This is a genomic window from Archangium sp. (assembly GCF_045802675.1).
GTDB lineage: Bacteria > Myxococcota > Myxococcia > Myxococcales > Myxococcaceae > Archangium.
The window spans coordinates 1-112,074 of record NZ_JBJMQO010000017.1; the positions used below are offsets into that span (position 1 = coordinate 1).

Consider the following 112,074-nt stretch of genomic DNA (forward strand, 5'->3'; position numbering starts at 1 on the left):
GAGCGGATGCAGACGCCAGAGGCCCAGGAACTGTACCGGGGGAGGGCCAGCCTGGTGGAGAACGTGAACGCCCAGGTCAAACAGCACTACGGCCTGGAGAAGCTGCTGGTGCGCGGGCTGGACAAGGTGACGAGCGTGGCACTGCTCACGGCCCTGGCGCATAACTTGCTCGCCCACGGCCAGGCTCTCGTGAACCTGCTGAGCTGATAACTCCCACGGACCCGCCGCGACCTCCTCCGGGCCCACGCCCCAGCACGCTCCTGCGCTCCCTATCCGGTCCGCGAGTCGGCCAATGAGGGCCTCTCTGCGCCCTCATCTGGCCTCCCTCCACGATTTATCGACTGCTCTTCAGCCCTGCATGTCCATGTCCGAGGCCGCGTCCTGCTCGGCGTACGCGTCGTCTCCACCCCGGCGCTTGGGCAGGAAGTGGAACACGATGACGGCGTCGAGCAGCAGCAGGCCCGGGAGGAAGAGCCAGGAGCCCACGGTGTAGACGTTCATCATCAGGAAGAACCAGAGCGTGAGCCACACGCCCATGAGGATGAGCCCGAGCGGGTGCAGCGCCGACAGGCCGCGGTGGCGCACGGCGGAGCACGCGAGCAGCAGCAGCGTGCCCTGGGTGAGCGTGGAGAGCGGCTGCTCCGCGCCGGACGTGGCGGGCACCTGGAGCGTGCCGCGCGTCCACGAGAAGAGCAGCGAGAAGGAGCAGATGACGACGCCCACCACCACCCAGCGGTGCAGCCGGAGGCCGTGCGCGCCCGCCTCGAGCTCAGCGGCGTCCTCGGGCGATTGCGCGAAGTACCTGCGGCCCTGGTCATAGCCGAGCACCAGCGCAGCCAGCATCCACAGCAGCGAGATGGGCCAGCCGAACATCAGCAGGGCATGCGTGCACGTGAGCAGGGCGAACACGTACCCGATGACGGGGTGCTGCGTGTCCGCGGGGAGGCTCTCGAGCGCCGCGGGCATGGGGCGCATGGGCGTGTAGCCGGCGTCCTCGGCCTCGGGCCCACTGCGCAGGCGCCACTCATTGATGGCCACCCACAGGCCCATGAGGAACATCACTCCGCCGCCGAAGCGCCCGATGCCGTGGATGACCGGCACCGCCGAGAGCAACAGGGACAACAGCACCAGCCCCACCCCGAGCAGCGTCAGCGAGCCACCCGGGAGCAGCGCGAGCAGGCTCGGGTGCTCCAGCACGCTCTGGAAGGCCTCGCCGGCCTGGCGGGCCACGGAGACGATGGGCTCGGACACCGTGGAGAGCGCCTTCTCCAACTGCTCGAGGCCCGAGGGCGGCGGGGGCTCCCAGGCATACTCCTCGTTGTACTCCTCCGCGCCAGCGTCGCCCGCGTTGTAGTCGCCCGCGTTGTAGTCCTCGGAGCCCTGGCCCTCCGCGGAGCCCGAGGCATCGTCCCCCATTTCAAGGAGCTCACCGCACTCGGTGCAGAAACCGAGCGAGGCATCTTCGACGGGGTGGCTACATTTCGAGCAGTTCATGAGAGGGGTCCGAAGCGGGGGGCCCCCAGCTTAGGCCAGGGGAGACGCAGGGCGGTACAGCCCCCCTACTCGTAAGCGGCGGCGTAGACGAGGTTGCTGGAGTAGCCCCCGCCGTTGTCGCGGTACCAGACCGTCAGGGCGGCCCCCGCACCGTTCGCTCGCACCCTTGGTCGCTTGGAGGTCCCACCATGGGCGGGCTCGAGCGCCTCGATGGAGCTCCGCTCAGTCGAGGTACTGCACCTTGCAGCCCTTGCCATCGAAGACGACCAGGGTGCGCTTGCCTGGGTGGACCTTCACCTCGCAGCGCGCGGGACCCTCGGGAGAGGAGAACTCCAGCGAGTAGCGGCCGGCCTTCGTGGAGCGCACGGCGTAGGGCAGCTCCTCGCGCCCGCCATCCGGCAGCACCACCGTCGTCTTCTTCCCCGCCAGCGCGGGCGCAGTGCCGATGCGCAGCTCGCCCTCACCCTCCAGTGACTCCTCAGTGGCGGCTGGCGCGGAAGCAGAGGCCGCCGTTCCCATGCGGAGCTGCTCACGGGAACGCTTGGGCTCGCGCTTCGAACGGGTCACCGGAGTGGCGGGTTCGGCGGCGGCGACGGGTGCGGCGTCGGCAGGCTCGGCGGTGGGCGCGGGCTCGGCGGCGACGGCTTCAGTCGCGGCGGCGGGCGCGGGCGTCTCGGGCTTCGGCTGCGCGGGCACCGGGGCGGGCTCGGCCACGGGAGGCACGGCCGCGGCCACGGGCGGCACGGGAGCGGGGGGCTCCACGGGAGCAGGCGTCTGGCGCGGCAGCAACAGGGCGCCTCCAGCGACCACGAGCGACAGGGCCACCACCACGCCCGCCACGGGCGCCCACACCTTGCGGCCTCCTGGAGCGCGGCGAGCGGGCGCCTTCGGAGACATCACGGCCGGGGCGACTCCGGAAGCACCGCCGCGGGCCCTGGGGGGGCTGGACGTGGAGACGGAGACCTCCTCGCCCTCCTGCCGCACGTAGCCCGAGAGCGAGCCGGGGCCCACGGGCAGGCAGGCCGCGAAGGCCACGGCCTCCATCTCCTCGCGCAGGGTGCGCGCGTCGGGGTAGCGCTCCTCGGGCTTCAAGCGCATGGCCCGCTCCACCAGGGCGATGAGGCCGGGAGGCAGTCCCGGGCACACGCGCGAGAGCGGCTCCCAATCGCCCCGCACCAGCGCGGTGTGGCGGGAGATGAGCGTGGGGTATCCATCCAGCGGGCCCACGCCCGCGGCGAGCTGGTACAGGGTGACGCCCAGCGAGAACAGGTCACTCCGCCCGTCGAGCACCTTGCCCTGGGCCTGCTCTGGAGAGAAGTAGCCCGCCTTGCCCTTGGTGGTGCCGGCACGGGTGAGGTTGCGGTTGGTGGCCGCCTTGGCGATGCCGAAGTCGATGAGCTTGAGCGAGCCCCCGGCCGTCAGCATCAGGTTCTGCGGGGACACGTCGCGGTGCACCAGGTTGGGCCGGGCGTGCACGGCCTCGAGCGCCGCGCAGGTGGCGATGCCCACGGCCAGCAGGGCCTCATCGGTGAAGCGCTCGCCGCGCTGGCGCAGGGCCTGCTGCACCGCCGCGAGCGACTCGCCGGGCACCAGCTCCATGGCCATGTAGAGCAGCCCGTCGGCCTCGCCCACCTCGTAGATGTGGACGATGTTGGGGTGGCTCAGCGTGCAGGCGGTGCGCGCCTCGTCGAGGAACATCTCGCGGAAGTCCTCGGACTCGGAGAACTCGGGGCGGATGACCTTGAGCGCGACGGGACGGACGATGCCGCCGGCGAGCGTCTGCTCGGCGCGGTAGACCTCGGCCATGCCGCCCTGGGCGAGAAGGCGGATGACGCGGTAGCGGCCAACGGGGGTCCCAGGCTCGATGGAGGACAAGGCCCCCCGAGCCTATCACCACAGCATGTCTTGATCCTCGGTGACGCCGGGCACCCCGGACAGGGTGTGCGTGCGGCCGTCCACGCGGATGGTGCCCTCGAAGAGGCCGAGCGGCTGGGCGAAGTGGCTCACCACCACCTTGAAGTCATGGTCCTCGCGGTGGACGTAGAGGGGCTGGAAGCGCAGGTCCACGGCCCCGTCGTCGGTGCGCATGCGCCAGGGGCTCATCAGCTCGTTGCGGTCGTACTCGAAGTGCGCGCGGCCCACGGGGTAGAGCCGGTCTCCGAGCCAGAGCGCGTTCTCGTTGGTGCCGGCGCTCTCGTTGAAGCCCTCGACGAGGTTGAGGCCCACCGGGGTGCCATCGGCCAGGCGTCCCGCGAGGAAGGCCCATCGCCACGCGGTATGCCGGGCGAGGTAGCCCTGGGTGTAGTCCGTGCCGCCCACGCCGCCGTCCAGCCGGAAGCGCTTGCCCCCCGCCTCCAGGCTGCCGAAGGCGAGCATGCCGCTGCGCTTCTGGGTGACGTTGACGAAGCCATCCCCCTCCACGGGGGCAATCACGGTGAGCGCGGGAGGGCCCCCGGCCACGAGCAGGTCTCCATTCCAGAGGAAGGACTGGAGGCTGCCGGTGCGCAGGCGGCTCACGTCCACCTGGAGGTGGTAGCGCTCATCATCCTCGCCGCGCCGCGCGGTGAGCCTTCCGCCGAGCGTGCGGAACGAGGCCACCAGCCCCGCGCCGGGCTTGTCGCTCACCTCGGCGAGCGGGCCGGGAGCGCCGAGGAAGCTCACGTCGCACAGGGGCCGCTGTTCCTTGAGATCGAGCGCCACGGCGAAGGCGTTGGCCGAGTAGCCCACGTCCACCACGGCGAAGAGCGCGAGCACCTCGGGCGTGGCGGCCAGCGTGTAGTGCCAGCGCTTGCGCTTGAGCAACCGGGCGGGAGCCGCCGCGGGAGCCCACCGGCCTTTCAGCCGGGAGAGGTCCACTTCGGGCAGCTCGCCCTGGTAGGTACCGAATCGCGGTTCACCGGACGCCGTGGCCACCGAGGCTGGCGCCGGAAGGAGACTCACTTCTCGCTCCGGGGTCATGTCCTTCCCAAGGTGGGGCATCTCCTTCCCACCTGCCACCCGACCCCGGGGTACGAGGGATCACTCATGCACAGAACGGTGGGCCGACTGTGCAGGGCTGGACCTTACCCGGGGAGTAGACCGGGGCCGGGGCGCCGCGTGGCCCACTGCGTCGAGCGCTTGACGCTCCCTCTGACGGCATGGAACCTTCCGGCCGCTCCGCGTCATTGGGGGACTCCATCCATGTTCGTGACCTACGATGAGAACCGGCTGCGCACCCGCGGCCCCACCGACCTTTCCGACGAGTTGGAGAGGGGCAACGCCGTCTACTTCCCCCAGAGTCCGGTGGCGCTGCCGGCGCCGGAGGAGCTCACCTTCCTGCGCGAGGAGATGCCGCGGCAGCTCAAGCGCAAGAACGTGAGCTACTACCCGAGCGCGGACCGGCTGGTGGGTGTGGAGGACGCGGCGCTGGCCGAGCGCACGCACCGGCTGCTGCAGGCGCACTCGGGGCGGGTGGTGGAGTTCCTCACGCGGACGATGCCGGACTTCGTGAAGGGCTGGACGGTGGGCACCTCGAGCTTCCGTCCGTTGCAGGAGCGGGGCCGCAACCTCGGCGCGCATGCGAGCAACGAGCTGGTGCACGTGGACGCCGGCGCGTACGGCGCGACGCATGGGGACCGGATTCTGCGTTTCTTCATCAACGTGCACCCCACGGAGGACCGGGTGTGGGCCACGCGCGGCACGTTCTCCGAGGTGTATCGCCGGCACGGCAAGGCGGCGGGCGTGGCACCCGAGCGCGGTGAGCGCGACCTGCGCCCGGGGCTGGCGAACCGGATGTACTCGGGGCTGCTGCGGGGCGCGGAGAAGCTGGGGGCGAGGCGGGCGGGGATGATCGACACCTCGCCGTACGACCGGCTGATGCGCCAGTTCCACAACTACATGAAGGACACGCCGGAGTTCATCCAGGGCCGGGACGGCTACGAGGAGTTCGCCTTCCCGCCCTTCTCCGCGTGGATGGTGCTGACCGACACCGTGAGCCACGCGTGCCTGTCGGGGCAGTACGCGTTCGTGGACACCTTCGTCATCCGGCTGTCGAGCTGCCGTTCGCCGGAGCTCTCCCCGTACGAGCTGCTGCGGCGTCCGCCCCAGGAGGAGCCGGCGGCGCGTACCGCGGCGGCCTAGAGCAGCGTCTCGTAGAGGTCCGCGAGCGCGCGGGCCTCGTGCTCGATGCCGAAGCGGCGGCGGGCCTCCTCCGCGGCGTTGCGGCCGACAGCGAGGGCGCGCTCGGGCTCGGCCATGAGCATGTCGAGGATGTCTCGCAGGCCCTTCACGTCACCGGGCTCGAAGAGGAAGCCGGTGCGGCCGTGCTCGATGATGTCGGGCAGGTAGGGCAGGCGCGAGGCCACCACGCAGCACCCCGTGGCCAGCGCCTCCACGTGCACGAGCGAGAAGCCCTCGGTGTACGAGGGGTGCACCAGCACGCTGAGCCCCTGGTACCAGGGCACCACGTCGCTCTGCTCGCCCACGAGCGAGAGCGCGCCCCCGGTGGACGCGCGGAGCTGATCGGCCCAGTCCCGCTCGCCGCTCTTCACGAGCCCCACCAGGAGCGGGTGCCACTCGGGGTACTTCGAGAGCAGCGGAGCAATCGCCTCGACGAAGTCACCCTGGCCCTTGGCGGGGCGGACGCGGCCGATGACGCCGATGCCGTAGCGCCCACTCAGCCCCAGCCGGCTCCACGCGGCGGAACGCTCGGGGCTGGGGGCGAAGCGGGTGAGGTCCACGCCGTGCGCGATGATGGTCGAGGGCAGCCGCATCACCTCGGCCACCTGGGGGGTGAGGGAGATGAGGCGGTGGGCGCGGCCGGCGAGCAGGCGGGTGAACGGCCGGGGCTGCATGGATGCATGGCGGGTGAAGACGACCTTCACCTGGCGTCCGAACAGCTTGAGCAGCAAACCGACGATGAGCTCGTTGTTGCGGTGCGCGTGCCAGATGACGGGCTCGCGGCGCACGCGGTTCCAGAGCGCTCGCCACCCGATGCGCGGGAGGTCTCCCTCCAGGGCGCTGCCGATGGTGAGGGTCTCCATCCATTGGGAGAGCACCGGCACCACCGTCTCCACGTGACGGGTCACCCCGGTGCGCCGATTGTGAAAATGGGGGTGGATGACCAGGGCCATGAGCGCGCGGAAGATGTCACGCACGGAGATGGTGTCCCAGCACTTTCCATTCCACGGGGAGCGAAGGCTTCCCGTCTGCCCGCCCCCACTCCGGGAGCGGCCGGGCGAGGCGGAAGATGAAGCCAGAATGAGAAGGCTCTCATCTGGCCAGTGGCCTCCGGCACGCGGCAACGGGGCGAGCATCACGTCCCGGGCCGAACCTTGACTGGCCCTGGCTCGGGTGTGACCGTGTGCCATCTTGGCTCCACGCGTCGCGCCCGGTGTCTACACACGGCTGCTCAGCTACCTCCGGCCGTATCGCGCTCCCCTCGCGATCGCCATCCTCGCCTCCGCCGTCACGGCGGCCACGACGTCCGCGTATGCCTGGCTCGTCGGCCCGCTGCTCAAGGCCGTGCTCATGGGCTCGCCGGTGGTGCTCGGGTCCGTGAAGCTCGAGGGCGGGGGCCTGCTGTGGCAGTTCCCCCTGGTCATGGTCGTCGTGGCGGGCCTCAAGGCGCTCTCCCAGTTCCTCCACAACGGCCTGATGCAGAGCACCGGGCAGCGCGTCCTGTCGGATGTCCGCCGCGACCTCTACACGCGCCTGCTCGCCCTGCCGCCCTCCTTCTTCGAGCGGCACCACTCCGGCGAGCTGCTCTCGCGCTTCACCTCGGACGTCGCCCAGGTGGAGTTCTCCGTCACCCAGGCCCTGTCCTCGTACGTGAAGGACACGCTCCAGGTGCTCGCGCTGCTGGGCTCGTGCATGCTCATCGACGGCCGGCTCTTCCTGCTCGCCTTCGTGGTGCTGCCCGCCGCCGCCTTCCCCGTCTCGCGCTTCGCCAAATCCCTCAAGAAGGTCACCGTGCGCACCCAGGGCAGCCTGGGCCAGCTCACCGAGCTCACCTCCGAGCAGCTCCACAACCTTCCCATCGTCCAGGCCTACGGCGGCGTCCCCCTCGCCCTGGAGCGCTTCGACGCGGAGCAGGAGCGCTACCTCACGGCCATGCGCCGCTCGCTCTTCATCCGCGGCGCCTTCACGCCCACGCTGGAGGTGCTGGGCGTCATCGGCGTGGCGCTCGCCATCGGCTTCGGGGCGCGCGCGGTGGCGGACGAGCCGGAGCTGTCCGGCAAGCTGCTCTCCTTCCTCGCGGCGGCGCTGCTCATGTACCAGCCGCTCAAGGCGCTCTCCGGCACGGCCTCCATGGTGGTGCAGGGCCTGGGCGCGGCGCAGCGGCTCTTCGAGATCGCCGACGAGCCCGCGCCCCCCGACGAGGGCCGTGAGGCCGCACCGCTCGCGCACGCGCTGCGCCTGGAGGGCGTGCGCGTCGCCTATGGGCAGTTCGAGGCGCTGCGCGGGGTGGAGCTCACCGTGCGGCGGGGCCAGCGGGTGGCGCTGGTGGGCTCCTCGGGGGCAGGCAAGACGACGCTCTTCTCGGTGCTGCTGGGCTTCGTCCCTCCGAGCGCGGGCCAGGTGACGTGGGACGGCGCGCCGCTCGAAGCGCTCAAGCGCTCCTCGGTCCGCGAGCGGATGGCGTGGGTGCCGCAGGAGCCGGTGCTCTTCTCCGGCAGCGTGCGGCACAACCTGCTGCTGGGCCGCCCCGAGGCAGACGAGGCCGAGCTGTGGGAGGCCCTGCGGCGGGCGCACGCGGAGGACTTCGTGCGGGCCTTTCCCGCGGGCCTGGACGAGCCGGTGGGTGAGCGCGGGGCCCGGCTGTCCGGGGGCCAGCGTCAGCGGCTCGCCATCGCCCGGGCCTTCCTGCGCCGGCCCTCGCTGCTCCTGCTGGACGAGCCCACCAGCGCGCTCGACGCCGCGTCCGAGCGCGAGGTGCAGGCGGGCCTGGCCGAGCTGATGCGGGGACGCACGACGCTGGTCATCGCCCACCGGCTCGCCACGGTGCGCGACGCGGACCGCATCTACGTGCTCGAGCAGGGCGCGGTGGTGGAGCACGGCACCCACGACGAGCTGGTCGAGCGCCGGGGCCGCTACGCCGCGCTGCTGCGCCAGGGCGAGGTCGACGCCGCCTGACGCGGACGGCCCTTTCGTTTCATTTCAGGTGAGGCATCCATGACTTCCTCCTCGACGACTCCCGCCGAATCCTCGAAGACACTCGGCCTGGGGCAGGTGCTCTTCAAGTTCCGCAGCTTCACCCCGGTGCCGGTCATCGCCCTGCTGGCGTGGCTGCTCTACCGCTCGCGAGGCACGCCGGGCCCGGGCGGCCCCACGGTGGACGCGGTGCTCGACGGAGCGGGCCTGCTGGTGGCGCTGGCCGGACAGGCGCTGCGCTTCTACGTGCTCGGGCAGGTGCCGGAGGGCACCAGCGGCCAGGGCAACGCACTCGAGGCGTCCACCCTCAACACCCGCGGCCCCTACGCCCACGTGCGCAATCCGCTCTACGTGGGCAACCTGGGCATCTGCCTGGGGCTGATGCTCATCGCGCATGACCCGTGGGTGTACCTGGGCGGGCTCGGCTTCTTCTTCGGGGAGTACTTCTTCATCATCCGCGCCGAGGAGGACTTCCTGCGCCGCAAGTTCGGCGCGGCCTACGACGACTTCGTGGCCCGGGTCCCGCGGTGGGTGCCCCGCCTGACGCCCGCGTACCCCGGGCAGTTGCGGCAGGGCTTCGATGTCCGGCGCGCCCTGAAGAAGGAGCACAATCCCTTCGCCGCATGGGCCTCCGGGGCACTGCTCCTGCTGGGGTGGGAGCTGCACGCGCGGGGCTCGCTGAGCTCCGGCGTGCTCTCCGTGCTGGTGACGTGCGAGGCGGGCGTGCTGCTCGCCTTCGCCGTCATCAAGGCCTACAAGCGGCGCTGGCTCCCCGGGTGGTGAGCCGCTCCCTCAGACGACCGGGTTCTGGGTCTGCCGGATGAGGTCGGCCATCTTGAACTCGTCGTTGGGCGAGCGGAACTCCTGGATGGGACGCCAGCGCGGCGACTGGCGGAAGAAGGAGTAGTTGTCGGCGAGCATCAACCCGATGATGACCTCGCCCACGATGCGCCCGCCCACGGGCCCGAGGCGGATCTCCGAGTCGTTGTCCTGGAACTGCTGCATCGCCTCGGCGAGCACGTAGAACCAGAGCGGCGCGTTGCCGGCGAAGTCGCCGAACTCGGTGATGGAGGGGTTGTCCTCGAAGTCCGCCTCGTTGGCCTTGCCCACGCGCAGCTGCTCATCCGCAATGGGCTCGACGCCCATCAACCGCGCGACGTCCTGGCCCGAGGGCAGGCCCATCCGCAGGCCGCGCAGCAGGTTGCGCGTGGCGAGCGAGTGCGGCAGCGCGCCCGCGACGGAGTGGGGCAGCGACCCGAGCGGGTTCACGAGGGCCGTGTCGAGCTTGTAGGCCGGCTGGATGCGCCTCTTGCCGAGCAGGGGCGCATCGCCCATGGGGAAGAACAGCCGCCAGTCGATGGCGAGGTCCTTGCGGATGCTGCCGAAGCCGACGAGGCTGTCCTCGTTGCGCGACGTGAAGATGGGCAGGCGGTCGGTGGACTCGTTGATGCGGTAGGTGGGCCGGACCATGGAGTGGCCGAACCGGTACGCGGCGGCGGCGAACTCGATGGGGATGTAGCCCTCCTTGATGGGCTTGTAGAACCGCAGATGCGGCGGGTCCGCGAGGATGTCCGTCCCCTTGGCCAGGTGGGGCAGCAGCGAGTGGACCATCTGCTCGCCGATAATGGTCGGCAGGAAGTCGTGGAGGATGACCCACTGGTAGTGCCACCGCACCAGGCGCTGCGCCTCCAGGAAGGTGGTCGCCCCGTCCCGGTCGATGAGGTAGTCCACCACGCTGTTGTGGAAGCGGATGAACGTGGTCTGCAGTTGCGCCACGATCACGTTCTCGTCGTTGCGTGGGTCTCCGATGAGCGCGCGCGACGGCTCCTGGCCGTCGGGGCTGTTGCGAGGCAGGTCACGCGCGTTGGGGTCCGAGGGATTGCCCGAGAGCGGAGCGCCCAGCAGCATGTGCAGGCCGTCATCCCGGTAGAGGTACGGCTGGTCATCGGGGCCACGCCCGTACACGGAGTCGAGGTCGAAGCGGGGTGTGCGGAAGTCCACCAGCCCATCCGGGTCGTTCTCCCGCTCCAGACTGCTGGTCGGGTCGAACGTCAGATCATGGTCCATGAACTGGCCGAGGTAGGTGAAGCCCGCGGAGATGCCGGGATTCTCCTCGTCGTCGCGCTCTTCCTCGGGAGTGGGGCTGGACTCGAAGTCGGCCACCATGTGCTTGCCCAGCTCGGCGAGCTCATCGGGGTCGAACTGGGCGGCCGGCAGGGTGCGGAACATGCGCCCGAAACGGCCCTCGAACTGAGGAGAGCGGCGGCTCAGGTCCGAGCCACGAATCACCCCGTGATGGCCGGTGAAGATGCGGCCCCGGGGCTCCGGAGGGAGCCGGGCCTCCTCGGGCCGGGTGGAGGTGGACGCTTTGGAACCCGCGGGATGCGGGGGCTGCTGACCGGACGGTGGACGCACGGGGACTCTCCTGGATGGGAAGGCGGGCAGGAAAGTCCCCAGTGTGTCCGCTCCCGGCCATTGACCGGCCGGGCATGGACTGTGTCCGGAATCGCGCTTACGAGCGGCCGAAGATGATGCGCTCGTCGCCGAGCAGCCGCGCGGTCCACCCGAGGAACACGAGCGCCAGGGCCGCGCAGCTCGCGAGGCCGAGCACGAAGGGCAGTGGGCCGATGGGCTCGCCGCGCATGAGCTCCTGGACGATCATCTGCTGCCCGAGCACCGGCACGGCGAACATCCACGTCTTGCTCTGCACGGGCGAGAGCACGAGCGCCATGCCCGGCAGCGTGGGCAGGAACGAGAGCATCTGCATGTACGTCTGGGCTTCCTTGAAGGAGCGCGCGAAGGTGGACAGGAGCATCTGCGCCGCCGAGGCCATCAGCGCCAGCGGCAGCACGCCCAGCCACAGGCCCAGCACGGTGGGCGCATCCAGCCGCACCTTCACGCCGAGGTCCTGCAGGGGCACCCGGTGCATCACCAGCATGAAGGCCGCCAGGCACACCGTGACCGCGGTGGCGGCGAACACCACCGCGGCCAGCCACTTGCCCGTCACCAGCGCCTCGCGCTCCACGGGGTTGAGCAACAGCGCCTCGAGGGAGCCGCGCTCGCGCTCGCCCGCCATGGCGTCGATGGCCACGTTCATCCCGCCGGAGAACGCCGCGATCACCAGGAAGATGGGGATGATGGTGAGCAGGTTGGCCGCCAGCCGCTCGGGCGTGGCGAGGTCCACCTCCTCCACCTTCACCGGCGCGGCCAGCTCTGGGGCCACACCGCGCGCCATCAGCCGCTGCGCGCCCAGCATCCCCGAGTACGCGGTGAGCAGCTGCTGTACCCGGAGGACGGTGGAGCGCGCCTGGTTGCGCGAGTTGTCCATCACCAGCTGCACCGACGCGGTGCGCCCCGCCTCGAAGTCCTTGCCGTAGTCGCCGGGGATGATGAGGACCGCGTCCAGCTTGCCGGCCTGGATGCGCTTCTCGTAGTCGGGGGGCGGCTCGGTGAGCATCGCGCCCGAGCGCTCCAGGAACGCGATGAGGCTCGGGGCATGGGCCCGGCCCACCACCGGCAGCTCCAGGGGCTTGTCCTTGTTGAACCAGGACGCCATCACCGTGAACATCACCCCGAAGAGGACCGGCCCCAGCAGGGTGAAGCCCAGCGCGCTCATCACCGAGCGCCTGTCGCGCAGGTGGTCGCGCAGCTCCTTGCGAAACACCGTCGAGAGGAGCCCCTTCACTGCATCAACCCCTGGTCGCTGCCGATGACCGTCACGAATGCCTCCTCGAGGCTGTCCTTGCCCGTGCGAGCGCGCAGCTCGTCCGGGGTGCCCTCCGCCACCACGCGCCCGCGCGCCACCACCACGATGCGGTCGCACAGCGCCGCCACTTCCTGCATCACGTGGCTGGAGAACACCACGCAGTGTCCCTGCTCGCGCAGCCGGCGGATGAGCGTGCGCACCGCGCGGGTGCTCATCACGTCGAGGCCGTTGGTGGGCTCGTCCAGCAGCACGTTGCGAGGCCCGTGCACCAGCGCCCGGGCCAGTGCCACCTTCATGCGCTCGCCCTGGCTGAAGCCCTCGGTGCGCCGGTCGGCGATGTCCTTCATGTCCAGCAGCTCCACCAGCTCGCCGATGCGCTTGTCGAGCGCGGCGCCGGACAGGCCGTGCAGCTCTCCGGCGTAGCGCACGTGCTCGCGGGCGGTGAGGCGCGGGTAGAGGCCGCGCGCGTCCGGCAGCACGCCGATGGAGCGGCGCACGTCCAGGGGGCGCTCGGCCACTTCGAGCCCGTCCACCTTCGCGCTGCCCTTGTCCGGGCGGATGAGCGTGTAGAGCATCCGCAGCGTGGTCGTCTTGCCCGCGCCGTTGGGCCCGAGCAATCCCGTCACCACGCCGTCCTCGGCGCGGAAGCTCACGTCCTCCACGGCCGTCACCGCGCCGAAGCGCTTGTGCAGGTTCGTCACTTGAATCATGTCAGGGCACCGGGCCGGCGAAGGAGGTGAAGAAGGGGGGACGCTTGAGGCCCGCGCCGCACTTGCCGGCATCGAGCCCCTCCACGCTGCCGCGCGCCACGAAGTCCGCCATCATCGCGCGGGCGCAGCCGACGCTGCTCGTGCCGTGGCCCACGCCGGGCAGCACCACGTGCAGGCTGTGCGTGAGCGTCTTCTTGGCGTCCTCGGCCCACGAGGGCGGCGTGACGGGGTCCAGCTCGCCGGAGAGCAACAGCACCGGCACGTCGGACTTCACCGGCTCGCGGTAGTCCTTGGGCAGCTCGCCGCGGGGCCAGAAGGCGCACGGCTTGAGCATGTTGCGCACGCCCGTCTCGCCCATCCACGTGCCCTTCGTCTCGCGGGAGAGGGCCTCGTCGGGCATGAGGGGCGCGTCCTCGGAGCACACCACCGAGTAGAACATGCCCTGGCTCAGGTTGTGGTTGAGGCCGCCGCTCAGGGTCTGGTGGATGGCGACGAGCGCGCGCCAATCGCCCTGCGTGGCCCGGTCGAGCACCAGCGGCACCAGCGAGGCGGCCTCGGGCATGTAGAGCAGCCCGCGCATCACGCCGGTGAAGCTGTCGTGGGTGATGGTGATGTCCTCGGGCACGCCGGTGAGGGGGTGCTCCACGCGCGTGTGGACGGGCGCCTTCTCGAGCTGGGCGAGCAGCGTGGTGAAGCGGCCGCGCAGCTCCGGGTAGCGCCTGGTGCACGCGGCGTCCTGCTCGCAGTGGGTGAAGAGCAGCTCCAGGGCGCGCTGGCTGTCGCGCGCGACGTAGAGGGGCAGCAGCAGCGACATGGGCGCCACGCCCTCGAGGATGACGGAGCGCACGTGCTCGGGGTGCTGGCGCAGGTACACGAGCGCGGCGCGCGTGCCGTAGGAGACGCCGTACAGGTTCAGCTTCGGGTAGCCGAGCGCCTCGCGCACCTCGTCCAGGTCGTCCATGGCGATGGGCGTGGTGTACAGGCGCACGTCCGCGTCGTAGCCCGCCAGGCACTTGCGGAACTCGGCCTCGTAGAAGGCGTCATCGAACTGCTTGCCCAGGGGCGCGTCGGGGGGCACCGGCTCGCACTCGAGCGGCCGCGAGTCACCCGTGCCCCGCTGGTCCAGGAACACGAGGTCGCGGTTGCGCTGGAGGCGATCCAACAGGGGCACCATCTGCCGGGCCAGCTTCGCGGCACCCTGCCCGGGGCCACCGGCCAGCAGCACCAGCGGGTCCGGCTCCGGCGCGGACGCGAGCGCCGGCACCACCACCAGCTTCAGCGGCACCTTGCGCCCCTTCTGCGCCGCGCGGTCCTCCCAGACCTCGTAGGTGCCGCACAGGGCCTGCCGGCCGACGCCGTCCAACCGGCACGGGGTGAGCACCACCTTGCGCACTGGCGCCTGGGCCGCACTGCGCGTGCAGGCCGGAAGCGACAGCAGGGCACAGAGGACGGTGGGGAGAAGCCAGAATGCTTTGTCCATTCTCAAAGTGCCCCAGGCTTACCACTCCTGCCCTTCCCCATGCACTCCTACCCGCATGGCGGCCTGCCCCTCGGGCCGGTTTGAATTGCTCGGCTCCCCGCCCGTCCACTGCTAAGCCCATGACCATGAAGATGAACCGCTCGCTCCTCGTCCTCGCGACCCTGAGTCTGACCCTGCTCGCGGGCTGCGCCTCGCTGAACAAGTTCCTCAAGAACGCCTTCAAGAAGCCGCAGCTCACCTTCAAGACGGCGCGCCTGTCCAAGGCCTCGCTCTCCGACGCCACCGTCGACCTCGTCTACGAGTTGAACAACCCCAACCCCCTGGGGCTGAACCTCGCCTCGGTGAGCTACGCCTTCTTCGTCGAGGGCAAGCAGGTGGTGGCGGGCACTCCGGCCAAGGGCCTGAACGTCGCCGCCAACGGCAAGTCCGAGCTCGTCTTCCCCGCCAACGTGAAGTTCGCGGACATCGCCCCCGTGGTGACGACGTTCCTCAACAAGGACAGCGCCCAGTACAAGGCCCAGGGCAGCGTGGGCTTCAACACGCCCATCGGCGTCGTCTCCTTCCCCCTGGAGCACGAGGGCACCTTCGAGGTCCCCAAGATTCCCCAGGTGCAGTTCGACTCGCCGCGCATCTCCAACGTCACCCTCCAGGGCGCCACGGTGGAGTTCCCCCTCACGGTGAAGAACCGCAACAGCTTCCCCCTGCCCGTGGCCGGCATCACCGGCGCCCTCAAGGTGGCCGGCGCCAGCGTGGGCAACCTCAACACCGGCAACCTCGGGCTGCTCGAGGCCGGCACCACGAAGCAGATTACCCTGCCCCTCACCATCAACTTCCTGAGCGCCGCCAGCGCGGCCTCCGCCCTGCGCTCGGGCGGCAGTGCGCAGGTGAAGCTGGATGGCCAGCTCGTCTCCGGCGCGCAGAACGTTCCTTTGAATGTCGGGCAGCTCCTGAATTTCCGGCGCTAGCGCGCTCGACAGCGAGCCAGCCGGGCGGGCGAGCTATTGAGGGTTGTCCCCCGGCGCTCCACCCGTTACGGTTGCGCGGAACTTTCGGGCCCCCCATGCGCCGCCTCCTCTTCAAGTCGAAAATCCATCGCGCGACCGTCACCCAGGCAGATCTGGACTACGAGGGCTCGGTCACCATCGACCGGGACCTGCTGCGCGCCGCCGACATCCTCCCCTTCGAGAAGGTGGCGGTGTGGAACGTGACGCGGGGGACGCGGCTGGAGACGTACGCCCTGGAGGGCGAGGCGGGCAGCGGCGTCATCTGCATCAACGGCGCGGCGGCGCACCTCAACAAGCCGGGGGACCTGGTCATCCTGGCCACCTTCGCCGAGGTGGAGGAGCACGAGGCCACCGGGTGGCAGCCCACCGTCGTCTTCGTGGACGCGAAGAACCGCATCGTGCCCGGAGTGACGAAGGAGATTCCGGGCCCGGCGCGCCGCACCGCCTGAACGGCGGCGGACGTTCCCCTCCCGCGCCGCTTTACGCTCCGGCGCGGGCTTGCCATGCTCGTGCGTCCATTCCCTGCGAGGGGCCCCAAGGCCCCGGAGGCGAGGACGCGATGAAGTGGACGTGGGCGTGCACGGGCCTGCTGTGGGTGCTCGCGGGCTGTGGCACCAGCCGGGAGGCCTTCCGGCCCAACCCCAACGATGAGGATCCGTTGGTGGGCTCGGTGCCCGTGGTGCGGGCGCCGTACAAGGACCGGTGCGCGCAGCACGGCACCTCGTCGGTGCGCAACACCTGCGACGAGGCGAGGTACCTGGCGACCGAGTACACGCGTCGGCTGTCGGTGGGCGACGAGGTGTGCCTGGAGGGCGGCTACGGCGACGAGCCGGGGCAGGCCTGCAAGGCGCGCGCGGCCGTCATCGACACGGCGCCCAACCAGGTGAAGCTCGAGGTGCGCACGGCGAAGCCGGACTCGCGCTGGTTCCGCGCGGAGATGCGTCACGCCTGGTACGAAGAGGGAGCGTTGGTGGACCTTTACCTCGCTGAGCGGGGTTACTGAGGGAGGAGACACGCATGGCCTTCTATGACCCCATCGCCGACAAGGTGAAGCAGCTCACCCCGGCGGAGCTGAAGAAGCTGGCGGACACGAAGCTGTCGGACCTGGTGCAGCAGGAGGTACCACGCGCGCGCAAGCGGGTGCTGGACCTCGAGCAGCGCTACCCCTCGGCGCAGCTGCGCGAGAAAGCGCAGCGGCTCATCGACGAGAAGAAGCACGTGGCGAGCATGACGGGCGGAATCTCCGGCGTGTTCGGGCTGGTGGGCCTGCCCTTCGACCTCACGGTGATGGCGTGGCTGCAGCTCGTGCTGCTGGTGGACCTGGCCACGCTCTACAAGGTGAACCTCAAGAGCGAGCGCGCGCGCAACGAGCTGTTGGACCTGTACGGCTACACGACGGGCGTGGGGCCGATGCAGCGCTCGGGGCCGCGGGTGCTGGGGAAGGTGGCGGAGGTGCTGCTGAAGAAGGGCGGCCTGCAGACGTTGGGGCGGGCGATGCCGCTGGTGGCGGCGCCGGTGACGGCGTACCTCAACAACCAGCACATCCAGAAGGTGGGGGACCACGCGGTGCGCTTCTACGAGGGCTTCGACAAGGCGCACGCGAAGACGAGAGCCGCCTCGCGCAAGGCGAGCTGAGTGCCGGCGCGCGCCGCACAGATTTGTCCCCGGACGGGGGCGTACCTGCGCCCCTACTTCGAGTCGCTGCTGGCGCAGGCGCACTCGGACGCGCACCTGGCGAAGATGCCGCTGACGGTGCTCTGGGTGGACGTGGACGAGACGCAGGAAGGCAACGACACGCACGGGCTCGAGGCCATGGACGCGGCGCTGAGCGGGCTGGTGGACGAGCTCGGGGCGGAGCTGGACGGGCGCGGGCCCATCGGCCGCGTGGAGGGGGACGCCTTCGCGGCGAGCCTCTACGCGGTGACGCCGTACATGGCCACGCGCCTGGCCGACGGTCTGCGTCGGCGGCTCGAGGCGAGGACATTCCACTCGGGCGCGGGCGACTTCCACCTCACGGTCTCGGTGGGCGTGGCGGGACTGCGGCCGGGAGAGCCCTACGGCAACCTGCTGGACGCGGCGGAGGCGGCGTGCGTCCAGGCGAAGCAGGCGGGGCGCAACCGGGTGGTGGCGCGCTAACGGGCCGCCTCACCCGGCTCACTCGATGCCGAGTGCCTTCATGCGGGCCTTGAGCGTGTTGAGCGCCACGCCGAGCTCCGCCGCGGCCCGGGTCTTGTTGCCCTGGTGCTTCTCCAGGGCGCCCCGGAGGTCCTCCTCCGTCAGGTCGCTGGGGCGCTTGCGCACGGACGCGAGTGACTCCAATCCAGATTGGGTTCCCCTCGCCAGGCCCGGGCCGGGTGCGCCCCCGAAGCCCAGCTCGCGCTGCTCCAGGTAGGAGCGCACCGCCTCCAGCGTGACGAGCGTCCGGTGACGCGCGAGCCCCTCCAACTCCTGCTGGGCCGCCTCGCGCGCCACCACCGTGCGCACCGTCGACTCCAGCTCACGAATCTGCCCCGGCCAGTTCGCCTTCCGCAGGAAGGCCACCGCCTCGCCCGTGAGCTCGGCGTCGTACTGCTGCTCCACCTTGAGCCGGTGCAGGAACTCCTCCACCAGACGGGGGATGTCCTCGCGCCGCTCCTCGAGCGTGGGCAGGATGATGAAGTCTCCCGCCGCGAGCCGCTGGGCCAGGTCCGGCCTCAAGTCCGTCTGCCGCAGCGGCATCTTGGACGCGGAGATGAGCCGGAAGCGCGGCGGCGGCTCGCGCCAGTCCGCCGGAGCCCCCAGCGGCGCCAGGCTGCCCGTGCCCTCCAGCACGTCCACGAGGAAGTCCTGCGCGATGCGGGGCAGGAACTCCACCTCGTCCAGGAAGAGCGTGCCCTCGTTCGCGCTGAACAGCTTGCCCACCCGCGCGAAGGACGCCCCCGTGTACGCGCCCTTCACGTGCCCGAGCAGCTCGCTCTGCAGCCCCGCCGGGTCCTGCGGCAGCCGCCCGCAGTTGAGGATGACGAAGTTGCCCTCCAGCCCGCCGCGGCTGTGGATCTCCCTCGCGATGAACGTCTTGCCCGTACCCGAGTCGCCCCGGAGGAACACCGGCAGCGAGTGGCGCGCGCACCGGTCGATGGAGCGCTCGAGCTGCGCGGTGACGCGCGAGGTCTCCTCCCGCGCACGAGGGCCCGCCACCAGCTCCGTGGGCACCTCCGCCAGCAGGGTCATGCGGCTCCGCCCGTTGCCGAGCAGCACCATGTCCCCGGTCTCCAGCACCCAGTCGCGCGAGGGCCCCATGCGATGGAAGTGCAGGCGCGCGTCCACCACCTCGCTCCGCTCCTCCTCGCGCCCCAGGTAGCTGCCGTTGCGCGAGTTCAGGTCGCGGTACACCCAGCGGTGGTCCTCCCGGAACGACAGCCGCCCGTGCTGCCGCGACACGGCGTCGTGCGCGAAGACCACCGTGCACTCGGGCGCCCGCCCGAAGACATAGGAGCGGTCCGGGTAGAGCGGCACCGTCAGGTCCTCGAGTCCCTCGCGCTGCACGCGCAGGGCCTTGGGCTCGCGGTAGGGCACCTCCCAGTCCCGCGCCCGGGGCTCGCGCCCCACCCGCTCGTTGCGCGTGTCGGAGCCGGGCTCGGCCGCCGAGTAGCCGCTCGCCGCCGGCATCGCCACGGAGGTCCTGCTGCGCGAGGGGCGGCCCGGAGAGGACGGCTCCTCCTGCCCCTTGTCTCCCTCCGGCCCTTCGTCTCCGCTCGTCATCCTCATCCCCGCGTGCAGTTCCGCTGTCACGATTGATAGCAGTTTTGACAGCCCCCCGGCCACGAACGGATGCTATGAGGCCCCCGCGCGCCCCCCATCCCTGGGAGCGCGAAGCCCGGCCGGGGAGGAGAAGCGCTGGCACGCGTCGTGCTTGGAAGTCGCGCCAGCTGCCGGATGAACCGGCCCTCCAACCCCACGGAGAGCACGCGTGTTCAACATCAGTGTCGGGCTCATCGGAGATCGCAGCACCAAGACGGGGACCCTGGCGTCGCGTGAGATCGCCATCGGGAGGGACCCCAGTAACGATCTCGTTCTCGATAGTGGGAGCGTGTCGCGGACCCACTGCCGGCTGGTCGCCATCGAAGGAGCAGCAATCGTGTTGGATGAGGGCTCGAAGAACGGAACGTGGCTCAACGGCAAGCCCGTGGCCCATCCCGCCGTGCTGCGGTTCGAGGACGAGCTCGTCATCGGCCCGTATTCACTGCGGGTGCAGTCGCTCGTCGGCCGGGGCACGGCCGGGGCGCAGCAGGAGCTGGGGGTCAGGCCGCACCCGCTCCCCTCGGACGAACCCACCGCCATCTCCCACGAGAACACGGTGCTGACCCGGGGCCTGTCCACGCTCGAGGAGCGGCGGCAGGCGCTGCGCTGGCTCATGCGCGAGCCGGCCTCCAACCCCCGGGTGGACGAGGTGCTGCGCGCCGCCCTGAGCGACTCGGACCTGGAGGTGCGCATGACGGCGGTGCTGGCGGCCGCGAAGCTGCGCGCCCGCGAGGTGCTGCCGGCCCTCCAGTCCTCGGACATGCCCACCCTGCTCCAGGAGGTCGACGAGCCGCGCGAGCGCCGTTTCCTCGAGCAGCTGTGGCAGGGTGTCATTCGCTACCTCCAGGAGCGCCGTAACCCAGCCGACAGCCTGCCGGGGAGGGACCCGCTCCGTCCGCTGTGGAAGCTGCTGGCCGGAGAGCTGGAGGTGTCGGACCCGGCCTCGCTGATGCTGCACGCGCTCACCACGCCGCTGGAGCCCGCGCGCAAGCCGGCCCGGCTGCCCCCGGGGGTGGTGGAGAAGGCGGGCCGCTACTTCCTGGAGCGCTCGGGGCTGCCGCTGCGGTGGGTGGCGCCCGTCGAGCACTGGCTGGGCGCGAGCCCCGCCCGCCGCGAGCGCTCCGCCGGCTTCTTCGTGGCCCAGGTCCCCGTGGATCGCCCTCTGGCGAAATGGGTGGGTAACCCGTTACCCATCCGTGTCGTGCCTGACCACGAGCAGGTGTGGCTGGGTTCCTTCAAGGAGGCCGAGCGGATGTGCGCGGAGCTCTCGAAGATTGAGAGCGCGAGCATCCGCCTGCCGACGGCCGACGAGTGGGAGATGGCGGCGCGCGGGTCGGACGGGCGTCGTTACCCCTGGGGCAATCTGCCACAGGAGGACTGGGAGGAGTGCGCCTCGCCGTGGGGGGTGGAGTACCTGGTGGGGGACGTGCCCGAGTGGACCTTCGAGCCCGAGAGCGGCACGCAGTTGCTGCGCGGCGGGGTGGAGGCGAGGACGTGGGTGCGCCACCCGGTGTACGAGGGCGAGGAGGAGTTCGCCGCGGCGCTCCGCCCCCTCATCCCTGGGGCATGAAGGGACAGCGGGGGGCGCGGCTCACGGCAGCAGCTCGCGGCCCCCGGGACACAGGCCGAGCCCGCGCGAGCGCGCCTGGGCCTCGGGGCCCGCGGTGAGCCACTCGCGCATGGCGTCCACGCGGGCCTGGAGCACGGGGTTGTCCGCCGCGTGCTCCAGCCGCGCCATGTCCTGCGCCGTGAGGGCCCAGCTCAGCGGCGCCGTCTCGCTGAACTCGAAGATGGCGGTGGTGAAGAAGCACGGCTCGCTGACGTTGAGCTCGTCCTGCACCAGGCTCAGCAACTCGTCGTTGCGGAAGGACATGCTGGACTCGCGCGCCGTGAGCACCGCCTCCACCGGCGAGGTGAGCCCCCCCAGCAGCCCGTCCTCGCCGGGTGCCTGCAGCTTCGTGCGCCGGCCGTTGCCCAGGTGATCTCGGATTTGCACGAGCACCACGCCCGAGGTGCACTCGCGCACCCACTCGCGATGGGCGTGCAGCCACAGCACCGCCAGGTCGACGCCGTAGTTGTCGTAATAGCCCGCGTCCACCACCCGCACGCGCGGCGAGGTGGGCAGCGAGCCCGCCGGGCTCACGTAGGGGAAGGACGCGCTCATCCGCGCCGCCGTGGCCACCGAGAAGGCCGACTGCTTGTGGGGGAAGAGCTGGAAGAGCTGCACCCCGGAGAGCGACAGCTGGGCGCGTGAGGCCTCGCGGGGCTCGTCCCCGTGGCGCTCCGTCACCAGCGTGTTCGCCTCCGCGGACGTGAGCACCGACAGGTCCAGGTTGCTCACCAGCAGCCGCCGCCCGTCCTCCACCAGCATCGGCGAGTACACCAGCGAGGGCAGCCAGCCCTCGGCCTCGCCCGCGCGCAGCTCCTGGAAGGAGCGCCCCAGCAGGCCGCCCGTGTACTTCACCCAGGCGTGCTCCAGCGAGCGGCCGCGGTTCTCGCCGAAGGGCAGCATCAGCGCGATGGCCGCCGCCGAGAGGCTGTCCTGCTCCATCATCGTGTGGAGCGACACCCCCTCCGGCAGGCCCTGGCGCTGGAGTCCCGCCACCCACGCGCCCGCGCCCACCATGCCGCCCGAGGCCCCGGTGACGAGGCGCACGTAGCGGTGGAAGCCTGGCACGCCCTGGGGGCCCTGCAACTTGGAGAGCACGTGCGCCGTCCAGGCCGCCGCGCGGATGCCGCCGCCACTCGTGGCCACCAGCGCCAGACGGGGTTTGGGCCCCGGCTCGCAGCGCATCGCCGTCTGTCCCGACGCGAGCTGCGTCTCGCCTCGCGTGGCCCAGGCCGCGTCCGGGGGAGGCTCGGAGCGCATCCGCGCCAACCAGGCGTCCAGGGCCGCGCTGTCCGCCAGCAGCCCCGCGTCTCGAGGGGACGTGAGGCTCGTGCTCGCGTACGCGGGAGGCTGGGGCAGGGACAGCTCGTCGTAGAAGGACACGTCCGACAGGCCCCGCCCGGCGAACACCACCAGCGCGCCCCCGACGATGACCGCCCCCATGTGGTGCAGCGGGAAGAAGAAGTGCAGGGCCCCGTAGACGGCGCCGCACAGGCCGATCGCCACGCAGATGACGACGGCGGGCGACACCCACCCGTGGTCTCCCGTGAGGGCCACGTGCAGGGCCACCAGCAGGTAGCCCAGCGCGAAGAGGGCCAGCAGCCCGGCCTGCAGCACGTGCAGCACCACGATGTGCGTCGGGCGCCTGCGGAAGAACGTCCTCTCGATGAGCCGCACCCAGCGGTGGCGGCACAGGTCCGACTCGTACCAGCGCTGCAGCCACTCGGCGCCGCGCGTGAGCAGCAGCGTCACCCCCACCGCGGCCAGCACGCCGAAGAGGAAGGCGAAGTGCCGGTCGATGAGACAGGGGATGCACAGCAGCACCAGCCACAGCGGATAGGTGCCGGTGCGGAAGAGGTACCAGCGGATGGTGGGCGGCCTCCCGCGCGGCTTGCCCCGCCGGGGTGCGAGGGCCCAGGGCTCATCCGCGTCCAGCAGGTAGCCGATGAAGCACAGCTGCCCCAGGAGCATGGCCGCCATGAAGGCCGCGACGAACGTCACCCGCGGCACGTCGTGGAAGAAGAGGCTCGGCAGCCCCATCGCCTCGAACCCGCCCCAGACGATGCACACCGGCAGCGCCTGGAGCACGAGCAGCAGCGGGCAGCGCCCCAGCCACTCCAACACGGGGCGCAGCGGCTGTGCCGTCTCGCCCCGCCACCAGGCCTGCACCCGTTCCAACGCCATGCCCCGAGCCTGCCTCAGAACGGCTCCACGCCGATACCCGGGGTCCCCGGGATGTTCAGCTCGCCCCACCTGGAGCCGGGCAGGCGGGCTCCCGGGGCTTCACGCGGCGTGCTCCGGCCGGCGCGGCAGCTCCACGCGGAACGTGGCGCCCCGCCCGGGCTGGCTCTCCACCTGGATGTGGCCCTCCATCGCCTCCACCATCTGGTTCGTGATGTAGAGCCCCAGCCCCAGGCCTCCGTAGTGCCGCCCCGAGACGGCCCGCTCGAACTTGCCGAAGATGCGCGCCAGGTGCTCGGGCTCGATGCCGATGCCCTCGTCGCGCACCTCCAGCACCGCCCACCCGGACCCCGCCTCCGTCCTCACGTGCACCGGGTGGCCCGCGCCGTACTTCAGCGCGTTGGACAGCAGGTTCGTCATCACCTGCTCCAGCCTCAACCGGTCCCACCGCCCCATCACCGGCACGTCCGCCGCCACCTCCAGCTCGCACCCCACCCGCTCCGCCTGCTGCGCGAAGCGGGCGGCGACCTCCCGCGCCACCTCGGCCAGGTCCACGTCCTCCCAGCTCATCAGCAGCTGGCCCGCCGTCAGCCGCGCCACGTCCAGCAGGTCATCCACCAGCACCGCCAGCTTGCGCAGCTGCTGCTCCGCGCCCTCCACCATGCGCATCACGCGCTCGCGCGACAGCGGCTCGATGGAGTCCGTCACCGCCTCGCGCTTCAACGCCTGCAGCCGCAGGTGCAGCGGCGTCAGCGGCGTCTTCAGCTCGTGCGAGGCCACCGACAGGAAGTCGTCCCGCACCTGCACCGCCTCGCGTGCCTGCTCGTACAACCGCGCGTTCTCGCGCGCCTGCTCCGCCAGACGCTGCCCCAGCGCCACCAGCGTGCGCTCGCCCGCCCTGACTCGCTTCAACTGAGTGACCATCCACTCCACCCGCCGCGCCGCCGACTCCTCGCCCAGCATCATCTCCGGCGTCTCGTAGAAGAGGTTCTCGAACACCTCGTCTCCGATGAGCGCCAACGGATGGGTGCGCAGCACGTCGCGGATGATTTCCGGCCGGAAGCAGCTCCGGTGGTAGTGGCAGACGGTCAGCCAGTGGGAGCCGGGCAGGGAGCGGTTGAGCAGCGACTCGTAGCGGATGAGCTGCTCGCAGCCGGGTTGCGACCCCAGCGTCCACGTCATCTCCCCGCTGGTGCGCAGCCCCGTGTAGCCCTCGGCCAGCGCGTCCTCCTCCAGCTTCCGGATGAAGGCCACCATCTGCTCCGGGATGAAATCCCCCGAGCGCAGGAAGGCCTCGCGCTGGGAGAGGAAGATGAGCGCCTTGCGCGCCCGCTCCCGCTCCACGTCCACCCCCCGCGCCGCCATCGCCGAGGCCACCGCCTCCACGTCGCGCGCCTCCACCGCGCAGATGCAGCGCTCCCCCCGCTCGAGCCCCATCCGCACGTAGGGCACCAGCGCCGTCATTTCGTCCTCGAAGCGCTCGTAGATGACACAGAGGTGAGCGCCCGCTCCCACCCGGGTGAGCTGCTGGGGCGTCTGCCCCACCGCCACCCCTGCGTCCTCCAGCAGCGCGGAGGGCGAAGAGGCTGTCAGCGGAGTGTTCTCACGCATGAAGCCCTCGGGGGAGAAGGGGCCTGACGGCCATCCATCCCTTCACGTGGGCATGCCGCCCGGGGGCGACAAGGAGCCAGGATCCATCCGGGCTCCCGCTCGGCGGAGCGGACCCCGTCAGCCGCCGTCGCGAATCCGGGGGAGCCCTGGGGCGCGGACCCTGACGCCCGAAGGCGCTGTCCCCGCGCCGAAGAAGACGCCGGGCCCACCCTGAGGCAGGCCCGGCGGGCCCGTCCGGGCTTCAGGCCCGCGGCTCCTGCTCCTTCTTGCGCTTCTCGAGCTCGCGGCGCACCTCGTCCATGTCCAGCGCGCGCACCTTGCCGATGAGCTCCTCGAGCACGGACCCGGGCAGCGCTCCGGCCTGCTCGAAGAGCAGGATGCCGTCGCGGAAGATCATCAACGTGGGGATGGAGCGGATCTGAAACATGCCGGAGAGCTCCGGCTGCGCATCCGTGTCGATCTTCCCGAAGGTGACGTCCGAGTGGGCCTCGGAGGCCTTCTCGTAGACGGGCGCGAAGGCGCGGCACGGGCCGCACCAGGTGGCCCACCAGTCGAGCATGACGATGCCCTGCTTGGACACCGTCGCCTCGAAGTTCTCCTTGCCGATTTCCATCGTGGCCATGGGGGCCTCCTAACGAACCGCCAGCAGTTCCACTTCGAAGAGGAGCGTGGAGTTGGGGGGGATGACAGGCGGGAAGCCGTGCGCGCCGTAGCCCAGCTCCGGGGGAATCGTGAGCTTGCGCACGCCGCCGACCTTCATGCCCGCCACGCCCTGGTCCCAGCCCTTGATGACGCGGCCGGCGCCGAGCGGGAAGGTGAAGCCCTCGTTGCGATCTCGGCTGCTGTCGAACTTCGAGCCGTTGGTGAGCGTGCCCACGTAGTGCACCGTCACCGTCTTGCCCGGAGTCGCCTCGGCGCCCGTTCCCACCTTCACGTCTTCGACCTTCAAGTCCATGAACTCTTCTCCCGTGAAAGGGGGCAACCTTAGCGCCCCAGGTGCGGGTGCGCTGCCCTCTCGCAAGGAAAAACGCGGCGCGGTGCCCACTCGTGGAGGCACCGCGCCGCTGGATTGTCAGACCGCCATCACACCTGGGACCTAGAAGGTACCGCCGATGTTGATGGTGCCGTTGTAGCTACCGGTGGCGGCGTCGCCGTTGTCGATGCCCGGGGCGAAGTCGTCGCTGAGCAGGAAGTTGTAGTTCACGCGCGCGTCGGCGGTGAAGTCACCGATTTGCGTGCGCAGACCCGCACCCACCGGAATCTTCGAGTTGGTGTCGTCGCGGAAGCCAATCGCCCCACCGTTGCGGACGTTGTACCAGTTCAGACCGTAGCCACCGAGCACGTAGGGCTGGATGGGAGTCGCGGTCAGTCCGAGGGTGACGTCGGCCTGGACGCTGTTGCGCACGAGGTCCGGACCGCTGCCGGCCACGTCCGTATCCAGGTTGTTCACCGCGCCGTTGTAGCCGAGCTCCAACCCGAACACATTGCTGGGCCGCAGCGCCGCCATCACGCCCGCGGTCGCGCCGGGGTTGATCGCCGGAGCCAGCCCGCCGGTGTAGCCCTCGATACCGCCGCCGAGCATCACGGACACGCCGCGCAGGTCGTTCTTGTTCTGGACCTCGACGGGCTTCACCTCGTAGCCGGAGCCGCCGAGGGCCTGGTCCTGGTTGATGTCGGCCGAGCCTACGCCCTGGCTCGGCGCCGGCACCGGCGTGAGCGCGGACTGCTCATTGCCCTGCGGCAGGCCGCTGCCGCCGGTGGACTGCTGATTCACCGGAGTGCAGTAGAGCGTCACGCCGCCCTGGCCCTGCATGGGGATGCCGGACTGCACGCCCTGGGGCTGCACGCCCTGGGGCGCCGTGCTCGGCTTGCCGGAGCCGCCGATGGCGTCCTGGTTGTTCACGTCGCCCTGGTTGTTCACGTCACCAGGGAGGCCCTGATCGCCGGAGCCGCCCACGCCCTGGTCCTGGACGCTGGTGTCGGGAACGGGCGCGACGTCCTGCTGGTCGAGGATGATGAGATCATCCGGGTTGCTCTGCTCCAGGCCGGAGCCGCCGATGTTGTCCGGCGACTGCTGCTCCTGGGTGTTGCCCTGGGGGTTGCTCTGGGTGTCCTGAGCCATCGCTACACCGCCATAGATGAGCGCCGTCACGAGGCCCGCGAGAATCTTCACTTTCATCCCTACCTCCGTCCGTCGGGTGACTGACGGGAAGTTCGTTCCCGGGAACACATCCGGCAAGACGCGGATCCACTCCGGAAGGATGCCGGGACCCCGGCCGAGGAGTACCCAGCCGAGCGAGGAGGGCGAGCGGGCGCGGGGGGGTTGACCCTCGAGCGGGGCGGACTGGCCGCTCAGGGGTGGAGACAGTCCAGGAACCCGTCACCCCAGCGCCCGGGACTACCCCTTCGTCCAGTCGCTGCTCGTGACGACGGGGAGCTGCAGCGCGCGCTCGCGGTCCAGGTCCAGGTTGCCGATGTGCAGCGACAGCGGCGCCTGCACCCACTTGTAGATGGACTGGAGGAAGAGCCGGGTGAACTTCTCCACGTAACCCTGCAGCCGCGCGCGCTCCACCTCGGGGAACATGGACTCGAGCGCCAGCAGCATCTCCGAGGGCACCAGCTTCTCTCCAGCGAAGAGGTAGAAGCAGGCATCCAGGATGGGGAAGGGCATCAGCTCCTCCTCGCCCACCTGGTTGTGCGCCAGCTCCGGCCCGGCGGGCTTGGCCAGCACCTTGCGGATGCCCTCGAGGCCCGTCTTCTCCAGGAGGTAGTCCAGCAGGTACATGACGACCGTCTTGGGCACGTTGGCGATGACGGCCAGCGCCCCCATCAGGTCTCCGCCCGTGGTGGTGTAGCCCACGGCGCGCTCGCTCATGTTGCCCGTCTGCAGGAAGAGGCCGCCGCTCGAGTTGGACCAGTTCCACATGCGCTGGGCGCGCAGGCGGGCCTGGATGTTCTGCTCGGTGATGGGCGTCACCTCGGCCCCGGCGAGCATGGTGCGCGCGATGTTCAGCTCGCGCTCGAAGGCCTCCTCGATGGGGACGACGAGGAAGGGCACCCCCAGCTCCCGGGCGATGGTCTCCGCGGCCTCGCGCGTGGCGTCGCTGGAGTAGCGGCTGGGCATGTAGAAGGCGCGCAGCAGGCTGCCCGGGTTGTCCGGCCGCACGCGCCTGGCGTAGCGGTGGGCGATGAGCAGGGTGAGCAGCGAGTCGCGCCCGCCCGAGAGCGCGATGCCGATGACCTTGAAGGCGCGCGTCTTCTCGAAGTAGTCGCCGATGCCCAGCGCGAGCGCGTCGAGGATGTCCTCGCACAGGGCCTCGCGGGGCGAGCGGCGCGTGTCGGGGCCGGGGAGGAAGAAGCTGCGGTGGGCGGGCACCGGGTAGCGCAGCTTCTCGCGCCGGCTGGTGAAGGCACCCGTGCAGTCGATGGTGGGCACCAGCTTCGCGCCCTCGCGCAGCCACGCCTCGCGGTCACTGCGCCAGGTGGTGTTCTCCGCGCGCAGGCGCAGCGTGCGGTCCAGGTCCACCACGGCCGCGGCGAAGCCCTCCTGGAAGCGCGGCTCCTCCAGCACGGGCTTGCCGTTCTGGTTGAGGAAGCCACCGCCGTCGAAGATGATGCCGTCGTTGCTGCCCAGCGCGTTGGAGTAGGCGACGGTGCACTGGTGGTCCGACGCGCGGGTGGCGAGCAGCTCGCGCCGGGTGTCCCCCTGGCCCACGCGGAAGGGCGAGGCGGAGATGTTCACCACCAGCTCGGCGCCCGAGTACGTGCGCCGGCGCATGGGGGCCTCGGGGCTCCAGATGTCCTCGCACACCTCGGGGGAGACGAGGCCGAAGTCGAAGCGGAAGAGGTAGTCACCGAAGGGAATGCCCCGGTACTCCTCGCGCATGCCGGGGTAGCCGCGGGAGAAGGTGCGCCCCTCGTAGAAGATGTTGTAGGTGGGCAGCTTCTCCTTGGGCACGAGGCCCAGAATCTTCCCCCCGGCCACGAGCGCGGCGCAGTTGTAGCGCAGGCCCTGGTGGTTGACGGCCACGCCCACGAGGAACACGGCGTGCAGCGAGGCCGTCTCCCGGGCGAAGCGCTCGAGCTGGGTCCACTGGCGCTCGACGAAGCCCTGCCACTGCACCAGGTCCTCGGGCGGGTAGCCGCCGATGAGCTGCTCCTGGAAGACGCCCACGGTGACGTCGTCGGCGGCCATCCGGCGAGCCAGCTCGAGCGCCTTGTCCACGTTGCGCTCGAAGGCGCCCACGGTGGTGTTGACGCTGGCGAGCCCAATCTTCACGAGCCGCATGGAAGGTGTTCCTCTCTCGAAGGGGAAGGGGATGGCGCGTGCTAGCCGACGGCGCGGGCTAATTCAACGGCCCGACGGGCTTCACCGGGCTGAGGCGGGCGATGAGCTCGCCCACGTCCTCCAGCACCGCCTCGAGCCGCGTGCGCACGTCCAGCTCGCACAGCAGCTCCTGGCGCCGCTCGGGCTCCGGGACGACGGCGGCGGCCACCACGTCCGCCAGCACGCCCCCGCTGGAGCGCGCCACCACGGGCAGCAGGTTCTCCGCGAAGGAGGCGGGCACGCGTCCCGCCAGCTCGAAGACGGCCTGACGCAGCTGCTCCTCCTCGGGCCCCTGGTAGACGGGGTCCGGCAGCAGCTGCACGCGCACCTCGCGGTAGGGCTTGTCGCTCGTCAGCTCCCCGAGCAGCCGGGCGCGAGTCACGCCCTGCAGGAGGATGTTGTAGCGCCCGTCTGGCAGCTCCTCGTGCCAGATGATGAGGCCGGCGCACATCATCGGCTGCATGGGCGGCCGCTCGCCGTACTGACCTTCCCAGCCGGGCTCCAGCTGGGCCAACGCCAGCACCTTGTCCCCGGCGAGCGCGTCGCGCACGAGGGCGCGGTAGCGCGGCTCGAAGATGTGGAGGGGAAGGGCCGCCTGCGGGAAGAGGACCGCGGAGGGCAGGGGAAACACCTTGAGCGCCTGGGTGGTGCGCTCGATGCGTTCGAGGGCCGTCGTCATGGAGGAGACACCGTACCCCGGTCATAGCGGCGGGGTGAATCCGGCGCATCCCCAGCCGCCAGGCAGGCGTCAGCCCTGGGACGGAAGGCTGGTAAAGCCGCGCTGTTCCGCTAGGGTGCGCGCCGAGATGACCGACCCCTCCACCTCCGTGGCCGCTCCTCCCGAAAAGCTCTCCTGGTACCGTCGGCTCTACCTGCGCGTGGAAGCCCTGTCCTCCACGAAGCACGCCCTGGCCGCCATGCTGTTGGTGTCCGTGGTGGACGGCTCCGTGTTTCCCATTCCGCCCTTCGCGCTGCTGGTGCCCATGGTGCTCGCGCAGCCGAAAAAGTGGGTCCGGTACGCGGTGCTGGGCACGGTGGCCAGCATCTTCGGTGGCTTCATCGGCTACTTCATCGGCCACTACCTGGGGGACATGCTCCAGCACAGCAGCATCGGCTTGCTGCACATCGACCTGAGCAAGCCCATCGACGCGCCGCGCCTGGGCATCGAGAACACCACGGTGGGCGACCTGCTGGGGCGCAACTTCTGGGTGCTGTCGCTGCTGTGCTCCATCCTGCCCACGCCCTTCAAGGTGGTGGCCATCGGCAGCGGCATGGTGAGCGTGCCGCTGGACCGCTTCTTCCTGGCGGCGGTGCTGGGCCGCTCGGTGCGCTTCTTCGCCATCGCCGGTGTGATGCGCTTCGCCGGGCCCAGGGCCCGCAAGTGGCTGCGCGTCTGAGCCGTTCCCGCGGGGCGCCTCAGGCCACCGGAGGCGTGGTGGCGAGCGCCTCGTCGATGGTGGCCAGCAGCTCGTCGGGCCGCACCGGCTTCTCCAGAATCCGGTTGCGCACCGAGCGCACGAAGTCGCGCGTGGCCTGGGTATAGGCCCCGCCGGAGATGAAGACGAGCCGCTCGGCCAGCTCCGGCGCGTGCGCGCGCAGGTGCGAGTAGACGTCCATCCCCGTCGTCCCCGGCATCTGCAAATCACACAGCACCAGGTCGAAGCGCTGGCCCTCGTTCACCCACGCGAGGGCCTCGGCGCCGCGCGTGGTGACGCTCACGTCGTGGGACGGCTCGATGAGCATGCGCATGGACTGGGCCAGGCGCGGCTCGTCGTCGATGATGAGGATGCGCCGGCGCGGCGGGGTCGCGGGCGAGGGGGCGGGCACCGAAGGCGCGGGAGTCCGGACGGGCCGGCTCTCGGCGGCGGGCAGCAGCACGGTGAAGACGGAGCCCCTGCCCTCTTCGCTGCGCACCCGCAGCTCGCCACCGTGGGCCTGGACTATCTGCTGGCAGATGGCGAGCCCCAGCCCGGTGCCCTCCTCGGACAGCTTGGTGGTGAAGAACGGGTCGAAGATGCGCGCCAGCACGGTGGGGGACATGCCGCAGCCCGTGTCGGACACCTCCACCAGGGCGCGGCCCGCGTCGTCGCAGCCGGTGCGCACGCGCACCTCGTGGTGCTCGGGGCTGCCCTCGGGGATGGCCTGCAGCGCGTTGACGAGCAGGTTGAGCATCACCTGCCCCAGCCGGGCCTCGCTGCCCATGACCTTGGGAGGCCGGCCGAAGTCCTCCACCAGGCGCGCGCGAGGACGGACCGCATGGGCCGCCATGCGCAGCGCGGGGACCACCACCTCGTTCACGTCCAGCATCGCCCTCTCCTCCCCTTCCTGCCGGCTGAACACCTTCAAATCCCGCACGATGACGCGGATGCGCTCGGCGCCCTCGCGCGCGGTCTCCAACCGGGCCCCGGCCTCGGCGAGCCCCTCGGGCCCCTGGGCCAGCGCCTGCGCCACCCCCTCCAGGTTCAGCACCAGGTAGGCGAGCGGGTTGTTGATTTCATGGCCCACGCCGGCCGCCAGCGTGCCCACGGCGGCGATGCGCTCGGCGGACACCAGCTTCGCCTGGAGCTGCTTCTGCGCGGTGATGTCGCGGTGGGTGGCCACGTAGTGCGTCACCTCTCCGCCCGCCGTGCGCACCGGGGACACGTGCATCTCGCTGTACACCCGTGAGCCGTCCTGGTGCGCCAGCACCACCTCGCCGCGGAAGAAGCCGCCCTCGCGCAGCGCCCGCTTCAGCTGCTGTTGCGCCCCGGGCTCGCTCCCGCTCCCACACAGCTCCCAGGCCGTGCGGCCCAGCAGCTCCTCGTGCCGCCGGCCCACCAGCTCCTGGAAGAACTCGTTGGCGTACACCACGCGCGAGCCCTGCCCCGGGAGCACCTCGCACACGAGCACGCCCTCGTGCACGCTGCGCACGGCGGTGGCCAGCAGCTCCAGCTGCGCGTGGGCCCTGCCGCGCTCGGCTCGAGTCGCCGCCAGCAGCAGCCCGGTGAAGGCCACGACGGCGAGGAAGAGCTGCAGCTCCAGCAGGTCCACCGTCCGCCCGTCGGCCCTCGAGATGAACGGGCCATGTCCCGAGATGGTGCCCCAGATGGACAGGCCCGCGATGAGCAGGGTGGAGAGCGCCGCCCCGTGCGAGCCGAAGCGCAGCGCGGCCCAGACGACCAGGGGGAAGAGGAGGAACACCTGCGCGTAGGCCAGGGGCGAGCCCTCGTGGCCGCCGCTGAACGCCCACCGCCCCACCGCGACGGTGAGCCCCACCAGCACCAGGGCCCCGCGCCAGCGCGGCTCCGGGTGGGGCCGCGAGAGCAGCATCACCGCCGAGCCCACCACCAACGCGCCCATGGCATTGCCCAGCCACCACACCCAGCCGGTGACGAGCAGCTTCTCCCAGGAGAGAGGGCCGCTCAGGGCGAGGCTCATCGTGCCCGCCAGGACGCTGGCCAGGGTGCACGAGGCCGCCGTGGTGGTGAGCGCCAGCACGTCCTGGGTGCGGGCCAGCGAGGGCGAGAACCCCAGGCGGCGCAGCAGCAGCGCTCCCAGCACCGCCTCCAGCGTGTTGCCCACGCTCATGGCCACGGCCGCCCCGGGGGGCACCTTGTCGAAGGACAGGATGGCGGCGAGCGCGGCGACGAAGATGGCCGGCCAGCGCGACACCCCGAGCAGGTAGAGCCCCGCCAGCGACACGCCCGTGGCGGGCCACACCGGGCTCGCGGCGCCGGCGACGGTCGCCTGCGTCAGGCCCAGCCAGGTGGTGGCGAAGTACACGACCGCCAGCACGAGCATCTCGGCGAGACCCCGGAGCCCATGGACGGGCGAACGGTCGAGGTGCTGTGGATGCGGCTGAATAGCGGTCTCCCCCCACTCGGACACTGAACCACCAGTGGCGTTGACGCGGCATGCTAGCCCGGACCGGCGCGCGCGGAAAACGTCGGCCCCGCTCGCCTGTCCGCCTACTCGACAGAAGGACGTCGCGGATTCCACCCCGGGTGCCGGGATGCAATGGCCCGGCGCGAGCCGCGTAGGGATGGGCAAGGAGGTCGAGACACATGTCCCGCCCTGGCATCGCCGCCGTGCTGTCGTTCTTCATCCCCGGAGTGGGTCAACTCTATAACGGGGACATCCTCCGGGGTCTCTTCTGGCTCATCATCACGCCGGGCTTCTGGCTGGGGACCGTCGGCCTGCTCGGTTGGGTGTGCCACTTCATCGCCGCGGCCACCGCCTACAACCGGGCCGAGGACAAGGAGCGGATGAGGAGCTTCCCCGTCAGGGTGGCGTAGCGGCGCGGGGCGCGCCGGAGAGGGCCTGGAGCACCTCGTCCGCCGTCCGGGCGAGCACCCGGGCCCCATGAGCCTGGAGCTCCTCCACGTCGCGGAAGCCCCAGGTGACGCCCACGCCGTACATGTCGGCGGCGCGCGCGGTGTCCATGTCCACCGCCGTGTCGCCGATGAAGGCGCAGTCCCCGGGCACCACGCCCAGCTCGGCCGCCACGCCGAGCGCGGACGTGGGGTCCGGCTTCCGAGGCACTCCCGCCCGCTCGCCGTAGACGGCGCCGAAGCGCACGTCCGGCAGCAGGGCTTGCACCAGACGCTTCGTGTCCGCGTCGGGCTTGTTGCTCAGCACCGCCAGCTTCAGGCTCTCCCCCTGCAGCCGGGCGAGCAGCTCGAGCATGCCGGGGTAGGGCCGGGTGTGGTCCAACTGGTGCCCGGCGTAGAAGGCCTTGTAGGCGGCCAGCACCGGCTCGTGCAGCGCCTCCTGCCCGGCGGGGACGGCGCGGGACACCAGCACCCGGACGCCCTCGCCCACGAAGCGGCGGTAGTCGGCCAGCGGGTGGACGGGCAGGCCGTGGGCGGCGAGCGCGTGGTTCATCGCCGCGCCAATGTCGTGCAGCGAGTCCAACAGTGTCCCGTCCAGGTCGAAGATGGCGGCGCGCAGGTGCATGGGCATGGCCCCTGAAAACACCAACGCCCCGGCCCGGACAAGTCCGAGGCGCGGGGCGTGGGCACTTCGCGAGCGGCGGGCCGCCCGGAAGAGGTGGGACGTTACTCCTTGGCGGAGGCGGTGGACTCGCCGGCCGCGGCGGCGTCGCCCTTCTGCAGGGTGGCGAAGTTGATGTTGTTGTAGCCGGCGCTGGCGCAGCTGAACATCACCCGCTTGATGATGGAGAACTCCACGTCCTTGTGGGCCTGGATGTTCACGTCACCCTTGAAGGCGTTGGTGTTGCCGTCGGCCATGGCGTGGAGGTCCTCGAACTGCTTCTTCATGTCCCGCAGCTTCTCCTCCAGCGCGGGGATGTTGAGGTACTCCTCCTTCACCAGGTCCTGCACCCGGCCCACGACGGTGCCGGAGATGGAGACCTCATCTCCCGACACCATCACCACCGGGTTCATCTCGATCTCCTTGACGTTGACGGCGTCGGGGAGCTGGATGTCCTTGGTCATCATCAGCACCTCGCCCGTCGCCGAGAAGTTGGCGATGAGGAAGAGCACGATGATGACGAACATGTCGACGAGCGGCGTAATCAGCACGTCCGCGTTGCCGCTCTTGTGACCGTGCGTGCCGTGGCCGAACACCTTGGAGTGCTGCAGCCGCTTGCAGTAGCGCTTACCGGGAGCCTTGATGGGCATGGTGGGTACCTTGTCCTAACCCATGATGGCGGACACCGAGACCTGGGGCAGGCCGGCGCCGATGCACTGGTCGATGATGCGCACCAGGTCCTCGTACTTGACCTTGTCCTCGGTCTGCAGCGTGATGGCCGACTGGTCCGGGAACTGGGCCTTGAGCTCCTTGAACCGGGCCAGCAGCGGCGCCAGGTCCAGCTTGCCGCCGGCTCCGCGCTTGGCCTCGATGGCCGGGAACTCGCTCTGGTCCGCCACCAGCCGCAGCTCGGTGGACGTGACGTAGAGCGTGAGCTGGACCGTCTTGGTCTGCTCCTCCTGCTTCTGCTCCTCCTCCGTCGCCGGGCCACCGGCCTGGGACACCTGGAGACGGCCAATCTGGGTCCAGACCGCCGTCATGATGAGGAAGCTGATGGTCACCGCCATCAGGTCGATGAACGGGGTGAGGTTGATGGCAACGTCGAGCGACTTCTTGCCTTTACCTCCGCCCAGGTCCATTCCGCCGGCCATGGCACTCTCCTTACGCCCGCGCTGGGTACGTCGTTCAATGAAGAGGGGCGCGTGTCATACCGCCTGACAACGCGCCCCGTTTCCGGGTTCCAACAGAGGAGCGACTACTCCTCGTCGTGATGACCGGCCGCCGAGGACACCGTGGCGTTCTTGAACTTGTCGCGGTTGTTGACGATGAGGTTGAGGACCGCGACGCTCGTCTCGTTGATGTCGTTCACCAGCGAGGTGGCGCGGCCGGACAGGATGGAGAAGGCGATAACGGACGGGATGGCCGTGAGCAGACCGAAGCCCGTGCAGTTCATGGCTTCGGAAATACCGTTGGCGAGAATGGTCGCCTTGTCGGCCGGGTTCACGTTGGCCACGGCCTCGAAGCAGGCGATCAGACCGGACACCGTACCGAGCAGCCCCGCGAGCATCGCCGCGTTGCCGAGCATGGCGAGGTAACCGGTGCGCGCCTCGATCTTCGGCGTCTCGCGCAGGCTGGCCTCGTCGAGGGCGGCCTGGACCTCGTCCTCGCCCTTGGGAACGTTCATCAGGCCGGCCTTGATGACCTGGGTGAGCGGCGTCTGCTTCTGGCCGGCCACGTAGTTGATGGCCTTGTCCAGGTCACCGGCGTAGATGTGCTTCTTGAGCCCGCGCAGGAAGGCGTCCTTGTTGATGGACGCCTTGCCGAACAGCACGATGCCGCGCTCGATCATGATGGCCAGGGCGAACACCAGGCACGTGGCGATGGGGTACATACCCCACTGGCCCGCCTCCCAGCGCCGGGCGATCTCCTCGAACAGCGTGCGCTCGGCACCGCCGCCGGCGTTGGCGAGGATGGTCAGATTCGTCAGAAACCCCAGGTTCATTGCGTTTGGCCTCCAAAAGGGGCGGGCCCGTCATGGCGGGCCTTGGTGCCATCCACCGGGTAGGTGAGCCTGCGACCTTCCGCAGGAGTTCCGTGCCGGGAATGGCATGAATGGACGCCGGACTTTAGGAACGGCTGTCCAGGAGTGTCAAGGCATGCCCGGTGCTCTTAGTTGCTGAAATCCCACGGGAATTTTGCGATCAGACACCGCCAGGATGGCTGGTCTGGTGGCGGACGGACAGTGCTTGTCGCGCTGCGTCGCCTGCTTGACGCTCCCGGGGGACGAGACTAAGGGCGGCCAGATCATGGCCCGAAAGCGGATCGGCGAGTTGCTCGTGGAGAGGGGGGCGATCACCGCGGCCCAGTTGGAAGCGGCGCTGCAGGCGCAACAGCGGACCCGGCAGCGGCTGGGGGCCGCGCTCGTCTCGCAGGGAGCCATCAGCGAGAAGACCCTGGCCCACGCGCTGAGCGAGGCGCTCGGGGTGCCGGTGATGGACCTGGCGGCCCGGACCCCGGATTGGAGCGCCGTGCACCTGCTGCGCTCGCGCTTCTGCGAGCAGCACGAGCTGTTCCCCGTGTCGCTGGAGACGGTGGGCGGACGCCGGCTGCTGGTGGTGGCCATGGCGGACCCGCTCGACACCGCGGCCCTCCAGGAGATGGAGTTCACCACCGGGTTGAAGGTGAGCCCGCGCGTGGCGTCCCTGTCCGCCGTGCGCGCCGCCATCCAGCGCTACTACCACCGCCCCGCCCCCACCGCCGCCGCACCGGTTTCCACGCGGGCCCCGGAGCCCGTTCCCGAGGCCCACGAGGACGACGTCGAGGAGATCATCCTCGGCGAGGAGCTGCCCCCCGGCGAGCACACCCGCCGCGTCTCGCTCGAGGAGCTCATCCAGCAGCGCGAGCAGCAGCGGCGGCTCAAGCGCGGACAGGTGAAGCCCGGTTCGGCCAGGCGCGCCGGGGACCTCAGCGCCGAGCTGGATTCGCTGTTCGGCGACGTGCTGCCCGCCACCGAGCCGGCGGCGGTGGACCCGGTGGAGGAGCTGGAGCGCAAGTTCTGGGCCCTCATGCGCATCATGGCGCGCAAGGGACTCCTCACGAAGGAGGAGTTCACCCGCGAGCTGGACGACGAGTCCGAGGGCTGAGCGGGCTCAGTCGGCGAGCGGCAGGCGCACGGTGAAGGTGGTGCCCTCGCCCAGCGTGCTCTCCACGCTCAGCCGGCCCCCGTGCTTCTCGATAATCCGCTGCACGATGGACAGCCCCAGCCCCGTCCCCTTCCCCTCCGTCTTCGTCGTGAAGAACGGCTCGAAGATGCGCGACAGGTTCGCCGGCTCGATGCCGCTGCCCGTGTCCTTCACCCATACCACCGCCTCGCGCCCGTCCCGCCGCGTCCGCAGCAGGAGCTGCCCGCCCGGCTTCATCGCGTGGCACGCGTTGGTGATGAGGTTGACGAACACCTGCTCCAGGTTCGCCGGCACCCCCGACAGCGGCGGCAACTCCCCGTAGTCCCGCTCCATCTTCACCTTCGCCTGCGCCACCACGTGCTCGCAGTAGCCCACCGCCTTGTCCAGCAACGCGTTGAGCAGCACCCGCTCCGCCTTGTCCTTGGCGGGCCTCGCGTACGACGTCAGGTCCCTCGTGAAGCGCAGAATCCGCTGGCCGCTCTCCAATATCTTCCGCAGCTTGTCCGCGTCCGAGGCCCCGCCGCTGCCCATCATCCGCGCCCGCTGCAGCAGCGACTCGGCGCTCATCACCACCGCCGTCATCGGGTTGTTGATTTCGTGCGCCACGCTCGCCGCCAGCTGCCCCATCGACGCCAGCTTCTCCGCGTGGATGACCCGCTGCTCGAGCTGCGCCACCACCGTCACGTCCTGCCCGATGGCCATCACCCCCTCCACCTCGCCCTGAGAGGTGAGCGCCGAGGACGTCGCGAACGCGGCGCGCGCCTCGCCCGAGCGCGTGCGCAACCGCAGCTCGAAGTTGGGCACCGGCTCGCCCCGCAGCGCCGCCGCCAGCACCGAGGCCAGCCGCAGGTGCTCGTCCTCGGGCACCAGCGAGAAGACGTCCCGCCCCAGCACCTCCTCCTTGCTGAAGCCCGTCAGCCGGCTGATGGCCTGGTTGAAGACGACCACCTTCTTGTCCCGGTTGGCCACCAGGATGAGGGCGTTGGCCTTCTCCAGCAGCTCCTCCAGGTACTTGCGCACGAACGTCAGCTCGTCGATGAGCTTGGCGTTCTTCACCGCCACCGCCACCTGGTTGGCCAGCTGCACCAGCACCCGCTCGTCCTGCGGCGGGTCGCTCTCCTCGCGCAGCGTGGCGGGGTACTCCAGGTTGATGACGCCGTAGAGCTGCCCGCTGGCCACCAGCGGCGCGCTCACCCCACCCGCGCTGCCCTCGAAGAGCAGCGGCACCTGCGCGGACACGACCACCTTGCCCGCCGGAATGGCCTCCTGCGACAGGTGCAGCTTGCCCACCGCGCTGCGCTTGAGCACCAGCGGCTCCCGGGAGCCCTCCTTCAGCCGTCCCTCGGCGTAGAGGCTCGTCAGCACCCCGCTGCTCGCGTCGATGATGCGGATGCAGAACGTCCGCCCGGGGAACAGCTCCTTCACCCCGCGCGCCACCGCCGCCACCAGCTCCTCCTCGCTGCCCGCCTCGGCCACGCTGCGCCCCAGGTCCAGCAGCACGCCCTCGGTGCGCGCCTGCTCCAGCAGCGCCTGCTCCACCACCACCAGCTGGCCCCGCATCAGCTCCGACTCGCGCCGCCCCACCACCGACACCGAGCCGCCCCGGCGCGCCAGCTCCATCACCACCACCCCACCCTGCGGCAGCGGCACCTCCACCACGCACGAAGCGCCGTCCTCGGGCACCCTCGCCCCCGACAGCAGCTCCATCATCTGCTCCACCGTCAGGCCATGGTCGAAGCAGAAGCGCGCGAAGGCGTTGTTGCACAGCCGCAGCCGCAGCCCCACGTCGCAAAGCGCCGAGGGCAGCTCCACCGCTTCGAAGAAGGCACGGAAGTCCTCGGCGGAGGGAAGCTCCGGCAAGTGCAGGCGACGCGACTCAGTCGTCATGGGAGCTGGCCTTGTCGAGGTCCAGTATCTGCTGGGACCCCATGTAGGCTTTCGTCTCGTAACGGGTGATGCGGCCAATCTTGCGGACGATCTCCGCCATGCGCTCGGCCTCGCGGTAGATGATGTCCACCGGCTTGTAGGAGGTGTCCTCCTCCTTGAGCCTGCGCTTGAGCAGCTCCGCGTAGCCCATCACCGAGGTGAGCGGCTGATTGAGCTCGTGGGCGGCGGTACCGGCCAGGGCGACGATGACGGCGTTCTTCTCGCTCTCCTCCAGGCGGTTCTCCACGTCCGACAGCTTGCGCTCCAGCTCCATGCGGTCGCGCAGGTCCGTGAAGATGCCCACGCTGGCCACCTCGCGGCCGCCCTCGTAGACGATGGAGGCCGTCATGTTCACCGGCACCATCTGCGCGGCCCGGTTGACGACGTCGTGGCGGCGCACCGACAGCCGGCCCCGCCCGCCATGCTCCGGGCTGCGCAGCTCCTTCATGATGCGCTGGGCCAGCCCGGTGGGATACAGCTGGTTGACGTGCATGCCGCCCAGGGCCTGCTGGGCGCTGTAGCCGAAGAGGGCCTCGGCCCCCTTGTTGAAGAGGATGATGCGGCCCTGCATGTCCGCGGCGACGATGGCGTCCACCGACGAGTCGATGAGCCGCTCCAGGAAGTCCTTGGTGTGGCGCAGCTCGTCGGCCAGCTGGCGCGCCTGCGTCACGTCCCGGAACGAGAGGATGATGGCGCGGCGGCCATCCTCCAGCGGCGCCGCGGAGAAGCTCAACGTGAGCCGCCGGCCCCCGGGCGTACGCACCATCATGTCCACGTCCGAGCGCGACTCGCCCCGCCGCGCCGCCGTCACCAGCTCCATCAGCACCGTCTCGTCCACCGGCTGCGTCACGTCCACCAGGTGGCGCCCATAGGCGGACTCGGAGGGCGTCTCCAGGATGGACTCGCCCGCGGGGTTGACGCTGAGCACGCACGCCCGGTCATCGAGGATGGCCACGCCCTCGCGCACGTTGGCGAAGAAGAGGTGGTACGTCTCGAGCGAGGCGGCCTTGGCCTCGGCGGCGATGCGCGCCGACATCTCGCGCTCGGTCTGCCCACGCACCGTCTGCAGCAGCGACGCGTTGCGCAGCGCCACCGCCGTGGCATGGGCCACCGTGTTGAGGAAATCGATTTCGTGCGGAGCGAAGGTGCGCCGGTCCCCACCCGAGGCGCGCAGCAGCAGCACCCCGCGCACCTCGCCCCCGATGTGCAGGGGCAGCGCCGCCAGCGTGTGGATGCCCCGCGCCGCCACCTCGTTCTGCACGCCCTCGAGCAGCGGGTGGTGCGAGGCGTCCTCCACGATGACCGTCTCGCCCGTGCGGGCCGCCTCGCGCACCTCCGGGTAGCGCTCCAGGTCGATGCGGATGTCCGTCAGGTCCGGCGCGTCGCTGGCGGCCACCACGCGGGCCCCCTCGCCGTTGCGCTCCAGCATCACCAGCGCGGCACGGCCGATTCCCAGCCGCTCGGCGAGCCTGCGGGTGACGTCGTGCAGCAGCGCCTCCACGTCGAAGCTCTCGGCGTAGTCCGCGGTGAGCTCCACCAGCAGCGACAGGTCCTGCTGCCGGCGCATCAGCTCCTGGCGCTCGCGGTGGCGCTCGGCGACGCGGCGCAACCTCCAGGCCAGCTCGTGGGGCGGGCCCCCCGCCATCATCACCTCGGCGGGCTTGAGCGACTCCAGGGCCGCGAAGGCCGCCTCTCCCGGCTCCACCAGCGCCACCAGGGTGAGCCGGGCTCCCGCGGGCGTGGCGAGCAGCGCTTCCACGGCGGAGGCGCCCTCCGGCGAGCTCAGGTCCACCAGGCCCATGGTGGCCTGCTCCGGCGTCTCCACCACCCGCAGGCCAACCCGGGCCGCTGCTCGAAAGAGCGGCTCGCGCGCGGCCGAGGCCGCGGGCACCAGGACGACACCGAGGGAGGACTCGTTGGGAGACACGCCTGCGACTCTATCCCGGCTTCCGCCTCAGGGGCAGTCGGACGCCCGCGCCACCGTGTCCGGTGCCCAACCCGGGCGCCTTTTCCACCGGGCGTGCGTCCCCCAGCCCCACGGGCGCCCGGAAACACGAACGCCCCGGCCACAAGGGCCGAGGCGTCCAGGGAAGCAGGGGGATTCAGCGAGGTGCGCCTACCACCCATTGCTGGCGACGGCGAAGGGGCCGCGGTGGGCGGGGACCCAGACCCACTCCTGCACCGGCTGGTAGTACCCCTCCACCCAGCGCTGGTCGTAGTAGCCGCCCTTGCACCGCGTCTCGTGGTGGCGCGGCTTGTACTTGCAGTTCTGCTCGACCCAGACCTGCTCGTAGTGGCCCGGCACCCACTTCTGGACCGTCTGGAGCTCGTAGCGGCCCTGCTGGCGGGGCCCACGTGAGGGCGGAGGCTGGGCGGGAGGAGGCGTGGGCGCCGGGTGGTAGCCGCCACCAGGCTGATCGTACCGCGGGGTGCCCACCGGCGAGGCATCGTGCTGACCGCCCCAGCGCAGGTCATCGGCCTTCGCGGCCACCGGAGCCAGGAGCATCGCGGAGAGAGCCAGGGTGAAGATTCCGTGCTGGAGCGCCATCGTCGTGTCCTCCCAATCGGTACGTGCTCCTTCCGACGCGGCCCCCGCGGATTGATTCAAACTCCGCTCCGCCGCGAGCAGCGGGACGTGCTCGCGCGCACGGCCCGCTGGCTCCGGGAGCTCGGGGCGCAAAGCCCTACTTCTTCGTCGCGTCCGGCTTCTGCGCGCTCAGGCTCTGGTACGCAATCGTCAGCCACATCTCCGGCTTGACGAAGCCATCGCCCCAGCTCTTGTACTTCTCGGGCATGCCCTCGGCCTTCACCTGGTCGAGCGTCTTGCCCGCGGCGAGCTTCCCCTTCACCAGGGCCACCGTGTCGCGCAGCATCCCCGCGAAGGTCTCGAGCTGCTCGCGCCCGGAGAGCGCCCCGTGGCCCGGGATGAGCTTCACCCCCGCCGGCAGCGTCTGCAGCACCTGCTCCACGTTGCGCAGGTAGCCCTCCAGCGTGCCTCCGCTCTCCAGGTCGATGAAGGGGAACTTGTCCCCCGTGAACAGGTCGCCCATGTGCAGCACGTTGGAGCCGGTGAAGTACACGATGCTGTCGCCATCCGTGTGACCCGCCGGCAGGTGCTTCACCTGGATCTCCTCGCCGTTGAAGAAGATGGAGATGCCCTGGTCATAGGTGATGACCGGGAGCGCCTCCTTGGGCGCGGGGGGAATCTTCATCCCCGTCGCCGCGCTGTCCATCCCGGCCATCAGCCGCGTGCGCACGTGCGAGTGCGCGATGATGGTGCTGCCATCCTTGCCGAAGGCGGCGTTGCTGCCCGTGTGGTCGAAGTGCCAGTGCGTGTTGAGCACGTACGCGGGCTTCTTGTCCTTGCCCTTGGCCAGCTTGCCGAGCGCATCGCGAATCTTCGGCACCAGCGGCGCGAACTGGTCGTCCACGATGAGGATGCCGTCGGGACCCGCGGACACGCCGATGTTACCGCCCGCGCCCTCGAGCAGCGTGACGTTGCCCGCCACCGGCAGGGCCTTCACCTGGACCTTCTTGAGCGAGGCCTCGTCGAACTGCGCGAGCGCCACGCCGGGCAGGAGCAGCGCCGCGGAGAGGAGGAGCTTCTTCATGGGGGAACTCCGTTGGGATGAGGAGGGCACGCACCATAACCGCCCCGCTCATCCGCACCTCGCTCTTTCACGCCCTCCCGCGCTCAGGGGCAGACGCCGCCCGTCTTGACGTACGCCGGGCTGACGACGGCGCCCGGGTCGAAGGGGAGGCAGCTCGTCACGCCCCGCAGGAGGATGCGGCCCGCGGCACCACCGCCACCGCCTCCACCGCCGTGCGTCCCTCCACCCAGGATACCGTTGGCCGGACCGGTGCCTCCCGCCGCCCCCTTGCCGCCATCTCCGCCGGCATCCGCGCCACCGGCACCGCCATTGGCCCGCATGGCGTCCAGCGTGTGCCCGTCCTCCCCGGCATTGCCCCCGAAGACAGGACTCGCCCCTCCCGGATCGCTCGCGCCCTCGCCGCCTCCGCCTCCATTGGCGGTGAGCCGGGCGGTGGCATCGACGACGAGCTGAGCGGCCTCGAGCACCAGCAGGCCTCCGCTCCCACCACCTCCCCCTCCCGCCGTCTTGTTGGTGGTGGCGGTGCCTCCCTTGCCCGCCGCGCCACTGACGGTCACCACGCTCTTCAGGGTCAGCCGGCCCGCCACCGACACCTGCAGCGCTCCACCGCCCGCGCCGCCCGCCCCAACGATCGTTCCTCCGGGACCACCTCCATTGCCTCCGTCGCACCCGCCCAGCAACGGAGAGAATCCGCCCGCCGCGGTGCCGCCCCCATTTCCTCCCGCCCGGGTGTTGTCGTCATTGTCGCCACCGTCGCCTCCCGCCGTCGCGAGGCCGCCGCCTCCACCGCCGCTCCCATCTCCACCGCCGTCATTGCCCACCTGCCCCACCCGCCCCGTGCAACTCAATCCGCTCCCGGCGCCCTGCTGCGTCTCCGTGTAGAGCGAGTTGGAGAGAATCCCGGCGTTCAACGTGGCATCGCCGTACACCGCCAGCACGACGGGCTTCGAGCCCACCAGCCGCAGCGTCGCGTTCACGGTCAGGTTGCGCACCGGAATCACCACCACCCCTCCCGACACCACGACCGTGGGCGGCGTGAAGCTACATCCCGTCGGGGTCCACGTCGGCGTGCCCGGCGAGGTGTCCACGACCGTGGGGCACGGGATGGTCAGGTCGTCGATCGTGCTGCTGGTCGCGATGGCCGCCGGATCGAAGTTGTTGGTGACGGCGTACTTGAACCCCAGGCACGTCCCGTCCTGCGCGCACGTGCCCGTGTTGCCGGACTCGTGGCAGACCTTGCCCACCTTCGTGGTGTCCACCACGAACTGGCAGGAGCCATCGGCGGCACACGTGGGCGCGGCCTTCTTGCACTCGTTCGGGGGCGGGCAGTTGATGGTGCTGACGCAGGTGCCCGCGCCATCGCACAGGTCCGCGGTGCACGCCACGCCATCGCTACAGGTCGCGCTGGAGGACTTGGGGGTATAGCTGCAAACGCCCGTCGTGGTGTTGCACGTGCCCGGGCTCACATGGCACTGGCCCGGCGGCGTATCGCACGTCTTGGCCGTCCCACTGAGGCACGCTCCACTGCTATTGCACGCATCCCCGAGGGTGCAGGCGTTGCCGTCGTCGCAGACCGTCGTCGCGGGCAGGGTGTTGTAGCCACAGATGCCCGTCGAGGTGTTGCACGTGCCCGTGCCCACATAGCACTGGCCCGGCGGCGTGTTGCACGTCTTGGCCGTCCCACCGGCGCACGCCCCGCTGCCATTGCACTTGTCACCCGAGGTGCAGGCGTTGCCGTCATCGCAGGCCTTCGTCGTGGGCTGGGGGGTGTACTCGCACGCGCCCGTCGAGGCGTTGCACGACCCCGGCCCCGTTTCGCACTGGCTGGGCGTGGTGCACGACTTCACGGTGCCCGCGCACACCGCCTGCGCATCACACTTGTCTCCGGTGGTGCACGCGTTGCCGTCGTCGCAGCTCACGCCGGTGGCGACCGGGTAGGTGCAGGTTCCCGTGCCGCACACGCCCGCGCCCCGGCACGTCGGCGGAGCGTTGCAGGCGCTGTCGCAGCAGATGCCCGACACGCAGAAGCCCGAGCCGCACGCCGCATCGCTCGTGCAGCCCGAGCCGTTGCAATCCGCCTTCCCGTCACAGTTGAAGTCGGTGTCGAGGCTGCCCGAGCCATCGCACACGGCCACGGCTCCGGGGTGCACGCTGCCCTTGCCGTCGTCGCAGTCCAGGCCCTGGATGGCGCTGTCACCCGGCACCCGGGCAGCATATCCATCCTGGTCGGCATCCCGCGCCAGCAGCTCCACCGTGGCCGGCACGCTCCCCTGCTCGGGCAGCGTCACCGCCGAGCCCAGGCCGCGCGTCTCGACGGCGGCGCCGGTGCAGTCCGCCGTGGTGAAGGAGGCCACCTCGACCTGGAGCTGCTGGCTCCAGCCCTTCTCGCGGTACACGGCGAGAATCAGCGTCCGGTCCGCGTCCGTGGCCAGCTTGGACTGCGGGAGGAGCTCGGCGCTCTTGTTCTCCGGTGCATTCGCATCCAGGGCCGTCACCCGGAGACAGGCCGGGGTGTAGCTCTGGTACTTGATGGTGAGGGCCACCGCGCTGTCCGTTACCTTGTTCGAACAGGCGGCGAGGAACAGGAAACACCCGAAGATCCACGCGCGACGCATGGGCGGAGAGAATACTCCAGCCCTGGCCATGCGTCGCCTCCAACGGCTCGTCCTCCCGCTACGGCGTGGACTGCGGCGCGGGCTGCGGCGCGGTCTGAGGCGCGGACTCCTCGGAGGCCGGCGACACCAGCTCCAGCGCGTAGCCGCGCGCGCCCGGGGGTAGGATGACCTCCAGTAGCGGATTCTCCGCGATCAGCTCCGGCCGCACCGGCAGACGCAGGAGGCCCTCCGCGTTGCTCGTCACGTTGACGGTCCCCCGGCTCGTCCCGAGCAGCACCCGGGCTCCCTGAAGGGGCCGGCCCGTCCCCGGCTCCACCACGCGCAACGTCACGTCCGGCTGGCCCTGGGCCGCCTGGGGCTTGAGGCTGGCCACCTCGGGCGGCAGCACCTGCCGGTAATACGGGCGCAGCGCGCAGGCGGACAGGCCAAGGGACAGCACGGCGAGAGACAACAGGGAACGCATCGGACGCATGGTGGGCTCCATCCAGGCAGGCGGGGGCACGAGGGACGCGCAGCATAGCCGCCAACCCCTCGCCGCCAAGCACCCTCACGTCCGCCCGGAGGCCCGCCCCCCGCTGGGACTACGCCCCCTGCCTCCCACACCGGGAGGTCGCATCTTCAACGGCATCAGAGCCCACGGCGGAGCCTTCCGCCCCCACCTCGGGAGAGCACGCATGTCCGATATCGTCGACCCCAACCGGCCCAGGACCCGTCGCGAGGTGCTCGAGGATGCCGAGTGCCAGCGCGGCATCCTGGGCGGGCGCGAACTCCGCGCCACCGCCACCGAGCCCCTGCCCGACATCGAGGAGACCACCTACCGCGAGGTGCTGGTGCGCGAGGCGCCCTCCGACGGACTGCCCATCCTCCGCCGCGGCCTCGTCATCGCCACCTTCACCATGGTGTTCATCGCCGCCATCCTCTTCTTCGCCCCGGGCTTCAACGCCCTGATGGCCGGAGTCTTCGGCGGCTTCTTCGCCAGACGGTGGGGCCGCGCCTTCGTGGCGGCGGCCCTCGCCTCGGTGGCGGTGCCGGCGTTCTTCGCCTTCCTCTACGGCTGGGATACGCCGGACATGCTCTACCTCTTCTACGGCCTCGGCTTCGGAGGCTGGAGCCTGCTCAACGCCGTCTGCATGTTCATCGGCGCGGCAGCGGGCGTGTACTCGCGCCCGCTGGCCGACCGCGGCCTCCACCGCGACGTCATGGCCGGTTAGCGGCCACCTGCGGCGTCCCACTCCGGCGAGGCTCGAAGCGCAGCTCCACGAAGCTGCCGCCTCCCGGAGAGTTGGCCCGGAAGCGCCCGAGGGACAGCTCGTGCGCCGGGACGGACGCGTTCACCACCAGGTCGGGCGCATCCGCGTCATCCGCGTCCCAGACGCGCACGGTGAGCTGCTCGTTCTGCTCCACGTGGAGGCTCACGCCCTGGGGCGCCCAGGAGGAGTCGTGGTTGTTCGACACCACCGGGCCCCGGTAGACGACGCGGCCGCCCTGCTCGAGTTCCACGTAGAGGTCCGGCGCCCCGTCCTGGCCCTGCTCGTCCGTGTAGTCGCCGGGACGCACCACGGTGTGCACCCCCGTCAGACGGAAGCCCCGCGTGCGCGGCGTGGGCAGGGAGAAGTCCTGCGCCAGGTTGCTCCCATCCGCCACCGGCCGCAGCCCCGAGAACATCCCCTCCACCCGGTCCCTCGAGGGAGCAGCCGTCAGCTCCAGCGCCGCGATGGACTGCCGCGACAGCTCGGACTCCCCCCGCTGCACCAGCTCGCCCAACGCCACCTCCACCACGCCCAGCTCCTCGAGCGCGGAGCCCGCGGCCTGCGAGACGACGTGGAACACCAGCTTGCGCTCATCGAAGTGGTTCGTCGCGATGACGAGCTCCGGGTCCTCGAAGACGGCGTAGAGGCCGCTGCGCATGGGCGTCATCAGCCGCTCGCCATCCGGCAGCGTCACGATGACCGACACCGAGGGGCGGTTCTGCGGTGGAATCCGCTCGGCCGCCCGGATGAGGAGCCGCCGGGCCGCGTCGTTGCTCCCCGACGCCAGGTCCACGCCCTTCCCCAGCATGCGCCCGAAAATGGGCGAGGGAGGGCCCACCCACGGACGGCCATCCGGCCGCGTGAGCCGCAGCAGCACCGACTCGATGCGCAGCGCGTACGGACGGATCTCCACCTGCGCGAGCCGCGAAGCCGCCAGGCCATCCCGGTCCAGCCCCGAGTCCACCGCCCGCCGGTACCCCTCCGCCGCGGCGACGAAGTCCCGCCGCGCCATGCCCTTCTCCGCCTGGGCCAGGCCTCCCGCGTAGCGCGCCAGGGGCTCGGCCCGGCCGCCCTGCTTCATCCGCAGCGCCTCCTCGTACTTCTCCTGCGCCTCGGCGAAGCGCCGCTGCGCCAGCGCCGCGTCTCCCTCGCGTGCCAGGCGCTCGTACTCGGCCAGCTGGAACTGCTCGTACTCGGCCTCCACCGCCGCGAGCTTCTGCTGCCGGGACGGGTCCGACTGCACCACCAGGCGCAGCAGCGTGAGCGACCGCGGGTAGGCCTTCAGCTGGCGCAGCCGCTCCGCCTCCGCGTCCGCGAGTCCCACCACCTCGGCCCTCGCCCTCGAGGCGTCCTGGAGGATCTCCGGATCATTCGACACCGTCGTGGCCCGCTGGAGCATGTCCAGCGCCTCGACGAACTGCTGGCCGCCGGCCATCGTCCGGGCCCGCTGCACCTGCTCCCTCGCCAGCGAGCGCGCCGCGTCCGCGCGGAAGGCGGCCAGCTCCGGGCTGGAGGTGTCGAGGGCCAGTGCGTAATCCGCCTCCGACACGGCGCACTGCCAGTCCTGCGCGCCCGCACAAGAGCGCGCCCGCCGCGTGGCATCGGCCACCGCTTCCTTGCGCGCCTGCTCGTACTTCTGCTTCAGCTCGGGCGAGTCCGGCTCGTTCAACAGCGCCTCGCGGTACGCCGCCACCGCCGTCTTCCAGTCCCCTACCGCCGCCGCCTTGTCCCCATTCTTCTCGTGCGCCACACACGCCGTCAGACACAGCAACAGCACGGCCACGGCCCGTTTCATCCCACGCATCGCAGTTCCTCCGATGCGGCAGGTGTACCATTCCCAGCGCGAGCCCCGCGCCCGCCCCCTTGGGGGCCTGCCCACACGCCTGCCCTCATTCCGGGTGGCGAACCCATGGGGGAACCCCATACATACACTTACTCCACGTGGTGGCGGCGCGCGGATTTGGCACCAAGTGCCACGTGTTCCTTGGCATTCCATGGACCCCCCCGCCTATAGTCAGAAGAGCTTGGAACCATTGAATTCGCAGGATCAGCGTCTGCTGGGCGAGTTGCGCGCCCAGCTCGACACGGTAGAGCCGGGAGTGGATGTGCTTCCGGCCGTGGTGGGCTCCTTGCGCGAGGCGCTGCATGCGGAGCGAGGGCTCATCTACGGCCTGGACATCGGGCCCGAGCGCTACCACGTGAGCCACCTCAATATCGACGGCTTCCCCATGACGCGGGAGGAGGCCCACGCGTACCTGGATGGGTTCGTCGGGACGCGGAAGGACCCTTACGGGTACTTCAACCCCGCCTCGCCCCAGCCCGCGCAGCGCAACCGGGTGGTGCAGTTCCAGACCCCCGGAACGGACACCGCACCCACCAACCCCTCCCAGGACGAGCGGCTCGCGCCCTGGAAGAAGCTCGGCCTCGTCACCGACGAGGAGATGGCGCGGCTGCAAGCGCACGTGCGCGCCTCCATGGGCTCCTTCCTCCAGGGCGTGGGACTGGAGCGGATGGTGTACCTGCGCGTGCTCGTCTGCGACGGCCCGGCCCTGCTGGCCTGGGTGGGCGCCATCCGCTCGGAGCCCTTCGAGGCGCGGGAGATGCACCTGCTGCGCGAGCTCGTCCCCTCCCTGCAGCGCCGGCTGAAGGTGGAGGCGCGCCTGCGCGAGGCGGGGGTGCTCAACGCGGCGCTCGAGGGAGCGCTGGAGGCCATGGGCCAGCCGGCGTTCGTGGTGTCGGCCACCGGCCGCGTGGCGCACGCCAACAGCGCGGGCAAGGCGTGGCTCGAGCGGGACACGGGGCTCGTGGTGGAGGGCCTGAAGAAGTACCTGCGCGGCGAGCCCACGGAGCCGCTCGTCTTCAACCGGTTGCAACTGCCCGGCGCCCCCGCGCACTACCTGGCCGTCGTCCAGGGCGACTCCGCGCAGGCCTTCGCCCGCGTGCACTCGCTGAGCACCCACTGGGGGCTCACGGCGCGCGAGACGGAGGTGCTCGGGCGGCTGGTGCGCGGCGAGTCCAACAAGGCCATCGCCCTGCACCTGGGCTGCGCGGAGCGCACCGTGGAGGTCCACGTCACCCGCATCCTGGCCAAGGCCCAGGTGGAGAGCCGCTCGGCGCTCATCTCGCGCTGCTTCCTGACGTCCTGAGGACGGCGGAGCCCTCCGGGCAACCGGGCAGAGGAGGACACCTGCCCGAGCCCGGTGCGGCACACCGGGGCGCACGGGACTAGGATGCGCGAGGTGAGCACACCCCGCATCGAGGCCGCCCTCGCCCGCGCCACCGAGGCCACCCACCGCGGCCCCCACTCGGCGCCGCCCGACGGCCGCCCCCGCACCCGGCACCTCGCCATCGGTGACCCCCAGGCGGATGTTTCCCGCTTCTTCGCCGTGCTGGACCGGCATGGCCTGCTCGGGCCGGACGGCTGGCTGCGGCCCGAGGTCCAGCTCGTCTCGGTGGGAGACCACTTCGACTGGGGCAAGGCGCACGAGCGCGAGGAGGTGGCCACGAGCGCGCTCCGGCTGGTGGCCTGGATGGCCGCGCAACCGGCGGATCAGGCGCTGCTGCTGCTGGGCAACCACGACCTGGGCCGGGTGGGCGAGCTCTCCGGCTTCACCGACGCGCGCTTCGCCGCCGCCCAGGCCGAGGCGGACGGCATCTACCAGGGCGACGACACCGACGAGGCCCGGGAGCGCGACTTCCTCACCCGCTACCCCGAGGTGCCCAACGTGGAGCTGGTGGCGCGCGACTTCGGCACCTTCCGCGAGGAGCAGCGCGAGTGGGTGGCGTACCTGCTGCGCGCCGGGCGCTTCCGGGTGGCCCACGCCGCGGCGGAGCACCTGCTCGTGCTGCACGCGGGAGTCACGCGCGAGGACCTTGGCGTGGTGGGGGTACCCGAGTCCTCCCAGGCCCATGCGCCCGCGGTGGCGGAGAGGCTCAACCAGGTGCTCGACACCGCCGTGGCGGCCTGGAAGCAGGGCCCCTTCTCCATTCCCGGGCTGCACCACCCCGGCAGCGCCGCCTACGGCGAGGGCCGCGGCATCTTCTACCAGCGCCCCAGCCAGCGCCCCGAGGACGCCGCCGTGCGCGCCGCCACGCCCCGCCGCCGGTTCGATCCGCACCGGCTCCCGCCCGGCCTCACCCAGGTGGTGGGCCACACGCGCGACAAGCGCAGCCGGGAGTTGCTCGCGCTGCCCCACGAGCCGCCCCAGGACGGCGTGCTGCGCTACCTCGTCACCGACGGCACCACGCTCCACTACCGCCCTGGCACTCCGCCCCCGGCCCGCCCCGGCGAGGCGGCGCTCGTCTTCACCGACGGCGGCATGCGCGAGTCACCGCTGGAGCGCTTCGAGCTCTTCGACCTCGACACCCGCGCACCGGCACGGGCGCTGGAGGACTCGCTCCAGGGAGGACAGGGATGATGACGACGCGGAGATTCGTGGGACTGGCGCTCGTGGGCTCCCTGGGACTGGGAGGTTGTGCCGGGCACTCGGGCGCGGTGGCCGGTAATGCCCCGGCCCCGGCGCGAAAGGAGACCCAGGCCACTCGGGAAGCACGCGCGGCCGAGACGCGGCTGGCCGAGCACGTGGAGGAGCAGGAGCAATCCTCGCCCGAGCAGGAGCAGGCGGAGCGGGATGCGTTCGCGAAGCGCGCCATCGAGGCCCTGCGCACCGACGGTGAGACGCGCAACATCCAGTACGACGCCGAGGGCTTCCTGCTGCGGCTCGGCGACAAGGACGGGAGCACGGTGTTCCTGGCCAACTTCTACGAGGAATACCGCGCCACGGTGCCGGAGAAGCGGGACGAGGTCTTCGCTCGGTTCTCGCACGTGAAGGATCTGCCGGCCCTCCCGGGGACGTTCGCCGAGGCCCGGCCCAACCTGATGCCCGTGGTGCGCAGCCGCACCTTCTTCGAGCAGCTGCGGATGGTGGTGAAGGGAGGCGCGGGCAAGCCGGTGCCCATCTCGTGGAAGCCCCTGGGCACCTTCCTCGGCGTGGGCCTGGCCTTCGACGGGCCGGACACCCTGCGCTACCTGGGGCCCGACGAGCTGGCGCGCTGGGGCGTCTCCTTCGAGCAGGGGATGAACGCGGCCCTGGAGAACCTGCGCCGGCGCAGCCCCGAGCCCCTCGAGCAGCTCGCCCCGGGCACCTGCCAGTCGCCCTGGGAGGACAGCTACGCGGCCTCGCGCCTGCTGCTCGACGAGGTGGTGCGCCGCTGCCAGGTGCACGGCACGCCGGTGGTGCTCGCGCCGCACAGGGATTTGCTCCTCATCACCGGCTCCGACGACGAGGACGGGCTGCACCGGGTGGCCAGCAAGGCCTTGAAGGCGGTGATGGCTCCGCGCGCGCTGGACGGCAGGGCCCTGCGCCTCACGCCCCAGGGGTGGGTGCCCTTCATGCCCGAGCGGCTCAGCAACGCCTGGGGCGACTTCCGCCAGCTGGAGCTCTTCACCCGGGCGCGCGACTACGCCGAGCAGACGCAGCAGTTGCAGAAGCTCCACGAGGAGCGGGGCGAGGACGTCTTCGTGGCCGCCTATACCCCGTACCAGGACGAGCGCGGGCGCACGCTCAGCTACGCCGTCTGGTTGAAGGGCGTGGAGTCGGTGCTGCCTCGGGCCGAGGTCATCTTCTTCATGGACCCGGCGCGCGGCCGCGAGTCCCCCCCGGTGGGCATCGCGCGGTGGGAGGACGTGGCGAAGGCGGCCGGAGGGCTGCTCGAGCCGGTGGAGGGGCTCTACCCCGAGCGCTACCGGGTCAAGGGCTTCCCCACGCCGGAGCAGCTCGCCCGGTGGAAGAACGACCCGAGCGAGCTGTTCGACGAGGACGGGCCCTGAGCGAGGGCCCGCCCCCCTACTTCGACTTCGACTTCGACTTCACGTCCGCCAGCTTCTTCTCCAGGGCGGCCACCGAGCGCGGCGAAGCCTGCGCCCCGGAGAGCGTCTTCGCGTAGGCGAGGGCGTCCTCCAGCGTGCGCACGGCCGCGTCCCGCTCACCCCGGGCGACGTAGATGTCCGCCCGCTCCGAGAGGACGCGCAGCCTCCGGCCTCCCTGCACCTTCGCCAGGGCCCGGGTGCTCGCGGCCAGGGCGTCGTCCAGCCGGCCCAACCGCCGGTAGAGGCTCGCCAGACGAGCGGGCGGGTTGTAGTCGTCGGGCAGGTCCTTCTCGCTCTGCTCGATGGCGGGCACCACCCGCATCAGGTCGCCCAGCACCAGCGCGGCGGAGATGCGGTGCGAGTCGAACACCGAGCGCGCATCCGGCGTCGGAGCCTTCGCCGCCTCGCCCTCGAGGAAGGTGAGCCACTGTCCGGCGAGGGCCTTCGCACCGGCCTCGTCCTTGGCGGCCACGCGGGCCTGGACCAGCACGTCGTACACGCCCGAGCGGTCATCGGCCGGCATGGGAATGTCCGGGGAGAGCGCCTCCTTCGCCCGGGCCTCCAGCGAGGACGTCAACTGCTGGGAGTCCGCGACCGTCGCGGGCACCTCGAGCGCACAGGAGAGCCCGAGCACCGTCGCGTTCGCCCACGAGGCCGAATGCGGCACCTTGGGCAGTTCCGCCAGCGCCGTACGGGCACAGGGCTCGTAACGCTCCGCGCCGTACTGCGCGGTGAGGAGCGACTCCAGCGCGCGGCCACGGCGGGACCAGTCCGCCGGAGCCTGGGCCAGGGCCTGGGCGAGCACATCCGCCGACTCGGCCGCCTTGCCCTCGCCATAGAGGGCATCGCCGCGGGCCAACAGCCCCTCGGGCCCCTGGGCCACGCCGCGGTACGCACGCTCGCCGTCCTCGAAGAGCTTCTCGAGTTGGGGGACGGTGGCGCTGCCCGCGAAGCGCACGAGGGCCTTCTCCTCCCTCGGATCGATGATGAAGAGGGTGGGCCAGTTCTCTACCGGGTACTTCTCCAGAAACGCCGCGTTACCAGGAACATCCGTGTTGAGCTCGAGCCAGACGAACCGTCCGGCGTGCCGCGAGAGCGCCGCGTCCGTGAAGACGTAGGCGCGCATCGAGCGGCACGTGTGTCACCACGGGGCCCAGGTATCGACGAAGAGGGGCAATCCCCTCGACTGCGCCTCCGACAGGGCACGCGAGTAGTCATTCTCGATGAACGGCAGGGGCGCGCCGGCATGCGCGGCCGCGGGCTCGGACACGGCCGAGGTCCGAGCGGCGGTGCATGCCAGCAGGCCCACCACGAGCAGGCTGGAGAGGTGTGTTCTCATGAGGCCCGGCACCCTACTCCCGGGGCAGGCAGGGGAGGAAGACACGCCGCCTCGGACTGTGTGGAGTGGGATATGGTGGGGCCTTCCCCCATTAAGGACACATGAGCGGCCGAGTCCTCCTCATCGACGACGATCCGAGCATGGTGGAGCTGCTGGAGGCGCGCCTCACGCGGCGGGGCTTCACGCTCACCACCCTGACCGATCCCCACGCGGCACTGCCCCTGGTGATGGAGCAGCCCTTCGACGTGGTGCTCACGGACTTGAACATGCAGGGGCTGAGCGGCACGGAGCTGTGCGAGCGCGTGGTGGCCAACGTGCCGGACCTGCCCGTGGTGGTGGTGACGGCCTTCGGCAGCATGGAGACGGCCATCGCCGCCATCCGCGCCGGGGCCTACGACTTCATCACCAAGCCGGTGGAGATGGACGCGCTGGTGCACACGCTCACCCGCGCCGTGCAGCACCGCCAGCTCAAGGGCGAGCTGGTGCGCCTCAAGAAGGTGGTCGCCGAGTCCGAGCGCCTGGGCGGCCTGCTCGGCTCCAGCCCGCCGATGCGCAAGGTGTACGACTTGCTCACGCGGGTGGCGGACTCGGACGCCACGGTGCTCATCAACGGAGAGAGCGGCACGGGCAAGGAGCTGGTGGCGCGGGCGCTGCACGAGAAGAGCCGGCGCGCCTCGGGGCCCTTCGTGGCGGTGAACTGCGCGGCCATGCCCGAGGCCCTGCTGGAGAGCGAGCTGTTCGGCCACGCCAAGGGGGCCTTCACCGACGCCAAGGCGGCGCGCTCGGGCCTCTTCGTGCAGGCGCACGGGGGCACGCTCTTCCTCGACGAGGTGGGGGAGATGCCCCTGGGGCTGCAGCCGAAGCTGCTGCGTGCCCTGCAGGAGCGCACGGTGCGCCCGGTGGGCGGGGACCACGAGGTGTCCTTCGACGTGCGCCTAGTGGCCGCCACCAACCGCGACCTGGAGGGCATGGTCGAGGAGAACCGCTTCCGCGAGGACCTCTACTACCGCCTCAACGTGGTGCAGATGGAGCTGCCGCGGCTGCGCGCGCGCGGAGGGGACATCCTGCTGCTGGCCCAGCACTTCATCGAGCACTTCGCCGCCCGCGCCAACAAGCGGGTGACGGGCCTCACCGAGGCCGTGGCCGAGCGGCTGATGAGCTACAGCTGGCCGGGCAACGTGCGCGAGCTGCGCAACTGCATCGAGCGCGCGGTGGCCGTCACCGTCAACGAGCGCCTCGCGGTGGAGGATCTGCCGGAGAAGATTCGCGCCTACCGCGCCTCGCACGTGGTGGTGGTGGCCAGCGGAGACCCCTCGGAGCTCACCACGCTGGAAGAGGTCGAGCGCCGCTACATCCTCCGCGTCATGGAGGAGGTGAAGGGGAACAAGTCGCTGGCCGCGCAGATTCTGGGGCTGGACCGCAAGACGCTCTACCGGAAGCTGGATCGCATCAAGGGCTCGGGGGAGTAGCGGATGGCCGGGCCGGTGGACCCGTGGCTGGGGCGGGTGGTGGCCGGGCGCTACCAGGTGACGGGGAAGCTCGGGCAGGGCGCCATGGGCACGGTGTACGAGGCCGAGCAACGGGGCCTCGAGCGCTACGTGGCCCTCAAGGTGCTGCACCCGCATGTGGCGAAGACACCCGGCGCCGTGGCCCGCTTCCAACGCGAGGGCCAGCTGCTGGCCCGGCTCAAGCATCCGGGCGCGGTGCACGTGTTCGACTCCGGCACGGACGGAGAGGATCTCTACCTCGCCATGGAGCGGGTGTTCGGCGTGCCGCTGGACGAGGTGCTGGAGACCTACGGCCCGCTGGACGTGAAGGCCACGGTGGAGCTCGTCGCGCAGGTGCTGGAGGTTCTGGAGGCCGCGCACGGCCTGGGCATGGTGCACCGCGACCTCAAGCCCTCCAACCTGATGCTCGTGGGCGAGCTCTCCGCGCCGAAGGTGAAGGTGCTCGACTTCGGGCTGGCCGCGCTCGTGCACGAGGAGAAGCAGGCGCGGATTACCGAGAGTGGACAGGCGCTCGGCACGCCCGCGTACATGTCCCCCGAGCACTGCCGCGGCGAGCCGCTGGATGCCCGCGCGGACCTGTACTCCGTGGGGTGCCTGCTGCACGAGCTGCTCGTGGGCCAGCCTCCCTTCGGGCACTCGCCCGCCGTGGAGGTGATGGGCGGCCACCTGTACCGCCCGCCTCCGCCCGTGCGGCAGTCGGGGCCGGAGCGCGGAGTGCCCCCCGAGCTGGAGGCACTGGTGCTCGCGTGCCTCGCCAAGACGAAGGCCCAGCGCCCGGCGAACGCGCGCGAGCTGGCCGCCCGGCTGCGAGAGACCCTCGCGCCTCCAGTTCCCACGCGCGCCCAGCCGGCGCCCGTCGCCGCTGCCACGGCCTCGCCCGAGCTCCTCGCGCGGCCCGTGGCCCTCATCGAGCCGGGTGGCCCCGCCAATCCCCACGGCATCGGCACGGTGCTGTCGGTGGCGGGCTACCGGGTGGTGCCCTGCCGCGAGGACGACTCGCTGGAGGGGATGTCCGCCCTGGTGGTGGTGCCTCGGAGCGACGCGGCCCAGGAGGAAGCGCTGGCGCTGGCGAGCACCCTGGCCACCCGGCCCCACGCCCCGCCCGTGCTGCTGTGCGGGAGCGGCGAGGACTTCGGTTTGATGTCTCGCGCCGTGGCGAGCGGCGTGTACGACTACGTGCCGCTGCCCGTGGACCCCACGGACCTGGCCCGGAAGGTGGGCCGCGCGTTGCGCTCTCGCCGGGGAGCCCGCTGACGCACGGCACTGTGGCGGATCACCCCAGTCCCCAAATCCCCAGGTCGGCGTCCTACCTCGTGGGCGCGTGACATTCGTCCACGGCGGACAGACCTGGCACGTCTTCCGTGGGCATCCGGCCCGCCACGTGCTGTCTTCCGGGCGAACGGATGAACGACCTCGCCCAACTGCGCACCGCGCTCGAAGCCGCCCGCGACGTCCTCCCCTCCCCCGAGCGCTTCCCGGAGGCCGCCGATGCGGACACCGCCCGCCGCCTCCTGGAGCGGTTGCGGCGCGACCTGCTGCCCCGGTTGGGCGGTGCGGACGCGCCCCTGCTGCTGGTGGCCATCGCCGGGCCGAACAACGTGGGCAAGTCCACCCTCTTCAACGCGCTGGTGGGCACGCCCCTCTCCCCGGCCCGTCCCGAGGGAGGCCTCACCAAGCAATGCCTCGCCGCGGCGCACCCGGATACGTGGACGGGCTCGCTCAAGGACTTCCTCACGCGCCGCTATGACATCGTCCCCGTGACCTCGGGCGAGGCCGCACCGGTGGACCAGGAGGGGCCGGCCGGACGCCTCTACCTCGTGCTCTCCGGTGCGGTGCCGCAGGGGCTGGTGGTGATGGACACGCCGGACTTCGACAGCGTGTACCGCGACAACCGCGAGCGCGCCGAGGCGCTGCTCGTCACCGTGGACGTGCTCGCCTTCGTCGTCAGCCGGCAGACGTACCAGAACGCCGCGCTGGTGGACTTCCTGCGCGCGGCCGTGGGCCATGGGCGCCCCTACCTGCTCGTCTACAACGAGGCCACGCGCGAGGAGGTGGCCCGCGCGCACCTGGAGAAGCTGGCCTCGGACGTGGGCCATCCGCCCCTGGCGCGCTACCTCGCCCCGCACCAGCCGGAGGTGGAGGCCGGGGAGAAGCCACTGGCCACGCACCCGCTGGATGGGGCTCCCTCGCTCACCGCGCTGCTGGGCGAGGCCGAGCACGTCCGCTCGCTCAAGGCCCGTGCCCTGGCCGCCTCGCTGCGGGACGCGCGCGCGGAGCTGGAGCAACTGGCCCGCGCCGCCACCACCGCCGCGCACGAGCCGGAGCGGTTGCGCCAGCGGCTGCGCCACGAGCTGCTCACCGTGGGGCGCCATGCGGCCCTCAAGGCGGTGCCCGCGGACGTGCTGGTGGAGTCCTTCCGAGACGAGCTGGACGCGCGCAGTGCCTTCCACCGCTACGTGCGCCTGCCCTTCCGGGGGCTCGCCACCGCGCTCACGTTCCTCTCGCGCCAGGTGCGCCGCTCCTTCACCGGCCCCGAGCCCACCTCCGCTCCGGTGGTGCAGGTGACGGAGGACACCCTACGTGATGGGGTACGGCGGATGGTGGAGCTCTTCGCCCCGGAGGTGGCCGCCTGGCATGGGGATGCGCGCACGCGCGAGCTGCTCTCCGAGGCCTTCGGGCCCTCCCACCTGGCGCGTCTGGACGAGCCCCTGGGCCTCGAGGCGCTGCATGCCCACGCGGCGGACCGTGACAGCCTCTACGCCTTCTGCCGGGGACTGGTGGGCACGGAGCTACAGGGCGGCATGCGCGAGGAGCTGCTGCAGGCGCTCACCACGCTCGTCTACTCGGTGCCCTCGGGAGCCGCCGCGGTGGTGACGGTGGCCACGGGCGGCTTCGGCCACGACGCCGTCATCTGGGCCGGCACGCTCCTGTCCACGCCCCTGCTGGAGCGCTTCGTGGACCTGCTGGGCGCGGACCTGCGCGAGCGCGTCACGCGCAAGTGGGCCGACGCCCATGGCGCCACCCTCGCCCAGGCCCTCGAGCGGCGCTTCTTCGCGGGCCTTTCGGACCACCTCGATGCCCAGGTTTCGGACTGGGCTCGCACCGCTTCCACCCTGTCCGAGACGACCTGGCGGATCTCCTCCTGAACGCCCGCCGTGTCAGACCCGTAGTGCATGCTGTGTCCATCCGCATCACGCGGACCACGAGCGCGGGTGAGAGTGCTTCGTACATCGGTTGTCCCGGGCGTAGGATGGGTTGGACGAGAGGAGAGGAGGCCACGCGCAGTGGCCTTCACGGGAAACGGAACAGGACCAGGCAACCCAGTGAATAGGGTTGAGTTGATGACCTTTGCAGTCCTGTTCCGACAACCTGATGCGTCGTATTCCGCCGTGCCTACACCGTAGGGTGGGTTCTTTAATGGACAAGAAACTGGCGAAGACGATTGGAGAGGCCGCCCGTTCGGCCCGTCTGCGTGCGCAGCTAACCCAGGCGGATGTGGCGGAGATGGTCGATCTGGTGACGGAGGTGTACGGCCGAATCGAGCGCGGCGGCATGGTGCCGAGCGTTCCGACGCTGCTGCGGCTGTGCCGCGCGCTGAGGATCTCCGCGGACGAGCTGCTGGGACTGGCGGGACCGGATGGGTCGCTCAAGCTGAACGAGCCGCCGAACGAGCAGGGCGAGCGGGCTGAAGTACGCGCCGTGTTGCGCACGCTGCGGCAGCTCGACTCCGGGCAGATCAAGCTGCTGGGCAGGCTGGCTGTCGCACTCAAGAAGGAGTAGGCCGGCTGCTGGAGGCCGAGCCGGGAGCCGGGTACACTTCGTCCCACCCCCCACACTGTCCCCGGCCCTCAACTTGACCGCAGAAGTAGGTCAGGGGATCTTCCAGCCCCCGTGTCCGTGCACCTCTTCCGAAGAATGGCCGCTCTGGCGGCGATGTTGTTGGTAGGGCTGGCCGGCGCCGCCCGGGCGAATCCCGAGCAACCCCTCGCCCCCGTGGTCGTGACTGGAGACCCCGTAGCGTCTTCTCCGACCGAACCTGGAACGGGCCTCTGCATGGCGTCGAGAGTCTCGACGGCCCCCGCGCTGGACTTCCAGCAGAGCAGCGCGAGCTTCAGCGGCGGCATCAACACCTTCCTGGAGACCGCTCCCACCTCGAGCAACCCCAACGTCCGTATCACCACGGTGCAACGGACGCCGCTCGATCTGTCGAACAACAACGATTCCGGATTGCAGTCGAGCTACGGCGATTTCGTGGACGCCATGGGCGCCTGGAGCTGCAAGAAAGGCGGCTGCGACCTCTTCCGGAACGACACGAGTACGTCCTTCGCCTCCCGCCTGCGTGGCTATCTGAACGTCACCCCGGAGATGGTGGGCCGGGTGCTGCACTTCGGCATCTACACCGATGATGCGGCGAGCCTCGTCATCTACGACAACAGCGCCCGCTTCTATGAGGTGATCGTCCGGCCTCCGCAATTGGGGCTCCCAACCTGGCGTACGACCAATAGCGTCACCTTCCGCAAGGCCGGGCTCTATCCCGTCGAGCTCATCTACGCGGAGATTTCCGAGCATGCCGCGTTGGAAGTGTCCGTCCTGATCGGTGACTTCGCCGACTTCGAGCGGGCCGCGAACGACAGTCCCGTCAACCTCCGGTCCATCGGCTTCTCGGTGCTCGAGCCCGCTCGCCTCTACCAGACCGAGAGCGGGCGCCCGTCCTACCCCGACCTGAATCAGTGCAGCCAGTGCAAGCGCCAGTACACGAACACCGCGGGCAACAACGGATGCGACCCGGGTTACTACTGCAACGGCGCTGCGCTCTGTGCTCCTTGTGACTCGTCGCTCTTCTGCGGTGATACCTGCGCACCGTGCGGCGCTTCCACCCCGCTGTGCCTCAACCGCAACGGCTCGTTCACCTGCGTCCAGTGCTCGGATGATTCGCAATGCCCCAACGGCCGCTGTGACCTGACCACCAACCAGTGCCGCGGCTGCAAGACGGACTCGAACTGCCCCACCGGCCAGCACTGCGGCACCGACAACGAGTGCCACGAGTGCACCGCGGACTCCCAGTGCCCGCGCGGACAGGTCTGCGCCGACAACACCTGCCAGGCCTGCTCCACCAAGGACAGCTGCGCGGGCACCTCCTGTAACTGCTGCCCTGGCGGACTCCAGTGCGCCTCGACCGCCCCCGGCGCCTCGCCCACCTGCGTCGAGTGCACCAACGACTCCCAGTGCTCCGATGGCAAGCGCTGCGACCTCGCCAACGGCCGCTGCGTGGAGAAGATCGCCGAGTGCAACACCTCGGAGCGCTGCGGCGACCAGTGCGTCAAGTGCCCCTCCGACCGCCCCTACTGCCTCGACGGACAGGTGTGCGTCGAGTGCCGCTCGGACCTCGAGTGCGGTGACGGCAAATACTGCCTCAGTGGCGAGTGCGCCTCGTGCACCACGGACAAGCGCTGCGGTGCGCGCTGCGGCGCCTGCCCCTCCGAGTCCCCCTTCTGCCTCACCGATGGCACCACCGCGGGCAGCTCGTGCGTGGCCTGCCGCTCGGACGAAGACTGCGGCCCGGGCGGCTCGTGCGATCCCACCACGCGCACCTGCTCGGCCTCCACCTGCTCGGTGAGCTGCACCGACGGCACCGTGTGCCACGGCGACTCCTGCGTCCAATGCTTCGCCGATGCCCACTGCCCCTGCGGCGGCACCTGCGACACCGCGACCAACACCTGCTCCACCTCCTGCGACGACAGCGACGACTGCCTCGGCGGCGTGCAGTTCTGCTCGGCCGCCACCCAGGAATGTGAGCACGGCCGGCGCAAGCCCGGCACCGAGCCCCAGGGTGGCTCCTTCTGCTGCGGCACCACCGCCGGCACCACCCCCGGTGGCATGGCCCTGCTGCTGCTCGTCGCCGCCTTCTTCGCCCTCCGCCCCCGAGGCACCTCATGAGGCGCTCCGCGGCCCTCGCGCTCGGCCTCGCCCTGGGCCTGCTCTCCACCGGGCTCGCCTCCGCCGAGGACACCCGCTTCGATGTCCAGTCCTTCCGGCCCCTCGGTGCGCCCCGGGACCTGGTTCTCGTCAGCCAGTCGCGCCCCCTCTCCAACCTGTCCCTCTCCGGCGGCGCCTACCTCAACTTCTCGTTGGATCCGCTGGTGCTCGTCGCCGCGGGCACCCACTCCAAGACCGTCAGCGTGGTGGGCAACCGCCTCCAGCTCGACGTGATGGCCTACGTGGGCTTCACCGATTGGGTGGAGCTGGGCGTGGACATGCCCCTGGTGCTCGCCCAGGGCTCGGACAACCTGGAGGCCATCGGCACCGAGGGCTACGTCCAGTCCTTCACCCCCGGAGACCTGCACCTCATGGGCAAGGTCGCCCTCCCCGGCCTGCTGCGCCGGGGCGATATGACGCCGGGGCTCGGGGCCGCGCTCACCTTCGGCCTCAGCCTGCCCACCGGCATCCAGGACGCCTTCGCCAGTGACGGCTCCGTCACCTGGAGTCCCGGCCTGGTGGTGGACTACCGCACCGAGCGGGGCATCCTCCTGTCGCTCAACGCCGGCGCCTGGATGCGCCCGGAGCGCCAGTTCGCCGGCGTGCAGTGGGGCAACGCCGCCACCTTCGGGTTCGGCGCCGAGGTGCCCATCATCCGCGGCACCGTCACCGCCGTGGGCCTGCTCTCGGGCAGCACCCCCCTGGACAAGTTCCCCGACAGCACGCGGCAGATTCCCGCCGAGTTGCTGCTCGGCCTGCGCTGGTACAGCTCCACCGGCCTCACCTTCACCGTCGGCGGTGGCGGCGGCTGTGGCTGCTCGCTCACGGCGCCCACGCTGCGCATGTTCACCTCCGTCATCTGGGTGCCCGCGAAGACGCGCGAGTACGAGATGCTCGAGCGCTTCAAGGATCCTCCCGAGCCGCCTGTTCCGCCTCCGCCTCCCGTGGACCCGGATGGTGACTCCGTCATCGGCGAAGGCGATCGGTGCCCCACCCTCGCGGGCCCCGTGGAGAACGGCGGCTGCCCCGATACCGACAGGGACGGCGATGCCGTGGTGGACCGGCTCGACCGCTGCCCCGACCACTTCATGGGCCCGCGCGGCCACGATGGCTGCCCGCTCGCGCGCGTCGAGGGCAACAAGATCATCATCCTCGACCAGGTGCACTTCGCCACGGACCAGGACGTCATCCTCCCCGAGTCCTTCCCCATCCTCGAGGAGGTGGCCGACGAGCTGCTCAATCACCTGGAAATCCAGCGTGTGCTCGTCGAGGCCCACACGGATGCGCGCGCCAACGACGCGTACAACTTCGACCTGTCGCGCCGCCGCGCCTCGAGCGTCATGAACTTCCTGCTCGACAGCGGCATCGCCATGGAGCGCCTGTGCTCGGCGGGCTTCGGCCGCAGCCGCCCGGTGGCCGCCAATGACTCCGAGTCGAACATGGCGCTCAACCGCCGCGTCGAGTTCACCATCCTGCCGCCCGCCGAGGGCGGATTGACGCCGCTCTGCCCCACGGACCCCGCCGCCGAGTACATGCAGCCCCAGTCCAAGCCGAGCAAGGGCCGCAAGCAGGCTCCGGAGTCCAGCAAGGCCGCCACGGACGTGCGCTGAGGAGTGCGGACAGGGGTTCAACCCTGGTTCATCCGATAACCCTCACCCCGTCCCTCTCCCGGAGGGCGAGGGAAGAGGGCCGCGGTGCAGCGCAGGTTGCCCAGGGGCACTGGGCCCGGAAACACGAAGGCCCGGCGCCCCATGGAAGGGATGCGCCAGGCCTCGGGTACAGCAGGAAGCGAGGGCCCACGTGGGCCTCTTCGCGCCTAACGGCTGGCCGTCTTGACCTCGAAGACGACCTCGGCGGCGGCCTTGCGCCGGCCCGCGGTGGCCGTCACCACCGTGCGTCCCGGCCCCACCGCCGTCACCTGCCCGTTGGGGCTCACCGTCGCCACCGCCCAGTCCGAGCTGAACCACGTCACCGGCACGTCCGTGAGCGCCACGCTCCGGTTGTTGAACGTCTTGGCGCGCAGCTGCAGCGTCTGGCCCACCTTCGCGAAGACCAGGTGCGTGGGGTCCACCTCCACCCGCGCGAAGTCCGAGCGCACCACCTGCACCTGCAGGTTGCGGCTCAGCGGCGGCACCGTGGCCGTGATGGTGGCCTTACCCGGCGACACGCCGATGAGGCGGCCCTTCTCCACCCGCACCACGGACTCGTCGCTCGAGCTCCACGCGGGCGGCACGTCCACCAGCGGCTTGCCCAGCTCGTTCTTCACCACGGCGGAGATGGCGATGGAGTTGCCGGCCAGCAGGAAGTCCGCGCCGTCCACCCGGATGTCCACCAGGCTCGGAATGGACACCTGCACGTCCACCGTCGCCCGCACTTTGCTGGACGCCGCGGCGATGATGGTCGCCTTGCCAGAGCGGCGCGCCACCACCACGCCCTCCTCCACAGTGGCCACGTCGGGCGCCGAGCTCACCCAGCGCAGCTTCGGGTTCTCCACCGGATTGCCGCTCGCATCGAGCGCGACGGCGCGGAGCACCATGGTCTCTCCCGAAGCGTGCAGCGGCCGGTTCTCCGGCATCTCCAGCGAGAGCGTGGCCGGGGCGGAACGGCAGGCCCCGAGCACGAGGACGGACAACACGAGCAGCGGGCGGGCGAACGTCGGAATCTTCACGGCGGTAGGGGGCCTGGCGGGCGGGCGTACGGAAGTGCCTCTCGAACACGAGGCGCTCTGGACTGTATTCCGATACGGCCGCCACGCCACTCTTTGCGAGTCCGCCCGTCTGGCCGCCTGCCCTCTTCTGCCCGTTGCCAGACGCTGGAATCCCCTCCCCCAGCAGGTTGTTCGCTCGAAGGGCGTACGCTCGTTCCGCCCGCGGTCAAAGAAGGAGGGGACCCGACCGTGATCCACCACGTCTTCACGCTGCTCTCCCTTCTGCCGGCACGCCCTCGCCGGGCCGCCGTCCGCAAGCTGATGGACACCGTCTGGGACGTGCGCACCACGCTGGAGGTCTCCGGGCGCGAGAACCTCCCGGACGAGCCCTGCCTCTTCATCTGCAACCACCTGTCCAACGCGGATGGCTTCACGCTCGACCGGGCGCTGCGGCCTCGCAAGGTGTACTTCCTCGCCGGCATCAAGCTGCAGGGCACCGTGATGACCCGCCTGGGCACCGAGGCCGTGGACACCATCTTCATCCGCCCCAACTCGGCGGACATCGAGCCCCTCAAGCGCGCGGTGGAGACGCTCAAGGCGGGGCACCCGGTCCTCATCTTCCCCGAGGGCGGCCGCAGCCGCACGGGCGCCCTCATCCAAGCCAAGAAGGGGGCCTCGCTCATCGCCCGCCGCGCCGGGGTGCCCGTGGTACCCGTCGCCCTCACCGGGACGGAGAAGTTCATGCCCATCGACGACCAGGACATGGGCCGCGAGCATGTGGGCCGGGCCCACCTCACCGTGCGCTTCGGCCCCCCCTTCCGCATGGACGAGCTCGAGGCGGAGACCGCCGGGGCCGAGGACGCACGCCAGGCCCTCACCGACGCGATGATGCGGCGCGTGGCCGGGCTCCTCCCCCCCGAGTACCGCGGCGTCTACGCCGGCCCCCCTCCCACGCGAGACGACGACGACGACCCGCCGGAGCTGCCCGCGCCGCAGCCCTCGCCCGAGCCCGTCCGCTGACCGTCACTCCTCCGCGTGCCACTGCAGCCGGCTCGCCGTCCCACCCGGGGCGAGGCTCAGCGGCGGCAGGTAGAGCCCCACCCGCTCGCGCGTCCACCACGCCCCCGTGCGCCGGCGCGTCTCCAGGTCCGTCATCCGGTAGTCGAAGAGGACGGCGCGGGCATAGCGCGGCGGGCGCTCGGGGAAGGGGTTGATGGCGAAGAGCTTCAGCACCTCCGGAGCGCCCTCGAGCAGCCGCAGCAGCAGCGCGAGCACCCAGACGGGCGGCGAGCTCAACGCCGCGAACCACATCTGCCAGTCCAGCCGCGGCTGATGCGGGGCCACCTGCCTCGGCGGCCGGTTCGGCTCGCTCACCTTGTAGCGGAAGGTGTACTCGCGCCACGTCTCGCCGTCGTCGGAGCCCTCGATGGAGATCTCCGGCCGGCGCACCGTCATCACCGCGAAGAGGCCATAGGGATTCACCACGCGCAGCGGGCGGGCCTTCATCTCCAGCCACTCCACCCACCTCGGCACCTTGTCGCGCGTACGGTCGAAGCGGGCCATCGTCTCGCTCGCCCCCAGGGCCAGGAGCGGCGCGGCGGGGAGCCAGGCGCCCAGCGTGCGCCACAGGGGCCTCGGCTTCGCGGGAGGCGGGGCCGGCAGCAGGCGCCGCAGCGACGCGTCATCCAACAACCACAGGCCGAGCACCAGCGACTGCACATTGAAGAAGCCGTAGTTGCCGGTGGCGATGAAGATTCCCTGCAGCGCGGAGAACAGCCAGAAGCCCGCGAGCCGCAGCGGCCTCGGCGCGAAGGCGAGGAACGGGCCCAGCGTCTCCAGCGCCAGCACCGAGAACGTCGAGAGCTTCTGCACCTGTGCGGGCAGGTGGTGCGCGTGCCAGCCCCCGCGCGTGGGGAGCGGCGCCGTCTCGTAGTAGGCGCTGACGGCGGTGAGCTTGCGCCACGTCTCGTCGCCGGACTTCAGCTTCGACACCCCCGAGCCGAAGTAGAGGCGGAACACGAGCGCCCGCCACAAGGCCACCTGCGCCGCGGTGGGCTCGTACCGGCCCGGCCCCGGCCTCAGTCCCGCGGGAGCGGTGAGGATTCCGAGCACGCCCATCTCCAAGAGCAGCGCATCCCACTGGAAGGAGAGGAACTCGCGCCCCGCCGAGACATACGAGAGGTAGAGGGCCCACAGCCCCGTCAGCGACGCCTGGGGCGCGATCCCCAGCATCACCGCCAGCGACAGCACCTGGCCCGCGCGGATACCGCGCACCAGCGTCTTGTCCGAGGCGTCCTTCCAGAAGAGCGTGGGCAACAGGTGGTAGCGCTCGCGCCCGAGCGCCAGCAACCGCGGCGAGGTGAGCAGATCCTTCATGGGCAGGATGCCGCGTGAGCCGTAGAGCCCCCGCAGCTGCTTGCCCAGGGAGGTGAAGGCGATGAGGTAGATGCCGCCCAGGCCCGTGAGGAAGGCCTGCCTCACGCGCCGGTGATGCGGCGGCGACACCGAGCGCTCGGCGAACCAACCCGGCAGCCTTGGCCTGCGTCTCCGCGCGCGCCGGTGGGTGGCTCGGGCTGGCAAGGAGCCGAGCATCTGGAAGAACGCCTTGGCGCCTTGGGGGCTGGCTGCACGCATGGGCTCCCTCCTGCTTCTTCCTGAACCTGCGCACTCGGGGCCGGGTGCCCAGGCACGCCCGTCCCTCGCCCCGAAAGGGCCCGAGCGGCCGGGCCTTCGCGCGGGATGGACCTGGGTGCCTAGCTTTGCCGCATGAGCGAGCCCAAGGAACGAGCCCACCGCACCGTCCAGGTCATCCCCAGCATCCATCGCTGGAGCGTCAGCGATGACCGGATCGGCGGCGCGGAGAGCGACGCCTACGCCGTCGTGGCCGAGGACGGAGCCGTCACCCTCATCGACCCGCTGCCCATCGACGACAAGGCGCTGCGCAAGCTCGGACGGGTGGAGGCCATCGTGCTCACCGCCGGCAATCACCAGCGCGCGGCCTGGCACTTCCGCAAGCTCTTCGGCGCTCCCGTATGGGCCCCCCAGGACGCGTACGGCCTCGAGGACACCTCGGACGCCACCTACTCCGGCGGCGACAACCTCCCCGGTGGCCTCGTCGCCTACCACACCCCCGGCCCCGCCGAGTCCATGTACGCCCTCTGGCTCGAGCGGCCCCGGCGCGTCATCTTCCTCTCGGACCTCCTCACCCACGTGAAGCAGGGCACCCCGCGCTTCGTGGAGAGCGCGTACCAGGACGACCCCGTCCGCACCCGCCGCAGCATCCGGCGCATCCTCGACCATCTGCCCATCGAGGTGCTCTGCTTCGCCCACGGCAAGCCCATCCTCGAGGACGGCGTGGGCGCGCTCCGGCGTGCGCTCGACGAGGACACCGAGGCCCCCGCTCCCTCCGAGCCCATCTGAGCCCGGGCCCATGCCACGCGGTGCGACGGCGGGGTAGGCTCGCCGTCCGCCATGTCCGCCAAAGAGAAGTACTCCGGCAGCTACTCCGGCTTCCATGAGCCGCCCCCCACCCGCGCCGAGCTCGTCGTACGGCCGGACCTGCTGCGCATCTCCGTCTCCGTCTCCCTCGAGCTGAACGAGGGGGTCGAGCAGGCCCTCACCCACCTGCAACGCGCTTGCGAGCAGCTCCATCGCCGCTTGGAGGATGCGCTCGGCCCCGGGGTGGCGTTCCGCCCGAGGGATGTCCGCTTCGACCGCTCGGGCCTGAAGAAGCTCGCGATGCCAGAGGAGGAGGCGACGCATGCCTCCGTGGACGGCGTGTTCGAGGTGCCCCTGCCCTCGGAGCTGGCGTTCTGGGCCCGGACGTCCCGGGTGGGTACCCTCACGCGCCTGTGCGGCGTGGCCCAGGGCGACAGCCGCCAATCCAAGAAGCTCCCGCGCTTCAGCTTCGGCACCGTGGAGGCGCTCGTCGCGCAGCCCGAGGCCCACCGCGCCGAGCTGCTCCGCCGCTTCGTCACGCGGGTGCGGGAGCTGGCCTCCGCCGTGGGCTCCCCCGAGGCCCCCCTGCATGTCGTGGACTGCTCCGCTCCCGGCCCGGTGGAGCAGAGCCCCGTGTCCCTCGAGGAGGTCGGCCTGTCGCTCCCCGTGCACTGCCGGCTGGACGTGGTGCGCGGCCCGGCAGCGGGTGACGGCCGGGGCGGCACCGAGACACGCTAGCGGAGCGCGGCCTCGTCGGGCGCGGGCTTCAGCGGCGGCGCGAGCACCACGGACAGCTGCCCGTCCTTCACCGCGCACGTGGCCTGCTCGGCAGGCACCACGTGCACCGGGTTGAGCGTCTCGGGCCGGCCGAACTTCACCATGCTGGTGGCGAGCATCAGCTCCTGCTTCTTCCCGCTGTCGCTGTCGCTGTAGACGACGCTGAGGCCCCCGAAGGGCGTGGGCAGCTTCACCTTCAGCACGTAGCCCTTCTTGCCGGGCAGCTCCGCGCGCTCGACCTGCAACGTCCGCGTCGGCGAGCCGAAGGCGGGGAACACCTTCCCATCCGCGATGCGGATGCCCCACTGCGAGGGCAGTTGCTCCTTCGTGGGCTTGCCGCAGCCGGTGAGCGACTGGGGCGGCTCGGGCGCCAGCCACACCTCGACGTGGTCATCGTTGAGCCACTTCGCGCTCGGGCCGGTCCACTTGTCGTCATGCACCTCGACGAGCAGCGTGTCCGGTGCCACCAGCAGCGCCTTCAACGACGCGTCCTTCGGGTCGTCCTGGTTGCCCAGCAGGAAGTTGCCCGAGGTGAAGCCGCACTCGCCGAGCCCCGCCTGCTTCCACCCGCCCTGCAGGTACGCCTTGTCCACCTGCACCTGCGGCAGGTACGGCAGCGTCCGCTCGCCGAGCGAGGCCTCGCCCGCCTCGCACGTGGGAGCGGAACGGAAGACCTCGCCGCGCAGCTCCAGGAAGTCCCACGACTCGCCGTTCTCCTTCTCCGGCTCCATGGAGTCGGAGCTGCGATGGACCTCCTGCGTCACGCGCATGGGAGAGAGTTGCAGCGTGCGTGCGACCGTCCACCGCTCGCGGCTGCCCCCCAGCTGCTCGTGGGTGAAGTAGTTGTCGGTCACCGTCACCGAGTCCTCGCCCACCCCCGAGGCGCCATAGCCGTCGTTGCACACGGAGAGCAGCAGCTGCGCGGGCTTGCCCGGGCGCACCAGCCACCACTCGGCGGCCTCGCACTTGCCCCCTCCACGGGAGCCCTCGGCCACGCGCCCACCGGGCCCGAACCTACGCCCGAGGAATTGGCTCGACGTCTCCACGTCCGCCCAGCCCAGGGACAGATGCTTCACCTGCATGGCCTTGCCCTGCGCGTCCTCGCCCGCGTCGAGCGTCTCCTCGACGCTGCACGGCGCGCGATTCGCGCACAACGGGTCGGACGGCGCGGCGGGCGGAGCACCCAGCAGGGACAATAGCAACACGGTACCGGTCGAATTCATGGTGAGCGAGCATGCACCAGCCGGGGGAGGCCCGCACCATCCCCGGTCCGGGGTAGCCTGGGGCATGTCCACGCCCCGGTTCGTCTCCCAGGTGCCCTACGAAGCCAGCCATCCCCACGTGCTCGCCGTGTATTGCTCGGATGGGCGCTTCACGGACGCGGTGGAGGACCTGGCGAAGCACCTGGGCCACGAGCGCATCGACACGCTGACGCTCCCCGGGGGCCCCGGACTGCTCAACCGCTGGTCGGCCGACTACCTCGAGAGCGACATGGTGACGCGCGCGGCGCACTTCCTCATCCGCGGCCACCACATCACCGAGGTGCTGCTCCTGGCCCACGCCGGCTGCGGCTACTACCAGTCCCGCCACGGTGCGCTCGGCGCGGAGTTCGTCGCCGAGCAGCAGCGCACCGACCTGCGCACCGCCGCCGACGAGCTGCGAAAAATCTTTCCCCACCTCACCGTGCACCTCTACTTCGTGCGCCCACACGGCAGCGCCATCCACTTCGAGCCCATCCCCGCCACCTAGCGGGCCGGGTGCTCGCGGAGCAGGAGGCCTGGCCCCTGCCCGTCCGCCCTCCCAGCAAGAGGACGGAACGCTCGCGCCTCGAATCAACGGCCCACGAGCGGTTTCAACCACGAGGCCCCCGGCCCCGAGGACAACATCCCGAGTCACATCCCGACCCGTAGAGGACTCCGTATGGACGCACCGCCCCCCTCGGAGCAACCCATGAAGCGCGTGCTCGTCGTCGATGATGACCCGGACATCCTGGAGGCCCTCACCCTGCTGCTCGAGGTGCGCTACGCCATCACCTCCGCGGGGAACGGCGCCCTCGCGCTGGAGCTGATGGCGCGGCACGCGTTCGACGTCGTGGTGCTCGACCTGATGCTGCCGGTGCTCGATGGCACCCGGGTGCTCGCCGAGCTGCGCCAGCGGGGCAACCCCGTCCCCGTCATCCTCATCTCCGCCCACAGGGATCTCGAGCAGCAACTGCCCCAGCACCACACGCTGGGGGCCTTCGCCTCGCTGCGCAAGCCCTTCGACATCCGGGAGCTGGAGCGGCGGCTCGAGGAGGCCCTGAACCAGGGAGGCCAGGGTGGCTCCTCGAGCGCCCTCTCCGGCTAGGGCTTCAGCACCGGCGGCTGCCCCACCAGCACGCAGAGGTTGGTGGTCTCCTCGCACTCGACGGGGAACGCTGGATCCAACGACAGACCCGGCTGCGGCTGATTGCACACGCGCGGGTCACGCACCGTCTTGCCGGCCGCGTCCTTCGTCTCGCACTTGATGGCCGGGAACACGCCCACCGCCTCGTAGGTGGCCGTGCAGTCGCCCTCCGAGTACGTCAGCTCCGCCGTCCACTGCGTGCCCGGAATGGCCGCCTGGTCCTGGATGCGCAGGTGGCTCCACTGGTAGCGCAGGTCCACCGTCGACCCGGGGTCCGAGCTCACCACCTGCCGCGCCTCGGACATGGTGGGCACCGCGCACACGCCGTCCTGGCCGGGGTACTCGGTGGTGAAGTCCCCCGTCGCCGTCACGGAGTGCGCCGGGTCCGTGTCCTTGCCCGCCAGCGCCGCGAGCGGGGCCGGCTTGAACACGAGCGTGGGCGGCACGCCGGAGCCGGGCGTGCGGAAGGCCTGCGCGCCGACGACTTCGGCCTTCTTCTGCGCGCACGAGCCCGAGCCCGTCTTGAGCGTGTAGCGCACGGCATGGTCGCCGCGGCCCACGGTGCACTGGGGTGCCGGCTGCTCGGCACCACACGCGCCCAACCAGGCCGCGCACCCGAGCAGCGGAATCCACGCGAGGATTCGATGTGTCTTCATGATGGCTGGCTCCGGTTAGAACGAGACACGCGCGCCGATGCGGAAGCTGCGGGGCGCCTGGTAGGAAAGGGGCTTCTGATAGTTGGGGTTGAGGGCCGGCGACTGGCCCGCCCGGTTCTTCACGGTCTCGAGGTCCGACGTCTTGCCGCCCACGAGCGCGTCGATGTTGTCGAAGGTGTAGTTCTGGTCCACCGACGTGACGGCATGGAAGTTGAACAGGTTGAAGCTGTCCAGGCTGAGCGTGCCGGTGAGGCCCCGGCCGAGCTTGTAATTGACGCCCACGTGCGCATCCACGTTGTGCACCCAGGGCAGCCGGCCACCGCTGCCGCGCGGCAGGATGAAGCTGTTCCCGGCGCCGTAGAGGTAGTGCGAGCCCTCCACGTTGATGGGCGCGCCCGACAGGCCCCGGTACGACAGGCCCACGTCCACGCTCGCGGTGGGGGAGAACACCACCTCGCGCGAGCCGAACACCTTGAGGGCGTGCGTGTGGTCCAGCGGCAGCGGCCCCGTCTTGTTCTGCATCATGGAGACGAGGTCGAAGTCCGAGGTGACGTTGGGGGCGAGCTGGTTGACGTCCGGGCGGTAGAGGCCCGAGTAGTTGCCGCGCAGAGAGGACCAGGTGTAGCTGGCCTGCACGAGCCACAGGTCGGAGAACGCCTTGTTGAAGTAGACGGAGACGCCGTCGTAGTCGCGCACCGCCTTGTCGAACGCCGCGCCAATTCCCCGGCCCGGGTTGCCGATGAAGTAGTTCGTCGTCTCGTTGATGGACATGTCCTCGATGACCTGGTTCATGGAGCGCCGCGTGTACGTGGCGCCGAGGGTCGCGCGCGGGAGCACTTCGTACTCACCGCCGAGGACGATCTCGTCCGAGGACTGGGGCTCGAGCTCCGGGTCCACCGGGCTGTTGATGGCGAAGGTCTGCGTGTACTGGCGGCTGATGCCCGTGCTGGTGCCAGCGGGGACGGGCACGTTGCTCGGGTCGCGGCACTCCGAGTACGGGGCTTGCTGGGTGAGCGGATCACACCCCGGGCCTCCGGCGAGCGGCGCGCGGCTGCGCGTGGCGCGGAGGCGGGTGATGTTGGAGAACTGCGAGTTCACCATGGCCAGCACCGCGTTCTGGTAGTAGCGCGCGTAGCTGGCGAAGAGCTTGGAGCGGCCCTTCTGGGTGAAGTCGTAGACGAGCCCCACGCGCGGCGACACCTGGTTGGGCAGCGCGAAGGCCAGGGCCCCGCCGGTGCCGTAGATGTTCTGCGTGTCGTAGCGCAGGCCCGCGTTGAGGGTGACGCGGTCGAGGATGCTCCAGCTGTCCTGCACGAAGGCGCCCACGGCATCGGCGCGCGTGGAGGTGTTCACCACGGGCTGGATGACCACCTGGTCCGGGCCGGTGAGGTAGCCGAACGAGCGGAAGTCCGTGAACGTCTTCCCGTCCGTGGACTCCTGGTAGAGGACGCCGCCCGAGTAGGCGCGCGCATCGCGGTTGGTCATCACCTCGGCGTCGACGCCGGCCTTGATGACGTGGTGGCCGAGCGCGTTGAGCAGCAGCGTGCCCACGGCGTTGGCCTGGTAGCGGTCCACCGAGCGCTCCATGAGGAAGCCGGGACCGCCGAGGAAGTAGCTGCTGGCCACCGGGCAGCGCACGGCGTTGGCCGTGCCGGCGGGGTCACACATCGACGGGTCGGCGAGCTGCTCCAGGTCGTTGATGGAGTAGTAGCTGGGCGAGGCGCGCGTGCCGGTGCGGCGCATCTCGAACTGGGGCGTGCCGGACAGGCCCGTGGCATTGCCGATGCCGCTGCCATCCACCGGGAGCGTGGAGTCGTACTGGTGGTGCCAGCCCACGTTCGCGTCGAGCAGCACGCGCTTGTCCAGGAAGGACGAGGACAGCTTGAGCGAGACGTCGCGCGCGTCCTGGTCGTAGCGGTGGGCGAGCGCCTCGTAGCGGCCCGTGAGGCTGTCCACCTCGACGGCGCCGCTGTCCAGGTTGTAGCCGTAGCGGCCGTTGCCACCGGAGCTGCCCGGCGTGCCGTACACCGACAGGGTGAGGCTGTGGTCGGGGTGAGCCTGCCAGGTGAGCTTGCCGAGGTACTGCACCGAACGCTGGTCGGCGAAGTAGCGGGCGGCGGTGTTGGGCAGGGGCTCGGTGCGCGAGAAGCCGTTCGCGTCCTTGAGGGGCTTGCCGTCCTCGCCGAGCACGAAGGCGTTGAGGTTGCGGTCGAGCGCGCGGCGCGTGAAGGAGGGAGCCACGCCCGCGAAGAACCACAGCTTGTCCTTGAGGATGGGGCCGCCCAGCGTGGCGCCGAAGTCGCCAAGGTTCCACAGCTGCTGGCTGGTGGTGATGGAGTTGCCCTCGCGCGCCACGCGGGTGGGCGTGCCCTCGGAGTAGCCCGGCGTGAGGTTGCCGAACACCGAGCCGTGCAGCTCGTTGGAGCCGGACCGCGTGACGGCCGTCATCACGCCGCCGGTGGCGCGGCCGAACTCGGGCATGAAGCCGCCGGTGATGACGTTGACCTCCTGGATGAACTCGGCCGACAGCGGCGTGCCGAGGATGCCGAGCGCGGGGTTGCCGGTGGACAGGCCATCCACCAGGAAGCCGTTCTCCGGCGAGGTGGTGCCGCTGATGGAGACACCATAGGCATCCGCGCTCGCCCCGGGCGCCAGCTCCGCGAGGCTCTCGAAGGAGCGCGACGCCGAGCCCTTGGAGCCGGGCCGCACCACGGCGAGCCGGTTCATCAGCTCCTTGTCCACGCTCGTGCCGGTGCGGGTGGAGCCCACGTCGACGGCGGGCGCGGCGGCCACGACGAAGACCTCGCCCTGGAAGGACTCGGGGAGCAGCTCGGCGTTGTAGCGCACGGTGCTGTTGAGGCGCAGGGTGATGGCATCACGCGCGTAGGGCTTGTAGGACTCCTTCTCGAAGCGCAGCGTGTAGACACCGGGCGGCAGCTGCGCGATGCGGTACAGGCCCGTGGCGTCGGTGACGGCCACCTGCTCGCCCTGGAGGTTGGGAGAGGTGGCGGTGACCACCACGTCCGCGACGGGTTTCTTGTCGCCCGCGTCCACCACCGTGCCCGTCAGCACGGAGGTGCTCTGCTGCGCCAGGGCGGGTGCGCATACGCCCAGCGACAGCGCGGCCACGAAGACGCGCGCCTGGTTTCTCTGAAGACGTCGATTCAACGGAGTGACCCCTCTGTCGTGGCGCCCCTCCGCTCCATGCGGACCGGCACCACTGTTCACTGTGGTACACTGGGTTTCCCCGGGAAAACAAGAGAGGCAGGCCGGACACATGTTCCTCAAGGACGTCGAGTCACACGAAGGCATGGGCCCCTATTCGGAGCTCATCCGGCGCGCCCGGCAGACGAGCGTGCCCCCGTCTGGCCTGTGGCACCTGTTGGCCTTCAAGCCGGAGATGACGGCGGCGCTCACGCAGCTCACCCAGGCGGCCATGCGTGGCCCCTCGCCGCTGCCGCCCGGCATGCGCGAGCTCATCGCCGCCTTCACCTCGCGGCGCAACGAATGTGTATTTTGAACGGACTCGCACGCCGCGGTCGCGGCGCGATTGCTGGGAGATGAGCGCAAGGTCCAGGCCGTCCTGGAGAATCTCGACACCGCCCCGATTTCCGAGGCCGAGCGGGCCCTGTTCCGCTTCGTGGAGAAGGTCAACCGCGAGTCGGAGCGCATCCAACAGGAGGACGTGGACGCGGTGAAGGCGACGGGCTGGTCGGACGAGGCCCTCTACGACGCCATCACCGTGTGCGCGCTCTTCAACTTCTACAACCGGTGGGCGGATGCGACCGGAGTGCGCGAGCACCCCGTCGAGGTCTACGCGCGCGGCGCCGAGCGGCTCGCGACGGGAGGCTACGCCGGGCCCCCGCAGCCGCCTCCGCCCGACAAGAAGTGAGGGACGCGGTCAGGGCAACGTCATGTCGTAGTACGTGCGGCGCTCGCCCGGTTTCTCTCCGGGCCATACCGCCCACCCCTCCCAGACGCCCCCGTGCTTGCGCAGGCACCGGGTGTGGACCCGCACCCGCTGGAGGTCCCGCTGCACCTCCAGCAGGTTGAAGAGGCGCGGCGTCGACTCGGGCCGCTCGCGTGTCGGGGCCCCGAAGCTGCCAGCGCCCACGACATGCAGTCTCCGCTCCGAATGGACATGGTTGACGAGGTCCACCCGGTCCTCGTGCACGTGACCATGGAGGCAGACGCGGACGTCCTTCTGGAGCAACCGGGCGACGAAGGCATCGTCCTGCATCTTCTCGTTGCCCGTGATGGGGTGATGCCAGACGGCGAGCCGCAGCACCTTCGCCCCGTCCGCGAGCTCGCTACCCTCACGGGCCTTGCGCACGTCCTGCTCCGCGGCGGCGAGCCCCCGCGAGAGCGCCTTCTCGGAAATGCCCGAGCGCTCGCGGAAGTACTCGTCGATCTCCCAGGCCGAGTTCATCGCCAGGAATTGGAGCCGTGAGTCGCTGAACAGGAACGACAGACACTGCTCCTCGGGCGCGAACGGATAGGCCCTCTGGGTGAGCGGGTGGTAGAAGTACTGGGAGAAGTTCTTGAAACGCTCCGGGTACTTCGCGTCATCGCGGATGCGGTAGCCATCCTCACCCGCCTCGCGGAACGAGCCGCGCGCGAGCGTGCTCACGTCCACGTGCCGCTTCTTCTTCCAGTCGTAGACCTCCGTGTCCCAGTCCAGGTCATGGTTGCCGGGAACGATGATGCAGCGCTCGGCCGTCAGCCCGAATTCCTTGATGAGGCCGGAGACGAACTCGCGCGCCTTCTCGAACTCCTGGGGCGAAGCCCGGTTGGTGATGTCCCCGGAGATGACCAGGTAGTCCAGCCGCTCCACGCCCAGGCCCTCGTGCCTGTCCTGCAGGTCGGCCATCAGCGGTTGGAGCAGGCTGAGCGGATCATCCCCCGCACCGATGTGCAGGTCGCTCAAGTGGAGGATCCGGATGGGGTCCTGGCTGGGGGCCTCCTCCTTCGCCTTCGTGAGGTCGATCTTCGTATCGATGACGTCCTCCGCGCGCTGCTCATAGACGATGATCCGCAGCGCCTGGAGCTGATTCATCAGCTCCGGGTTGAGCTCTCGGGACTGCTGCGCGCCGGGCGTGAGCGGGGTGCGGCGGTCACAGGCCGGACAGCCGATGTCCAGCAACCCCGCGGACAGCCGCTCCCGGACGACGTCCTCCTCGAACACCCGCGCACACGCGCAGGTGAGGGTCAACCGCTCCTGCAGCTCCACGCCCTTCTCGCGCAGGTGCTGCTCGATGAAGTTCACGAACAGCTCGCGCGTGGCCGCCATCGTCGACGTGTCGAAATAGACCTCCAGCCGCGCGTACCCCCGCGCGCTCTGGCCACGGCTCTGGACCCGGCGAACCCCCGAGGTCTCGCCTCCCGCGCGGCCGAACTCGGCCCGGTCCTCCCACAGCCGCATCGAGCCGAAGCGCTGGCTGATGGCCAGCGAGGTGATGAGCGACGCGTAGATGTTGTCGATGGGACCCGAGAAGTCGTAGTGCAGCGAGATGGCGTACGGGAAGCTCGTGCCCATCTCCGGCTGCGTGGGCTGGAAGAGCGAGGGGAAGATGAGCAGGCCCTCATGGCGCAGGCACAGGCCATGCTCGAGCAGCAGCCCGATGACACAATCCAGCACCGCCAGCTCCTGGTCCCGGCGCAGCCGCTCCTCGGGCGGGAGGCGCGGAAACCGCATCGAGGAGGACATCACCTTCGCAAGGTCGATGGCGGGAACCCCATGGGGGTTGTCCCTGGCGGCGATGATGAGCGAGCCCGCGTAGCGCTCCACCTGCTCTATCTCCAGGATGAGCACCCGCGTCCCATCCGCCATCCGGGTGTCCGCCACGAGCCCCTGCCGGGAGAGGTGACCGACCACGGCCCGGAGCGCTTCCGGGTCGAAGGACTCCCCGGCCTCGGCGCGCAGCTCGCCCTCCAGCTCGGAGAAGGTGAGCACCACGCGCCGGGCCTCGCGCAACCGCTGGATGTGCTGGCGCAGGCGCTGGAACAGCTCGGGGCGGCTGACCTTCTCGAGGTTGTCCCAATCAATGGCCCGGGCCAGGGCTGCCTTCAACGAGGCGATGCCCTGGCCCGTCTTCGCGCTCGTGGAGACATACGCGTCGAACTGGAGCCGCTGGAGCCGCTCCTCGATGGCCGGGAGATTCACCGGGGACAGGGCGCTGTCCACCTTGGTCCCCACCAGGAGCTTGCGGATGCTGCGGCCCCCGGACTGGGCCAGCAGGCGCTGGTTCCACCCCTCGATTTCCTCCAGGGCGCTCTCCCCGCGTCCGGGCTCCATCACCATCAGGGCCACGGTCGAGTCGCGCAGGAAGAGCTGGTGCACGAGCTGGTATTCGCTCTGCCCGCCCATGTCCCACAGGATGATGTCCCGCCGAACCGCGGCCGCGACTCCGCCCGGGTCGGGCTGCTCGGCGGGCAGGGACCAGAACTGCATGCCGTGCGTGGGGTCCAGCTCCTCGTAGCGGTCCTTGCCCATGCGCAGGGCCAGACAGCTCTTGCCCACGCGCCCCTCGCCCACCAGCACCACCTTGGCGCTGACCTCGTGGACTGTCTTGGAGGGAGCTTTCGCCCCCAACAGGGCGCCCACATCCAGTTCCCAGAGTTGGACGCCCCGCTTGCCGGGCCTCACGCTCGCCAGGACGTGCGCGGTGGGAGAGAAGGCCAGTCCCGCCTCGGACAGGCCCGACGTGGCCTCCGCGAGCACCGCCACCTGCTCCCAGGTATCCGTGCGCCACAAGCACACGGTGCCATCCGTCGACTTGGAGGCGAGCAGGCGGCCATCGAAGGAGAACGAGACGCTCGTGACGGCGCCCGTATGACCTTCCAGCACGAGCCCCTGCGAGCCCTCCCGGGTATCCACGACGTAGATGTTCCGGTCCCGGCAGGCCATGGCGAACCGGGAGGAGTCCGGCATCCAGGCGATGCCGAGGATGTCGACATGATGCTCCCAGGGAGGCCCCAACCGTATCGCGAGCACGGGGTACCCCTGTTGCACGACGTAGAGGGAGAGCGCGTCCTTACCCACTCCCCCGCAGGCCAGCATCCGTCCATCGGGCGACCAGGCCATGCAATACAGCACCGTGGCCGGCAGGGGCGAGGAGTCCACCCAGGCCCGGCTCCGCGCATCCCAGAACCGGACGGAGCCGCCCTGCTCGTCATGGATGGCGAGCAAGCCCGTGGAGGACCAGGCGCTCACGCCCTTCGAGCCCGCCAGGGTCTCGAACGTATTGCTCCGGGCTCCATCCACGAGCCACAGGTGGATGGCGTTCCGGGAGCGGGACGCCAGCATCTGGCCATCCGGCGAGAAACAGACCTCCATGATCGCCGTCGCGTGCGCCTTCGAGCGCCAGCGCGCCACACCATCCCCCGCCCCAGGTTCCCAACAGAGGAGCTCCCCGGTCGACAGGCCCATCGCGAGCGCATCTCCCGCGGGCGCCCACGCCATCCCGTTGACCAGCTCGGAGCCGGTGAGCAGGAAGTCCAGCGGCTTTACACCCGGAGGCGGCGGCCGGACCTTCGGCGTCCACTCCACTTCCCGGAGCTCCGAGGGGCTCTCGCCCTCGCGAGGCGCATCCTTCACCGGCTTCCGCGCCTCCGCGGGCTTCGGCGCACCGGGCTTGTTCTCGGAGGCGTCCGATAGCCCCTTCAGACCCGCGAAGAGTCTCTCGAAGGACTCACTGGAGTCGGACACCCACCGTGCATCCGGCACCAGGGAGGGGACGCCCTTGGAGAAGGACACGACGCGGGGAAAGAGCTTCAACCGCCCGCGCGAAGCGGACACATCGATCTCCCCCACCGTGTAGCCCCACCGGCCATGCACCATGGAAGCACTGGCCGCTCCAGAGAAGAGCGGCAGGGCCCCCGAGTCATCCTTGGATCCGCCGAACAAAGACAGGGCCTGAACGGTATGGGCGCGATGGGGCGGGTCGAAGGTCTTGACCCAGTCCTCCCGGTTCCGTCCGCCGCACAGGTGCAGGAGCAAGCTCCCCGGCGGTGCGAGGTTGCGATGGAATTGGGTCACCTGCGAGGCGTGCAGCAGGGAGGGCGCATGGTGCGTCAGCACCAGCACGAGGTCGTGATGGAACGCCCATTTCCGAGCGCTCACGCCCGTGGCCGCCATCACCGTATCCCGACCGGCCTGCTGCGTGTCCTGTGTGCTCGCGGGAAGGTTGAAGAGCGAGTTGAGCCCGACGACCCCGATCGTCAGTTCCTGCTTGCCGACCGTCGCGACGAAGTCCCCTGGATGGAGGCCAGGGCGGAACTTCCGAAGCAGGGGCGAGGAGTGCGTTTGCTGCCACGCGCTCGACCAATCGTTGAACGGAGCGAGCGCGCGCTCGACGTCCTGTGCGAGCTGCCTCGACTCCGCCTCCCGAAGCCCCCGCCCCAGATCCCACCCCTTCAAGAGGTCGGCCACGAAGGGAGGCTTCTGCCAGAGATCATGGGGGCCCGGCACCACCATCAGACAGGGGTCCGAACCCAGGACCCGCAGGAATTCCCACAGAGAGCTCAGGGTCGAGTTCAGCAGCGAGAAATCGCGCGCGCTGCCCGTGAGCGTGAGGTCCCCCGAGATGAACACCAGGTCCCAGGGGCCCGTGCGGGCGTGCATCTTGCGGAGATCCTGCTCGAACGCTTCCCGGTGTTCGGAGATGACCAACCGTGAGCCACGGAACCCCATGTGGAGATCCGACAGGTGAAGCCAACCAAGCCGTGCCACGTTTCCCCCAGCGAATCGAGCTGGGGCCCAGCATGGCATTGGTCACACAGCCCCGAGAAGCAACTCCACTCCGAGTCAAACCCACCGGGTCAGGAGGCTCGGGCCCGCTGCCGGGCCCGGCGCCGCACGGCCTCGCAGATGGCACCGAGCGGAAGCACCTCGTCCACCGCCCCGCGCTCGATGGCCGCGCGCGGCATCCCGAAAACCACGCAGCTCGCCTCGTCCTGGGCAATCGTCGCCGCGCCGGCCTGCTTCATCACCAGCAGCCCGTCCGCGCCGTCATCCCCCATCCCCGTCAGCAGCACGCCCACCGCGTTCTCCCCCGCGGCCCGCGCCACCGACTGGAACAGCACGTCCACGCTCGGCTTGTGCCCCGACACGCGCCCGCCGTCCAACACCTCCACCTGGTAGTGACCGCCGGTGCGCCTCACCCGCAGGTGCCGGTTGCCCGGCGCGATGAGCGCCCTGCCCTGCCGCACCGCGTCCCCCTGCTCCGCTTCCTTCACCTCGATGCGGCACAGCTGGTTCAACCGCTTCGCGAAGGCCGAGGTGAACTGCTCCGGCATGTGCTGCACGATGACGAGCCCCGGGCAGTCCGGAGGCATCGGCTCCAACAGTTGCCGCAGCGCCTCGGTGCCTCCCGTGGAGGCCCCCACCGCCACCACCTTGTCCGTCGTCACCGTGAGCAGCGGGTCCGTGGGCCGCTCCGGCGGCTCCAGCTCCGCCTTCACCGGGGGTGTGCGCCGCGCCAGCCGGGCCCGTGCCCGCGCCGCGTTGCGGAGGGACTCCAGCAGCCGCGCCCGGGACTCGCGCAGGAAGTCCCCCACGCCCAGCATGGGCTTGGCGATGATTTCCACCGCGCCCTCCTGCAGCGCGCGCACCGCCAGCTCCGAGCCCGGCCCCGCCAGCCCCGAGCACACCACCACCGGCACCGGCTCCTCTTCCCGCATCAGCTCGCGCAGGAACGTCAGCCCGTCCATGCGCGGCATCTCCAAATCCAACAGGATGACGTCCGGCCGGTGGCTCTTCATCTTCTGGCGCGCGATGAGCGGATCCGACGCCACCTCCACCGCCATGCCCGGCACGCGCTCGAGCAGCATCAACACGCCCTGGCGCACCACCGCCGAGTCATCCACCACCAGCACGCGCAGCACCGGAGCCATGGCCTACCTCCGTCCGCCTGTCTCACCGGCCGTGAGCCGTGGCGCGTAGACGGTAGGCATGACCGTGCGCACGCGCCACCCGGGCCCCGAGAGACTCTCGGCATGTCCGAGGAACAGCAGCCCGTGGGGAGACAGGTGGCCCAGGAGCCGCTCCACCGCCCGCGCCTTCGAGGACGCGTCGAAATAGATGAGCACGTTGCGGCAGAAGACGAGGTCGAAGCGCCCCGACAACCCCGCGCCGTCGTTCAGGTTCACCCGCTGGAAGCGCACCAGCGAGCGCAGCTCGGGACCGGCCTTCATCTTCCCTTCCTGGCTGCCCACGCCCTTGAGCATGTACCCGCGCAGGTAGGGCTTCGGAATCTCCTCCGCCTTCTCCACCGGCCAGAGCGCCTGGCGCGCCCGCTCGAGGACGCGCGTGGAGAGGTCCGTCGCCAGAATCTCGATGTTCCACCCCTCCGCGGCCGGCAGGTGGTGGCGCAGCACCATGGCCAGGGTGAAGGGCTCCTCGCCCGTCGAGCACCCCGCGCTCCACACCCGCACCCGCCGCCCCTCGCCGCTCCCGGTATCGCCCCGCTCCCGCCAGCGCGGCAGCACCTCGCGCTCCAGCAGCTCGAAGTGCCGGGGCTCGCGGAAGAAGTGCGTCTCGTGCGTGCAGAGCGCGTCCAGCAGCCGCACCCGCTCCACCTCGTCCTCCTCCGCCAGCCGCAGGTAGGCGCCGAACGACAGCCCCTCCAGCTCGCGCAGCCGCCGCGACACGCGCCCCATCAGCAGCGCCCGCTTCGCCGGAGACAGCCAGATGCCCGCCTCGCGATAGACGAGCCGCTGGTAGCCGGCGAACTCCTTGTCGGTGAGCGGCGAGGGCTCCTGGGGAAGGCGCGGCACCACGTGGACCTCCTCCATCAAGCCTTGGACTCCACGGGAATGTCCCCGGGGCCCGCCAGCACGCTGGCCGACAGGACCTCCTGGCTGCTGAGCACCTTGTCGATGTCCAGCAGCAGCACGAACTTCTTGCCGGTGCCCACGCGGCCCACGCCCAGCAGGTAGTCCACGTTCACCGGCGTGCCGAAGGCGGGCGGCGGCACCACGTCCCCCCGCTCCAGCTCCATCACCTGGCCGATGGCGTCCGACAGCAGCCCGAGGACGAGCCGGTCTCCGCCCAGCTTCACCTCCACCACCACGATGCAGCTCCACCGGGTGAGGGTGGAGGGAGACATGCCCAGCTTCACCGCCAAGTCGACCACGGGCACCACGCTGCCGCGCAGGTTGAACACGCCACGCACCCAGACGGGCGCGCCGGGAATGCGCGTGACGGTGTCGTACTCGATGATCTCCTTCACCTGCAGGATGCCGAGCGCGTACTCGTCTCCGGCGATGATGAAGCTGAGGTACTGGGTGGAGACGGCGGAAGTCTGTGTGCTCATGGCTGTCACCTAGAAGCGCTTGAAGTCACGGTCCTCGTCCGGGAGCGAGGCGGGAGCCGAGGGCTTGTCGCGTGCCGGGGCCACCGGACCGAGCGCGTTCGCCGCCGCCTTCAGCCCCTGCGCCGCGGAGGAGCTCCGCCCGGCCGGGTTCCCGGAGGAAGCACCTGGAGTGGAGCGGGATGCCATGCGCCAACCGCGCTCGGGGCCGTCCTCCACGCTGAAGAAGGACACCAGCTGCAGCAGCGCCTCGGCCTGCGCCGACAGTTCCTCCGCCGTGGACGCCAGCTCCTCCGACGCCGAGGCGTTGCGCTGCGTCACCTCCTCCACGTGCTGCATGGCCTTGCCCATCTGGTCCACACCGCTGGCCTGCTCTGCCGAGGCCGCCACCACCTCTTGCACCAGGTCCGCCGTCTTGCGGATGGAGGGCACCAGCGCCTCCAGCAGCTCTCCCGAGCGCGTCGCCACCTTCACGCTGCTCGTCGCCAGCCCGCTGATCTCCCTGGCGGCCGTGCGGCTTCGCTCCGCCAGCTTGCGCACCTCCGTGGCCACCACCGCGAAGCCCTTGCCATGCTCTCCAGCCCTCGCCGCTTCAATCGCCGCGTTCAGCGCCAGCAGGTTCGTCTGGTAGGCGATCTCCTCGATGATGGAGATCTTCTCGGCGATGGAGCCCATGGCCTCCACCGTCTCCTTCACCGCCTTGCCGCTCTCCTCTGCATCCCGGGCGCCCTGCACGGCCATCCGCTCCATCTGCCGGCCGTGGTCGCGGTTCTGGGTGATGCTCGCCGTCATCTGCCCCAGGCTGGAGGTGGTCTGCTCCACGCTGCTGGCCTGCTCGCTGGTGCCCTGGGAGAGACTCTGCGAGGAGGACGACACCTGCGCCGACGCCGAGGCGAGCGCGCCGGACCCCTCGCGCACCTCGCTGATGACCTCGGCCAGCTTGGCCACCATGCGCTGCAGCGCCGCCATCAGCCGGCCCGTCTCGTCCTGCGACTCCACGGAGATTCGCACCGTGAGGTCCCCCTCGGCGATACGGCCCGCCGCCAGCACCGCGTTGTTCAGCGGCCGGGAGATGACCCGGGCGATGAGGACGCTGAGCAGCAGGCCGAAGAGGAAGCCCACCGCCATGCAGCCGATGATCCACCCCCGCGCGAGCGCATAGGTGGCATCCGATTGCTCCGACGCCTTCTGAGTGGTCGCCTGGATGACGCCCACCAGTCCCTGCAGCTTGTCATTGGCGGCATCGTAGGCCCGCCGCGCATGCTCACGGATGAGCACGAGGGCCTCGTCCTTCTTGTCCGCGCGGGAGAGCGCGATGACCTTGTCGTGCTCCTCCAGGTAGTCATTCCAGAGCTGGGTGAACGACTCGTACATGCGCTTCTCTTCATCGTGGGCGATGAGCGGCTCGTACCTGTCGAGCCCGTGCTCGATGGATTCCCGCAGCGACCGCATGGTCCGCTCCTGCTCGGCCATCTCCGCGGGGTCGGTCGAGATGACGTGCATCATCTCGGCGATGACGAAGTCCGAGGTGTCGGTGTTCGCGGCCGAGACGTAGACGATGCTCGGCACCCGCTTGTCGGTCACCTCGTCGGTCACCTGGTTCATCCCCTCCATCTGGCCCATGGCAATGAAGCCCAACAACAGGATGAGAGCGCCCTGGCAGAGGAAGGTGATGAGCAGCTTGGAGGAGATCTTCAGATCGTGGAACCAGGTCATGGAGGGGATCGCGAAAAGGGGAAGGAAGTCAGGCTGCGGCGGAGGCGGGAGGGGAGGCCTTCAGGGCCTGCTGGAGCAGCGCGGGAACGTCGAGGATGAGGGCCACCCGGCCGTCCCCCATCAAGGAGGAGCCGGCCAGCCCGGGCAGGCCCTGGCACGGCTTGCCCAGGGGTTTGATGACCGTCTGGCCCTGGCGCAGCAGCGCGTCCACGGCGAGGCCCGCGCGCCCCCGGCCCTGGCCGATGACGACGATGCTCTCGCGCGGCGGTGGCTCGCCCTCGAGCGCGAATTGCTCGCGCAGGCGCAGGTAGGGCAGCGGCTCGCCCCGCAGGTTGAAGAAGCCGGTGCGGCCGGCGCGGCGCTCGGGCGCGGGCAGCTCCACGCACTCGAGCACGTGCTCCAGCGGAATCACGTACGTCTCCTCCCCCACGCCCACCGAGAAGCCCTCGATGATGGAGAGGGTGAGCGGCAGGCGCAGCCCGAAGGTGGTGCCCTGGCCGGGCACGCTGTTCACGGTGATGGTGCCGCGCAGCTGGTCCACGTTGCGCTTCACCACGTCCATGCCCACGCCCCGCCCGGACAGCTCGGTGACGCGCTCGGCGGTGGAGAAGCCCGGCTCGAAGATGAGGCGGAAGAGGTCCCCATCCTGCGGCGACTCCTCCGGCCCCACCAGCCCGCGCTCCCGCGCCCGCGCGAGGATGCGCTCGCGGTCCAGCCCCGCGCCGTCATCGGACACCTGGATGATGATGCTGCCCGCCTCGTGCCAGGCCCGCAGCGCCAGCGTGGCGGTGGGCGCCTTGCCTCGCGCCTGGCGCACCTCGGGCGCTTCCACGCCGTGGTCCATCGCGTTGCGCACCAGGTGGGTGAGCGGGTCGCGGATGAGCTCGGTGACGGTGGTGTCCACCTCCACGTCCTCGCCGCTCAACTCCAGCCGCACCTGCTTGCCGGTGCTCAGGCTCAGGTCCCGCACCGTGCGCGTGTAGGGCTGGAAGGTGCGGCCGATGGGCACCATCCGCACCTTCATCACCAGCTCCTGCAGGTCCAGGTAGAGCCGGTCCGACTCGCGGTGCGCCTCCAGCAGCTGCTCCGGCGTGTAGCGATGCGCCTGCGCGAGCATCGTGGTGAGCCGCCCGCGCGCGATGGCGATCTCCCCCGTGAGGTCCAACATCCGGTCCAACCGGTCCAGCCCCACGCGCAGGGTGCGCTCACGGGCCCGATGCGGCTCGGTGGGCTCGGCCTGCGTGGCGAGGCCCGACGGCTCCGCGCTGCCTCCCTTCGAGCGGGGCGTGATGGGCCGGGCGGCCTCGACGGTGCAGGCCAGCAGGCTGTGCACGTCCTTGGCGGGCATGCGCAGGTCGGGCTCGGCCACGGGCCGCAGGCCCACCAGCTCGCGCAGCGCGTCCACCGCCTGCAGCAGCAGGGTGCCCAGTCCCGAGTGCAGCACCAGCACGCCGGCCTCCAGCCGGGTGAGCAGCTCCTCGAGCGTATGGGCGAGCTCCACCGCCTCGTGGTAGCCCATGGCCCCGGCACCGCCCTTCAGCGTGTGCACCGTGCGGAAGACCGCTCGCAGGCTCTCCGGACCGGGCGACGTCTCCAGCGCGAGCAGGTCCTGCTCCAGGCTGGCGAGCTGCTCCTCCGCCTCGGTAAGGAAGAGGACGTGGATCTTCTCCAACTCGGACTTCATTCAGCCCGGGCAGGAGCAATCCGCACGCCATGGCTTGGCGGCCGACAACCCCCTGGAATCGCGGCCCGGCGCAAAGACAGACACGGGCGCTGTCTGACGTCTGGATTCTGGATTCTAGACTTTGGACGAGAGGCCCAACTGCTTGAGCTTCTGGTAGAGCGAGCTGCGCGGAATGCCGAGCCGTCTGGCCGCCCGCTCCACGTGCCCGCCCTCGGCGGCGAGCACCCGGGCGATGTGGAGGCGCTCGAGCTCCTGGAGGGTCAAATCCAGCTCCGCGTCGGCGCATTGTAGCGGCGGCGCCTCGACTGTCGAGGGAGAGAGCGCTCGCGCCATGGCGTGGTTGAATCGCAGGTCGTCCGGCCGCAGCACGGGCGTGGAGGAGAGGAGCACGGCGCGCTCCAGCACGTTGCGCAGCTCGCGCAGGTTGCCGGGCCACGCGTAGGCGCGCAGGGCCGACTCGGCGTCAGGCGTCAGCTCCAGCCGGGGCCGGCCGAGCTCCCGCGACAGCCGCGCGAGCATGTCCCGGGCAATCAGCGGGAGGTCCTCGGGCCGCGCCCTCAACGCGGGCAGCTGCAGCGGCAGCGTGCTGATGCGGAAGTAGAGGTCCCCGCGGAAGCGCTGCGCCCGCACCGCCCCGGCGAGGTCGTGGTGCGTGGCGGCGATGAGGCGCACGTCCACCGAGCGGTCCTCCACCTCGCCCAGCCGCCGGAAGTGCTTCTCCTCCAGCACCTTGAGCAGCTTCGGCTGCACCTGCGGGTCCATGTCCCCAATCTCATCGAGGAACACGCTGCCCCGGTGCGCCACCTCCAGCAGGCCCTGCTTGCGGCCGACAGCGCCCGTGAAGGCGCCGCGCTCGTGGCCGAAGAGCTCCGTGTCCAGGAACTGGGGCGACAGGCCCGCGCAGTTGAGCTGCACCAGCGGGCCTCCCGCGCGCGCGCCATGCTGGTGCAACCACGTGGCCAACACGCCCTTGCCCGAGCCCGTCTCCCCCTGGATGAGCACCGGGCTGTCGCTGTCCAGCAGCCGGCGCGCCGTGGCCTCCAGCTCGCGGATGGCCCGGCTCTCGCCCAGGAAGGGATTGAGCTCCTCGGGGCCGCTGGCGCACTGGGCCTGCTGACGCCGCCGCGTCCGCTGCGTCTCCAGCAGGCGCTCCACCATCACCCGCAGCGCGGGCAGCTCCAGCGGCTTGGGCAGGAAGTGCTCCGCGCCCAGCTTGATGGCCTGCACGGCGATGTCGATGGAGACATGCGCGGTGAGCACCAGCACGGGGATGGAGGGGTCCACCGCGCGCAGCTCCGGGAGCAGCTCGAGCGCGGTGCCATCCGGCAGCCGGTAGTCGAGCAGCACCACGTCCGGCCGGCCCTTGCGGAAGAGCTCTCGCGCCTCGCGGCAGCTCTCGGCCTCCAGCACCTCCAGCGCATGGGCCTCGAGGAAGTGGCGGATGCCGAAGCGGACCGCTGGCTCGTCGTCGATCACGAGGACCCTGCCTCGCATGTGGCTCATCCCCCCGCGGGGAGGCACACGCGGACCTCACCGCCCCCCTCGGGCGCGTTGCCCACCGAAACCGTCCCGCGATGCTCCTCCACGATACGTTGGACGATGGAGAGGCCCAGGCCCACTCCCCCCGGGCGGCGGGTATAGAAGGGCTCGAAGACTTGCCTCAGGTCCTCGGGCGGGAAGCCGGGACCCTCGTCCATCACCAGGCACTCGACGCGGGGGAGGCCCTCGTCGGTGAGCCGCCGCGCGGTGAGCCGCACGGTGGTGCCGCCCGGCGAGTGCTGAAGCGCATTGGCCAGCAGGTTCTGGAACACCTGCGCGAGCCGGCCCGGATCCATGGGCACGCGGGGCAGGCGCGGCTCCACCCGCACCTCCACGTGCACGCCCCGCTCGCGGGCGAGGGCGGAGGTGGCCTCCACCGCTTCCTGGAGTACGCCGGAGAGGGTGCAGGGATGGAGCTCGGTGCTTGGCGGGCGGCCGTACGTGAGCAGCCCGTGCATGAGCGCATTGAGGCGCGACACCTCGCGCCGGAGCATGGAGACATAGGGCGCGGTCTCCCGCCGACCGCCATGCTGCGCCTCGAATGCCTCCAGGGTGGCGGAGATGCCGAAGAGGGGGTTGCGCACCTCGTGGGCCACGCCGGCCACCAGCGCGCCCATCTTCGAGAGCGTCTCGTTGCGGCGCAGCGACTCGAGCGCCTCGCACAACCGGGCTTCGGTCTCCCGGCGCGCGGTGATGTCACGCGTCATACCGGTGAAGCCCAGCAGCCGCCCGTCCGCGTCCCTCGTCGCGGTGTAGTGCGTGAGCGAGTAGAAGCGCGAGCCGTCCTTGCGCACCCGCCAGCCCTCGGTCCGCGCCCTGCCCCGCGCCTCCGCCTCGTCCAGCACCCGCCGGGGCGCGCCCGCGGCGAGGTCCTCCTCGAGGTAGACGCGGGAGACGTGCACCCCGCGCACCTCCTCGGCGGAGTAGCCCGTGATGCGCTCGGCGCCCACGTTCCAGCTCGCGATGCGGCCCTCCGGCCCGAGCATGAAGAGGGCGAGGTCCTCCACGCTCTCGACCAGGAGGCGGAACCCTTCCTCGCCCATCAGGAGGGCGGGCATGGGAGCGGGATGGGCGGCCGGGACGAGAGGAACGGGATGGGGCATGGGCAAAGGGAACCGCCTTCCAGGGCCCCCGTATTGCTCCCGCTCGGGACGCCATGCCATGAAGGCGCCCCATGTCCTTCTTGCACCAGGCACTGATTTTCCTCGCCGCGGCGGTGGTCTCCGTCCCCCTCTTCAAGCGGCTGGGCCTGGGCTCGGTGCTCGGCTACCTGGCGGCCGGAATGGTCATCGGGCCGTGGGGCGCGGGCTTCATCTCCGACGTGGAGAGCATCCTCCACTTCGCGGAGCTGGGCGTGGTGCTGCTGCTCTTCCTCATCGGCCTGGAGTTGCAGCCCTCGCGCCTGTGGGAGCTGCGCCGCTCGGTGTTCGGCCTGGGTGGCCTGCAGGTGGTGGGCACGGGGGCGCTGCTCGCGGGCGTGGGGCTGGTGCTCGGGCTGCGGCTGCCCACCGCGCTCATCGCCGGACTGGGGCTGTCGCTGTCCTCCACCGCCTTCGCGCTCCAGCTGCTCGCGGAGAAGAACGAGCTGACGACGGAGCACGGCCGGGCCTCCTTCGGCATCCTCCTCTTCCAGGACCTGGCCGTCATCCCGCTGCTGGCGCTGCTGCCCTTCCTCGGCGAGCCCATCACCCAGTCCACTCAGCCCGGGTGGGTGTCGGCGCTCGAGGTGGTGGGCGTGCTCGCGGTCGTCATCGTGGGCGGCCGCTACGTGCTGCGTCCCCTCTTCCGCTTCGTGGCCTCGCTGCACAGCCAGGAGCTCTTCACCGCCACCGCGCTGCTGCTGGTGGTGGGCACGGCGATGCTGGTGAGCCGGGTGGGACTGTCCATGGCGCTGGGCGCCTTCCTCGCCGGCGTGCTGCTGGCGGACTCGGAGTACCGCCACGAGCTGGAGGCCGACATCGAGCCCTTCAAGGGCCTGCTGCTGGGCCTCTTCTTCATCGCGGTGGGCATGTCGGTGAACCTCGGCCTGCTCGCCACCAGCCCCGTGCGCGTGGTGGCCCTGGTGCTCGGGCTGGTGGCGCTCAAGGCGCTGGTGCTCTTCGCCCTGGGCAAGTGGGCCTTCAAGAGCAACGAGCCCGCCCTGAGCATGGCGGTGGTCATCTCCCAGGGCGGCGAGTTCGCCTTCGTGCTCTTCGGGCTCGCGGTGGGCTTCCGGGTGATGGAGCGCGAGCTGGCGGAGCTGCTCGTGGTGGTGGTGAGCCTCTCCATGGCCGTCACCCCGGTGCTCTTCATGGCCTACGAGAAGCTCGTGCGGCCGCGCTTCCACAAGAAGGAGCAGCGCGCCTTCGACGTGTCCCCCGAGCAAGACAACCCCGTCATCATCGCGGGCTTCGGCCGCGTGGGGCAGGTGGTGGGACGCATGCTGCGCGTCAAGCGCATCGGCTTCACCGCCCTGGACGCCAGCCCCGAGCACATCGACTTCCTCAAGAACTTCGGCAACACCAAAGTCCATTACGGCGACGCCTCGCGCCTGGACCTGCTCCGGGCCGCGCGCGCCGAGCACGCCAAGGTGTTCGTGCTGGCCATCGACGACGTGGAGGCCTCGATGCGCACGGCGGAGACGGTGCGCCAGCACTTCCCCCACCTCACCATCTTCGCGCGGGCGCGCAACCGCCAGCACGCCTACCGGCTGCTGGACCTGGGCATCACCCACGTCATGCGCGAGACGTACGCCGGCAGCCTGGAGATGACGAGCGACCTCCTCCAGGCGCTGGGGCTGACGTACTCGGAGAGCAAGACGGCGCTGGAGCGCTTCCGCCAGCACGACGAGGCGCTCCTGCAGTCCACGTACATGCACCACCGGGACGTGAAGAAGCTCGTCGAGCTGGCGACCAAGGCGCGCAAGGAGCTGGAGGAGCTCTTCGAGCAGGACGAGAAGAAATCCGCCTGAGCCCCGGTAGAATCGACGCATGGCATCCACGGCTCGCGCGGACTCCTCGTGGAAGGGGCCCGGCCTCTACCTCGCCCTCACCTTCGCCCTGGCCTGGCTCCCCGCCTTCCTGCTGCGCGACGTGCTGTCCGGGGCGGCACGCGGCTTCGCGCACCCGCTGCTCGCCGCGTCGCTGCTCTACACGGTGACCATGGGGTGGCAGCCGCTGGCGGCCACCTGGCTCGTGCGCCGCTGGGTGGACCGGCCCGGCGCGAAGGAGCACGGGCTGCACCCCGCGCGGCTCCCGTACAACCTCCTGGCCACCTTCGCGCCCCTGGTGCTCGCCGGGGCCGCGCTCCTCGTCGCCTGGGGCCTGCACGAGCTGCGGCGCTACACGGGCCCGCTCGAGCTGCCCTTCCCGCGCGCCGCCTACCCCCCCGTGCGCTCGCTGCCGGCCGCCCTCCTCATGTCGCTGGCGTTCGGCGTCTCCCTGCTGCTCATCTGGCTCCAGGCGCTCGCGGAGGAGATTGGCTGGCGCGGCTACTTCCTCACCCATCTCATGCGGCAGCTCGGCCCGTGGGAGGGCTTGCTGCTGCACGGGCTCTTCTGGGGCCTGTGGTACGCCCCGCCCCTGCTCTTCATGGCCGAGGCCTCGGGCCCGGCGCCCCTGCACGGCGTGGGCTTCGTCCTCACCTGCACGCTGCTCGGGGCCCTGCTGGGGTGGCTGCGGCTCGCCTCGCGCAGCGTCATCCCCACCACCATCGCCAACGCCATTCTCACGCTGGCCGCGGGCCTGCCCCTGCTGCTGCAGGGCGTGGAGGTGGGGCCGCGCGGCGCCGTCTACGGGCCCCCGGGCTGGCTGCCCATGGCACTGGTGCTCGCCGCGCTCGCCCTGGGCCGGTGCCGCCACGCGGTGAAGCTCCCCCAACACTCCGCCCCGTAACCCCGCACTCGGCGCTGGGCACGGGCGCGCTCCTTGGCGAGGCTGGGGCCCGTGGACACCCTGCCCGCTCCCGAGGAGCTCGAGCCCCTGCTCTCCGCCGCGCTCGCCCTGCCAGCCCTGAAGCCCCATGCCGTCCGCCTCGAGCGGCTGCGCCAGGACTACGCGCGAGGCCTGGAGCGCAAGGACGCGCCCCTCACCGTCGCCCTCGTGGGCGCCACCGGCGCGGGCAAGTCCACCCTGCTCAACGCGCTGGCCGGCCAGACGCTCGCGCGCGAGGGCGAGGACAGGCCCACCAGCACCGCCGCCACCGTCTTCGCCCCCGAGGGCGCCCGCCTGGAGGAGCTGGCCCGGGTGGACGCGCGGGTGGTGCGCTACACACCGGACCCGCGCGGCCTGTGGAGCGGCCAGGTGTTCATCGACACGCCGGACCTCAACAGCGTGGCCACGGTGCACCGCGAGGTGGCGCGTGCCGCCCTGGAGCGCGCGGACGTGGCGCTGGTGGTGATGCACCGGGGCAGCGTGGCCGAGGCCACCCAGGCCGAATTCCTCGCCGGCTTCGCCCGGCGCCGCGCGCTCGTGTTCCTCATCAACTTCGCGGACGAGCTGTCGGCCGACTCGCGCGAGGCCCTCAAGGCGCAGGCGCGCAAGCTGGCCGTGGAGCAGTACGGGCTGCCGGCGGAGTCCGTGCCCGTGTTCGCCATCAGCGGCCGGGCCGCGAAGGAGGGCAAGGACCCGTCGGGCGAGTTCGGCGCCTTCCTCTTCCACCTCAAGTCCCTGGCGACGCAGGCGGTGGCCGAGCGCGTGCGGCGCGGCAACGCCCAGGGCGCGCTGGAGGAAATCCGCTCGCGGGTGGAGGGCGCGCTGAAGGAGACGGAGGACACGCTGGCGCGCGCGAAGGCCGCGCTGGAGTCGGGCCTCACACGCGCCTCGGAGGGGCTCAAGGCGGACTTCGACCTGCGGCTGGCGCTGGCGCAGGGACACCTGGCCTCGGAGGTGCGCAGCCAGGCGGCGGGGCGCTTCTGGGGGCCGGCGGCGTGGGGCATGCGGCTCTCGTACGTGGGCGCGGGAGGCCTGGGCGCGGCGACGCTGCTCGCGCGGCGCAGCCTGCCGGTGGGGCTGGCGGTGGCGGCGACCTCCACGGTGCTCGACGCGGTGCGGGACAAGACGCGCGCCCGGGCCGCGGAGACGGCGGTGGTGGAGCCCTTCGAGGATGACCTCTCGGTGGAGGGGGCCGCGCGCGCCGCGCTGGCGGAGGCGCGGAGTCTAGCGCACGCGAGCGGGCTGTCCCCGGAGACGCTCGGGCTGCCCGGGGTGGAGACGTTGCTGGTGGAGCTGAAGTCCGCGCGCGCGAGCGCCTGGCGCTACACCGTGACAACGGGGGTGGCGGAGACGGTGGCCGGCTGGTGGCGCACGGCTCGCTGGCTGCTGCTGCCGCTCATCAACCTGCCGCTGCTCGCGTTGCTGGGGCATGTGGGCTACCGCGTGGTGCGCGCGTACGTCGAGGGCCCGCTGCTGGGCGTGGACTACTTCCTCAACGCGGGAGCACTCTTCGCGCTGCTGGCGGGAGCCGGGGCGCTGCTGGCCTCGGCGAGCCTGGCGGGGACGACGCGCGCCGTGCGACGCGCGGGCCTCGGACGCTTCAGCGCGCTGCTGGGCTCCCTCGGCGCCCGGCTGGGCGAGTCGGTGCAGGACAGTCTCCGGCCGGCACGCGAGGCCGCCCGCGCCCTGCTGCGCCAGTCTTGAGCAGGTTCCACGGGACGACATTTCTATCGTACCAGGGGACGGGTGCTGCCCAGGCGAGCAGGCACCAGCTTGGGGTTGTCAGACGCACCCCTACCTCTGGAGGCCACCGCCATGCGCCTTCTGCCTACCCTCGTCCCGTTCGTATGCCTCGTCGTGTCCGCCTGCGGCGGCCCGGAACCGGAGGAGGACGCACTGCTCGAGGCCCGTCAGCGGCTCCTCGGCACCTACGACGTCACGGGAAGCCTCATCACCATCACGAGTGGCGTCTCGAGCTCCCAACCGGCGAGCGAGACCCTCGTGCTCCAATCGGGCGACTCCTCGGAGGCCGTGTCCCTGGCGCTCTCGGCCCTCGGCTGCGAGTTGCGCGGGAAGATGCTCGGCGAGCACGCCTTCACCCTCCACGGCCGCTCCTGCGCGCTGCCCTCCGAGGACTCCTGCACCTCCACGCTGAGCATCACCGGTGGGAGCGGAGCGCTGAAGGGGGACAGCCTCGAGGTCTCCCTCGAGGCCCAACGCATCACGCGCTGCGGCGGACCGACGACCTCGCGGCCCATCACGCTGCGGCTGTCCGGCCCTCGGCGGTAATACGACTCGCTAGCGCGAGCCGCCCGCGCCATCGGAGGCACGGGCCTCGGGCGCGGGGTCCCGCTTCTGGGTGGCCTCGGAGGCCGTGCGCGAGACCTGGTCCAGCACGGCCTTGGCACCGGGAGGAATACCACCGGCGGCCTGCTCGCCCTCGCGCGACGGGACACCCGCGGGAGCGAGCGACTCGTTGCCACGGGGATCATTGGCGGCCATCACCGGCATGTCACCCGAGTTGCCGCACGAGGGCGCGGCGATGAGCGTGTCGCGCACCGGATCGCCATAGCCGGAGATGAGGGCGGGGACGGAGGGGTTGTTCCACCCGGAGCCCATGGTCTGGGCCACCTTGAAGTGCAGGTGGGGGCCGCAGGACCAGCCGGTGTTGCCCGAGTAGCCGATGAGCTGGCCCTTGCGCACCGTGTCACCGGGCTTCACCACCACGGCACTGAAGTGGAGGTACTGGGTCTCGACGCCGCCCGAGTGGGAGATGACGATGTAGTTGGCGTAGGGCGCCATCTTGGGGTCGCAGGCGCCCTGGGTGCTGTCACCGCGCGCCATGCGGATCACGCCGTCCTGAGCGGCGACGACGGGCGTGCCGATGGGCATGCGGAAATCCCACGCGTAGGTGTCGTTCTGCAGGTGGCTGCCCGTGTCGTGGCCCTGGCTGACCGGGAACACACGGCCGCAAGCGAAGGGGACGCCCATTTCGGGAGCCACGGTGTTGCGGGCGGAGGGGACTGCCGGAGCGGAAGCAAGCAGGAAGAGCGTGGGCAGGATCATGAGTGGGCCGCGCGAAAACGACAGAAGGCCCGTGCACTATTCCAAACTCTTTCCCGCTCCGCTCCTCGCCCGCTCAGGCTCGCCCGCTTGGAGCGGCAGGCGAGCAGGCGGCGAACGCCTTGCGTCAAAGCGCGGCTGAGGCAACGCACGCCCGCCTTGGGAACAAGCCAGCGGGCAGCGGTGTTGCGGCGCTGCCCGGGAGCCCCCGGGACAGGGGGAGAACACCACATGCGGCGAGAGACACGGTGGGCACGGTGGAGCGCCCTGGGCCTGGCGCTCTGGATGACGGCCTGCGGCACGACCACGGCCACGGCGCCCGGGAGCGCGAAGCCGGGCACGGCGGACACGGTGGCCTTCGTGGACGTGAACGTCGTCCCCATGGACTCCGAGCGCCTGCTGTCTCATCAAACCGTGGTGGTGCGCGACGGCCGCATCGTGGCGCTCGGCCCCGCGGACTCCACCCACGTGCCCTGGGGCGCGACGCGCATCGAGGGACAGGGCCGCTACCTCATGCCGGGGCTCGTCGACATGCACCTGCATCTGGTGCCCGGCACGGGCCAGCCCGAGGATCCCGCGGGCCAGGTGCTCGCGCTGCTGCTGGCCAATGGCGTCACCTCGGCACGGGCGCTCGGCGGCCCCAAGGACACGGCGCTCGTCGTGCGGGACCGCGTGGCACGCGGCGAGGTGCTCGGGCCCACGCTGTACGTGGCGGGCCCGTCGCTCCACGGCAAGTCGGTGCAGGGCCCCGAGCAGGTGCGCCAGCGGGTGCGCGAGTACAAGGCGAAGGGCTATGACCTGCTCAAGACGCACGGCTCGCTCGGCCGCGAGACGTACGACGCGATGGTCTCCGAGGCGCGCGCCCAGGGCCTCACGGTGAGCGGCCACGTGACGCCGGACGTGGGACTCTTCCACGCGCTGGAGTCGGGACAGCAGATTGAACACCTGGACGGCTACCTCAACGAGCTGCTGCCGGAGAACGACGCGGCGCGCGCGGAGGTGGGCCAGGTGGAGGTGGGTGCACCGCTGGACCGGATGGACGCGGCGCGCATCCCCGCGCTGGCGGAGGCCACGAAGAAGGCGGGCGTGTGGAGCTCGCCCACGCTGGCCCTCTTCGAAACGGTGACGAGCCCCGATGGCGTGGAGTCCCTGCGCGCGCGTCCGGAGCTGCGCTACGTGCCGCAGGCGGCGGTGGCGGCGTGGACGCAGATGGTGTCGAGCGACCCGGAGATGGCCGGGGTGCCGGTGGCGCGCAAGCTCCGCTTCGCCGAGCTGCGGCGTCAGCTGGCGCGCGGGCTGTACACGGCGGGGGCGAAGCTGCTGGTGGGCTCGGACTCGCCGCAGCTCTTCATGGTGGCGGGCTTCGCGGTGCACCGGGAGATGGAGGCGCTGGCGGCGGCGGGGATTCCGCCCTACGGCGTGCTGGAGGCGGCCACGCGCCACCCGGCCGAGTTCATGGGCGAGGCGAGCACCTGGGGCACGGTGGCCGAGGGCCAGCGCGCGGACCTGCTGCTGCTGGACGCCAACCCGCTCGAGGACGTGAAGCACACGCGGGAGGTGGCGGGGGTGATGGTGCGCGGGCACTGGCTGCCGCGTGGCGAGCTGGACGCGCTTCTCGAGCGCACCGCCGTGGTGGCGAACGCCCCCCCGCGGTGAAGAAGAACGTGGCCACCGCCTCGGCCCCCGCTCCATGATGGGGTGAACGGGAGGGCCAACGCATGGCGCGCATGGACAGCTACGTGGAGTACACGCTGGAGTTGCTGGAGCCGCTGGGCCTCGTGCAGGCGCGCGCCATGTTCGGCGGGTGGGGCCTGTACCACGGCGGGAGGATGATGGGCCTCATCATCGAGGACCAGCTCTATCTCAAGACGGACGAGCTCTCGCGCCCGGAGTTCAAGGCCGCCGGAGGCGAGCCCTTCATCTACGACTCGGGAAGGGGCAAGCCCGTCGCCATGTCGTACTGGACGCCTCCGGCGGACGCGAGCGACGACGCCCACGCACTGCTGCCCTGGGCGCGCCGCGCGGTGGACGCCTCGTTGCGAGTCGCGCAGAAGAAGCCCGCGAAGAAGCCCGCCGCCAAGAAGCCCACGGCGAAGAAGTCCGCTCCCGCCAAGGCGAAGGCCGCCCCGGAGAAGAAGCCGGCGGCGAGGAAGCCGGCGGCGAAGAAGCCCGCGGCGAAGAAGTCCGCTCCTGCGAAGAAGAAGACGGCCGGGCCCTCGCGTAAGGCCTGAGTGTCATCGAGCCGCACTTCGCCCGACGAGCCCGGCGCTCCCGGTGGCGGCAATGGCTATCCTGCCGCCTCTTCCTTCAACGGAGGCAGCACCGTGGCCGCAGACACCCTCTTCACGAAGATCGTCCGAGGCGAGATTCCCTGCCACAAGGTCTGGGAGGACGACCGGCACCTGGCGTTCCTCGACATCCGTCCACAGAAGCCGGGGCACACGCTCGTCATTCCCAAGGTGGCGGTGAACTACCTCTTCGACATGGAGCCCGAGGCCTACGGCGCCTTCATGCAGGCGGTGCGCACGGTGGCGCGGCTGCTCAAGGAGCGCACGGGGTGCCAGCGCGTGGTGGAAGTAGTGCTCGGCTACGAGGTGCCGCACGCGCACGTGCACCTCATCCCCACGAACTCCATGGCGGATTTCCCAGCCCTCGCCGGCACACCGGCCGACCAGGGCGAGCTCGCGAAGCTGGCCGCTCGCCTCCGGGGCGGGGCCTGAAGCCTGTCCGGAAATGGGATGAAGCGTCCCAGGTTCGCAACGTGAAGCGGGGGTGATGGCCGCTGACGCGTTGGGACGAGCGGACAGCACCAACGCGTGGCAGGCTACGGGCCCTCACCTCACCCCGACATACGAGGGACTCCGTGCAACAACGCCTGAAGCCGGCGATCGCCGCGCTGTCGCTGATGCTGCCGCTCACGTCTCTGGCCGCGCCCAAGGGCGCCGTGCCGCCCGCGCCCGTCGCGGCGAAGAAGGCCGTGGTGGACACCTACCACGCCACGAAGGTCGACGACCCGTACCAGTGGCTCGAGAAGAGCGATGACCCCGAGGTCCGCAAGTGGGTGGACGGGCAGATGGCGCACATGCGCGCGGTGCTCGACAAGCTGCCCTCGCGCGACGCCATCCGCGCGCGTCTCACCACGCTGATGACGCACAAGTCGCCGGGCTACTTCGGCATGGTGCAGAAGGGCGGCGTCTTCTTCGCCATGAAGATCCAGCCGCCCCGGCCGCAGCCCATGCTGGTGGTGCTCTCCTCGCTGGAGGACCCTTCCACGGCCCGCGTGCTGGTGGACCCGGTGGAGGTGGACCCGAGCGGCAAGACGACCATCGACTTCGTCAAGCCCTCGCCGGACGGCAAGAAGGTGGCGGTGTCGCTGTCGAAGAACGGCACCGAGAGCGGTGACGTCACCGTCTACGACGTGGCCACCGGCAAGCCGCTGCCCGGCGAGGCGGTGGTGCCGCGGGTGAATGGCGGCACGGCGGGCGGAGACCTGACGTGGAACGGGGATGGCTCGGGCTACTTCTACACGCGCTACCCGCGCGGCGAGGAGCGCCCCGCCGAGGACCGCGACTTCTACCAGCAGGTGTACTTCCACAAGCTCGGCACGCCGACGGAGCAGGACACGTACGAGCTGGGCAAGGACGCACCGCGCATCGCCAACTTCCACCTGCGCACGTCCGAGGACGGCGCGTACGTGCTGGCCATCCTGGGCAACGGCGACGGCGGCGAGTACGCGCTCTACCTGCGCGGGCCCCAGGGCACCTGGACGCAGGTGTCGAAGTTCGAGGACAAGCTCACCGACGACGCTGTTTTCGGGCAGGACGGCGGCCTCTACGCGCTCTCGCTCAAGGACGCGCCGCGCGGCAAGGTGGTGCGGCTTTCCCTCGCCACGCCGATGCTCGAGCAGGCGAAGGTCATCATCCCCGAGGGCAAGGCCGCCATCGCCGGCTTCCGCCCCATGGCCACGCGCCTGTACGTGGTGGAGCAGCTCGGCGGCCCCGCGCAGCTGCGCATGGTGGGCCTGGACGGCAAGGACCTGGGCCTCGTCCCCACCCCGCCCGTCTCCTCCGTGGGAGGCCTCGTCTCGCTCGGCGGTGACGACCTCCTCGTCTCCACCAGCAGCTACACCCAGCCCTACACCGTGCAGCGCTACTCGGCGAAGGACGGCACGTTCACCCAGACGTCGCTCGGCCGCACCTCGCCCGTGGACACCAGCAACGTGGTGGTGGACCGCGTCATGTGCACGTCCAAGGACGGCACCCAGGTGCCGCTCAACATCCTCCACGCGCGCGGCGCGAAGCAGAACGGCAACAACCCCACCCTGCTCACCGGCTACGGCGGCTTCAACATCTCGCTCAGCCCGGGCCTCAACCCGCTCAACTTCGCCTTCATCGAGCAGGGCGGCGTGGTGGCCATCGCCAACCTGCGCGGCGGCGCCGAGTTCGGCGAGGAGTGGCACGCCAACGGCTCGCTGACGAAGAAGCAGAACGTCTTCGACGACTTCTACGCCTGCGCGAAGCTGCTGGTGGACTCGAAGTGGACGAAGCCCGAGCGCCTGGCCATCGAGGGCGGCAGCAACGGCGGCCTGCTCATGGGCGCGGCGCTCACCCAGCACCCGGAGATGTACCGCACCGTGCTCGCGCACGTGGGCATCTACGACATGCTGCGCGTGGAGCTCACGCCCAACGGCCAGTTCAACACCACCGAGTACGGCACGGTGAAGAACCCCGAGCAGTTCCAGGCCATGTTCGCGTACTCGCCCTACCACCACGTGAAGAACGGGACGAAGTACCCCTCCGTCCTCTTCACCTCGGGCGAGAACGACCCCCGCGTGGACCCGTTCCACTCGCGCAAGATGGTGGCCCGGCTCCAGGAGGCCACGGGCTCCAAGCGCCCGGTGCTGCTGCGCACCAACAACATGGGCCACGGCATCGGCACGCCGCTCAACGAGCGCATCGAAGAGGAGGTGGACGTGTACTCCTTCCTCTTCAATGAGTTGGGCATCAAGTACCAGCCGGTGAACGGCAAGGTCGCCGCCCCCGCGCCGAAGTAACACCCGGTGTCAACGTCCCCCTCTTCCGTTTTCACGGGGAGAGGGGGGCAGTTTCCCCGGGGTGGGGGGACGCAACTTCTGGCGGCCATGTGCGAAAATTTCCACATGCGCACCAAGAACGTCACCGGCCCCACCCTCCGCCCGGCCTCCACCTCCTCCCCTTCCGAGACCGCGGCGAGCAAGGCGCTCCCGCCCGAGCGGAAGAACGAGGTGGTGCCCCAGCGTTCCAAGGACGGCTTCGAGCCCGCCTCCACCCGGGCCCGCCCGGCGGCGTCGCAGCTGACCGGCGCCACCCAGGCCCAGGCCTCCAGCATCCGGCCGGCGACGGGCACCACGACGGGTCCCCTCAACCCCAAGGACATCAAGCCCGCGGACTGGACGTGCTTCGTCCACCTCAACGCCGACAACAACCTCGAGGAGTTCGGCAAGGACGACCTCAACGAGATGGAGGGCGTCGGCTCGCTCGAGGGGAAGATGAACGTCATCGCCCTCGTCGACGGCGGGACCATGAAGGAGGCCGACGGCTGGAAGCAGGCGCCCCGGCTCATGTACGTGACGAAGGACCCGAGCAACTCCAGCAAGATCGTCTCGCGGGAGATCGCCATCGATCCCAAGTCGGACCTGGGCAAGCTGATCGCCGCGGGCAAGGGGGAGATCGACTCGGGCAGCCCCCAGGTGCTGCGCGCCGCCATGGACTACGTGCAGCGCAACGTCGAGTCCAAGCACTTCATGGTGGACCTGTGGGACCACGGCAACGGCTGGAAGGGCGTCTCGTACGACGACCACCCGAGCTCCAGCCTGGACATGAATGACCTGAAGCAGGCGCTCGCGGGCCTGCCGAAGAAGGTGGACCTCATCTCCGCCGACGCGTGCCTGATGGCCACCGTCGAGGTCGCCGACACCGCCAAGGCCATTGGCGCGGACTTCCTGGTGGGCAGCGAGGAGGTCGAGCCCGGCACCGGCTGGAACTACACGGACCTGCTCAGCCGCGCGAGCAAGCTCTTCGAGGGCACCAAGAGCGTCAGCGCCGAGCAGATGGCCAAGGCCATCCAGGACTCCTACGCCGCCGGCCCCTCGGACAACGTCACCATGTCCGTCACCAACCTGTCCAAGCTGGACGGGCTCAACGTCAAGCTGAACGCCTTCAGCGACGCGCTCCTGAAGGCCGGTGGGCTGCAGGACAAGACGCTGCGCGCCGCGTACGAGAGCACCCTGCGTTTCGAGGACGCCGACCAGATGGACCTCGGCGACTTCGCCAAGCGCGTCTCCAATGGCACCAAGGACGCCAGCCTGAAGGCGGCGGCGGATCAGCTCCTGGCGGCGCTCGCCCAGACCACCGTGGAGAAGGGCGCCAAGGGCAGTGGCGGCGGCCGGTATACCTCGGCCACCGGCCTCACCATCTACGGGCCTCGCGGCGCCGTGGACGGCGAGTACAAGAAGGCCGGCCTGTCCTGGCTCGGCAGCCGCTGGAACGACCTCATCGCCACCTACAACAAGGCCCGCGTCTCGTAGAAACGCGGGCCAGCGGGTCCGGCTCGGAAGGGGGCTCGGGGGTTCAACCCCGGGCCCTTTCTATTTCAGCTCAGGCGGCGCGCTCGCCGCTCTTCTCGGCCTCGGTGTAGAGCAGTTCCACCGCCTCGCCGAACTTCTTGAGCACGCTGCGGCGCTTGAGCTTCATCGACGCCGTCAGCATGTCGTTGGCCACCGAGAAGTCCTCGCTGATCAGCAGGAAGCGCTGCGGCTTCTCGTAGCCCTTCACGTCCTTCGTGTACTCGGTGATCTGCTCCCGGTAGAGCTGCTGCACCTCGGCGCGCTTGAGCAGCTCGGGGATGGACGTCGTGTCCAGGCCCTTCTCCTGGGCCCACTTCTTCAGCGAGTCCATGTCCGGCACGATGATGGCCACGTTGAAGGGCTTGTTCTGCCCGTGCACCATCGCGTTGGTGATGAAGGGCGAGAGCTGCAGCGACTGCTCGATGGGCACCGGCACCACGTACTTGCCGTTCTCCAGCTTGTACTGCTCCTTGATGCGGCCGGTAATCCACACGTACCCGTCGTCATCCACGAAGCCCATGTCGCCCGTCTTGTAGCCCCCGTCGGCCGTGAAGGCCTTCGAGTTCTCGTCGGACAGGTTGTAGTAGCCCATCATCACGTTGTGGCCGTGGACCACGATTTCACCCTGCTTGGGGTCGCCGGTCTCGCTGCGGTCGATCTCCACGCGCGTGCCGGGGATGGGCTTGCCCACCGAGCCGATCTTCCGGTTGCCCGCGTAGTTGGCCGTGGCGATGGGCGAGGTCTCGGTGAGGCCGTAGCCCTCGTAGACGGTGATGCCGATGTTGTCGATGAACTCCGCCACCTCGCGCGAGATGGCCGCGCCACCGCTGAAGGCGTACTTCAAGCGGCCGCCGAAGCGCGCGCGCACCTTGGCGAAGGCCAGCTTGTCCAGGACGGAGTACTGCACGTCCAGCAGCAGGTTGCCCGGCTTCTTCTTCTCCTCGAGCTCCCGGCGCTGCCTGGCCACTTCCAGGCCGCGCATGAAGAGCATGCGCTTGATGGGCTTCTCCGCGGCCAGGCGCTTCTGCAGGCCGTCATAGAGGCGGTTGAAGATGCGCGGCACCGAGAAGAGCAGCGTGGGCTTCACCTCGCCCAGGTTGTCGATGATCTTCTCCACGCTCTCGGCGATGCCCATGGAGGCGCCCATGGAGAACAGGCCGTGCAGCTCCACCGTCTGGCCGAAGACGTGCGCCCAGGGCAGGAACGCCAGCGAGCAGTCGTCGGCGGCCATGGGGAAGATCTCGTGCATGGAGGCCACGTTGCGCGCCATGTTCGAGTGGCTGAGCATCACGCCCTTGGGGTTGCCCGTGGTGCCCGAGGTGTAGATGAGGCTGCAGAGGTCCGAGCCCTTGGGGGAGATGACGGGCACGGGCGTCTCGGCGCCGCGGCGCAGCAGACAGGCGAAGCTGTCCGTCTCGTGCTCGGTGCCGGTGTAGCGGATGACGTGCTCGAGCTTGGGCAGCTCCGCCTGAAGGCCCTTCACCTTGGCGGCGATGGCGTCGGTGGCGGCGAACACCACCTTGGCGCCGCAGTCGTTCAGGATGTACTTCCACTCCTTCTCCTGCTGCTGCTCGTACATGGGGACGTAGGAGGCGCCCAGTGTGTAGCAGGCGTAGGCGCCCACGGCCCACTCGTGCCGGTTGTTGGAGATGACCGCCACGCGGTCCCCCGGCGTCACGCCGAGCTGCGCCAGACCACCGCGCAGGTCATCCACCAGCTGCCCGAAGCGGGCATATGTCATCCACGTCCACTGGCCGTTCTTCTTCTCGCCGAACAGCGGCCGGGGGCCGAAGTGGGCGCTGCTCTGCAGGAAGACATCGACCAGCGTCTCGAACTTGGGGCTCGCCATGTACTCGGGCTCCTTGGGGTCTGGGATATGGGCGGTGTCTGGAGTCCCCCCGTCCCACAGGACTCGGGAGGCTACTTCATTTGGTGGCCCTACTGGATGGGTCTGGAAGCACTTTCACCCGCACCCTGGGTGGAAAAACCCGCTAGAGCAGGTTGAAGCGCCGCCAGGCCCCGCCCCGGAAGCGCAGGTAGAGCAGGAGGGCCAGCAGGCCGATGTAGGCCGTCAGCCAGAGCATGGCCGCCACCTCGCCCGCCCCGTACACGCGGACGCTCACCCAGGCGCCGGGCACGAAGACGAGCCAGGCGATGCCCAGGCGCGCCCAGAGGGTGAAGGCGGTGTCCCCGGCGGCCCGGAGCGCCTCGGTGAAGGTGGTGGCCAGGGCGTCGAAGAGCTGCCACGCCACCGACAGCATGAGCATGCGCGCGCCAAGGGCGAGCAGCTCGTCCTGGGGGGACTCGCCGCGGGTGAAGATGGAGAACGTCCACCGGGGCGCCAGCAGGAAGAGGAGCCCCACCGCCCCCTGCCAGCAGCCCGCGAGGGCGAAGGTGAGCCACACGGTGCGCGGCACCTCGTCCCGGGCGCTCGCGCCGATGGCCTGGCCCACCACGATGGCGCCCGCGCTCGCGATGGCGAACGCCGGCATGAAGGCCATGGAGTTGAGCTGCATGACGGCCATGAGCGCCGCCAGCACCGTGGTGCCCAGCCCCGCCACCACCACGTTGACGAAGAAGGTGTACGCCAGGAACTCGAGGAACCAGTTGACGCCCGAGGGCAGGCCGAAGCGCAGCATCTTCACGAACTCGCGCCCGTGCAGCCGGGGCCACCGGGCCTCGCCGCCCTGGGCGAGGAACACCGCGAGCAGCAGCAGGAAGCCGATGCCCGTGGCGCCGACGTTCGCCCACGCCGCGCCCACCACGCCGAGCGCGGGCAGTCCGAAGTGGCCGTTGATGAGCGCCCAGTTGCCCGGGACGTTGAGCACCATGGCGATGACGCTGGCCACCATGGGCAGCCGGGTGTTGCCCAGGCCGGCGTAGTAGCTGGCGAGCGCCTCGAAGCCCACGACGAGCCCCAGCGACAGCAGGCGCACCTGGAGGTAGCCGCCCACGCCCTCGCGCACCTCGGGGGCGTACTGGAGCAGGGAGAGCCCCGCGGGCAGCAGCGGCAACAGGGCCACGCAGAGCACCTGGGAGAGGAGCGCGAGCAGCAGCCCGTAGAAGCCATAGCGCCGCGCGCCGGCCAGGTCCTTCGCGCCGAAGGACTGCGAGGCGAAGCTGGAGACGATGAACACCGTGCCCATGGGCAGCATGAACACGAGGGTGGAGTTGAGCGCGCCCGTGGTGGCCGCGGCCAGGGCGGACTCGCCGAGGTGGGCCACCATGATGGCGTCCGCGAGCCCCACCACCACCTGCGTGGAGCGCGAGATGACGATGGGCCACGCCAGCCGCACCAGCGAGGGAATCGTCACGGCCACGCGTTCGCCCGGAGCGCTTTGCATGGCCCGCCTCCTAGCACGCCCCCGCGCTCGCGCACGCCGAACGAAGCCCCTTCCGGTCGCGCTTCGTCCCGACTGGTCCGACCATCGGACCAGTCGCGGGAAAACGCGCCCGGAGCCCCCCTGACAGGCCTAGCTCAGGGCCGGGGGGCATCTCGGGGCGCGGACTGGAACACCCGCAGCAGGAAGGCCACCGAGGGGAAGATGAGGACGGCGCCCACCGCGAGCGCCACCAGCAGCGAGCGCAGCGTGGCCGCGGGCGCCGCCGCGTCCTGGAGGGTGAGGTCTGGCACCACGAGGTAGGGGTACTGCGAGGCCGCCCAGCCCAGGACGATGAGGCCCACCTGCGCCGCGGCCGCCACGCGCGCGAGCCAGAAGCGCCGGGCGAGCAGCAGCGCGAAGGCCGTCACCGCCGCCACCGCCGTCGCCGCGTGCAGCACCAGCGCGAAGGGCGAGCCCGTCAGCCCCGCCCACACCCGGGGCGCCCCCTGCCGAGCGAGCACCAGCACCGCGAGCGCCGCGAGGAACACCGCCACACCCGCGCCCAGGGCCCGGCGCCGGAAGTCCTCCTGGAGCGCGGGCTCATCCGTCTCGGCGAGCAGGTACACGGCCGCGAGGAAGGCGAAGAGGCACAGGGCGAACAGCCCCACCGACAGCGCGAAGGGCGACAGCCACGCCGAGAAGAAGCCGCTCTCCACCACGAGCCCCCGCACGCGGATGTCGCCGCTCACGATGGCTCCCACGCACATGCCCAGCAGCGCCGGGGACACCACACTCGCCCCGCTGAAGACGAGTCCCCAGCGCCGCTGCACCTGGTCGCCCCGCGTGTCGTAGGTGCGGAAGGTGAAGGCCGTGCCCCGGAAGACGATGCCCAGCAGCAGCAGCGTCAGCGGCACGTGCAGCGCCACCGACAGCGCCGCGAAGGCCCTCGGGAAGGCCGAGAAGAGCAGCACCACTCCGATGATGAGCCAGACGTGGTTCACCTCCCAGACGGGGCCAATGGCCTTGGAGATGAGCGCCCGCTGCTCGGCCTTGCGAGGCCCCGAGGCGAGCAGGTCCCAGACACCTCCGCCGAAGTCCGCGCCCGCGAAGAGCGCGTAGAGGAGGAAGGCGCCCACCATCGCGCCGCCCAGCAGGAGCTCAGTGGACATGGCCCACCTCGTGCGAGTGCGACTCCGTGTTGCCCGGAAGCGTGCCCGCCACCTGCCGCATCAGGAGGAACACCACCATGGCCCCCAGGAAGAGGTAGACGAGCGTGAACGTCAGGAAGGGCACCCACAGCGATTGCACCGGCGTCACCGCCTCGGACGTGCGCATCAGCCCTCGGACAATCCAGGGCTGACGTCCCCACTCGGTGACGAGCCACCCCGCCTCCAGCGCCACCGCCCCGAGCGGCCCGCACAACAGCCAGCCCCACAGCACCCTCCGCCCCTCGGGCCACGCCTCGTGCCGCCAGCGCAGCAGGAGCGTCACCAGCGCCAGCAACGCCATCAGGCTCCCGGTGCCCACCATCACCTCGAAGGCCAGGTGCACCTTCGCCACCGGCGGCCACTCGTCGCGCGGGAAGGCGTCGAGCCCCTTCACCTCCGCGTCTGGATTCCGGAACGCCAGCAGCGAGAGCCCCTTGGGAATCTCCAGCCCGTAGCGTGTGGTGCGCGTCTGCGCGTCCGGCAGCCCGCCCACGGTGAGCGGCGCGCCCCGCTGCGTCTCGAAGAGGCCCTCGGCCGCCGCGAGCTTCGCCGGCTGCATGTGGGCGATGTGCTCGGCCTCCAGGTCTCCCGCGAGCGGCTGGAGCAGCGCGGTGACGCACGCCAGCGGCAGCGCGATGGAGAGCGCCTTGCGGTGGAAGGCCGCCCCGGGGTGGCGCAGCAGCACGAAGGCGTGGATGCCCGCCATGGCGAAGGCACTCGCCTGGTAGCTGGCCAGCAGCACGTGCAGCACCTGGTATTGCCAGCCCGGGCTGAACATCGCCGCCACCGGGTCCACGTTCACCGGCCCGCTCGGCGTGGGCGTGAAGCCCGCGGGGTGGTTCATGAAGGCATTCACGAGCGTGACGAAGAAGGCGCTCGCCGCGCCACTCACCGCCACCATCACCCCCGAGAAGAGGTGCAGCCCCGGGGAAATCCGCTCGCGCCCGTACAGGTAGATGCCGAGGAACACCGCCTCGGTGAAGAAGGCCGTGCCCTCCAGCGAGAAGGGCAGCCCGATCACCTCGCCGTAGGTGCCCATGAAGTGGGGCCACAGGAGGCCCAGCTCGAAGGACAGCACGGTGCCGCTCACCGCGCCCACCGCGAAGAGGATGGCCGTGCCCTTGGCCAGCTTGAGGCTGAGGTGCGCGTAGTCCGCGTCGCCTGTCCTCCGGGCCTTCACGTCGCTGAGCACCATCAACAGCGGCAGCGCGATTCCCGCCGCCGCGAAGACGATGTGGAAGGCGAGGGACATCCCCATCTGGGCACGCGCGTAGAGCAGGTCGTCCATGGCGGGGATGATGTACCGCCCAAGAGCCGACAGGAAACACGAACGCGGCGCCCCCCGTCGCCGGAAGGTGCCGCGTCCCGCGTCTCGAGCCAGGCACTACGCGTGGGCAGGGGAATGGTTGATGCGCAGCCCGAGACGTTTCTTGCCAGAGGACTCCGGGTTCTCCTCGGAAGCAGGCACCAGCGAGCGCACGGAGCGCTTGGCCAGCGCCGAGGCCAGGGTGGTGGCGAAGATGAGCACCAGCTTGCGGCCGAGCTCGATGGCCATGGGGCGCTCCTCGGCGTGGGAGGCCACCCGGTCCGGGTGCGCCCAGGCGCGGCGCAGCGCCTCGCGGCGGTGCTTCCACAGAATCTCCTCGCGGTGACGGCGCCGCCACCAGGAGTAGCCCACGCCCACCAGCGACAGCCCCACGGCGACGACGGCCGCCTGGCGCAGCAGGTCGCGGTTCTTGTCGAGCGCGTGGCTCACCTGGTAGCGCACGTCCATGGCGCGCTCGCGGCGCCGGTCCAGCTCCTCGAGGGTGAGCAGCAGCTCGTCGCGCAGACGGTCCGCCGTCTTCTCCACCTGCTCGCGGTCATCCATGCCGGCGGTGATGTGGCCGGGGCCCTTGTTCTCCTGCTCGCTCATTGCAGTGTCTCCCGGGTGCGGGCGAGGTCCGTCTTCAACCGTTCCTGGGTATGGGAGAGGGGCTTCTTCGGCAGCCGCTTGTAGCCGGCGAAGGCGAGGCCCCCGCCCACCAGCAGCAGGAAGACGCCCACCAGCAGCACGCCGAGCCACTGCGCCACGGGCAGCGCCAACCCCACCGCCACGAAGAGGGCCGCCAGGCTCACCAGCGCCAGCACGCCCCCGGCGCCCAGGAGGATGCCGGAGGTGCGCGCCGCCTTCACCTCCTCGCGCAGCTCCTTCTTGGCGTGCAGCACCTCGGCCCGCGCCAGCAGCCGGGCCTCCTCAATCGCATGACGGACGAGCTCCGCCATGGACAGGGACTCCAGTTGCTCACGCTCCAGACGCTCCGATTCGAGTTCCACGTCGCCGCCTCCCGGGGCATCCGGCGGGCGCCCGGGGGTCCTTCCCGGGTGCGTCCCGCTCTTCTCCCGCGGAAGGTGGGAGCGGGACGATTCCAGGGGAAGCCTGTCCGCCAGAACCCAGGGACGCCCGGCCCCCTCCTCTACGAGGCGAGCGGGCAACCAGGGGCCCGCAGCCCCGTCTGGGAGGAGTGTCCGCTCAGCGGCGGCGCTTGGGGTGCGTTGGGTGGTGTTGGGCGAGCGCGGTGGCGAGCGTCTCGCGCACCTGCCGCGCCTGGAAGAGCCGGTCCGCGGTGTCGAGCAGGGTGTCGGCGTACAGCACGTGCTTGCGCAGCCGCGCGGGGATGGCGGCGGTGCCCAGGTGCGCGCCGAGCAGGGCGCCGGTGCACGCGGCGGCCACGTCGGCCTCGCCCCCGCAGCGCAGGGTGAGATCCACGGCCTGGCGGAAGTCGTGCGGCACCTTCAGCGTGGCGTACAGGCTGGTGAGCAGTACCGGCACCACGTGCGGCGGCAGGCCGTCCACGCCCTTGAGCTGGCTGGGCGGCACGCTCACCTTGCGCAGCTGGCCGAGCGCCCGCGCCGTGTCCCACGTGAGCAGCCGGGGCAGGTGCCGCAGCTCCTCGGCCAGCTCCTTGTCGTGCGACGCGGCGGCGAGCGCCAGCTCCTCGCAGAACTCGGCGGGCGTGGGCGGCTCCTTCGTGGTGAAGCCCATGGCAATGGCCTGCGCGAAGGCGGCCGCGGCCCCCGCGCACGTGGGGTCCTTGTGCGTGAGCACCGACAGCACGCCCGCGTCGTGGCGGATGCGCACCCGGCTCTTGCTCTCGAAGAGGCCCACCACCACCGCACGGCTGAGCACCGAGTGGCACTTCACACCCATGGGCGCGCCCGCGCTCATCCACGGCGTGCCCTGCGCCAGCTTCTGCAGCGCCTCGGCCAGCCCCTTGGGCGGCTGGAGGATGATGCCCTCCTGCCACAGCCACGCCAGGTGCGCCGCCGCGCTGCGCCCATCCACCTTGCCCTCGCGGATGACGCTCTCGGCGGCCGCGAGCATCAGCTGCGTGTCATCGGAGAACTGGCCCTTGGCGAACTTCCCCCGGGGCCGGGGCGCGAAGTCCTCCGTGAGCCCAGGCAGGCGCGCGAGGCTGGCCGGTGGGATGCCCCGCAGGGGAAACCCCAGGGCATCCCCAATGGCGAGCCCCAGGAAGGCCGCATGAAATCGGTCCTGGCGCTCGGCGGGTGTCAGCGACATGGGGAGCGGCAAGATAACCGAGCCGCGTTCCATGACTAGCCCCGTCTTTCATCTCTTCGTGAGTTCCCCGCATGCCGGCGCACAGGTTGGGTGAAGGGTGCTCTCCCACCACAAGGTCCGAAGCGCTTCAGGGATCACGACCGAGGTTGACAACGGCCTGCAGTCTCGCCACCACCGCCTGCGCGCCCTGGTGCAATCGCACGCCGTCCCAGAGCGCCGGGGTCGTGTGTCCACCGAGTTCTCGCCAGGCCGACTCGGCCTCGGGGAAGGCGACATTGCGCAAGCGCACCCGGTCCTCGAGCGCGTAGTCCACCACGTAGCGGCGCGCCTCGGCCGAGGGCGGGTCGGCGATGCGGTGGAAGAGCTCCAGCACGCGCCCCGTCATGGCCGGGCCTTCAGCTCGCCCCGTCGGCGCTCACCGCGGGCTTGAGGAAGTAGCTGGTCAGCTTGCGCGGACTGCGCCGCAACAGGTCCTCCAGCGTGTACTTGTCGAGCGTGGCCTGGAAGGCGCGCGTCGCCTCGTTGAGCACGCCGATGAGCCCGCAGGCCGGGGTGATGGGGCACTGGTTCGTTTCCGGATCGAAGCACTCCACGATGTGGAAGTCCGGCTCCATCTTGCGCACCACCTGGCCCACGGAGATTTCCGAGGGCGGCCGCGCCAGCACGACACCGCCGGAGCGTCCCGGCCGCACTTCCACGAACCCGTGGCGGCCCAGGCCCTGCACCACCCGCACGAGGTGGTGCTTGGAGATTCCGTACGCGTCGCTCACCTCACCCGTGGACACCACCCGGTCCGGGTGAACCGCCAGGTAGAGCAAGACGCGCAGGGCGTAGTCAGCGTGAAGAGTCAGATGCACGAGCCATCACTCCCGCTCCCACCTGCGGCGGAGGTGTGCTCGGGAGGAAGGCATCCGCATGGATGTCCTTGAGCGACAGACCGGCGAGGAAGAGCTTCTTCCTCAGGGATAGCACCAGGTCCGGGTTGCCGCACAGGTAAGCTCTCCAACCGGCCAGCCGGGGGCAGGCTTCCTTGATGAGCGCCTCCAGCGCGCCCACGGAGACCCCCACCCGTTCCTGTCCTCTCAGAACACAGGGGCGATACTGGAGACAGTTGTAACGGGATTGTAACTCGCGAAGCGCCTCGACGAGGTAGAGGCCCGAGGCCTCGACGGCGCCGTGGAAGAGCCAGATGGGCCCGGTGTGCCCTTGCGCGAGCGCGTCCCGGACGATGCCTTGGAGCGGCGCGAGGCCCGTGCCGGTCCCGGCCAGCAACAGGGGCTGCTCGGGCCTGCCCGGCACGTAGAAGCAATCGCCCGCGGGCCCCTGCACCTCCAGCACGTCCCCCGGCCGCGCCTCGTCGAAGAGCCAGCCGCTCATGCGGCCCGAGGCCACGCGGCGGACGTGCAGCTCCAACGAGTCCTCGTGGGGCTGACTCGCGAGCGAATAGCTGCGGGCCAGCCCATCCGTGCGCAGCAGGGACACGTACTGGCCGGCCCGGTACTCGAAGGGCCTCTCGGGGCGAAGCCGCACGCGCAGCACGCTGTCGCTCAGCCGCTCCAGCGCGGCGATGCGCGCGGGCACCCTCAGGTCCGCGCCCGCTCCCGCCACCTCGAGCTCGTTCTCCGGATGGCACGCGCAGGCGAGGAAGTAGCCGCGGGCCTTGAGCGTGTCCTTCAGCCCCCCCTGGGCCTTGGCAGGCACCTCGCCACGCTCGGCTCGCATGAGGCAGGACTGGCACGCCCCCGCCCGGCATGAGTTCGGCACCTCCACCCCCTGCCGCAACAACCCGTCGAGCACCGACTCGCCTTCGTCCAGCCCGTACCACTGCCCCTCGTGCTTCACCCTCGCCATGCGCGTGCCCTCTTATTCTTCAGCGGTTGAGCACGTCCGCCCGCGCGCTCTCGGCGATGGCCAACACCTGGTCCACCAGCGGCTTCGCCACGCCCAGCTCCAGCAGCGTCGCCGCGAGGTTCTCCGCCACCGCGTTGAAGTGCTTGTCGTTGAGCCCCTGCTTCACCAGGTGCGCGTGCCCCTTGCGCATGTCCTGGCCCGAGTACGCGCTCGGCCCACCGCACACCATGGTGAGGAACGCCTTCTGCTTCGCCGACTGGCGCTCCATGTCCACGTCCTCGAAGAAGTGGCTGATGCGGTCGTCCGACAGCACCTTGCGGTAGAACAGCTCCACCGCCGCGCTCATCGCCGGCTCCCCGCCAATCTGCTCGTACAGGCTGCTCCGCTTCTCCGTGACGTCGTTCCCCATGGGCGCTCCCTGTGTGGCCCTCTTCGGGCCCTTTTTCGATGCATTCAACATGCATCTTTAAAGATGTATTTGAAATGCGCTTTTTTTCACCCGACGTCAAGCAGGAGACCGTACGGGGCGGCCACCGGGGTGGGCGGGAGTGGAAGCGCGCGGGCAGGCGCCCAAGCACGTCATGCGGGCGGTTGGCTGGAGAGGCGGGGGGACGGCTGGCGGCCGGGGCGACTCGAAGGGACGAGCCGATCATCCTGGCACTGCGCTGCCGTGAAACCGTGCTGCTCGGGGGGGTGGGGAACCCGGGTCCGCGATACCCTCACCCCGTCCCTCTCCCGGGGGAGAGGGGTGCTCGTTACCGCGTGACCCGCACCGAGGCTCGACGACTCGGGCTTCAGCGCAGCGAGGCGGCGTTCATGCGCGCCGTCTCACGGCGCACCGTCGCCTGCTCGAGGTCGAAGCGCACGTCGTCCGCCGACATGCCCTTCATGCGCTCCTGCGCCTCCTGCATGCGCTTGCGCGCCGCCTCCACGTCGATGCCCGTCACGGGCTCGGCCACGTCGGCGAGCACCAGCACCTTGTCGTTGCTCACCTCGGCGAAACCGCCGGCCACGAAGTAGTACTCGCGCCGCCCACCGTCGATGAGCGTCAGCGGGCCCGGCTCCATCAGCGTCAGGAACGGGGTGTGGCCCGGCCGCACGCCAAACAGACCCTTGCC

General features: G+C 70.6%; 95 protein-coding genes (1 of these 95 only partly in view). 39 read left to right on the forward strand and 56 right to left on the reverse strand.

Annotated features, from left to right (window positions below):
* A partial coding sequence (locus ACJ8AN_RS03495; protein ID WP_407753773.1) for a transposase occupies positions 1-207 on the forward strand: 207 nt, incomplete at its 5' end.
* A gap of 141 nt (positions 208-348) precedes the next feature.
* On the opposite strand, the gene ACJ8AN_RS03500 is transcribed toward ACJ8AN_RS03495, so the two are convergent.
* From ACJ8AN_RS03500 to ACJ8AN_RS03510, 3 genes are all read right to left on the reverse strand, one after another.
* Positions 349-1,416 carry a hypothetical protein gene (locus tag ACJ8AN_RS03500; RefSeq protein WP_407753774.1) on the reverse strand — a complete coding sequence of 356 codons (1,068 nt, stop codon included), beginning with the start codon at positions 1,414-1,416 and terminating at the stop codon, positions 349-351.
* 300 nt (positions 1,417-1,716) lie between these two features.
* Positions 1,717-3,369: a serine/threonine-protein kinase gene (locus ACJ8AN_RS03505; protein ID WP_407753775.1), complete on the reverse strand. Its 1,653-nt coding sequence runs from the start codon at positions 3,367-3,369 to the stop codon at positions 1,717-1,719.
* A 15-nt stretch (positions 3,370-3,384) separates the two neighbouring features.
* On the reverse strand, positions 3,385-4,452 hold the full coding sequence (locus ACJ8AN_RS03510; protein WP_407753776.1) for a DUF2804 domain-containing protein: 1,068 nt from the start codon (positions 4,450-4,452) through the stop codon (positions 3,385-3,387).
* Positions 4,453-4,674: 222 nt separating this feature from the next.
* Here ACJ8AN_RS03510 and ACJ8AN_RS03515 point away from each other — a divergent pair, with 222 nt between their 5' ends.
* Entirely contained in the window at positions 4,675-5,613 is a 939-nt protein-coding gene (locus tag ACJ8AN_RS03515; protein ID WP_407753777.1) for a Kdo hydroxylase family protein, read from the forward strand.
* Here the strand turns inward: ACJ8AN_RS03515 and ACJ8AN_RS03520 are convergent.
* A complete protein-coding gene (locus tag ACJ8AN_RS03520; RefSeq protein ID WP_407753903.1) occupies positions 5,610-6,605 on the reverse strand; it encodes a glycosyltransferase family 4 protein in 996 nt (331 codons plus the stop codon). The genes ACJ8AN_RS03515 and ACJ8AN_RS03520 overlap by 4 nt on opposite strands.
* Positions 6,606-6,843: 238 nt before the next feature.
* Here ACJ8AN_RS03520 and ACJ8AN_RS03525 point away from each other — a divergent pair, with 238 nt between their 5' ends.
* Positions 6,844-8,607 carry an ABC transporter ATP-binding protein gene (locus tag ACJ8AN_RS03525; protein WP_407753778.1) on the forward strand — a complete coding sequence of 588 codons (1,764 nt, stop codon included), beginning with the start codon at positions 6,844-6,846 and terminating at the stop codon, positions 8,605-8,607.
* 39 nt (positions 8,608-8,646) lie between these two features.
* Entirely contained in the window at positions 8,647-9,408 is a 762-nt protein-coding gene (locus ACJ8AN_RS03530; protein WP_407753779.1) for a methyltransferase family protein, read from the forward strand.
* 9 nt (positions 9,409-9,417) lie between these two features.
* Here ACJ8AN_RS03530 and ACJ8AN_RS03535 read toward each other — a convergent pair whose 3' ends face one another.
* The 4 genes from ACJ8AN_RS03535 to ACJ8AN_RS03550 all read right to left on the reverse strand — a co-directional run bounded on the left by ACJ8AN_RS03535 (position 9,418) and on the right by ACJ8AN_RS03550 (position 14,521).
* On the reverse strand, positions 9,418-11,040 hold the full coding sequence (locus ACJ8AN_RS03535; RefSeq protein ID WP_407753780.1) for a peroxidase family protein: 1,623 nt from the start codon (positions 11,038-11,040) through the stop codon (positions 9,418-9,420).
* Between the two features lie 97 nt (positions 11,041-11,137).
* The gene (locus tag ACJ8AN_RS03540) at positions 11,138-12,310 is read right to left on the reverse strand and encodes an ABC transporter permease (RefSeq protein WP_407753781.1); all 1,173 of its coding nucleotides are present in this window, start codon (positions 12,308-12,310) and stop codon (positions 11,138-11,140) included.
* Positions 12,307-13,041, reverse strand: a complete 735-nt coding sequence (locus tag ACJ8AN_RS03545; RefSeq protein WP_407753782.1) for an ATP-binding cassette domain-containing protein — start codon at positions 13,039-13,041, stop codon at positions 12,307-12,309. The genes ACJ8AN_RS03540 and ACJ8AN_RS03545 overlap by 4 nt, the downstream gene beginning before the upstream one ends.
* Position 13,042: 1 nt before the next feature.
* Complete coding sequence (locus ACJ8AN_RS03550; RefSeq protein ID WP_407753783.1) at positions 13,043-14,521, reverse strand: alpha/beta hydrolase; 1,479 nt, start codon at positions 14,519-14,521, stop codon at positions 13,043-13,045.
* A gap of 119 nt (positions 14,522-14,640) precedes the next feature.
* On the opposite strand from ACJ8AN_RS03550, the gene ACJ8AN_RS03555 reads away from it, so the two are divergent.
* The 5 genes from ACJ8AN_RS03555 (at position 14,641) to ACJ8AN_RS03575 (ending at position 17,661) form a co-directional block, all read left to right on the forward strand.
* Positions 14,641-15,486, forward strand: a complete 846-nt coding sequence (locus ACJ8AN_RS03555) for an LEA type 2 family protein (protein WP_407753784.1) — start codon at positions 14,641-14,643, stop codon at positions 15,484-15,486.
* A 95-nt stretch (positions 15,487-15,581) separates the two neighbouring features.
* The gene (panD, locus tag ACJ8AN_RS03560) at positions 15,582-15,974 is read left to right on the forward strand and encodes an aspartate 1-decarboxylase (RefSeq protein WP_407753785.1); all 393 of its coding nucleotides are present in this window, start codon (positions 15,582-15,584) and stop codon (positions 15,972-15,974) included.
* Positions 15,975-16,084: 110 nt separating this feature from the next.
* Complete coding sequence (locus tag ACJ8AN_RS03565) at positions 16,085-16,528, forward strand: hypothetical protein (RefSeq protein ID WP_407753786.1); 444 nt, start codon at positions 16,085-16,087, stop codon at positions 16,526-16,528.
* 14 nt (positions 16,529-16,542) lie between these two features.
* Positions 16,543-17,160: an EcsC family protein gene (locus ACJ8AN_RS03570; RefSeq protein WP_407753787.1), complete on the forward strand. Its 618-nt coding sequence runs from the start codon at positions 16,543-16,545 to the stop codon at positions 17,158-17,160.
* Positions 17,161-17,661 (forward strand): GGDEF domain-containing protein, encoded by a 501-nt coding sequence (locus ACJ8AN_RS03575; RefSeq protein ID WP_407753788.1) that lies wholly within the window; start codon positions 17,161-17,163, stop codon positions 17,659-17,661.
* An 18-nt stretch (positions 17,662-17,679) separates the two neighbouring features.
* On the opposite strand, the gene ACJ8AN_RS03580 is transcribed toward ACJ8AN_RS03575, so the two are convergent.
* A complete protein-coding gene (locus ACJ8AN_RS03580; RefSeq protein ID WP_407753789.1) occupies positions 17,680-19,266 on the reverse strand; it encodes a sigma-54-dependent Fis family transcriptional regulator in 1,587 nt (528 codons plus the stop codon).
* Between the two features lie 208 nt (positions 19,267-19,474).
* Here ACJ8AN_RS03580 and ACJ8AN_RS03585 point away from each other — a divergent pair, with 208 nt between their 5' ends.
* Positions 19,475-20,875 carry an FHA domain-containing protein gene (locus ACJ8AN_RS03585; RefSeq protein WP_407753790.1) on the forward strand — a complete coding sequence of 467 codons (1,401 nt, stop codon included), beginning with the start codon at positions 19,475-19,477 and terminating at the stop codon, positions 20,873-20,875.
* 21 nt (positions 20,876-20,896) lie between these two features.
* Here the strand turns inward: ACJ8AN_RS03585 and ACJ8AN_RS03590 are convergent, their stop codons facing one another.
* From ACJ8AN_RS03590 to ACJ8AN_RS03620, 7 genes are all read right to left on the reverse strand, one after another.
* The gene (locus ACJ8AN_RS03590; RefSeq protein WP_407753791.1) at positions 20,897-23,098 is read right to left on the reverse strand and encodes a patatin-like phospholipase family protein; all 2,202 of its coding nucleotides are present in this window, start codon (positions 23,096-23,098) and stop codon (positions 20,897-20,899) included.
* 99 nt (positions 23,099-23,197) lie between these two features.
* Positions 23,198-24,706: an MEDS domain-containing protein gene (locus tag ACJ8AN_RS03595; protein ID WP_407753792.1), complete on the reverse strand. Its 1,509-nt coding sequence runs from the start codon at positions 24,704-24,706 to the stop codon at positions 23,198-23,200.
* Between the two features lie 241 nt (positions 24,707-24,947).
* A complete protein-coding gene (trxA, locus tag ACJ8AN_RS03600; RefSeq protein WP_407753793.1) occupies positions 24,948-25,328 on the reverse strand; it encodes a thioredoxin in 381 nt (126 codons plus the stop codon).
* A gap of 9 nt (positions 25,329-25,337) precedes the next feature.
* The gene (locus ACJ8AN_RS03605; protein ID WP_407753794.1) at positions 25,338-25,661 is read right to left on the reverse strand and encodes an FKBP-type peptidyl-prolyl cis-trans isomerase; all 324 of its coding nucleotides are present in this window, start codon (positions 25,659-25,661) and stop codon (positions 25,338-25,340) included.
* Positions 25,662-25,802: 141 nt separating this feature from the next.
* Complete coding sequence (locus ACJ8AN_RS03610) at positions 25,803-26,885, reverse strand: outer membrane protein (RefSeq protein WP_407753795.1); 1,083 nt, start codon at positions 26,883-26,885, stop codon at positions 25,803-25,805.
* 219 nt (positions 26,886-27,104) lie between these two features.
* Entirely contained in the window at positions 27,105-28,994 is a 1,890-nt protein-coding gene (nadE, locus tag ACJ8AN_RS03615; RefSeq protein WP_407753796.1) for an NAD(+) synthase, read from the reverse strand.
* Between the two features lie 58 nt (positions 28,995-29,052).
* Positions 29,053-29,712 (reverse strand): LON peptidase substrate-binding domain-containing protein, encoded by a 660-nt coding sequence (locus ACJ8AN_RS03620; RefSeq protein WP_407753797.1) that lies wholly within the window; start codon positions 29,710-29,712, stop codon positions 29,053-29,055.
* A 127-nt stretch (positions 29,713-29,839) separates the two neighbouring features.
* Between ACJ8AN_RS03620 and ACJ8AN_RS03625 the strand changes: the two genes are divergently transcribed.
* The gene (locus ACJ8AN_RS03625) at positions 29,840-30,430 is read left to right on the forward strand and encodes a YqaA family protein (RefSeq protein WP_407753798.1); all 591 of its coding nucleotides are present in this window, start codon (positions 29,840-29,842) and stop codon (positions 30,428-30,430) included.
* Positions 30,431-30,449: 19 nt separating this feature from the next.
* Here ACJ8AN_RS03625 and ACJ8AN_RS03630 read toward each other — a convergent pair whose 3' ends face one another.
* Positions 30,450-32,813: an MASE1 domain-containing protein gene (locus ACJ8AN_RS03630; protein WP_407753799.1), complete on the reverse strand. Its 2,364-nt coding sequence runs from the start codon at positions 32,811-32,813 to the stop codon at positions 30,450-30,452.
* A 263-nt stretch (positions 32,814-33,076) separates the two neighbouring features.
* Here ACJ8AN_RS03630 and ACJ8AN_RS03635 point away from each other — a divergent pair, with 263 nt between their 5' ends.
* A complete protein-coding gene (locus ACJ8AN_RS03635) occupies positions 33,077-33,307 on the forward strand; it encodes a hypothetical protein (protein WP_407753800.1) in 231 nt (76 codons plus the stop codon).
* Here the strand turns inward: ACJ8AN_RS03635 and ACJ8AN_RS03640 are convergent.
* From ACJ8AN_RS03640 to ACJ8AN_RS03655, 4 genes are all read right to left on the reverse strand, one after another.
* Entirely contained in the window at positions 33,294-33,968 is a 675-nt protein-coding gene (locus ACJ8AN_RS03640; RefSeq protein ID WP_407753801.1) for an HAD family hydrolase, read from the reverse strand. The genes ACJ8AN_RS03635 and ACJ8AN_RS03640 overlap by 14 nt on opposite strands.
* Positions 33,969-34,069: 101 nt before the next feature.
* Positions 34,070-34,654, reverse strand: a complete 585-nt coding sequence (locus ACJ8AN_RS03645) for an ExbD/TolR family protein (RefSeq protein ID WP_407753802.1) — start codon at positions 34,652-34,654, stop codon at positions 34,070-34,072.
* 15 nt (positions 34,655-34,669) lie between these two features.
* A complete protein-coding gene (locus ACJ8AN_RS03650) occupies positions 34,670-35,155 on the reverse strand; it encodes an ExbD/TolR family protein (protein WP_407753803.1) in 486 nt (161 codons plus the stop codon).
* 104 nt (positions 35,156-35,259) lie between these two features.
* Entirely contained in the window at positions 35,260-36,006 is a 747-nt protein-coding gene (locus ACJ8AN_RS03655; RefSeq protein ID WP_407753804.1) for a MotA/TolQ/ExbB proton channel family protein, read from the reverse strand.
* Between the two features lie 304 nt (positions 36,007-36,310).
* On the opposite strand from ACJ8AN_RS03655, the gene ACJ8AN_RS03660 reads away from it, so the two are divergent.
* The gene (locus ACJ8AN_RS03660; RefSeq protein WP_407753805.1) at positions 36,311-37,147 is read left to right on the forward strand and encodes a hypothetical protein; all 837 of its coding nucleotides are present in this window, start codon (positions 36,311-36,313) and stop codon (positions 37,145-37,147) included.
* 6 nt (positions 37,148-37,153) lie between these two features.
* On the opposite strand, the gene ACJ8AN_RS03665 is transcribed toward ACJ8AN_RS03660, so the two are convergent.
* The 6 genes from ACJ8AN_RS03665 to ACJ8AN_RS03690 all read right to left on the reverse strand — a co-directional run bounded on the left by ACJ8AN_RS03665 (position 37,154) and on the right by ACJ8AN_RS03690 (position 45,810).
* Positions 37,154-39,073 (reverse strand): ATP-binding protein, encoded by a 1,920-nt coding sequence (locus ACJ8AN_RS03665; protein WP_407753806.1) that lies wholly within the window; start codon positions 39,071-39,073, stop codon positions 37,154-37,156.
* The gene (locus ACJ8AN_RS03670) at positions 39,063-41,039 is read right to left on the reverse strand and encodes a PAS domain S-box protein (protein ID WP_407753807.1); all 1,977 of its coding nucleotides are present in this window, start codon (positions 41,037-41,039) and stop codon (positions 39,063-39,065) included. Before ACJ8AN_RS03670 ends, ACJ8AN_RS03665 begins: the two co-directional genes overlap by 11 nt.
* A gap of 189 nt (positions 41,040-41,228) precedes the next feature.
* A complete protein-coding gene (locus ACJ8AN_RS03675) occupies positions 41,229-41,660 on the reverse strand; it encodes a hypothetical protein (RefSeq protein WP_407753808.1) in 432 nt (143 codons plus the stop codon).
* A gap of 136 nt (positions 41,661-41,796) precedes the next feature.
* Positions 41,797-42,723 (reverse strand): MBL fold metallo-hydrolase, encoded by a 927-nt coding sequence (locus ACJ8AN_RS03680; RefSeq protein WP_407753809.1) that lies wholly within the window; start codon positions 42,721-42,723, stop codon positions 41,797-41,799.
* Between the two features lie 83 nt (positions 42,724-42,806).
* Positions 42,807-45,338 (reverse strand): hypothetical protein, encoded by a 2,532-nt coding sequence (locus tag ACJ8AN_RS03685; protein ID WP_407753810.1) that lies wholly within the window; start codon positions 45,336-45,338, stop codon positions 42,807-42,809.
* A 58-nt stretch (positions 45,339-45,396) separates the two neighbouring features.
* Positions 45,397-45,810: a hypothetical protein gene (locus tag ACJ8AN_RS03690; protein ID WP_407753811.1), complete on the reverse strand. Its 414-nt coding sequence runs from the start codon at positions 45,808-45,810 to the stop codon at positions 45,397-45,399.
* A 202-nt stretch (positions 45,811-46,012) separates the two neighbouring features.
* Between ACJ8AN_RS03690 and ACJ8AN_RS03695 the strand changes: the two genes are divergently transcribed.
* A complete protein-coding gene (locus tag ACJ8AN_RS03695; protein ID WP_407753812.1) occupies positions 46,013-46,549 on the forward strand; it encodes a hypothetical protein in 537 nt (178 codons plus the stop codon).
* On the opposite strand, the gene ACJ8AN_RS03700 is transcribed toward ACJ8AN_RS03695, so the two are convergent.
* Positions 46,536-48,392: a hypothetical protein gene (locus ACJ8AN_RS03700; protein ID WP_407753813.1), complete on the reverse strand. Its 1,857-nt coding sequence runs from the start codon at positions 48,390-48,392 to the stop codon at positions 46,536-46,538. The two genes, ACJ8AN_RS03695 and ACJ8AN_RS03700, sit on opposite strands and share 14 nt — an antisense overlap.
* A gap of 229 nt (positions 48,393-48,621) precedes the next feature.
* Between ACJ8AN_RS03700 and ACJ8AN_RS03705 the strand changes: the two genes are divergently transcribed.
* From ACJ8AN_RS03705 to ACJ8AN_RS03715, 3 genes are all read left to right on the forward strand, one after another.
* Positions 48,622-49,734 (forward strand): LuxR C-terminal-related transcriptional regulator, encoded by a 1,113-nt coding sequence (locus ACJ8AN_RS03705; RefSeq protein ID WP_407753814.1) that lies wholly within the window; start codon positions 48,622-48,624, stop codon positions 49,732-49,734.
* An 84-nt stretch (positions 49,735-49,818) separates the two neighbouring features.
* Complete coding sequence (locus tag ACJ8AN_RS03710) at positions 49,819-51,006, forward strand: transcriptional regulator (RefSeq protein ID WP_407753815.1); 1,188 nt, start codon at positions 49,819-49,821, stop codon at positions 51,004-51,006.
* Entirely contained in the window at positions 51,006-52,418 is a 1,413-nt protein-coding gene (locus ACJ8AN_RS03715) for a hypothetical protein (protein ID WP_407753816.1), read from the forward strand. The genes ACJ8AN_RS03710 and ACJ8AN_RS03715 overlap by 1 nt, the downstream gene beginning before the upstream one ends.
* Before the next feature lie 16 nt (positions 52,419-52,434).
* Here ACJ8AN_RS03715 and ACJ8AN_RS03720 read toward each other — a convergent pair whose 3' ends face one another.
* Both ACJ8AN_RS03720 and ACJ8AN_RS03725 read right to left on the reverse strand, forming a co-directional pair.
* Positions 52,435-53,583, reverse strand: coding sequence for a thiol reductase thioredoxin (locus ACJ8AN_RS03720; RefSeq protein ID WP_407753817.1), 1,149 nt, complete (start codon positions 53,581-53,583; stop codon positions 52,435-52,437).
* Between the two features lie 15 nt (positions 53,584-53,598).
* Positions 53,599-53,796 carry a hypothetical protein gene (locus ACJ8AN_RS03725; RefSeq protein WP_407753818.1) on the reverse strand — a complete coding sequence of 66 codons (198 nt, stop codon included), beginning with the start codon at positions 53,794-53,796 and terminating at the stop codon, positions 53,599-53,601.
* A 101-nt stretch (positions 53,797-53,897) separates the two neighbouring features.
* Here ACJ8AN_RS03725 and ACJ8AN_RS03730 point away from each other — a divergent pair, with 101 nt between their 5' ends.
* From ACJ8AN_RS03730 to traB, 6 genes are all read left to right on the forward strand, one after another.
* Positions 53,898-55,265, forward strand: coding sequence for a sigma-54-dependent transcriptional regulator (locus tag ACJ8AN_RS03730; RefSeq protein WP_407753819.1), 1,368 nt, complete (start codon positions 53,898-53,900; stop codon positions 55,263-55,265).
* 3 nt (positions 55,266-55,268) lie between these two features.
* Positions 55,269-56,558, forward strand: a complete 1,290-nt coding sequence (locus tag ACJ8AN_RS03735) for a protein kinase domain-containing protein (protein ID WP_407753820.1) — start codon at positions 55,269-55,271, stop codon at positions 56,556-56,558.
* Positions 56,559-56,707: 149 nt separating this feature from the next.
* On the forward strand, positions 56,708-58,450 hold the full coding sequence (locus tag ACJ8AN_RS03740; protein ID WP_407753821.1) for a GTPase domain-containing protein: 1,743 nt from the start codon (positions 56,708-56,710) through the stop codon (positions 58,448-58,450).
* A gap of 271 nt (positions 58,451-58,721) precedes the next feature.
* Positions 58,722-59,084 (forward strand): helix-turn-helix domain-containing protein, encoded by a 363-nt coding sequence (locus ACJ8AN_RS03745; RefSeq protein ID WP_407753822.1) that lies wholly within the window; start codon positions 58,722-58,724, stop codon positions 59,082-59,084.
* Between the two features lie 153 nt (positions 59,085-59,237).
* Entirely contained in the window at positions 59,238-61,241 is a 2,004-nt protein-coding gene (gene traA / locus ACJ8AN_RS03750) for an outer membrane exchange protein TraA (protein ID WP_407753904.1), read from the forward strand.
* On the forward strand, positions 61,238-62,890 hold the full coding sequence (gene traB, locus ACJ8AN_RS03755) for an outer membrane exchange protein TraB (protein WP_407753823.1): 1,653 nt from the start codon (positions 61,238-61,240) through the stop codon (positions 62,888-62,890). Before traA ends, traB begins: the two co-directional genes overlap by 4 nt.
* A gap of 206 nt (positions 62,891-63,096) precedes the next feature.
* Here the strand turns inward: traB and ACJ8AN_RS03760 are convergent, their stop codons facing one another.
* Positions 63,097-63,948: an Ig-like domain-containing protein gene (locus tag ACJ8AN_RS03760; RefSeq protein ID WP_407753824.1), complete on the reverse strand. Its 852-nt coding sequence runs from the start codon at positions 63,946-63,948 to the stop codon at positions 63,097-63,099.
* A gap of 228 nt (positions 63,949-64,176) precedes the next feature.
* Here ACJ8AN_RS03760 and ACJ8AN_RS03765 point away from each other — a divergent pair, with 228 nt between their 5' ends.
* Positions 64,177-64,947, forward strand: a complete 771-nt coding sequence (locus tag ACJ8AN_RS03765) for a lysophospholipid acyltransferase family protein (protein WP_407753825.1) — start codon at positions 64,177-64,179, stop codon at positions 64,945-64,947.
* Positions 64,948-64,950: 3 nt separating this feature from the next.
* Here ACJ8AN_RS03765 and ACJ8AN_RS03770 read toward each other — a convergent pair whose 3' ends face one another.
* Positions 64,951-66,561, reverse strand: a complete 1,611-nt coding sequence (locus ACJ8AN_RS03770) for a lipase maturation factor family protein (RefSeq protein ID WP_407753826.1) — start codon at positions 66,559-66,561, stop codon at positions 64,951-64,953.
* 132 nt (positions 66,562-66,693) lie between these two features.
* Here ACJ8AN_RS03770 and ACJ8AN_RS03775 point away from each other — a divergent pair, with 132 nt between their 5' ends.
* Positions 66,694-67,347 carry an MBL fold metallo-hydrolase gene (locus ACJ8AN_RS03775; protein WP_407753827.1) on the forward strand — a complete coding sequence of 218 codons (654 nt, stop codon included), beginning with the start codon at positions 66,694-66,696 and terminating at the stop codon, positions 67,345-67,347.
* Positions 67,348-67,398: 51 nt separating this feature from the next.
* Positions 67,399-68,103 carry a hypothetical protein gene (locus ACJ8AN_RS03780; RefSeq protein WP_407753828.1) on the forward strand — a complete coding sequence of 235 codons (705 nt, stop codon included), beginning with the start codon at positions 67,399-67,401 and terminating at the stop codon, positions 68,101-68,103.
* Here ACJ8AN_RS03780 and ACJ8AN_RS03785 read toward each other — a convergent pair.
* Entirely contained in the window at positions 68,100-69,365 is a 1,266-nt protein-coding gene (locus ACJ8AN_RS03785) for a hypothetical protein (protein WP_407753829.1), read from the reverse strand. The two genes, ACJ8AN_RS03780 and ACJ8AN_RS03785, sit on opposite strands and share 4 nt — an antisense overlap.
* Before the next feature lie 64 nt (positions 69,366-69,429).
* Between ACJ8AN_RS03785 and ACJ8AN_RS03790 the strand changes: the two genes are divergently transcribed.
* Complete coding sequence (locus ACJ8AN_RS03790) at positions 69,430-69,891, forward strand: carbonic anhydrase (protein ID WP_407753830.1); 462 nt, start codon at positions 69,430-69,432, stop codon at positions 69,889-69,891.
* 201 nt (positions 69,892-70,092) lie between these two features.
* Positions 70,093-70,488: a response regulator transcription factor gene (locus tag ACJ8AN_RS03795; RefSeq protein ID WP_407753831.1), complete on the forward strand. Its 396-nt coding sequence runs from the start codon at positions 70,093-70,095 to the stop codon at positions 70,486-70,488.
* Here ACJ8AN_RS03795 and ACJ8AN_RS03800 read toward each other — a convergent pair.
* Together ACJ8AN_RS03800 and ACJ8AN_RS03805 are read right to left on the reverse strand one after the other, a co-directional pair.
* Positions 70,485-71,183, reverse strand: coding sequence for a hypothetical protein (locus ACJ8AN_RS03800; protein WP_407753832.1), 699 nt, complete (start codon positions 71,181-71,183; stop codon positions 70,485-70,487). The two genes, ACJ8AN_RS03795 and ACJ8AN_RS03800, sit on opposite strands and share 4 nt — an antisense overlap.
* A gap of 15 nt (positions 71,184-71,198) precedes the next feature.
* Positions 71,199-74,351, reverse strand: coding sequence for a TonB-dependent receptor domain-containing protein (locus ACJ8AN_RS03805; protein WP_407753833.1), 3,153 nt, complete (start codon positions 74,349-74,351; stop codon positions 71,199-71,201).
* Between the two features lie 109 nt (positions 74,352-74,460).
* Between ACJ8AN_RS03805 and ACJ8AN_RS03810 the strand changes: the two genes are divergently transcribed.
* Together ACJ8AN_RS03810 and ACJ8AN_RS03815 are read left to right on the forward strand one after the other, a co-directional pair.
* Positions 74,461-74,703, forward strand: a complete 243-nt coding sequence (locus ACJ8AN_RS03810; RefSeq protein ID WP_407753834.1) for a peroxidase — start codon at positions 74,461-74,463, stop codon at positions 74,701-74,703.
* Between the two features lie 30 nt (positions 74,704-74,733).
* Positions 74,734-75,075: a carboxymuconolactone decarboxylase family protein gene (locus ACJ8AN_RS03815; RefSeq protein ID WP_407753835.1), complete on the forward strand. Its 342-nt coding sequence runs from the start codon at positions 74,734-74,736 to the stop codon at positions 75,073-75,075.
* A gap of 9 nt (positions 75,076-75,084) precedes the next feature.
* Here ACJ8AN_RS03815 and ACJ8AN_RS03820 read toward each other — a convergent pair whose 3' ends face one another.
* The 8 genes from ACJ8AN_RS03820 to ACJ8AN_RS03855 form a co-directional block, all read right to left on the reverse strand.
* Entirely contained in the window at positions 75,085-79,875 is a 4,791-nt protein-coding gene (locus tag ACJ8AN_RS03820) for a metallophosphoesterase (RefSeq protein WP_407753836.1), read from the reverse strand.
* 128 nt (positions 79,876-80,003) lie between these two features.
* Positions 80,004-81,077 (reverse strand): chemotaxis response regulator protein-glutamate methylesterase, encoded by a 1,074-nt coding sequence (locus ACJ8AN_RS03825; protein WP_407753837.1) that lies wholly within the window; start codon positions 81,075-81,077, stop codon positions 80,004-80,006.
* A gap of 3 nt (positions 81,078-81,080) precedes the next feature.
* A complete protein-coding gene (locus tag ACJ8AN_RS03830) occupies positions 81,081-81,977 on the reverse strand; it encodes a CheR family methyltransferase (protein ID WP_407753905.1) in 897 nt (298 codons plus the stop codon).
* Positions 81,977-82,498, reverse strand: coding sequence for a chemotaxis protein CheW (locus ACJ8AN_RS03835; RefSeq protein ID WP_407753838.1), 522 nt, complete (start codon positions 82,496-82,498; stop codon positions 81,977-81,979). Before ACJ8AN_RS03835 ends, ACJ8AN_RS03830 begins: the two co-directional genes overlap by 1 nt.
* A gap of 9 nt (positions 82,499-82,507) precedes the next feature.
* Positions 82,508-84,211 (reverse strand): methyl-accepting chemotaxis protein, encoded by a 1,704-nt coding sequence (locus tag ACJ8AN_RS03840; RefSeq protein ID WP_407753839.1) that lies wholly within the window; start codon positions 84,209-84,211, stop codon positions 82,508-82,510.
* Between the two features lie 28 nt (positions 84,212-84,239).
* Complete coding sequence (locus tag ACJ8AN_RS03845) at positions 84,240-85,895, reverse strand: chemotaxis protein CheA (protein WP_407753840.1); 1,656 nt, start codon at positions 85,893-85,895, stop codon at positions 84,240-84,242.
* 114 nt (positions 85,896-86,009) lie between these two features.
* On the reverse strand, positions 86,010-87,389 hold the full coding sequence (locus ACJ8AN_RS03850) for a sigma-54-dependent transcriptional regulator (RefSeq protein WP_407753841.1): 1,380 nt from the start codon (positions 87,387-87,389) through the stop codon (positions 86,010-86,012).
* A gap of 5 nt (positions 87,390-87,394) precedes the next feature.
* A complete protein-coding gene (locus ACJ8AN_RS03855) occupies positions 87,395-88,492 on the reverse strand; it encodes a two-component system sensor histidine kinase NtrB (RefSeq protein ID WP_407753842.1) in 1,098 nt (365 codons plus the stop codon).
* Between the two features lie 116 nt (positions 88,493-88,608).
* Between ACJ8AN_RS03855 and kefC the strand changes: the two genes are divergently transcribed.
* The 4 genes from kefC to ACJ8AN_RS03875 all read left to right on the forward strand — a co-directional run bounded on the left by kefC (position 88,609) and on the right by ACJ8AN_RS03875 (position 93,634).
* A complete protein-coding gene (gene kefC / locus ACJ8AN_RS03860; RefSeq protein WP_407753843.1) occupies positions 88,609-90,384 on the forward strand; it encodes a glutathione-regulated potassium-efflux system protein KefC in 1,776 nt (591 codons plus the stop codon).
* A 19-nt stretch (positions 90,385-90,403) separates the two neighbouring features.
* Positions 90,404-91,306, forward strand: coding sequence for a CPBP family intramembrane glutamic endopeptidase (locus ACJ8AN_RS03865; RefSeq protein WP_407753844.1), 903 nt, complete (start codon positions 90,404-90,406; stop codon positions 91,304-91,306).
* Positions 91,307-91,357: 51 nt separating this feature from the next.
* Positions 91,358-93,049 (forward strand): GTPase, encoded by a 1,692-nt coding sequence (locus ACJ8AN_RS03870; RefSeq protein ID WP_407753845.1) that lies wholly within the window; start codon positions 91,358-91,360, stop codon positions 93,047-93,049.
* Positions 93,050-93,160: 111 nt separating this feature from the next.
* Positions 93,161-93,634, forward strand: a complete 474-nt coding sequence (locus tag ACJ8AN_RS03875) for a hypothetical protein (RefSeq protein ID WP_407753846.1) — start codon at positions 93,161-93,163, stop codon at positions 93,632-93,634.
* A gap of 9 nt (positions 93,635-93,643) precedes the next feature.
* Here ACJ8AN_RS03875 and ACJ8AN_RS03880 read toward each other — a convergent pair whose 3' ends face one another.
* Entirely contained in the window at positions 93,644-94,411 is a 768-nt protein-coding gene (locus tag ACJ8AN_RS03880) for a M23 family metallopeptidase (protein WP_407753847.1), read from the reverse strand.
* A 228-nt stretch (positions 94,412-94,639) separates the two neighbouring features.
* Between ACJ8AN_RS03880 and ACJ8AN_RS03885 the strand changes: the two genes are divergently transcribed.
* The 5 genes from ACJ8AN_RS03885 to ACJ8AN_RS03905 all read left to right on the forward strand — a co-directional run bounded on the left by ACJ8AN_RS03885 (position 94,640) and on the right by ACJ8AN_RS03905 (position 100,973).
* On the forward strand, positions 94,640-96,064 hold the full coding sequence (locus tag ACJ8AN_RS03885; protein ID WP_407753848.1) for an amidohydrolase family protein: 1,425 nt from the start codon (positions 94,640-94,642) through the stop codon (positions 96,062-96,064).
* A 62-nt stretch (positions 96,065-96,126) separates the two neighbouring features.
* Positions 96,127-96,639, forward strand: a complete 513-nt coding sequence (locus ACJ8AN_RS03890; RefSeq protein ID WP_407753849.1) for a TfoX/Sxy family protein — start codon at positions 96,127-96,129, stop codon at positions 96,637-96,639.
* Between the two features lie 93 nt (positions 96,640-96,732).
* Positions 96,733-97,128 (forward strand): HIT family protein, encoded by a 396-nt coding sequence (locus tag ACJ8AN_RS03895; protein WP_407753850.1) that lies wholly within the window; start codon positions 96,733-96,735, stop codon positions 97,126-97,128.
* A gap of 185 nt (positions 97,129-97,313) precedes the next feature.
* Positions 97,314-99,461 (forward strand): prolyl oligopeptidase family serine peptidase, encoded by a 2,148-nt coding sequence (locus ACJ8AN_RS03900; protein ID WP_407753906.1) that lies wholly within the window; start codon positions 97,314-97,316, stop codon positions 99,459-99,461.
* 105 nt (positions 99,462-99,566) lie between these two features.
* A complete protein-coding gene (locus ACJ8AN_RS03905) occupies positions 99,567-100,973 on the forward strand; it encodes a clostripain-related cysteine peptidase (RefSeq protein WP_407753851.1) in 1,407 nt (468 codons plus the stop codon).
* Positions 100,974-101,043: 70 nt separating this feature from the next.
* Here the strand turns inward: ACJ8AN_RS03905 and ACJ8AN_RS03910 are convergent, their stop codons facing one another.
* The 12 genes from ACJ8AN_RS03910 to ACJ8AN_RS03965 form a co-directional block, all read right to left on the reverse strand.
* Complete coding sequence (locus ACJ8AN_RS03910; RefSeq protein ID WP_407753852.1) at positions 101,044-102,861, reverse strand: AMP-dependent synthetase/ligase; 1,818 nt, start codon at positions 102,859-102,861, stop codon at positions 101,044-101,046.
* Positions 102,862-103,003: 142 nt separating this feature from the next.
* Positions 103,004-104,356, reverse strand: a complete 1,353-nt coding sequence (locus ACJ8AN_RS03915; RefSeq protein WP_407753853.1) for an MATE family efflux transporter — start codon at positions 104,354-104,356, stop codon at positions 103,004-103,006.
* 134 nt (positions 104,357-104,490) lie between these two features.
* Positions 104,491-105,504: a cytochrome d ubiquinol oxidase subunit II gene (locus ACJ8AN_RS03920; protein WP_407753854.1), complete on the reverse strand. Its 1,014-nt coding sequence runs from the start codon at positions 105,502-105,504 to the stop codon at positions 104,491-104,493.
* A complete protein-coding gene (locus tag ACJ8AN_RS03925) occupies positions 105,494-106,831 on the reverse strand; it encodes a cytochrome ubiquinol oxidase subunit I (protein ID WP_407753855.1) in 1,338 nt (445 codons plus the stop codon). Before ACJ8AN_RS03925 ends, ACJ8AN_RS03920 begins: the two co-directional genes overlap by 11 nt.
* A 96-nt stretch (positions 106,832-106,927) precedes the next feature.
* Positions 106,928-107,458: a hypothetical protein gene (locus ACJ8AN_RS03930; RefSeq protein WP_407753856.1), complete on the reverse strand. Its 531-nt coding sequence runs from the start codon at positions 107,456-107,458 to the stop codon at positions 106,928-106,930.
* A complete protein-coding gene (locus ACJ8AN_RS03935) occupies positions 107,455-107,859 on the reverse strand; it encodes a phage holin family protein (RefSeq protein WP_407753857.1) in 405 nt (134 codons plus the stop codon). The genes ACJ8AN_RS03930 and ACJ8AN_RS03935 overlap by 4 nt, the downstream gene beginning before the upstream one ends.
* A 196-nt stretch (positions 107,860-108,055) precedes the next feature.
* Complete coding sequence (locus ACJ8AN_RS03940; RefSeq protein ID WP_407753858.1) at positions 108,056-109,105, reverse strand: ADP-ribosylglycohydrolase family protein; 1,050 nt, start codon at positions 109,103-109,105, stop codon at positions 108,056-108,058.
* Between the two features lie 127 nt (positions 109,106-109,232).
* Positions 109,233-109,490 carry a hypothetical protein gene (locus ACJ8AN_RS03945; protein ID WP_407753859.1) on the reverse strand — a complete coding sequence of 86 codons (258 nt, stop codon included), beginning with the start codon at positions 109,488-109,490 and terminating at the stop codon, positions 109,233-109,235.
* Positions 109,491-109,500: 10 nt separating this feature from the next.
* A complete protein-coding gene (locus ACJ8AN_RS03950; RefSeq protein ID WP_407753860.1) occupies positions 109,501-109,962 on the reverse strand; it encodes an RrF2 family transcriptional regulator in 462 nt (153 codons plus the stop codon).
* Positions 109,940-110,956, reverse strand: a complete 1,017-nt coding sequence (locus ACJ8AN_RS03955) for a 2Fe-2S iron-sulfur cluster-binding protein (RefSeq protein ID WP_407753861.1) — start codon at positions 110,954-110,956, stop codon at positions 109,940-109,942. The genes ACJ8AN_RS03950 and ACJ8AN_RS03955 overlap by 23 nt, the downstream gene beginning before the upstream one ends.
* A gap of 19 nt (positions 110,957-110,975) precedes the next feature.
* Positions 110,976-111,365 carry a group I truncated hemoglobin gene (locus tag ACJ8AN_RS03960; protein ID WP_407753862.1) on the reverse strand — a complete coding sequence of 130 codons (390 nt, stop codon included), beginning with the start codon at positions 111,363-111,365 and terminating at the stop codon, positions 110,976-110,978.
* Between the two features lie 385 nt (positions 111,366-111,750).
* Positions 111,751-112,074 carry the 3' portion of a F0F1 ATP synthase subunit epsilon gene (locus tag ACJ8AN_RS03965; RefSeq protein ID WP_407753863.1) on the reverse strand. Its footprint extends 81 nt past the window's final position, so 324 of the gene's 405 nt are visible here — the last part of the coding sequence; the start codon falls outside the window, past its right edge; it ends in the stop codon at positions 111,751-111,753.

What these genes read in the sequence shown, in the direction of transcription:
- ACJ8AN_RS03500 (WP_407753774.1), bottom strand. Translation starts at nt 1,416, where the DNA reads ATGGGGGACGATGCCTCGGGCTCCGCGGAGGGCCAGGGCTCCGAGGAC.
- ACJ8AN_RS03510 (WP_407753776.1), bottom strand. Translation starts at nt 4,452, where the DNA reads ATGACCCCGGAGCGAGAAGTGAGTCTCCTTCCGGCGCCAGCCTCGGTG.
- ACJ8AN_RS03515 (WP_407753777.1), top strand. Translation starts at nt 4,675, where the DNA reads ATGTTCGTGACCTACGATGAGAACCGGCTGCGCACCCGCGGCCCCACC.
- ACJ8AN_RS03520 (WP_407753903.1), bottom strand. Translation starts at nt 6,605, where the DNA reads ATGGCCCTGGTCATCCACCCCCATTTTCACAATCGGCGCACCGGGGTG.
- ACJ8AN_RS03530 (WP_407753779.1), top strand. Translation starts at nt 8,647, where the DNA reads ATGACTTCCTCCTCGACGACTCCCGCCGAATCCTCGAAGACACTCGGC.
- ACJ8AN_RS03545 (WP_407753782.1), bottom strand. Translation starts at nt 13,041, where the DNA reads ATGATTCAAGTGACGAACCTGCACAAGCGCTTCGGCGCGGTGACGGCC.
- ACJ8AN_RS03550 (WP_407753783.1), bottom strand. Translation starts at nt 14,521, where the DNA reads ATGGACAAAGCATTCTGGCTTCTCCCCACCGTCCTCTGTGCCCTGCTG.
- ACJ8AN_RS03555 (WP_407753784.1), top strand. Translation starts at nt 14,641, where the DNA reads ATGACCATGAAGATGAACCGCTCGCTCCTCGTCCTCGCGACCCTGAGT.
- panD (WP_407753785.1), top strand. Translation starts at nt 15,582, where the DNA reads ATGCGCCGCCTCCTCTTCAAGTCGAAAATCCATCGCGCGACCGTCACC.
- ACJ8AN_RS03565 (WP_407753786.1), top strand. Translation starts at nt 16,085, where the DNA reads ATGAAGTGGACGTGGGCGTGCACGGGCCTGCTGTGGGTGCTCGCGGGC.
- ACJ8AN_RS03570 (WP_407753787.1), top strand. Translation starts at nt 16,543, where the DNA reads ATGGCCTTCTATGACCCCATCGCCGACAAGGTGAAGCAGCTCACCCCG.
- ACJ8AN_RS03580 (WP_407753789.1), bottom strand. Translation starts at nt 19,266, where the DNA reads ATGACGAGCGGAGACGAAGGGCCGGAGGGAGACAAGGGGCAGGAGGAG.
- ACJ8AN_RS03590 (WP_407753791.1), bottom strand. Translation starts at nt 23,098, where the DNA reads ATGGCGTTGGAACGGGTGCAGGCCTGGTGGCGGGGCGAGACGGCACAG.
- ACJ8AN_RS03595 (WP_407753792.1), bottom strand. Translation starts at nt 24,706, where the DNA reads ATGCGTGAGAACACTCCGCTGACAGCCTCTTCGCCCTCCGCGCTGCTG.
- trxA (WP_407753793.1), bottom strand. Translation starts at nt 25,328, where the DNA reads ATGGCCACGATGGAAATCGGCAAGGAGAACTTCGAGGCGACGGTGTCC.
- ACJ8AN_RS03605 (WP_407753794.1), bottom strand. Translation starts at nt 25,661, where the DNA reads ATGGACTTGAAGGTCGAAGACGTGAAGGTGGGAACGGGCGCCGAGGCG.
- ACJ8AN_RS03610 (WP_407753795.1), bottom strand. Translation starts at nt 26,885, where the DNA reads ATGAAAGTGAAGATTCTCGCGGGCCTCGTGACGGCGCTCATCTATGGC.
- nadE (WP_407753796.1), bottom strand. Translation starts at nt 28,994, where the DNA reads ATGCGGCTCGTGAAGATTGGGCTCGCCAGCGTCAACACCACCGTGGGC.
- ACJ8AN_RS03620 (WP_407753797.1), bottom strand. Translation starts at nt 29,712, where the DNA reads ATGACGACGGCCCTCGAACGCATCGAGCGCACCACCCAGGCGCTCAAG.
- ACJ8AN_RS03625 (WP_407753798.1), top strand. Translation starts at nt 29,840, where the DNA reads ATGACCGACCCCTCCACCTCCGTGGCCGCTCCTCCCGAAAAGCTCTCC.
- ACJ8AN_RS03630 (WP_407753799.1), bottom strand. Translation starts at nt 32,813, where the DNA reads ATGCTCGTGCTGGCGGTCGTGTACTTCGCCACCACCTGGCTGGGCCTG.
- ACJ8AN_RS03635 (WP_407753800.1), top strand. Translation starts at nt 33,077, where the DNA reads ATGTCCCGCCCTGGCATCGCCGCCGTGCTGTCGTTCTTCATCCCCGGA.
- ACJ8AN_RS03640 (WP_407753801.1), bottom strand. Translation starts at nt 33,968, where the DNA reads ATGCACCTGCGCGCCGCCATCTTCGACCTGGACGGGACACTGTTGGAC.
- ACJ8AN_RS03645 (WP_407753802.1), bottom strand. Translation starts at nt 34,654, where the DNA reads ATGCCCATCAAGGCTCCCGGTAAGCGCTACTGCAAGCGGCTGCAGCAC.
- ACJ8AN_RS03650 (WP_407753803.1), bottom strand. Translation starts at nt 35,155, where the DNA reads ATGGCCGGCGGAATGGACCTGGGCGGAGGTAAAGGCAAGAAGTCGCTC.
- ACJ8AN_RS03655 (WP_407753804.1), bottom strand. Translation starts at nt 36,006, where the DNA reads ATGAACCTGGGGTTTCTGACGAATCTGACCATCCTCGCCAACGCCGGC.
- ACJ8AN_RS03660 (WP_407753805.1), top strand. Translation starts at nt 36,311, where the DNA reads ATGGCCCGAAAGCGGATCGGCGAGTTGCTCGTGGAGAGGGGGGCGATC.
- ACJ8AN_RS03665 (WP_407753806.1), bottom strand. Translation starts at nt 39,073, where the DNA reads ATGACGACTGAGTCGCGTCGCCTGCACTTGCCGGAGCTTCCCTCCGCC.
- ACJ8AN_RS03675 (WP_407753808.1), bottom strand. Translation starts at nt 41,660, where the DNA reads ATGGCGCTCCAGCACGGAATCTTCACCCTGGCTCTCTCCGCGATGCTC.
- ACJ8AN_RS03680 (WP_407753809.1), bottom strand. Translation starts at nt 42,723, where the DNA reads ATGAAGAAGCTCCTCCTCTCCGCGGCGCTGCTCCTGCCCGGCGTGGCG.
- ACJ8AN_RS03685 (WP_407753810.1), bottom strand. Translation starts at nt 45,338, where the DNA reads ATGCGTCGCGCGTGGATCTTCGGGTGTTTCCTGTTCCTCGCCGCCTGT.
- ACJ8AN_RS03690 (WP_407753811.1), bottom strand. Translation starts at nt 45,810, where the DNA reads ATGCGTCCGATGCGTTCCCTGTTGTCTCTCGCCGTGCTGTCCCTTGGC.
- ACJ8AN_RS03695 (WP_407753812.1), top strand. Translation starts at nt 46,013, where the DNA reads ATGTCCGATATCGTCGACCCCAACCGGCCCAGGACCCGTCGCGAGGTG.
- ACJ8AN_RS03700 (WP_407753813.1), bottom strand. Translation starts at nt 48,392, where the DNA reads ATGCGTGGGATGAAACGGGCCGTGGCCGTGCTGTTGCTGTGTCTGACG.
- ACJ8AN_RS03710 (WP_407753815.1), top strand. Translation starts at nt 49,819, where the DNA reads ATGCGCGAGGTGAGCACACCCCGCATCGAGGCCGCCCTCGCCCGCGCC.
- ACJ8AN_RS03715 (WP_407753816.1), top strand. Translation starts at nt 51,006, where the DNA reads ATGACGACGCGGAGATTCGTGGGACTGGCGCTCGTGGGCTCCCTGGGA.
- ACJ8AN_RS03720 (WP_407753817.1), bottom strand. Translation starts at nt 53,583, where the DNA reads ATGCGCGCCTACGTCTTCACGGACGCGGCGCTCTCGCGGCACGCCGGA.
- ACJ8AN_RS03725 (WP_407753818.1), bottom strand. Translation starts at nt 53,796, where the DNA reads ATGAGAACACACCTCTCCAGCCTGCTCGTGGTGGGCCTGCTGGCATGC.
- ACJ8AN_RS03730 (WP_407753819.1), top strand. Translation starts at nt 53,898, where the DNA reads ATGAGCGGCCGAGTCCTCCTCATCGACGACGATCCGAGCATGGTGGAG.
- ACJ8AN_RS03735 (WP_407753820.1), top strand. Translation starts at nt 55,269, where the DNA reads ATGGCCGGGCCGGTGGACCCGTGGCTGGGGCGGGTGGTGGCCGGGCGC.
- ACJ8AN_RS03740 (WP_407753821.1), top strand. Translation starts at nt 56,708, where the DNA reads ATGAACGACCTCGCCCAACTGCGCACCGCGCTCGAAGCCGCCCGCGAC.
- ACJ8AN_RS03745 (WP_407753822.1), top strand. Translation starts at nt 58,722, where the DNA reads ATGGACAAGAAACTGGCGAAGACGATTGGAGAGGCCGCCCGTTCGGCC.
- traA (WP_407753904.1), top strand. Translation starts at nt 59,238, where the DNA reads ATGTTGTTGGTAGGGCTGGCCGGCGCCGCCCGGGCGAATCCCGAGCAA.
- traB (WP_407753823.1), top strand. Translation starts at nt 61,238, where the DNA reads ATGAGGCGCTCCGCGGCCCTCGCGCTCGGCCTCGCCCTGGGCCTGCTC.
- ACJ8AN_RS03770 (WP_407753826.1), bottom strand. Translation starts at nt 66,561, where the DNA reads ATGCGTGCAGCCAGCCCCCAAGGCGCCAAGGCGTTCTTCCAGATGCTC.
- ACJ8AN_RS03775 (WP_407753827.1), top strand. Translation starts at nt 66,694, where the DNA reads ATGAGCGAGCCCAAGGAACGAGCCCACCGCACCGTCCAGGTCATCCCC.
- ACJ8AN_RS03780 (WP_407753828.1), top strand. Translation starts at nt 67,399, where the DNA reads ATGTCCGCCAAAGAGAAGTACTCCGGCAGCTACTCCGGCTTCCATGAG.
- ACJ8AN_RS03785 (WP_407753829.1), bottom strand. Translation starts at nt 69,365, where the DNA reads ATGAATTCGACCGGTACCGTGTTGCTATTGTCCCTGCTGGGTGCTCCG.
- ACJ8AN_RS03790 (WP_407753830.1), top strand. Translation starts at nt 69,430, where the DNA reads ATGTCCACGCCCCGGTTCGTCTCCCAGGTGCCCTACGAAGCCAGCCAT.
- ACJ8AN_RS03795 (WP_407753831.1), top strand. Translation starts at nt 70,093, where the DNA reads ATGAAGCGCGTGCTCGTCGTCGATGATGACCCGGACATCCTGGAGGCC.
- ACJ8AN_RS03800 (WP_407753832.1), bottom strand. Translation starts at nt 71,183, where the DNA reads ATGAAGACACATCGAATCCTCGCGTGGATTCCGCTGCTCGGGTGCGCG.
- ACJ8AN_RS03810 (WP_407753834.1), top strand. Translation starts at nt 74,461, where the DNA reads ATGTTCCTCAAGGACGTCGAGTCACACGAAGGCATGGGCCCCTATTCG.
- ACJ8AN_RS03820 (WP_407753836.1), bottom strand. Translation starts at nt 79,875, where the DNA reads ATGGGGTTCCGTGGCTCACGGTTGGTCATCTCCGAACACCGGGAAGCG.
- ACJ8AN_RS03825 (WP_407753837.1), bottom strand. Translation starts at nt 81,077, where the DNA reads ATGGCTCCGGTGCTGCGCGTGCTGGTGGTGGATGACTCGGCGGTGGTG.
- ACJ8AN_RS03830 (WP_407753905.1), bottom strand. Translation starts at nt 81,977, where the DNA reads ATGGAGGAGGTCCACGTGGTGCCGCGCCTTCCCCAGGAGCCCTCGCCG.
- ACJ8AN_RS03835 (WP_407753838.1), bottom strand. Translation starts at nt 82,498, where the DNA reads ATGAGCACACAGACTTCCGCCGTCTCCACCCAGTACCTCAGCTTCATC.
- ACJ8AN_RS03840 (WP_407753839.1), bottom strand. Translation starts at nt 84,211, where the DNA reads ATGACCTGGTTCCACGATCTGAAGATCTCCTCCAAGCTGCTCATCACC.
- ACJ8AN_RS03845 (WP_407753840.1), bottom strand. Translation starts at nt 85,895, where the DNA reads ATGAAGTCCGAGTTGGAGAAGATCCACGTCCTCTTCCTTACCGAGGCG.
- ACJ8AN_RS03850 (WP_407753841.1), bottom strand. Translation starts at nt 87,389, where the DNA reads ATGCGAGGCAGGGTCCTCGTGATCGACGACGAGCCAGCGGTCCGCTTC.
- ACJ8AN_RS03855 (WP_407753842.1), bottom strand. Translation starts at nt 88,492, where the DNA reads ATGCCCGCCCTCCTGATGGGCGAGGAAGGGTTCCGCCTCCTGGTCGAG.
- kefC (WP_407753843.1), top strand. Translation starts at nt 88,609, where the DNA reads ATGTCCTTCTTGCACCAGGCACTGATTTTCCTCGCCGCGGCGGTGGTC.
- ACJ8AN_RS03865 (WP_407753844.1), top strand. Translation starts at nt 90,404, where the DNA reads ATGGCATCCACGGCTCGCGCGGACTCCTCGTGGAAGGGGCCCGGCCTC.
- ACJ8AN_RS03875 (WP_407753846.1), top strand. Translation starts at nt 93,161, where the DNA reads ATGCGCCTTCTGCCTACCCTCGTCCCGTTCGTATGCCTCGTCGTGTCC.
- ACJ8AN_RS03880 (WP_407753847.1), bottom strand. Translation starts at nt 94,411, where the DNA reads ATGATCCTGCCCACGCTCTTCCTGCTTGCTTCCGCTCCGGCAGTCCCC.
- ACJ8AN_RS03885 (WP_407753848.1), top strand. Translation starts at nt 94,640, where the DNA reads ATGCGGCGAGAGACACGGTGGGCACGGTGGAGCGCCCTGGGCCTGGCG.
- ACJ8AN_RS03890 (WP_407753849.1), top strand. Translation starts at nt 96,127, where the DNA reads ATGGCGCGCATGGACAGCTACGTGGAGTACACGCTGGAGTTGCTGGAG.
- ACJ8AN_RS03900 (WP_407753906.1), top strand. Translation starts at nt 97,314, where the DNA reads ATGCTGCCGCTCACGTCTCTGGCCGCGCCCAAGGGCGCCGTGCCGCCC.
- ACJ8AN_RS03905 (WP_407753851.1), top strand. Translation starts at nt 99,567, where the DNA reads ATGCGCACCAAGAACGTCACCGGCCCCACCCTCCGCCCGGCCTCCACC.
- ACJ8AN_RS03910 (WP_407753852.1), bottom strand. Translation starts at nt 102,861, where the DNA reads ATGGCGAGCCCCAAGTTCGAGACGCTGGTCGATGTCTTCCTGCAGAGC.
- ACJ8AN_RS03915 (WP_407753853.1), bottom strand. Translation starts at nt 104,356, where the DNA reads ATGCAAAGCGCTCCGGGCGAACGCGTGGCCGTGACGATTCCCTCGCTG.
- ACJ8AN_RS03920 (WP_407753854.1), bottom strand. Translation starts at nt 105,504, where the DNA reads ATGTCCACTGAGCTCCTGCTGGGCGGCGCGATGGTGGGCGCCTTCCTC.
- ACJ8AN_RS03925 (WP_407753855.1), bottom strand. Translation starts at nt 106,831, where the DNA reads ATGGACGACCTGCTCTACGCGCGTGCCCAGATGGGGATGTCCCTCGCC.
- ACJ8AN_RS03930 (WP_407753856.1), bottom strand. Translation starts at nt 107,458, where the DNA reads ATGAGCGAGCAGGAGAACAAGGGCCCCGGCCACATCACCGCCGGCATG.
- ACJ8AN_RS03940 (WP_407753858.1), bottom strand. Translation starts at nt 109,105, where the DNA reads ATGTCGCTGACACCCGCCGAGCGCCAGGACCGATTTCATGCGGCCTTC.
- ACJ8AN_RS03945 (WP_407753859.1), bottom strand. Translation starts at nt 109,490, where the DNA reads ATGACGGGGCGCGTGCTGGAGCTCTTCCACCGCATCGCCGACCCGCCC.
- ACJ8AN_RS03955 (WP_407753861.1), bottom strand. Translation starts at nt 110,956, where the DNA reads ATGGCGAGGGTGAAGCACGAGGGGCAGTGGTACGGGCTGGACGAAGGC.
- ACJ8AN_RS03960 (WP_407753862.1), bottom strand. Translation starts at nt 111,365, where the DNA reads ATGGGGAACGACGTCACGGAGAAGCGGAGCAGCCTGTACGAGCAGATT.